The sequence below is a fragment of the Prauserella muralis genome, from assembly GCF_003202285.1.
In the GTDB taxonomy this organism is placed as follows: Bacteria; Actinomycetota; Actinomycetes; order Mycobacteriales; family Pseudonocardiaceae; genus Prauserella_B; species Prauserella_B muralis.
In genome coordinates this window covers 1-93,950 of record NZ_MASW01000003.1, presented here as the reverse complement: position 1 = coordinate 93,950, position 93,950 = coordinate 1, and the positions used below count along the sequence as shown (strand labels likewise).

112 protein-coding genes and 4 pseudogenes are annotated in these 93,950 nt (G+C 67.8%); 41 read left to right on the top strand and 75 right to left on the bottom strand.

The features are described from left to right. The 8 genes from BAY60_RS20015 to BAY60_RS19980 all read right to left on the bottom strand — a co-directional run. Positions 1-805, bottom strand: an 805-nt coding sequence (locus BAY60_RS20015) for an enoyl-CoA hydratase/isomerase family protein (protein WP_170160482.1), incomplete at its 3' end; no start/stop codon positions are given. Positions 806-1,473: 668 nt separating this feature from the next. Beyond that, entirely contained in the window at positions 1,474-2,268 is a 795-nt protein-coding gene (locus BAY60_RS20005; RefSeq protein ID WP_245992699.1) for an acetamidase/formamidase family protein, read from the bottom strand. 254 nt (positions 2,269-2,522) lie between these two features. Beyond that, on the bottom strand, positions 2,523-4,517 hold the full coding sequence (locus tag BAY60_RS20000) for a recombinase family protein (RefSeq protein ID WP_245992698.1): 1,995 nt from the start codon (positions 4,515-4,517) through the stop codon (positions 2,523-2,525). Beyond that, the gene (locus BAY60_RS38360) at positions 4,514-4,639 is read right to left on the bottom strand and encodes a hypothetical protein (protein ID WP_281272741.1); all 126 of its coding nucleotides are present in this window, start codon (positions 4,637-4,639) and stop codon (positions 4,514-4,516) included. Before BAY60_RS38360 ends, BAY60_RS20000 begins: the two co-directional genes overlap by 4 nt. Before the next feature lie 381 nt (positions 4,640-5,020). Then, positions 5,021-6,046 (bottom strand): DNA-methyltransferase, encoded by a 1,026-nt coding sequence (locus BAY60_RS19995; RefSeq protein ID WP_112282581.1) that lies wholly within the window; start codon positions 6,044-6,046, stop codon positions 5,021-5,023. Between the two features lie 35 nt (positions 6,047-6,081). Continuing rightward, complete coding sequence (locus tag BAY60_RS19990) at positions 6,082-7,338, bottom strand: DNA-methyltransferase (protein ID WP_112282580.1); 1,257 nt, start codon at positions 7,336-7,338, stop codon at positions 6,082-6,084. A gap of 65 nt (positions 7,339-7,403) precedes the next feature. Further along, positions 7,404-8,105 (bottom strand): recombinase family protein, encoded by a 702-nt coding sequence (locus BAY60_RS19985; protein WP_112282579.1) that lies wholly within the window; start codon positions 8,103-8,105, stop codon positions 7,404-7,406. A 40-nt stretch (positions 8,106-8,145) separates the two neighbouring features. Next, positions 8,146-9,060 carry a DNA methyltransferase gene (locus tag BAY60_RS19980; RefSeq protein ID WP_112282578.1) on the bottom strand — a complete coding sequence of 305 codons (915 nt, stop codon included), beginning with the start codon at positions 9,058-9,060 and terminating at the stop codon, positions 8,146-8,148. Positions 9,061-10,528: 1,468 nt separating this feature from the next. Here BAY60_RS19980 and BAY60_RS19970 point away from each other — a divergent pair. Continuing rightward, on the top strand, positions 10,529-11,431 hold the full coding sequence (locus tag BAY60_RS19970; protein ID WP_245992695.1) for a hypothetical protein: 903 nt from the start codon (positions 10,529-10,531) through the stop codon (positions 11,429-11,431). Positions 11,432-11,546: 115 nt separating this feature from the next. Continuing rightward, entirely contained in the window at positions 11,547-11,969 is a 423-nt protein-coding gene (locus tag BAY60_RS19965; RefSeq protein WP_342769781.1) for a pilin, read from the top strand. 231 nt (positions 11,970-12,200) lie between these two features. On the opposite strand, the gene BAY60_RS36835 is transcribed toward BAY60_RS19965, so the two are convergent. Further along, the gene (locus BAY60_RS36835; protein WP_146771052.1) at positions 12,201-12,434 is read right to left on the bottom strand and encodes a hypothetical protein; all 234 of its coding nucleotides are present in this window, start codon (positions 12,432-12,434) and stop codon (positions 12,201-12,203) included. Between BAY60_RS36835 and BAY60_RS19960 the strand changes: the two genes are divergently transcribed. The 6 genes from BAY60_RS19960 (at position 12,418) to BAY60_RS19935 (ending at position 21,690) form a co-directional block, all read left to right on the top strand. Continuing rightward, a complete protein-coding gene (locus BAY60_RS19960; RefSeq protein WP_484266829.1) occupies positions 12,418-14,049 on the top strand; it encodes a TrbL/VirB6 family protein in 1,632 nt (543 codons plus the stop codon). The two genes, BAY60_RS36835 and BAY60_RS19960, sit on opposite strands and share 17 nt — an antisense overlap. Continuing rightward, positions 14,046-15,155 carry a PrgI family protein gene (locus BAY60_RS19955; RefSeq protein ID WP_112282575.1) on the top strand — a complete coding sequence of 370 codons (1,110 nt, stop codon included), beginning with the start codon at positions 14,046-14,048 and terminating at the stop codon, positions 15,153-15,155. Before BAY60_RS19960 ends, BAY60_RS19955 begins: the two co-directional genes overlap by 4 nt. Before the next feature lie 8 nt (positions 15,156-15,163). Further along, positions 15,164-17,047: a VirB4 family type IV secretion system protein gene (locus tag BAY60_RS19950; RefSeq protein ID WP_112282591.1), complete on the top strand. Its 1,884-nt coding sequence runs from the start codon at positions 15,164-15,166 to the stop codon at positions 17,045-17,047. Positions 17,048-17,127: 80 nt separating this feature from the next. Beyond that, positions 17,128-19,638 carry a DUF8128 domain-containing protein gene (locus tag BAY60_RS19945; protein ID WP_112282574.1) on the top strand — a complete coding sequence of 837 codons (2,511 nt, stop codon included), beginning with the start codon at positions 17,128-17,130 and terminating at the stop codon, positions 19,636-19,638. Positions 19,639-19,675: 37 nt separating this feature from the next. Next, a complete protein-coding gene (locus tag BAY60_RS19940; protein WP_112282573.1) occupies positions 19,676-20,719 on the top strand; it encodes a replication-relaxation family protein in 1,044 nt (347 codons plus the stop codon). A 5-nt stretch (positions 20,720-20,724) separates the two neighbouring features. After that, positions 20,725-21,690 carry a VldE C-terminal domain-containing protein gene (locus BAY60_RS19935; RefSeq protein WP_112282572.1) on the top strand — a complete coding sequence of 322 codons (966 nt, stop codon included), beginning with the start codon at positions 20,725-20,727 and terminating at the stop codon, positions 21,688-21,690. Between the two features lie 143 nt (positions 21,691-21,833). On the opposite strand, the gene BAY60_RS19930 is transcribed toward BAY60_RS19935, so the two are convergent. The 28 genes and pseudogenes from BAY60_RS19930 to BAY60_RS36820 form a co-directional block, all read right to left on the bottom strand. Beyond that, the gene (locus BAY60_RS19930; protein WP_211330402.1) at positions 21,834-22,040 is read right to left on the bottom strand and encodes a hypothetical protein; all 207 of its coding nucleotides are present in this window, start codon (positions 22,038-22,040) and stop codon (positions 21,834-21,836) included. 145 nt (positions 22,041-22,185) lie between these two features. Further along, positions 22,186-22,353, bottom strand: coding sequence for a hypothetical protein (locus tag BAY60_RS37235; RefSeq protein WP_170160481.1), 168 nt, complete (start codon positions 22,351-22,353; stop codon positions 22,186-22,188). After that, positions 22,350-22,685: a hypothetical protein gene (locus tag BAY60_RS19925; RefSeq protein WP_112282571.1), complete on the bottom strand. Its 336-nt coding sequence runs from the start codon at positions 22,683-22,685 to the stop codon at positions 22,350-22,352. Before BAY60_RS19925 ends, BAY60_RS37235 begins: the two co-directional genes overlap by 4 nt. Before the next feature lie 13 nt (positions 22,686-22,698). Continuing rightward, positions 22,699-23,190: an AraC-like ligand-binding domain-containing protein gene (locus BAY60_RS38620; protein WP_425466481.1), complete on the bottom strand. Its 492-nt coding sequence runs from the start codon at positions 23,188-23,190 to the stop codon at positions 22,699-22,701. Between the two features lie 93 nt (positions 23,191-23,283). After that, the gene (locus tag BAY60_RS19915; RefSeq protein ID WP_112282569.1) at positions 23,284-23,538 is read right to left on the bottom strand and encodes a hypothetical protein; all 255 of its coding nucleotides are present in this window, start codon (positions 23,536-23,538) and stop codon (positions 23,284-23,286) included. Positions 23,539-23,562: 24 nt separating this feature from the next. Then, complete coding sequence (locus tag BAY60_RS19910) at positions 23,563-23,886, bottom strand: GntR family transcriptional regulator (protein ID WP_112282568.1); 324 nt, start codon at positions 23,884-23,886, stop codon at positions 23,563-23,565. A gap of 78 nt (positions 23,887-23,964) precedes the next feature. Beyond that, a complete protein-coding gene (locus tag BAY60_RS19905; RefSeq protein WP_147239484.1) occupies positions 23,965-24,462 on the bottom strand; it encodes a hypothetical protein in 498 nt (165 codons plus the stop codon). A gap of 140 nt (positions 24,463-24,602) precedes the next feature. Next, the gene (locus BAY60_RS19900) at positions 24,603-25,124 is read right to left on the bottom strand and encodes a hypothetical protein (RefSeq protein ID WP_112282566.1); all 522 of its coding nucleotides are present in this window, start codon (positions 25,122-25,124) and stop codon (positions 24,603-24,605) included. 110 nt (positions 25,125-25,234) lie between these two features. Beyond that, positions 25,235-25,834 (bottom strand): hypothetical protein, encoded by a 600-nt coding sequence (locus BAY60_RS19895; protein WP_146771050.1) that lies wholly within the window; start codon positions 25,832-25,834, stop codon positions 25,235-25,237. Between the two features lie 432 nt (positions 25,835-26,266). After that, the gene (locus tag BAY60_RS19890) at positions 26,267-26,539 is read right to left on the bottom strand and encodes a hypothetical protein (RefSeq protein ID WP_112282564.1); all 273 of its coding nucleotides are present in this window, start codon (positions 26,537-26,539) and stop codon (positions 26,267-26,269) included. A gap of 63 nt (positions 26,540-26,602) precedes the next feature. Continuing rightward, on the bottom strand, positions 26,603-26,854 hold the full coding sequence (locus BAY60_RS36830; RefSeq protein WP_146771049.1) for a hypothetical protein: 252 nt from the start codon (positions 26,852-26,854) through the stop codon (positions 26,603-26,605). Then, a complete protein-coding gene (locus BAY60_RS19885) occupies positions 26,851-27,594 on the bottom strand; it encodes a hypothetical protein (RefSeq protein ID WP_112282563.1) in 744 nt (247 codons plus the stop codon). The genes BAY60_RS36830 and BAY60_RS19885 overlap by 4 nt, the downstream gene beginning before the upstream one ends. A 19-nt stretch (positions 27,595-27,613) precedes the next feature. Then, complete coding sequence (locus BAY60_RS19880; protein WP_112282562.1) at positions 27,614-27,940, bottom strand: hypothetical protein; 327 nt, start codon at positions 27,938-27,940, stop codon at positions 27,614-27,616. A gap of 134 nt (positions 27,941-28,074) precedes the next feature. Further along, positions 28,075-28,965: pseudogene (gene dprA, locus BAY60_RS19875) on the bottom strand (DNA-processing protein DprA); the annotation flags it as partial. A 128-nt stretch (positions 28,966-29,093) separates the two neighbouring features. Continuing rightward, positions 29,094-29,384, bottom strand: coding sequence for a hypothetical protein (locus tag BAY60_RS19870; protein ID WP_112282560.1), 291 nt, complete (start codon positions 29,382-29,384; stop codon positions 29,094-29,096). A 72-nt stretch (positions 29,385-29,456) separates the two neighbouring features. Next, positions 29,457-29,735 (bottom strand): hypothetical protein, encoded by a 279-nt coding sequence (locus BAY60_RS19865; RefSeq protein ID WP_112282559.1) that lies wholly within the window; start codon positions 29,733-29,735, stop codon positions 29,457-29,459. A 94-nt stretch (positions 29,736-29,829) separates the two neighbouring features. Then, positions 29,830-30,714 (bottom strand): hypothetical protein, encoded by an 885-nt coding sequence (locus BAY60_RS19860; protein ID WP_112282558.1) that lies wholly within the window; start codon positions 30,712-30,714, stop codon positions 29,830-29,832. Between the two features lie 267 nt (positions 30,715-30,981). Beyond that, entirely contained in the window at positions 30,982-31,338 is a 357-nt protein-coding gene (locus BAY60_RS19855; protein WP_112282557.1) for a hypothetical protein, read from the bottom strand. Positions 31,339-31,578: 240 nt separating this feature from the next. Further along, complete coding sequence (locus BAY60_RS19850) at positions 31,579-32,106, bottom strand: LIM domain-containing protein (RefSeq protein ID WP_112282556.1); 528 nt, start codon at positions 32,104-32,106, stop codon at positions 31,579-31,581. A 110-nt stretch (positions 32,107-32,216) separates the two neighbouring features. Beyond that, positions 32,217-33,077 (bottom strand): ArdC family protein, encoded by an 861-nt coding sequence (locus tag BAY60_RS19845; RefSeq protein ID WP_170160479.1) that lies wholly within the window; start codon positions 33,075-33,077, stop codon positions 32,217-32,219. Then, positions 33,074-33,634, bottom strand: coding sequence for a hypothetical protein (locus BAY60_RS37230; protein ID WP_170160478.1), 561 nt, complete (start codon positions 33,632-33,634; stop codon positions 33,074-33,076). Before BAY60_RS37230 ends, BAY60_RS19845 begins: the two co-directional genes overlap by 4 nt. A gap of 183 nt (positions 33,635-33,817) precedes the next feature. Continuing rightward, the gene (locus BAY60_RS19840; protein ID WP_112282554.1) at positions 33,818-34,822 is read right to left on the bottom strand and encodes a DUF4192 domain-containing protein; all 1,005 of its coding nucleotides are present in this window, start codon (positions 34,820-34,822) and stop codon (positions 33,818-33,820) included. Positions 34,823-35,035: 213 nt separating this feature from the next. After that, positions 35,036-35,332, bottom strand: coding sequence for a hypothetical protein (locus BAY60_RS19835; protein WP_112282553.1), 297 nt, complete (start codon positions 35,330-35,332; stop codon positions 35,036-35,038). 345 nt (positions 35,333-35,677) lie between these two features. Further along, complete coding sequence (locus BAY60_RS19830; RefSeq protein ID WP_112282552.1) at positions 35,678-36,055, bottom strand: hypothetical protein; 378 nt, start codon at positions 36,053-36,055, stop codon at positions 35,678-35,680. Further along, a complete protein-coding gene (locus BAY60_RS36825) occupies positions 36,052-36,684 on the bottom strand; it encodes a hypothetical protein (RefSeq protein WP_146771048.1) in 633 nt (210 codons plus the stop codon). Before BAY60_RS36825 ends, BAY60_RS19830 begins: the two co-directional genes overlap by 4 nt. A 153-nt stretch (positions 36,685-36,837) precedes the next feature. Further along, on the bottom strand, positions 36,838-37,170 hold the full coding sequence (locus BAY60_RS19825; protein WP_146771047.1) for a hypothetical protein: 333 nt from the start codon (positions 37,168-37,170) through the stop codon (positions 36,838-36,840). 307 nt (positions 37,171-37,477) lie between these two features. Beyond that, the gene (locus tag BAY60_RS19820) at positions 37,478-37,816 is read right to left on the bottom strand and encodes a hypothetical protein (protein ID WP_112282550.1); all 339 of its coding nucleotides are present in this window, start codon (positions 37,814-37,816) and stop codon (positions 37,478-37,480) included. A 48-nt stretch (positions 37,817-37,864) separates the two neighbouring features. Then, complete coding sequence (locus BAY60_RS36820) at positions 37,865-38,116, bottom strand: hypothetical protein (protein WP_146771046.1); 252 nt, start codon at positions 38,114-38,116, stop codon at positions 37,865-37,867. A 65-nt stretch (positions 38,117-38,181) separates the two neighbouring features. Between BAY60_RS36820 and BAY60_RS37225 the strand changes: the two genes are divergently transcribed. Then, positions 38,182-38,322: a hypothetical protein gene (locus BAY60_RS37225; RefSeq protein WP_170160477.1), complete on the top strand. Its 141-nt coding sequence runs from the start codon at positions 38,182-38,184 to the stop codon at positions 38,320-38,322. An 8-nt stretch (positions 38,323-38,330) separates the two neighbouring features. Here the strand turns inward: BAY60_RS37225 and BAY60_RS19815 are convergent, their stop codons facing one another. The 15 genes from BAY60_RS19815 to BAY60_RS19750 all read right to left on the bottom strand — a co-directional run bounded on the left by BAY60_RS19815 (position 38,331) and on the right by BAY60_RS19750 (position 52,668). Next, positions 38,331-38,726 carry a hypothetical protein gene (locus BAY60_RS19815; protein WP_112282549.1) on the bottom strand — a complete coding sequence of 132 codons (396 nt, stop codon included), beginning with the start codon at positions 38,724-38,726 and terminating at the stop codon, positions 38,331-38,333. Between the two features lie 496 nt (positions 38,727-39,222). Next, positions 39,223-39,579: a DUF8033 domain-containing protein gene (locus tag BAY60_RS38720; RefSeq protein WP_484266828.1), complete on the bottom strand. Its 357-nt coding sequence runs from the start codon at positions 39,577-39,579 to the stop codon at positions 39,223-39,225. 1,375 nt (positions 39,580-40,954) lie between these two features. After that, complete coding sequence (locus tag BAY60_RS19810) at positions 40,955-44,041, bottom strand: LysM peptidoglycan-binding domain-containing protein (RefSeq protein ID WP_112282548.1); 3,087 nt, start codon at positions 44,039-44,041, stop codon at positions 40,955-40,957. After that, positions 44,038-44,409 (bottom strand): hypothetical protein, encoded by a 372-nt coding sequence (locus tag BAY60_RS19805; RefSeq protein ID WP_245992694.1) that lies wholly within the window; start codon positions 44,407-44,409, stop codon positions 44,038-44,040. Before BAY60_RS19805 ends, BAY60_RS19810 begins: the two co-directional genes overlap by 4 nt. A gap of 56 nt (positions 44,410-44,465) precedes the next feature. Next, entirely contained in the window at positions 44,466-44,906 is a 441-nt protein-coding gene (locus tag BAY60_RS19800) for a TadE family protein (RefSeq protein ID WP_112282546.1), read from the bottom strand. Then, the gene (locus BAY60_RS19795; protein ID WP_112282545.1) at positions 44,903-45,322 is read right to left on the bottom strand and encodes a TadE/TadG family type IV pilus assembly protein; all 420 of its coding nucleotides are present in this window, start codon (positions 45,320-45,322) and stop codon (positions 44,903-44,905) included. The genes BAY60_RS19800 and BAY60_RS19795 overlap by 4 nt, the downstream gene beginning before the upstream one ends. A 13-nt stretch (positions 45,323-45,335) precedes the next feature. After that, positions 45,336-45,578, bottom strand: coding sequence for a hypothetical protein (locus tag BAY60_RS19790; protein WP_112282544.1), 243 nt, complete (start codon positions 45,576-45,578; stop codon positions 45,336-45,338). Between the two features lie 31 nt (positions 45,579-45,609). Beyond that, positions 45,610-46,503 (bottom strand): type II secretion system F family protein, encoded by an 894-nt coding sequence (locus BAY60_RS19785; RefSeq protein ID WP_112282543.1) that lies wholly within the window; start codon positions 46,501-46,503, stop codon positions 45,610-45,612. Continuing rightward, entirely contained in the window at positions 46,500-47,357 is an 858-nt protein-coding gene (locus BAY60_RS19780) for a type II secretion system F family protein (protein WP_112282542.1), read from the bottom strand. The genes BAY60_RS19785 and BAY60_RS19780 overlap by 4 nt, the downstream gene beginning before the upstream one ends. Beyond that, positions 47,354-48,763 (bottom strand): TadA family conjugal transfer-associated ATPase, encoded by a 1,410-nt coding sequence (locus tag BAY60_RS19775; RefSeq protein WP_112282541.1) that lies wholly within the window; start codon positions 48,761-48,763, stop codon positions 47,354-47,356. The genes BAY60_RS19780 and BAY60_RS19775 overlap by 4 nt, the downstream gene beginning before the upstream one ends. Next, the gene (locus BAY60_RS19770; RefSeq protein WP_112282540.1) at positions 48,760-49,572 is read right to left on the bottom strand and encodes a CpaE/TadZ family protein; all 813 of its coding nucleotides are present in this window, start codon (positions 49,570-49,572) and stop codon (positions 48,760-48,762) included. Before BAY60_RS19770 ends, BAY60_RS19775 begins: the two co-directional genes overlap by 4 nt. A gap of 15 nt (positions 49,573-49,587) precedes the next feature. Further along, positions 49,588-50,193, bottom strand: a complete 606-nt coding sequence (locus tag BAY60_RS19765) for an SAF domain-containing protein (protein ID WP_112282539.1) — start codon at positions 50,191-50,193, stop codon at positions 49,588-49,590. 154 nt (positions 50,194-50,347) lie between these two features. Then, positions 50,348-51,223: a hypothetical protein gene (locus BAY60_RS37975; protein ID WP_245992692.1), complete on the bottom strand. Its 876-nt coding sequence runs from the start codon at positions 51,221-51,223 to the stop codon at positions 50,348-50,350. A 113-nt stretch (positions 51,224-51,336) separates the two neighbouring features. Further along, positions 51,337-51,861, bottom strand: a complete 525-nt coding sequence (locus BAY60_RS19755; RefSeq protein WP_112282538.1) for a hypothetical protein — start codon at positions 51,859-51,861, stop codon at positions 51,337-51,339. 177 nt (positions 51,862-52,038) lie between these two features. Next, positions 52,039-52,668, bottom strand: a complete 630-nt coding sequence (locus BAY60_RS19750; protein ID WP_112282537.1) for a prepilin peptidase — start codon at positions 52,666-52,668, stop codon at positions 52,039-52,041. 169 nt (positions 52,669-52,837) lie between these two features. Between BAY60_RS19750 and BAY60_RS37220 the strand changes: the two genes are divergently transcribed. From BAY60_RS37220 to BAY60_RS19710, 10 genes and pseudogenes are all read left to right on the top strand, one after another. Further along, positions 52,838-53,251, top strand: a complete 414-nt coding sequence (locus tag BAY60_RS37220; RefSeq protein WP_170160476.1) for a winged helix-turn-helix transcriptional regulator — start codon at positions 52,838-52,840, stop codon at positions 53,249-53,251. A 268-nt stretch (positions 53,252-53,519) separates the two neighbouring features. Beyond that, the gene (locus tag BAY60_RS38510) at positions 53,520-53,741 is read left to right on the top strand and encodes a DUF6879 family protein (protein ID WP_342769782.1); all 222 of its coding nucleotides are present in this window, start codon (positions 53,520-53,522) and stop codon (positions 53,739-53,741) included. Positions 53,742-53,829: 88 nt separating this feature from the next. Beyond that, positions 53,830-53,895 (top strand): annotated as a pseudogene (locus BAY60_RS37970) (hypothetical protein); the annotation flags it as partial. A gap of 163 nt (positions 53,896-54,058) precedes the next feature. Beyond that, complete coding sequence (locus tag BAY60_RS37965; RefSeq protein ID WP_245992690.1) at positions 54,059-54,610, top strand: DUF5753 domain-containing protein; 552 nt, start codon at positions 54,059-54,061, stop codon at positions 54,608-54,610. Between the two features lie 360 nt (positions 54,611-54,970). Then, complete coding sequence (locus tag BAY60_RS19735; protein ID WP_112282536.1) at positions 54,971-55,582, top strand: bifunctional DNA primase/polymerase; 612 nt, start codon at positions 54,971-54,973, stop codon at positions 55,580-55,582. A gap of 385 nt (positions 55,583-55,967) precedes the next feature. Next, the gene (locus BAY60_RS19730; protein WP_112282535.1) at positions 55,968-56,396 is read left to right on the top strand and encodes a hypothetical protein; all 429 of its coding nucleotides are present in this window, start codon (positions 55,968-55,970) and stop codon (positions 56,394-56,396) included. Between the two features lie 167 nt (positions 56,397-56,563). Continuing rightward, positions 56,564-57,259, top strand: a complete 696-nt coding sequence (locus BAY60_RS19725) for a DNA alkylation repair protein (protein ID WP_112282534.1) — start codon at positions 56,564-56,566, stop codon at positions 57,257-57,259. Positions 57,260-57,481: 222 nt separating this feature from the next. Continuing rightward, positions 57,482-57,985: a hypothetical protein gene (locus BAY60_RS36815; protein ID WP_146771045.1), complete on the top strand. Its 504-nt coding sequence runs from the start codon at positions 57,482-57,484 to the stop codon at positions 57,983-57,985. 111 nt (positions 57,986-58,096) lie between these two features. Continuing rightward, positions 58,097-58,489 carry a DUF6907 domain-containing protein gene (locus BAY60_RS19715; RefSeq protein ID WP_112282532.1) on the top strand — a complete coding sequence of 131 codons (393 nt, stop codon included), beginning with the start codon at positions 58,097-58,099 and terminating at the stop codon, positions 58,487-58,489. A 126-nt stretch (positions 58,490-58,615) separates the two neighbouring features. Beyond that, positions 58,616-59,770: a methyltransferase domain-containing protein gene (locus BAY60_RS19710; RefSeq protein WP_112282531.1), complete on the top strand. Its 1,155-nt coding sequence runs from the start codon at positions 58,616-58,618 to the stop codon at positions 59,768-59,770. Positions 59,771-60,366: 596 nt separating this feature from the next. On the opposite strand, the gene BAY60_RS37215 is transcribed toward BAY60_RS19710, so the two are convergent. After that, positions 60,367-60,510: a hypothetical protein gene (locus BAY60_RS37215; protein WP_170160475.1), complete on the bottom strand. Its 144-nt coding sequence runs from the start codon at positions 60,508-60,510 to the stop codon at positions 60,367-60,369. Between the two features lie 283 nt (positions 60,511-60,793). Here BAY60_RS37215 and BAY60_RS19705 point away from each other — a divergent pair, with 283 nt between their 5' ends. The 3 genes from BAY60_RS19705 to BAY60_RS19695 all read left to right on the top strand — a co-directional run bounded on the left by BAY60_RS19705 (position 60,794) and on the right by BAY60_RS19695 (position 64,304). Then, complete coding sequence (locus BAY60_RS19705; RefSeq protein WP_112282530.1) at positions 60,794-61,885, top strand: PLP-dependent cysteine synthase family protein; 1,092 nt, start codon at positions 60,794-60,796, stop codon at positions 61,883-61,885. After that, positions 61,882-63,129 (top strand): MDR family MFS transporter, encoded by a 1,248-nt coding sequence (locus BAY60_RS19700; RefSeq protein ID WP_112282529.1) that lies wholly within the window; start codon positions 61,882-61,884, stop codon positions 63,127-63,129. Before BAY60_RS19705 ends, BAY60_RS19700 begins: the two co-directional genes overlap by 4 nt. Positions 63,130-63,374: 245 nt before the next feature. Further along, the gene (locus BAY60_RS19695) at positions 63,375-64,304 is read left to right on the top strand and encodes a C40 family peptidase (protein ID WP_245992689.1); all 930 of its coding nucleotides are present in this window, start codon (positions 63,375-63,377) and stop codon (positions 64,302-64,304) included. A gap of 12 nt (positions 64,305-64,316) precedes the next feature. Here the strand turns inward: BAY60_RS19695 and BAY60_RS19690 are convergent. Both BAY60_RS19690 and BAY60_RS19685 read right to left on the bottom strand, forming a co-directional pair. After that, positions 64,317-65,701: pseudogene (locus tag BAY60_RS19690) on the bottom strand (choice-of-anchor B family protein). 480 nt (positions 65,702-66,181) lie between these two features. Next, complete coding sequence (locus tag BAY60_RS19685; protein WP_112282527.1) at positions 66,182-66,634, bottom strand: rhodanese-like domain-containing protein; 453 nt, start codon at positions 66,632-66,634, stop codon at positions 66,182-66,184. A 115-nt stretch (positions 66,635-66,749) separates the two neighbouring features. Here BAY60_RS19685 and BAY60_RS19680 point away from each other — a divergent pair, with 115 nt between their 5' ends. Next, complete coding sequence (locus BAY60_RS19680) at positions 66,750-68,051, top strand: M23 family metallopeptidase (protein WP_112282526.1); 1,302 nt, start codon at positions 66,750-66,752, stop codon at positions 68,049-68,051. Positions 68,052-68,341: 290 nt separating this feature from the next. Here BAY60_RS19680 and BAY60_RS19670 read toward each other — a convergent pair whose 3' ends face one another. Next, entirely contained in the window at positions 68,342-69,673 is a 1,332-nt protein-coding gene (locus tag BAY60_RS19670) for a prolipoprotein diacylglyceryl transferase family protein (RefSeq protein WP_211330401.1), read from the bottom strand. 291 nt (positions 69,674-69,964) lie between these two features. Further along, entirely contained in the window at positions 69,965-70,378 is a 414-nt protein-coding gene (locus BAY60_RS19665; protein ID WP_211330400.1) for a plastocyanin/azurin family copper-binding protein, read from the bottom strand. Positions 70,379-70,552: 174 nt separating this feature from the next. Between BAY60_RS19665 and BAY60_RS19660 the strand changes: the two genes are divergently transcribed. Genes BAY60_RS19660 through BAY60_RS19650 form a run of 3 tightly spaced genes read left to right on the top strand, consistent with a single transcriptional unit; the run spans position 70,553 to position 71,333 of the window. Beyond that, positions 70,553-70,750: a hypothetical protein gene (locus BAY60_RS19660; protein ID WP_112282523.1), complete on the top strand. Its 198-nt coding sequence runs from the start codon at positions 70,553-70,555 to the stop codon at positions 70,748-70,750. Then, positions 70,750-70,986, top strand: coding sequence for a hypothetical protein (locus BAY60_RS19655; RefSeq protein WP_112282522.1), 237 nt, complete (start codon positions 70,750-70,752; stop codon positions 70,984-70,986). Before BAY60_RS19660 ends, BAY60_RS19655 begins: the two co-directional genes overlap by 1 nt. 14 nt (positions 70,987-71,000) lie before the next feature. Beyond that, positions 71,001-71,333: a DUF1707 SHOCT-like domain-containing protein gene (locus BAY60_RS19650; RefSeq protein ID WP_112282521.1), complete on the top strand. Its 333-nt coding sequence runs from the start codon at positions 71,001-71,003 to the stop codon at positions 71,331-71,333. A gap of 24 nt (positions 71,334-71,357) precedes the next feature. Here the strand turns inward: BAY60_RS19650 and BAY60_RS19645 are convergent, their stop codons facing one another. Beyond that, positions 71,358-72,974 (bottom strand): multicopper oxidase family protein, encoded by a 1,617-nt coding sequence (locus BAY60_RS19645; protein ID WP_112282520.1) that lies wholly within the window; start codon positions 72,972-72,974, stop codon positions 71,358-71,360. 173 nt (positions 72,975-73,147) lie between these two features. Here BAY60_RS19645 and BAY60_RS19640 point away from each other — a divergent pair, with 173 nt between their 5' ends. The 6 genes from BAY60_RS19640 (at position 73,148) to BAY60_RS19615 (ending at position 76,006) form a co-directional block, all read left to right on the top strand. Then, entirely contained in the window at positions 73,148-73,408 is a 261-nt protein-coding gene (locus tag BAY60_RS19640; RefSeq protein WP_245992687.1) for an SHOCT domain-containing protein, read from the top strand. Next, the gene (locus BAY60_RS19635; protein ID WP_245992686.1) at positions 73,401-73,787 is read left to right on the top strand and encodes a BlaI/MecI/CopY family transcriptional regulator; all 387 of its coding nucleotides are present in this window, start codon (positions 73,401-73,403) and stop codon (positions 73,785-73,787) included. The genes BAY60_RS19640 and BAY60_RS19635 overlap by 8 nt, the downstream gene beginning before the upstream one ends. Before the next feature lie 105 nt (positions 73,788-73,892). Continuing rightward, complete coding sequence (locus BAY60_RS19630) at positions 73,893-74,825, top strand: cytochrome c biogenesis CcdA family protein (protein WP_112282519.1); 933 nt, start codon at positions 73,893-73,895, stop codon at positions 74,823-74,825. Continuing rightward, positions 74,815-75,543 carry a peroxiredoxin family protein gene (locus BAY60_RS19625; RefSeq protein WP_112282518.1) on the top strand — a complete coding sequence of 243 codons (729 nt, stop codon included), beginning with the start codon at positions 74,815-74,817 and terminating at the stop codon, positions 75,541-75,543. Before BAY60_RS19630 ends, BAY60_RS19625 begins: the two co-directional genes overlap by 11 nt. After that, positions 75,540-75,803 carry a glutaredoxin family protein gene (locus BAY60_RS19620; RefSeq protein WP_112282517.1) on the top strand — a complete coding sequence of 88 codons (264 nt, stop codon included), beginning with the start codon at positions 75,540-75,542 and terminating at the stop codon, positions 75,801-75,803. Before BAY60_RS19625 ends, BAY60_RS19620 begins: the two co-directional genes overlap by 4 nt. Before the next feature lie 17 nt (positions 75,804-75,820). Continuing rightward, complete coding sequence (locus tag BAY60_RS19615; RefSeq protein WP_112282516.1) at positions 75,821-76,006, top strand: hypothetical protein; 186 nt, start codon at positions 75,821-75,823, stop codon at positions 76,004-76,006. Positions 76,007-76,073: 67 nt separating this feature from the next. On the opposite strand, the gene BAY60_RS19610 is transcribed toward BAY60_RS19615, so the two are convergent. Continuing rightward, on the bottom strand, positions 76,074-76,853 hold the full coding sequence (locus BAY60_RS19610; RefSeq protein ID WP_112282515.1) for a cytochrome c biogenesis CcdA family protein: 780 nt from the start codon (positions 76,851-76,853) through the stop codon (positions 76,074-76,076). A 173-nt stretch (positions 76,854-77,026) separates the two neighbouring features. Between BAY60_RS19610 and BAY60_RS19605 the strand changes: the two genes are divergently transcribed. Then, the gene (locus BAY60_RS19605; protein WP_112282514.1) at positions 77,027-77,986 is read left to right on the top strand and encodes a M56 family metallopeptidase; all 960 of its coding nucleotides are present in this window, start codon (positions 77,027-77,029) and stop codon (positions 77,984-77,986) included. 20 nt (positions 77,987-78,006) lie between these two features. Here BAY60_RS19605 and BAY60_RS38615 read toward each other — a convergent pair whose 3' ends face one another. The 4 genes from BAY60_RS38615 to merA form a co-directional block, all read right to left on the bottom strand. Then, positions 78,007-78,186: a hypothetical protein gene (locus BAY60_RS38615; protein ID WP_112282585.1), complete on the bottom strand. Its 180-nt coding sequence runs from the start codon at positions 78,184-78,186 to the stop codon at positions 78,007-78,009. Further along, positions 78,122-78,769, bottom strand: a complete 648-nt coding sequence (merB, locus tag BAY60_RS19595) for an organomercurial lyase MerB (protein ID WP_112282513.1) — start codon at positions 78,767-78,769, stop codon at positions 78,122-78,124. The genes BAY60_RS38615 and merB overlap by 65 nt, the downstream gene beginning before the upstream one ends. A 106-nt stretch (positions 78,770-78,875) precedes the next feature. Beyond that, on the bottom strand, positions 78,876-79,328 hold the full coding sequence (locus BAY60_RS19590; RefSeq protein WP_245992685.1) for a MerR family transcriptional regulator: 453 nt from the start codon (positions 79,326-79,328) through the stop codon (positions 78,876-78,878). Further along, complete coding sequence (gene merA / locus BAY60_RS19585) at positions 79,325-80,740, bottom strand: mercury(II) reductase (RefSeq protein WP_112282511.1); 1,416 nt, start codon at positions 80,738-80,740, stop codon at positions 79,325-79,327. The genes BAY60_RS19590 and merA overlap by 4 nt, the downstream gene beginning before the upstream one ends. A gap of 118 nt (positions 80,741-80,858) precedes the next feature. On the opposite strand from merA, the gene BAY60_RS19580 reads away from it, so the two are divergent. Together BAY60_RS19580 and BAY60_RS36810 are read left to right on the top strand one after the other, a co-directional pair. Next, positions 80,859-81,236 carry an ArsR/SmtB family transcription factor gene (locus tag BAY60_RS19580; protein ID WP_342769780.1) on the top strand — a complete coding sequence of 126 codons (378 nt, stop codon included), beginning with the start codon at positions 80,859-80,861 and terminating at the stop codon, positions 81,234-81,236. Between the two features lie 187 nt (positions 81,237-81,423). After that, the gene (locus BAY60_RS36810) at positions 81,424-81,648 is read left to right on the top strand and encodes a hypothetical protein (RefSeq protein ID WP_146771044.1); all 225 of its coding nucleotides are present in this window, start codon (positions 81,424-81,426) and stop codon (positions 81,646-81,648) included. Positions 81,649-81,773: 125 nt separating this feature from the next. Here the strand turns inward: BAY60_RS36810 and BAY60_RS37210 are convergent, their stop codons facing one another. The 11 genes from BAY60_RS37210 to BAY60_RS19530 all read right to left on the bottom strand — a co-directional run bounded on the left by BAY60_RS37210 (position 81,774) and on the right by BAY60_RS19530 (position 89,527). Beyond that, complete coding sequence (locus tag BAY60_RS37210) at positions 81,774-81,935, bottom strand: hypothetical protein (RefSeq protein WP_170160474.1); 162 nt, start codon at positions 81,933-81,935, stop codon at positions 81,774-81,776. Next, complete coding sequence (locus tag BAY60_RS19570) at positions 81,935-82,813, bottom strand: class E sortase (RefSeq protein ID WP_425466480.1); 879 nt, start codon at positions 82,811-82,813, stop codon at positions 81,935-81,937. Before BAY60_RS19570 ends, BAY60_RS37210 begins: the two co-directional genes overlap by 1 nt. 191 nt (positions 82,814-83,004) lie before the next feature. Beyond that, entirely contained in the window at positions 83,005-83,643 is a 639-nt protein-coding gene (locus tag BAY60_RS19565) for a TlpA family protein disulfide reductase (RefSeq protein ID WP_112282508.1), read from the bottom strand. Beyond that, positions 83,640-84,455, bottom strand: a complete 816-nt coding sequence (locus tag BAY60_RS19560; protein WP_112282507.1) for a tetratricopeptide repeat protein — start codon at positions 84,453-84,455, stop codon at positions 83,640-83,642. The genes BAY60_RS19565 and BAY60_RS19560 overlap by 4 nt, the downstream gene beginning before the upstream one ends. Beyond that, entirely contained in the window at positions 84,452-84,934 is a 483-nt protein-coding gene (locus tag BAY60_RS19555; RefSeq protein ID WP_112282506.1) for a cytochrome c-type biogenesis protein, read from the bottom strand. Before BAY60_RS19555 ends, BAY60_RS19560 begins: the two co-directional genes overlap by 4 nt. After that, positions 84,927-86,900, bottom strand: a complete 1,974-nt coding sequence (locus BAY60_RS19550; protein WP_112282505.1) for a heme lyase CcmF/NrfE family subunit — start codon at positions 86,898-86,900, stop codon at positions 84,927-84,929. The genes BAY60_RS19555 and BAY60_RS19550 overlap by 8 nt, the downstream gene beginning before the upstream one ends. Beyond that, positions 86,897-87,313 carry a cytochrome c maturation protein CcmE gene (locus BAY60_RS19545; protein WP_112282504.1) on the bottom strand — a complete coding sequence of 139 codons (417 nt, stop codon included), beginning with the start codon at positions 87,311-87,313 and terminating at the stop codon, positions 86,897-86,899. The genes BAY60_RS19550 and BAY60_RS19545 overlap by 4 nt, the downstream gene beginning before the upstream one ends. Continuing rightward, the gene (locus BAY60_RS38355) at positions 87,310-87,432 is read right to left on the bottom strand and encodes a hypothetical protein (RefSeq protein WP_281272740.1); all 123 of its coding nucleotides are present in this window, start codon (positions 87,430-87,432) and stop codon (positions 87,310-87,312) included. Before BAY60_RS38355 ends, BAY60_RS19545 begins: the two co-directional genes overlap by 4 nt. Positions 87,433-87,438: 6 nt before the next feature. Further along, on the bottom strand, positions 87,439-88,164 hold the full coding sequence (gene ccsA, locus BAY60_RS19540) for a cytochrome c biogenesis protein CcsA (protein WP_245992684.1): 726 nt from the start codon (positions 88,162-88,164) through the stop codon (positions 87,439-87,441). Next, positions 88,161-88,850 (bottom strand): heme exporter protein CcmB, encoded by a 690-nt coding sequence (locus BAY60_RS19535; RefSeq protein WP_112282503.1) that lies wholly within the window; start codon positions 88,848-88,850, stop codon positions 88,161-88,163. The genes ccsA and BAY60_RS19535 overlap by 4 nt, the downstream gene beginning before the upstream one ends. Continuing rightward, complete coding sequence (locus BAY60_RS19530) at positions 88,847-89,527, bottom strand: ABC transporter ATP-binding protein (RefSeq protein ID WP_112282502.1); 681 nt, start codon at positions 89,525-89,527, stop codon at positions 88,847-88,849. The genes BAY60_RS19535 and BAY60_RS19530 overlap by 4 nt, the downstream gene beginning before the upstream one ends. 122 nt (positions 89,528-89,649) lie before the next feature. Between BAY60_RS19530 and BAY60_RS19525 the strand changes: the two genes are divergently transcribed. From BAY60_RS19525 to crgA, 4 genes and pseudogenes are all read left to right on the top strand, one after another. Continuing rightward, complete coding sequence (locus BAY60_RS19525) at positions 89,650-90,390, top strand: cytochrome c biogenesis CcdA family protein (protein WP_112282501.1); 741 nt, start codon at positions 89,650-89,652, stop codon at positions 90,388-90,390. A 36-nt stretch (positions 90,391-90,426) separates the two neighbouring features. Beyond that, positions 90,427-91,089 (top strand): TlpA family protein disulfide reductase, encoded by a 663-nt coding sequence (locus tag BAY60_RS19520; protein ID WP_112282500.1) that lies wholly within the window; start codon positions 90,427-90,429, stop codon positions 91,087-91,089. Continuing rightward, a pseudogene (locus BAY60_RS38610) lies at positions 91,086-91,349 on the top strand (DUF2231 domain-containing protein); the annotation flags it as partial. The gene BAY60_RS19520 and the pseudogene BAY60_RS38610, both read left to right, overlap by 4 nt. A gap of 109 nt (positions 91,350-91,458) precedes the next feature. Further along, on the top strand, positions 91,459-91,725 hold the full coding sequence (crgA, locus tag BAY60_RS19515; RefSeq protein ID WP_112282499.1) for a cell division protein CrgA: 267 nt from the start codon (positions 91,459-91,461) through the stop codon (positions 91,723-91,725). A gap of 1 nt (position 91,726) precedes the next feature. On the opposite strand, the gene BAY60_RS19510 is transcribed toward crgA, so the two are convergent. Then, a complete protein-coding gene (locus BAY60_RS19510; protein WP_245992682.1) occupies positions 91,727-92,416 on the bottom strand; it encodes a thioredoxin-like domain-containing protein in 690 nt (229 codons plus the stop codon). 234 nt (positions 92,417-92,650) lie between these two features. Between BAY60_RS19510 and BAY60_RS19505 the strand changes: the two genes are divergently transcribed. Together BAY60_RS19505 and BAY60_RS19500 are read left to right on the top strand one after the other, a co-directional pair. Next, complete coding sequence (locus tag BAY60_RS19505; RefSeq protein ID WP_112282497.1) at positions 92,651-93,670, top strand: multicopper oxidase domain-containing protein; 1,020 nt, start codon at positions 92,651-92,653, stop codon at positions 93,668-93,670. Next, on the top strand, positions 93,667-93,950 hold a 284-nt coding region (locus tag BAY60_RS19500), incomplete at its 3' end, for a hypothetical protein (protein WP_211330399.1). The genes BAY60_RS19505 and BAY60_RS19500, both read left to right, overlap by 4 nt.

The following is a 93,950-nucleotide window of genomic DNA, read 5'->3' as shown; positions in this document are numbered from 1 at the left end:
TGCGTGGTCCAGGCGCCTTCCAGGCTGCGAGGGTCTCCTTGAGGCCGTGCTGGTGCCACTGAGCGCGCACGTCGGCGGCAGCTCGGGTGGTGTGGGCGAGCGCGTCCCATGCGGCGCCGGCGCGCACGGCGTCCTCGAACCCCAGTCGCCCATGCACCTGGTTGAGCGCGTCCTTCTTGAGCGTCAGCAAGTCGCGGGAGACACGGGCGATCTCGACCGCCATCCGCAGCGTGTACGCGTCGAGCTCGCCGGACGGCACGGCGTGGTTGGCGAAGCCGTAGGCTTGCGCCTCGGTTCCGGTGATCGTCGAACCGATCCTGTAGCTCATCTCCTTGGCCCGGTGCAGGCCGACATGCCAGACCCAGGTCGGGCTGATCAGACCGCCCCCAAGCGGCAGCATCGGCCAGCCGATGGTGGCGGTACCGGCGCACAGCACGATGTCGCAGCAGTTAGCGAGAATGGTGGCCAGACCGAGACAGTAGCCGTCGATCTTCGCGATCACCGGGACCGGGAGCCGCCACACCTCCAGGAACAGCTCGAGGGACCCGGTGAGGATCCGGCGCCGTTCGTCTTCCGGAGTGGCCATGCCGTACTCCGATCCCGCCCCCACATCCGCGCCCACGCAAAACGCGCGGCCCTGCCCCGATAACACGACCACGCGCACGTCCTCGTCGGCTCGAACGTCGCGCAACGCGACGGCAAGCTCGGCGCGCAGCTCGCGATTCAAAGCGTTCAGTTTGTCGGGGCGGTTCAGACGGATCTCCCGCACGCGTGGCCTCGGCTCGTTCACGATGACAAGGTTCATGTCTCTCCAGCAAAGGCGACGGCCGAGCCTCCCGCGGGCTCCGCGCCGACGTGGACGACCAGTTCGGCAGACGCACTCCATCATTCAGTGAGTCCTTTTCAGCCCGCCGCCGCTGCCGCCGGCGGGTCGTGTGGTCCTTTTCGCGCAGGGCGGCACCGGGTGAGACCCGCTCAGTGAGCCCTATCGCAAGACATGGCGCCCCAGGTTGGCGCAAGCCGTCCCCTCGCTGAGACGCCCGTGACGAACATCCGTCAAGTCCTGACGTTTCGGCCACGGTCCAGGACCGGAAGTAGCTGTCGCGGACGGCGGTGGGGACGTCTCTTGCGGCCTCTGCCGTTACCCGCTCGCCGGGTAGCCGTGACGTATTGGGTTCAACCGCCAACTACATCGCCTCCAGCCGAGCTGCGAAAAACCACGAGCTCACCTATAGCCGATAGGTAAGGTAGCCTCCGCCGCGCGAAAGGTCAAGGTGGCAGCGCGTTGCGCGAGGGACGGTCTGGCCGACGTCGAACGCAACGCTGAAGCGATGAGCGGCGGTTACTACCACACCGGTGACGTGGCGAGCCGTGACGCCGACGGCTACATCACCTACATCGGCACCGTGACGACGTGTTGAAGGCGAGCGACTACAAGATCAGCCCGCAGCGCCGAATGGCGCGCCGACCAGGTCAGGTGATCGCACCGGCTGCCAGGACGGCATGTACGCCCCAAGTCTCGTTCGCGACCTGCGTGACGCGCATGTCCACGACCGTACTCGCGAGTGCGGTGGCTGTGCCCCTGTCGACGTCGTACAGCCACTGCATCCACGTGACCATCGCGGCGAGAGCTTCCGCCATCGCCACATCGAGATCGACGTTGAACCCGAACGTGATCCGACCGTTGGGCGTCACCGCGTGCAGGCCGGAGACCGGAGCGTCGGCGACGATGTCGAGCACCACTTCCGCCTTCATAGGAGACTCGATCGCAGTGCCGGACACCTCGCCGTCGCCCTGCGCGGCATGGCCGTCGCCGAGGTGCAGCAGCGCGCCGGGCACCGGGACCGGCAGGAACAAGATCGCCCCCGCCGTCAGCTCCCGGCAGTCGATGTTTCCACCGGCAGTGGATCGGGGCGGGATCGTGGAGTGCCTGCCCGGCTCATCCGGTGGCATGCCGATCACGCCGAGGAACGGCGAGGTCCGTACGGTGTGGCCGCGGTCGCTGGTGGCGGTCCCACCGTCGGCGTCGATCTCCCACAGGAGCCAGGAAGGCGGTCCCGTGAGACCGAGCGCGCAATTCAACGCGTTGTCCTTGGCCCCGGCGACGGTCCAGCCCCAGTTACCTGGACGGAACGAAACGATACGGACCGCCGGTCGGCTGATGCCGTAGTAGCGACAGGTCATCGCGACGTTGCCGGACACTTCCTCAACATGACGCAAGACCGCGAGGCGCCGACGCGCCTCGCGGTCGAACACAGGCTCACTCACCCGGACTCCTTATGATCAACAAGCCCGGGTGTCAACCATCTCCTGCAGTTTTAGATCGACACCCGCGGGGTCGATCGACCGAGAAACTGCCCTCGATCACCAAACGGCCAGTCAGAACTCCCTGGTCAGACCGCTATCCATCTGCGTGGCGCCCCGCCGGGGACTCGAACCTGCGACAGTAGCGGATCACGGCACGTCCACCTGCTTGCGACGATCCATCACCATCGGCACACGTGCCTCAATGACCAGCGGTTTTATCGTCCGCCGTGTGCTATCTGAGCGAGCCGCCCCTGTTGGCTGAGCGGATGCGGACTCCGTGTGCATCCTGTACGAGCCGCTCCGGGGGCACGTACAGCATTCACACTCGCTTCTACCTGCGGTTTTGCAGTGATGCATGCGCGTATGGGCGGGTGAGCCGGCCGTTGCAGGGCGGTCGCCACAGTGGAGATCATTTCTAGGTCCTCTCTGGGTAGTGTGATCACGAGTGTGGCCTCGTGGGTCGGGTAATGAACCTGTACGTGGAGCTTGGTCAGTTCGAAGAGCCGCTGCTGATGGCCCTCGGGTGCGCGGTTCAGGTTGAGGGCGAGGTGCGGTAGCGCGTCCAGTACATCCAGGTCGGCGTCACTTGCCCGACGGGGCTCGGCCGGATCCTGCGCGTCGAGTTCGGCGATCTCGTCAAGGACGAGCTGTCGTTCAGCTTGGAGATCGTTGTACCTGTCCCGAAGCCCCTGGGTGAACGGGTCAGCCGGGTCGGCGTTCTCGGCTTGGCCGAGAACGTTGTCTTGCCGACGGGCCAAGTCGGCCGTGCGCCGTTGCAGCCGGGCTCGCCGCTCCGCCCGTTCTTGGCTCGCCCGCTCCTCGGCGCGGTCCATGTCTCCGATTAGCAGGGTGCGCCGATCGGGATGGAACAGGAACTCGCTGAAGGCTTGTTCGACCACGGCATTGATCGATTCTTCTCGGACGTAGACCGTGCGGGGATGCCCGGAGTGCTTGTCCGGGCGGCCTCGATTGTTGTTGGTTGGCCAACAGCGGTAGTAGGTGTAGCCCCGCTTATGACGGTGGCCCATCATCCGCCGTCCACAATCGCAAATCACACGGCTGCGATACCGATACGTGCGGCGGGTGTACCGGTGTACGTTCGGCTCGGGGCCGTCGCGCGAGCCCGTCTTCTGCCCACTGGCGGCGTTGAACGCATCGAACATCCATTTCGGGATCAACGGCTCGTGCGCTGGCTCGACCGACCACACCCACAGCTCCGGAGGGTTCGGCTTGTTGCGGCCACCCCGGCTGCGCCGGGCTCGCCGGTTGTAGACCTGGTAGCCGGTGTACTTTGGATTCTTCAAGACCTCCGCGACGCTGGACTTCGACCACGCGCCCCGCGCTCGAGACTTGCCCGGCGGTTCCGGCGGTGGGTGCTTATCCAGGTCGGCGTTGAGCCGCTCAGCGATGGTGTCGTACCCGAGTTCTTTGTGGTAGCGCCACTTGGCGATCAACGTGACCGTTTCGGCGCGCGCTCCGTCGGGTTCCAACCGCGTCTTGGTCAGCCCCTTTTCCGCCTTGACGGGGTTGGGATGGCGGATCTTCTTCGCCCTGTATCCATAGCAGGGCTTGCCGATGTTGTAGCCCTCCCGTACGTGGGTGCAGGTGCCGCCCCACGACAGCTCCAGCATGTTCAGGACTTCGTACTCGGCCACGGACTGGTTGATCCTCCGCTGGAGGATCTGCTGTGCCCTACCGCCGGAGAGCATGATCGGCTCATTGGCCGCGAACACCGGTACTTCGGCGCGCTCCAATGCTCGCTCGACTGACAGGCTTTCATACATCTTGCGGGCGGTCCGCGCCATCGACTCGCAGATCACCACGTCGAATCGACGATCTGCCTGCTGTGCTTCTGTCAACAAGTCGGCGATGCCACCGTCGCGGGCAATGGGGATGTCGAAGCGTTCGTAGTCGGTGGCGCGGCCACGTTGTTCCAGTTCCATCCGCCCGGACTCAACGTCGTAGAAATGGCAGACAATAAACCACGACTCTGGCAGCGAGACCTTCGAGCGTTCCAGCTGCCGCAACAGGGACTGCCGGGGATCCTGGTTCTCCTCGGTCGAGGTACGCCCGACCCACGCAACGCGAACTTCCTTCGCGTGCAGCGCGAGAGGCAGTCCGAACGGCGAGACCGCCAGATCGCTTAGCCCCGCGCGACTGACGCGGGATTCCACTGCGGGTGACGGCGGATTCGACTCGCTGATTGTCACGCGGCTTGCTCCTCCCCGTCATTCTGGAAGTCACCGGTCATATCGTCTCGCGCCCAGGTCAGAAGCTCTCGAAGCACACCGGCGAGCTCGCGGCGCAGCCACTCGCCGTCCGCGCCGCCCACCCAATGCACCTCAGTTCGAAACTCCCAGCGGTCGTCATCGAGTGGGACGCCATCGCCGCCCCGCGGGAACGGAATGATCTGACCGCCCTCGCCGTGCCCCCGACCAGCCGCGCTGTTCGCTCGATGTGAGGAGCCCGCGCCGGTCATGGCTGGCCGCACTCGAAGGGATAACGCGAACCTGGCGATGCTTCGGCGAGGTCGAGACGATTGCTGCTGGCCATGTCCTCGTCCTCCATCTCAGCTCTGTGCCGAGCCAGCGCCAGCTCGGGTGCGCGAGTCCTGCTGTGTACCGCGCATCGCCGCCCATTCGGGCCCGGAAGCATAGCGCCGGCTTCGGGAAAACGGAGGCCCCAAACGAGTGGGCCTCAGCTGTAATCGCTGTCACTCCCGTCGTCCTTCATGGGCCGCAACCTGTTGCTCGGTAAACCTGCGCACGGCGATCTTGTGGTAGGCGGGGTTGGTATCGATGCCGGTGAACGTGCGTCCAAGCTCGCGGGCGGCCAGGCCGGTGGTGCCCGCGCCGCTGAAGGGGTCGAGCACGTGCCCGCCCGGTGGGCATCCTGCGGCGATGCACCGCCGAGGGATCTCGAGGGGCGCGGGCGCGGGGTGGCCGGTGCGGCTGCGATCGGGTGTGATGGTCCACACGTTGCCGGGGTTGCGTCCGCGTTGGGCGTCGGCCGCGGTGCGGGGCCAGGTGCCTGTGGCGGTGTTGGGTTTCCTGCCGCCGCGGTGGGCACGCCGGGAGAGTGCGCGATCGCCGGTGTAGGGCTGGCGGATCGCGTCGAGGTCGAAGTAGTAGTCGGGCTGGGTGACGAGCAGGAAGATCGTTTCGTGGCGGCAGGCCAGCCGGTCCCGAATCGACGTCGGGGTGGCGTGGGCTTTGTGCCAGACGATCGCCGAGCGCAGAATCCACCCGTCGTCCTGCAGCGCGAGCGCGACCCGCCAGGGCATGCCGAGCAAGTTCTTATGGGGCACGTCCGCTGGCGGGCGGTAACGCGGTTGGCGGGCCTGGCCGGGTCCGCTGCACCAGTAGCCGTCGGAGTTGGTGGAGTAGCTATCGCCGAGGTTGATCCACACCGTGGCCCGCGCAGTGAGGACCCGGCGCGCGGCGGTGAACACCTCGCGCAGCGCGGCGACGTAGCCGGCGGCGGTGGATTCCAATCCGATCTGGGCATGTGCGCGGACCGCGCAATCCCGGCACTTGCACCGCTCCCGGCCGCGTCGACTCGCCGGCCGGATTCGACAGCCGGGTCGTCCTCTGGTCCGGGAGTCAGGGACGTAGTCCCGCAGGCGCCAGTACGGCGGGCTCGTGACGAGGCAGTCCACGGAGGTGTCCGGCAGTGCGGCGACTCCAGCCGTCGCGTCGCCCGTGTACAGGGTAACCCCGTCACCGCGGTGATACGGCATTGCTTGCGGCGGTCGAGAGTCGTCATTGGACCCGGTCATGCCGCGGCGTCCCGCTGCTCGGGTGCGAGGTCGAGCCCGCGTTGTCGCGTTTGCTGCAATATCCGACGTTTGCCGATGTCGTGGAACTCGGGGTTGAGGTCGATGCCGACGTAGGAACGGCCGAGTTGATGAGCAGCAAGCCCCGTAGTGGCTGCTCCGCTGAACGGGTCGAGCACGATACCGCCGGGGGGACATCCGGCGGCGATGCAGCGCAGTGGGATGTCGATCGGGAAGGCGGCGAAGTGCGCGTCGCGCAGCGGACGGGTGGGCAGGGACCACACGTCGCCCGGGTTCTTGCCTCGTAGGTGGCCAGCATTGTGCCGGATCCCGGTCGGCCGCATGGCCTCGCCTGGAGTTTTCCCAGGGAACGGCGCGGGGTCTGCGTATTTGCCGTACACGGTGTGTCCCCGGCGACGCATGGTGGCGTCGATCCCGGCGTGACGTCCTTTGTTGGAGCCACCGATGACAAGGTCCTCGCCGAGGACTTCCGGGCGCGCGAGTGGCGCCCGAATAGGATCGAGATCAAAGTAGTAGCGCTGTTGTTTGGTGAGCAGAAATATCATCTCGTAGCGGTTCGACAGGCGATCCCGCACAGATTCGGGCATCGCGTTCGGCTTATGCCAGATGATGCAATTTCTGATAATCCAGCCGTCTTGTTGCAGGGCGAAAGCCACACGCCAGGGCATGCCGATCAGATTCTTGCGAGGGAGCACACGGGTGCGCTGTACCCCGGCACTGCGCACCGATTCCCGCAAGGGCACTGCGGCGGTGGCACCGGACAAAGTGCTGGTCCGCATCGGGTCCCGGGTGCGGCCGGGGGGTTCAGCGGAGTAGGAGTCGCCCAGGTTCAACCACACGGTGCCCCTGTCGACGAGGACGCGGTGCAGTTGCGCGAAGACTCCTCGGAGCCGGGCAACGTAGCCCTCGGGCGTGGGCTCCAGACCGTGTTGACGATCCTCGCGACGTGCGCCGCAACACCGGCACCGCTGCGGCTGCCCGCCGCGACGCGCGGCCGACGCCAGGTAGGCGGCACTGCGGTTCTCGGCCTGCGCAACGCCGCTGGCACGGCCGGTTGAGTGACGGCAGCGTGGGTCGCCCCCAGCCCAGCGTGCGGTGCCGTAGTCACGGAGGGCCCAGTAGGGCGGGCTAGTCACCACGCAATGGATTGAGGCGTCAGGAAGTCCGACGAGCGTATCGGTGGCATCGCCGGTGTACAGGGTGACGGTGGCGTCCTCATAGTACGGGTTAAGCATCGGGTCGGGTTCTCCATCTACAGCAGCGTGGGAGGTCAACGGACGAGGTCGTCAAGGGCATTCGCTCAGCTGCATCCCGGGCTGGTACAGCGGCGAATCGCGGTCTTGGGAAACGTCACGCCGCCCGCCCCTGCACTCCTGCGCCCACGCGGCTTGGCGAGGGTGGCGGCTGCGTGCTCGAAGGCGCGGTCGTCAACCAGGGCGCGATGTGCACGTGGCCCGGAAATGATCCATTGCTGGGCCGGGACGGGGCGGCCGGCGCGGGTGCGACCCCACACCGTCCGTCCGATGTAGACAGGATTCGTCAGGATATTGCGGACGATCTTGGGTGTCCACGGACGTGGGTGTCCGGTGGCGGCGTGGACTGGCCGTGGATAGCGGGTGGGATCGGCGTTGAGCCGGTCGGCGATGCCGGTCAACGACAGGCGTTCGTCGAGGCGCCAGCAATAGATGAGCGGAACGACGGGCGCCGTGGCAGGGTCGGGCACGAGGCGGGGCAAGGTGCGGATCGAACCGGCGGGGATGGCTCGCATCGCGCGATACCCGTACGGCACGGTACCAAGGTGATAGCCGGCGCGGACGAGTTTGATGATCCGCTCGCGCGCCCATCGGCTGGTCATGGCGTGGTAGTCGTCGATGACCCGGGCGCGCAAGCTATCGCTGACGTCGCCCGGGCGCGGGGGTGTCGGGCGGGCGGGTGCTTCGAGCCTGCGCCGGCAGCGCAGCGCGCGGCGCCAGCGGGGTCGGTCACGATGGCGTGCAGACATGGCAGGAGGTCTCCCTGTGAAGCGCTGTGGCCGAGGTAAGTCACGCCGCGAGGGCGGCGAGAGGGGTGACGTCGTCGCGCGGCGCGGACCGGCGCCGCCACCGCCACGGTGAGGCGTGTGCGGGGATGCGATGGCTCACCCCGGCCTCGACGGGGTGGTCGGCTCGGAAGACAAGGACGTCGTGATGCGCGGGCAGGCAGATCTGATGGCCGCTCGGACCGTGAGTTGGGGTCCGCTGACGCCGCGATGGAAGGGATGCGTGCGTGACCACGCGGCCGTGCTTGAGCCGTGCGGTGAGGGCGACGCATCGCTCGATCGGCGTCAGGCCGCAGGCCAGGGCTGCGGATTGGAGCGGTCCGCACACATCGAGTAGCTCGCCGTCGCGCCGGATCGGGGCGGTGGCGATGACCACGTGACCGCCGCGGCGCAGCAGCCGTCGGCACGCGGCCAGCAGGTCGGTGAACCGCTCGATCGCGGCCGCGCCGTCGGACGCCGCGGACTGATCGTCTTGCTGTGTGTCCGGGCGCAGGGCGCTGACCACGAGGTCGATTCGGTCGGCCAGCCCGGCGGCATGGGCACTGGGAACGGTGGCGGGCCCGCGTTGCATGACGAGGACCATCCCGTCCACGGCAGCGCCGGCGGCTTTGACGGCCGCGATGTTGGCGCGCGCCACGCTCCACCAGGTCGGGTCGGCCGTCAGCCCGATGGCATGCCGGTCGCCGCGGAGCGCCTCGGCGATGGTCGTGCCTGCACCGCAGTCCGGATCGAGCACGATGTCTCCTCGCCGGGTGTAGGTGGCGACGATGTGCTCGGCGATGGCCGGGGGTAGCGCGGCGGCGTCCGCGTGTGTCTCGGCGCAGTAGCCGCGGCGGGACAGCTGTGTTGGGACGTCGACATCGCCGCAGGCCCAGACTGAGACAGCCGGGCCGAAGGAACCAGGGTTCCGGTTGGTCATGCGTGGCTCCTCGACGCCTCGCCGCGACCATCGTCCTCGACTGCGGGGTCGGCCACGAGCAGCAACAAGTCATGGTGCGCCCCACGGTGCCCGCCCAGCAGTGCGTCCCCGCCGACCGCATCGGCGTTGGCATGATTCCCGCTCGCGCGCCCCACGGCGCCCGTTTGCGCCGCGGGTTGGGGCGGCGCCGTGAGCACGATGACGTGGTCGAGCCACCCCAAACCGCAGTGACGGAATGTAGTCACCAGCGCGGAGACGGGGCCGATGAACCGGCTCCCCTCGCGATTACTATGGGTTACTATCGCGAGGGTCCCGGACGGTGTCAGGAGTCGGGACCAGTCGGTCGTGCGAACCCAGTCGAGGGGCCGTGGTGGGACCGCGGTGATGACCAAGTGGAACCTGTCCTCGCCGCGTCCGGTCGGCTCGGTGCGCTCGGCCCGTCGGTGCGGGTCGGGGCTTATCGGGGTGTGCAGTCCGAGCTGTGCGGGGCGGCGTCCGGACCCGGACTCGGGCGCCTGCCTCGAGGTCACGGCGGTGGCGGCGGGTGGTGATGCGGTGGCGGTGTCGACGCTGCGGCCAAGACGGACCACCGTCCAGGCCGCCTCGTGGAGTCCGGTGTACGGGTTGTGAGTACGCCATCCGCCCACGGACGAGTCGGTTCGGGGACGGGTCGCTGACGGGGGTGGTGCGAGGAGGAGGACGCGTTGCCCCGGCACGGTGTAGGCGGTGACGGTCGTGATGATGGTGCGTGCGAGCCACCCGGCCAGGCGGGCCGTGCCGGCGAGTTGCTCGCCGTCCGCGCACGGCCACACGGTCGTGCGTCGGGTCGGCCGGGGCAGCGCCCGGGCTCGGCTCGAGCCGGTGGTCCGATGGCGGCCCCGGCTCCGGTGACGTGCGGCCGCGGCGGTCACCGGTCGCGGCGTGGCGTCGCGGCGTCGGTCGACGGGTTTAGGTGTCATGGCGGCCTCCCTGTGAGGCGGCTCGGCAGGGTTTGCGCGGTCACCTCAAAAGGCAGTCAAAACCCCCCTGTTTTGGACACCGAGATCTTGTCTTTCTCGGCGGCTCGCCAGATCGCCCGGCTGGAATCAACAAAACCGCCATTGCCGTTACCCCTTCCCAAGGTGGCGACATACCCGGTTTCGGTCACAGCATATGTGACGATCTCGCCGCCACGCGATTCACACCCAATCACGAAGATTCTCTCACCGCCCCAAAAGCATCATCTCCAGTCGCTACTGAAATCGCATCAGCACACCAGAAGGCTCTTAAAACTCCAGCTAACAGAGCCATCGATCAGCCGCATCGGGCATCGATCGAAGATCTGCGCACGCGATTTCTGAATCGATCACGCGGACCGCTTTAAGCCCTTTCTCATCGACCGTTCAGCCGTCTTTATGTCCTCGCTCATCATTTCTTCGGCCGACATTGGATTTCCTCGGATGGCCATGTGACCGCACCCTCTGGGGAGTTGAATCTGATGATTTGCGGGAATGCCGAGAGCCAGCGTCAGCACGACCGGGAAGAGCATGAGTGGCTGCCGTTGGATTCGGCCCGGAATTCATTTGCGTGGTTGGTGACGGGGCCGCGTCCACTGTCGGTGAGTGGGCGCCGCTTTCGGGGTCTGCCCAACCGGCCGGTGCCGTTGGACGAACTGCGCGACCGGCTGCTGAATCGCCGCTGTCCCCGCGAGACCCGTGATGCCGTGTGGGCCCATATGGTGCGGCGTTCGCGGCGTGACGGGCCGACCTGGACCGTCGCCTGCGTCGGGATGGCGCTACCGGCCCTCGCGAGGACCGCCCGGTGGCTGGCTGCCCGCTACCGCGGCGAGCGCGCCGATGCGCACGCCGTCGTGTTGAGCGGGTTCCTCGAGGCACTGGCCACGGTCGACATCGCCGACTCCGGCGTGCTCAACCGTCTCATCTGGCGTGCCCGCCAAGTCGGCCAGGCGGCCCTGGAAGAGTCGCTGGACGCGCCGATGCCCGCCGGACTGGGCTTCGGACCGATCGTTCCCCAGGCGCCGTGGGGACACCCCGACCTCGTTCTGGCGCGCGCGGTCGGCGACGAGGTCCTGACCCCGGTCGAAGCGGACGTGATCTCGGCGACCCGCGTCGGCGAGGTGTCGCTCACCGAGTGGGCGGCGACGCACGGCACCACGTACTGGGCGGCGTACAAGATGCGACAGCGGGCCGAAGCCCGACTGGTCGACTACCTCCGCGATGACGCGGTCGCCTCGACTCACGACGACCCCGTCGCCGACGCCGCCCTGGCCGCTACCGCACCGACCAGGAGCCCCGCACCAGCCGACGCCCACGCGGATCAGTCACGGGCCGTAAGCGGGCGTCGTCGCAATGGACGACCAGCCTCGACATAGAAAACGTCACGCTTGGTGTCCAAAACCGGCCCCGAAATCCCGCCTTTTGAGGTGCGGGGAGATCCCACCCACCGCCCCGCGAACCTCGACCGACCGGGACTTCGGAGGTGCGCCGATGCGCGTGACACCGTCATCTCCACGGGGCGGCGCGCTCGCTCGCACGGGCACGCCGCCCCGGCCCGCGACCACCCGCCCACGCGCGATACGTCGCCGCGGGGGCTGGCTCCTGGGTGCGCTCGTGGCGGTGCTGCTGGTCGTCACCGCGCCGGCCGCGCACGCGGAAGCCGCCTACGTCCTGGCCCAGGCCTCCAGCGTCACCCAGGTGCTCAACAACGTGCGCGGCTGGCTGATGGGGATCCTGGCGGCGCTGGCCACCGTGTTCCTCACCGTGGGCGGAGTGCGCTACGTCCTCGCGGCGGGCGATCCATCCGAGGTGGAGAAGGCCAAGCAGGCCTTCCGGTCAGCCGGCTGGGGCTATGCGCTCGCCGCGCTGGCCCCGCTGGTCGTGGACATCCTCGCCCGGATCGTGGGGGCGTAGCGCGGTGCGCGCGGACTGTGTTCCCTCGGTCCGACCGCCGCAGGCGTCGGATCCGGCCCCGCCGCACGCTGCTCGTGGCGCAGCCGTCGGCCCACGCCCCCGTGGCGGTGCCCGGCGCGCATTCGCACAGCCGCCCCGGGCCCGACGAGGCCGCCGTCGACGCGTGGCCTGGGTGCTGTTGTCCAGCCTGCTGCTCCTCCTCGGGGCTTCCCTCGCGCTCGCCGCCCAGGCTCAGCCGGCCGGACTCGGTGTGGCTCCTTCTCCAGCCCAGCAGCCCGGCCCCTGCGAGGGCCCGAACCCACCGTCGATCTGCGCCGACGGAATACCGACCATCCCGCCGCCCTCACCGTCGCGCCCCGCGACGACGTCTCCGCCCCCGACCACGACCGCCCCCGCCACGACGCCACCGGCAACCACCCCGCCGACGACCACGACGACCCAGCCGTGTGTGGGCGAAGACTGCATCCCGCAGCCCACCACCGCCGCACCCGACTCCCCGGATACACGGCAGAACGGGCCCGCCGCTGGTGCGGACGCACCGGATTGCGGGATCACCAACATCTCCGGGTGCCTGGCCAGAGCCGTGCACAACGTGTTTGCCGACATCGTGGAGTCGGCCATCTCCCCGATCCTGGACCTCCTCGGGTATGCCGCTCTGACCACACCCACGCTCGACCAACTGCCCGGTGTCGGAGCGCTGTGGAACAACTCCTGGCAGATCATCCTGGCCAGCTACATCCTGTTCGTCCTCGTCGGCGGCATCGTCGTGATGACCCACGAGACCCTCCAGACCCGATACAGCATCAAGGAAATCGCCCCGCGCCTCGTCGTCGCCTTCGTCGCCTCCGCCCTGTCGCTCTTCGCCGCCGACAAAATGATCCGGCTGGCCAACGCCCTGTCCCGGGCGGTGCTGGGCGACGACATCAACCCGCCCTCCCTCGGCGAGAACCTGCGCGAGGCGGTGGGTAGCGCGCTCACCGGCGGGTTGTTCCTGCTGATCCTCGCCATCGTCCTGGTGGTCATCGGGCTCGGCCTGCTGCTCGTCTACGCCGTCCGCGTAGTGATCACGCTCCTGCTGCTCATCGCGGCCCCGCTGTTTCTGGCATGCCACGCCCTGCCGCACACCGACGGCATCGCACGCTGGTGGTGGCGCGCCTTCAGCCTGACCTTGACGATCCAAATCGCCCAGTCACTGGTGTTGATCACTGCCACCCGCACGTTCCTCAGCGGCGGAATCCAGAGCGGCAAGACCGAACTGTTCTCCACCAGCAGCGCCCTGGGCATGATCATCGCGGCGCTCGCGCTGTTCTACATCCTGTTCAAGATTCCGTTCTGGGCCCTGCGCGCCGCCCAGTTCGGCAACGGGCGCTCGCTGCTCGGTGGACTGGCCAAGACCTACCTGTTCGCGAAGACGCTCGGGTTCCTCGGCGGCAAGTCCGGCCTCGGCAAATCCGCGACCGCCACCACAGCCGCCGCACCGTCCCTTGCCTCGGGGTCCGCATCGGCCGCCGATCCGCCCTGGCCCCGGCAGCCGAGGATCGCGGCGACTCCCCACGCGCTGCACCGCCGTCTGCTCCAGCAACGCGACGCCGAACGCCTCCGGGTCGCCCGCAAGCCGCGCACGCCGCCCGCACAACCCAGGTTCGTGCAGCCGGTCCCCCAAGACCCGCCCCGCGAATCCGCAGCCGGCCACGCCACCCGCAAAGCCGCCATGCCCGAATTCAGCTCCGCGCGCAGCACCCTCCCAGCTCCGCCAGCCGGGGCCGCAAGCACACCGCCCACCCCGCCGCAATTCCGGGCCCCGGGCGCGTCCTCCCGGGACCCGCAACCCCCGCGACCGATCCGGACCGCGGCCGTGCCGACGCACCTGCGCTTCCAGTCTCCGCGTCCCGCCCCGCCGAGCGCGTCCCGCCCACACCGCGCCAGCAGCCCGCCCTTGGCCGCGCGGTTCCGCCCGCCCACACCGGAGCCGCCCTTCCCCGGCAGCCATGTCCACCCGTTGGCTCCGGCGCCGGTGCGGTTCCACCCACCGCCCCCGCCGCAACCGTCGCAGCCCGATCGTGGAGGTGACCGGCCATGAGCCACAACATCCGCATACCCTCCAATGTGGACCGGGAAGATCGGGTGCTGGCCAACTTTACAGCCCGCCAGGTCCTGATCCTCAGCGTCACGGGGCTGCTGCTGTATAGCCTGTGGTCCGTAACTCGTTCATTCGTGCCGCTCGCTGGCTATCTCGTCGTCGCGATCCCCCTCGGCGCCACGGCCGCCACTCTCGTCCTCGGGCGGCGCGACGGGCTCCCTCTGGATCGGCTGCTGCTGGCCGCGCTCCGGCAGCGGCTGGGTCCCCGTCACCGGGTTGCCGCCCCCGAAGGCATCCGGCCCGCCCCTACATGGCTCAGCAGCCGCACCGACGGCGAGCACGCCGCCGACTCGGCTGCTGACATCGCGCCCGCCCCGTTGCGGTTACCGGCCGACGGGGTCACCGAGGCCGGGGTCGTCGACCTGGGCCTGGACGGGGTCGCCGCGATTCTCGCCGTCTCGACGATCAACTTCCAACTGCGCACTCCCGCGGAGCAGGAGGGGCTGGTCGCGTCGTTCGCGCGGTATCTGCATTCGCTGACCGCCCCGATCCAGGTGCTCATCCGCACCGCGCGGCTCGATCTCTCCGGCCAAATCGCCGAGTTACGGGAGAACGCCGGCGGCCTTCCCCACCCCGCTCTGGAGCACGCCGCGCGCGAGCACGCCGACTACCTCACCCAACTCGGCACGACCACCACCCTGCTGCGCCGGCAGGTGCTGCTGGTGGTGCGGGAACCGCTGCGGTCGACACCCGGTTCCGACGCGCTCACCCGGCACTCGCCGCTTGCCGCGATCCTGGCGAAGCGGAAGACACGCAACAGGGCCGAGCCGGTCAGCGAGGCGACCCGGCAGGCGGCCGAATCCCGACTGGCCAGGCGCCTGGCCGAGGCCAGCGAGATGCTGGCGGCGACCGGGCTGGCCGTTACGCCGCTGGATGCCGGCGCGGCGACCGCGGTGCTGGCCGCGTGCTGCAAGCCCGACTCGCTGATCCCGCCCTCCGCCGAACTGGCGGGCGCCGACGAAGTCATCACCACCGCACCCACCGGCGACACCTGGCCGGACCCGGCCGCCGACCAGCCCGCGCACGAAGGGAGGGAGCACCCGTGATCGACGTCATGCGGCGAAAGGCCCGCGGCACCCTGACCGACGCTCAGCCCGGCCGCGCGGCAGCGTTCACCCCGGACTCGCTGTCGATCAGCTCGCGGTACCTGGAGGTTGGCGGCGAGTACGTGGCCTCCTTCGCGATCACCGGCTATCCCCGTGAGGTCCGCGCGGGGTGGCTGCAGCCACTATTGACCTACCCGGGGCGGCTGGATGTCAGCCTGCACATCGAACCCGTTGACCCCGTCACGGCCGCCGCGCGGCTGCAGCGCCAGCTTGCCAAACTTGAGAGTGGCCGCCGTCGCACCAGCGAGAAGGGGCAATTGCACGATCCCGCGGTGGAAGTGGCCACCGAGGACGCCTACGACCTCAGTGCCCGGGTCGCGCGCGGTGAGGGCAAGCTGTTCAAACTCGGGCTCTACCTCACGGTGCACGCGCCCAGCCGAGCACTGCTCGCCGAGGAGGTCGGCGCCGTGCGCTCGCTGGCCGCCAGCTTGCTGCTCGATGCCCAACCCACCACCTATCGCGCGCTACAGGGGTGGGTCTCGACGCTCCCATTTGCTCTGGACCTCATCGGCATGCGCCGCACGCTGGATACCAGCGCGCTCGCCGCCGGTTTTCCCTTTGTGTCCCCCGACCTGCCGCCGCCCGACCCGGCCTCGGTCAGCGCGCCCTCCGGGGTGCTCTACGGGTTCAACGTCGGTAGCCAGGGCCTGGTGCACCACGACCGGTTCTCCGGCCTGGACAACCACAACAGCGTCATCCTAGGGCGATCAGGAGCAGGAAAGTCCTATTTGGTCAAGCTGGAGCTCCTACGAAACCTGTATCGCGGCATCGAAATCCATGTCGTCGACCCCGAAGACGAATACCGGCGGCTCTGCGAGGCGGTCGGCGGCACCTACGTGCACCTCGGCGCCGACAACGTCCGGCTCAATCCGCTCGATCTGCCCATCCACACCCGCCCCGACGGCCAGCGCACGGCACCGCGTGACGCGCTCACCCGCCGGTCGCTGTTCCTGCACACGGTGACCGCGGTACTCCTGGGCACCGAGCTCACCGCACCAGAGCGCTCCGTGCTCGACCGCGCCATCACGGCCACCTACCAGCGAGCGGGTATCACCGCCGACCCCCGAACGTGGGCACGTGGTGCACCGTTGCTCGCCGACCTCGCCCACACTCTTGCGCAGACCGATAACGCGACCGCTCGGGACTTGGCCGGTCGACTGCACCCCTTTGTGGAGGGCAGCTTCTCGGACCTGTTCTCCGGCCCGACGACGACTCGCCCGGAGGGGCATCTCGTGGTCTGGTCACTGCGGGATCTCGCGCCCGAACTCAAGCCTATCGGCACGCTACTGGTGCTGGACCGGTTGTGGCGCCACATATCCCATCCCACGATCCGGCGTCCGCGCATCGTCGTGGTCGACGAGGGCTGGCTGCTCCTGCAGAACCAGACCGGCGCTGAGTTCCTCTTCCGGATGGGAAAATCCTTCCGGAAGCACTGGGCTGGCTTGACGCTAGCGACGCAGGATGTCGGCGACGTACTCGGCAGCGAGCTCGGCAAGTCGATCGTCTCCAACAGCGCCACCCAGATCCTCCTGCGGCAGGCAACCCAGGCCATCGACGAGGTCGCGACAACCTTCAACCTCTCAGCCGGGGAGAAGCAATTCCTCCTCAGTGCCGATCAAGGACAAGCGCTGCTCTCCACAGGGAATCAGCGCGTCGCCTTCCAATCCTTGGCCTCGCCCCAAGAACACGTCCTGGTCACGACTTCCCCAGAGTTCCTCGCAACGTTGCCGGAGTCCGAGCGGAACTCCGACGACGTCTACGTCGAGCTCGCCCTCCCCGACGACGACAACTGCGATGAGCGGCACGCCTCCATCGACCTCGACGCCGGCTAGTTCGCGCGTTCCGGACAACCCGCCGCTGTCCACCAGGAAGGTGCACCGTTCCACCGGCCGGCCCACCGCAGGGAGCTACGATGCCTTTCTCCCACTCCACCACGCTCGCCAGCCGGGCTGTGCCTGACCTGGCGTCACCACTCGAGGACTACCTCCGCGATCCCGGCGCGGGGCTGCACGCGATCGTCGAGGCCTTCCAGCACTGGCTGTTGTCCTGGGGACCGATCGTTGGACCGACCGGCGCACTCGCGGCGACCGTCGCCTTCGCCGGCCAACGCTGGTGGCGGCGACGCCGCCATGATCGGATGGCAAAGGACGCGCGCGTGGTGCGCGTCCTCGCCCCGCCCAGCGTCGACCCGGACGGAGCCAGCGCCCTGTACTCCAACGTGGTCGGCCTGCTTCGACCAGGATGGGCGCGACGCCTCCACGGCCAGCCCCACATCGCGTGGGAATACCTCTTCACCAACACCGGGCTCACCGTGCAGATCTGGGTGCCCGGGATCGTGCCGCCGGGCATGGTGGAGCGCGCGATCGAGGCGGCGTGGCCCGGCGCCCACACCCGTACCACACCAGCAACACCACCGATCCCGCCAACCCCGCCACCCGATACGAGCATCCACACGGCCGGAGGCGAGTTGCGGCTCGCGCGCAGCGAAGCCCTGCCCATTCGGTACGACTTCCCCACCGACCCGATCCGCGCCCTCCTCGGCGCCCCGACCGGACTCGCCGCCCACGAACAGGCCGCAGTCCAGATCCTCGCCCGCCCGGTCACCGGCGCCCGCGTCCGCCGCGCCCGCCGCGCCGCCCGCCGGGTACGATCCGGCAGCCCGGTACGACTCCTCAGCCGACTCCTCGACCTGTTGACCCCGCGCACCGGCCCGCGCCGCGCGACGCCCATAGATCCCGTGGTTGATCACCAGACCTCGCTCGCGTGGAACGCCCAAGACCGGGCGATCGTGACCAAACAACGCGGACCACAGTACGAGACCCGGATCCGCTACGCCATCGCCACCACCACGCCCACCGACGCCACCGCGACCGAGCGAGCGGCCATCCGGGACCACGTGCGTGGCCGAGCACACGCCCTCGCCAGCGCCTTCGCGACCTTCACCGAACACAACTACTACCGCAGGGCCAGGCTGCGCCACCCCCTGACAGTGCTGAACGAACGACGCCTCCCCGCCGGCGATCTCCTCTCGATACCCGAACTCGCCACGCTCGCGCACATCCCCATCGATGACGCGGTTCCCGGGCTGCAGCGCGCGGGAGCCCGGGCCGTCCCGCCCCCACCCGGCATCCCCACCAGCGGCCCGGACATCAAACCGCTCGGCCTGACCGATTCCGGGCACTCCCGGCCAGTGGGACTACGGGCCGCCGACGCTCGCCATCACGTGCACATCCTCGGCGCGACGGGCTCCGGCAAGTCGGAACTGATGGCGCGCATGATCTTGGCCGACGCCAACGCCGGCCGGGGCCTGGTTGTGGTCGATCCCAAAGGTGACCTGATCACCGACGTCCTGACCCGGCTGCCAGCCCGGCTCGGCGAGCGCGTCGCGCTGTTCGACGCCGACAGCCGCGCTCGCCCACCGATACTCAATCCCCTGGAAGGCGCCGACACCGGGCGCACCGTCGACCACCTGGTGTCGATCTTCTCCCGCGTATACGCCGCGAGCTGGGGACCCCGCACCGAAGACGTCCTCCGCTCGGGCCTGCTCACCCTGCGCGCAATACCCGGCACGCCCACCCTCGCGGATCTGCCCAAGCTCCTCGCCGTGCCCGCGTTCCGGCAACGTGCCCTCGACCAGATCGACGACGACGTGCTCCTCGGCTTCTGGAAGTGGTACGACGAACTTTCTGACGCCAGCCGATCCCAGGTCGTCGCCCCGTTGATGAACAAGATCCGCGGACTCTTGCTGCGCCCCTTCGTTCACGCAGCCATCGCCGGCGGACCGTCCACCATCGACATGGACACCGTGCTCGACGGCGGAATCTGTCTAGTCCGCATCTCCAAAGGCGCGTTAGGCATCGACACCGCGCGCCTGATCGGATCCATTGTGGTCGCCCGAGCCTGGCAGGCCGCGACCAACCGTGCCCGCATCCCCCAGCGGCAACGCCACGACGCCGCCCTCTACATCGACGAATGCCACAGCTTTTTGAACCTCGCCTACCCGATCGAGGACATGCTCGCCGAGGCACGGGGTTACCACATGTCCATCGTGCTCGCACACCAATACCTCCGCCAACTCCCTCGCGAACTCGCAGAAGGCATCTCCAGCAACGCCCGCACAAAGATCATTTTCAACGCCTCCCCCGAGGACGCTCGAGACCTCGCCAGGCACACCCAGCCACGACTGTCTGAACATGACCTCGCCAACCTGGGCGCCTTTCACATCGCAGCACGGCTCGTCGTGGCCGGCGAAGAAGCAGCACCCTTCACCGCACGCACCGAGAAACTGCCCCAAGCCATCCCGGGACGCGCCAGGCAGATCCGCAAACTCGCCCGCATCAACACCCGCCCCAGCGTCCCCACCGAGCACGGTGGCGGCGCTCCCCCCGTGCGGCCTGCCGTCGATCCTCGCCGCGCGGCCTGACCCGACCTATTCCACAACTACCAGGAGGTGAGTTTCCATGGCGGTCTCCAATCCCACGCCGCAGCGGGAGCTGCGAGGGCAGCGCCCGCAACGACCGTCTCCTCGGGTCGTCAACAGCGCCGAACATCAAGCCTGGCTGGCCGGTCATCTCACCCCACGCGACCGCTGGCTCGTGCGGATGCTATACGAGCACAAGGTCTTCACCACACATCAAATCGTCGACCTCGCCTTCCCCAGCCAGCGCGCGGCCAGCCTCCGGCTCATGAGCCTCTACCGCTGGGGTGTGGTCCATCGGTTCCAACCGCACCGGGACCGCGGATCGCACCCCCTGCACTACGTCCTCGACACCGCCGGAGCCGCCCTCCTCGCGCACGAACACGGCATCGACCCGCACGACCTCAACTACCGGCGAGACCGCGAAATCGGCCGCGCGTACTCCCTCCAACTCGCCCACACCGTCGGATGCAACAGCGTCTTCACCACTCTGGTCCGCCAAACACGCCAACGCGGCATTGGAGAACTGATCTCCTGGTGGTCCGCGGCCCGCTGCGCGCACCACTGGGGCGACATCGTGCGCCCCGACGGATACGGCCGCTGGCGCGAAGCCGGACGAGACGTCGAGTGGTTCATCGAATGGGATTTCGGCACCGAACGCCTGCCACGTCTCGGATTCAAACTCGCCGGATACGAGCGTCTCGCCGAGCACACAGGCATCATCACCCCGGTACTGATCTGGCTGCCGAGCACACGGCGCGAGGCCGGGGCGCGGCGCATACTCGCCGACGCCCTCCGGTCCCTGGACCACCGCGAGCGCGTACCCGTCGCCACCACCGCGACGGACCTCGTCCGGCCCGAACAGGCCCTCGACGCCAACGCCGCTCGCTGGCTACCCCTACAAGGCAAAGCCACCGAAGGCCGGCTCCGGCTCGCGGACCTCTCCACCCGATGGCCACGATCGTCAACAGGAACACCGGATACAACAACATCGGCACGAGACTCCATCGACCTGCCTGATCGTGCGGAGATGCCACCACCGACGCCGACGCCTCCACCCCTGCCGGCGTACCGGCGAAGGCGCTGAGCGCGATGGGGAAACTCGCTGGCGCCTGCGCGGCCATGCTCGCCGTAGTGATCTTCCTCGTCGCGGCAGCAGCGCAAACCTTCGTGCAGACGTTCAGCGGCGGCGAGGGCGCGCCCAGCGCCACCGCGAAGGCGGAGATACCCGCCGAATACCTAGCTCTCTACCAGTACGCCGCGACGGTATGCCCCGGGCTCGACTGGGCAGTACTCGCGGCAGTCGGAAAGATCGAATCAAACCATGGCCAAGCGAACATGCCCGGTGTCCGCAGCGGCGAGAACAACAAGGGTGCCGGCGGCCCCATGCAGTTCCTCCAACCAACCTTCGACGAGGTTATCGCCCGCCACACGCTCCCGCCAGGAGGCCAAACACCACCATCGCGATACGACCCCCACGACGCGATCTACGCCGCCGCCTTCTACCTGTGCGACTCCGGCGCTCGCGACGGCGACCTCCGACGAGCCCTGTTCGCCTACAACCACAACGAAACCTACGTCCACAACGTCCTCGAAACCGCAACAACATACCGAGCACGGCCTCCGGTCGGCGAGCTCAAGACCGAATGGCCCATCGAGCGAGCGACGATTCCGGACCCAACTCGCGACGGCGGCTTCATCACCCCACGCACCAACGCAGTCATCCGCGTGCTCAAGGCCCAGGGCATGGCATCGGGCGGAGCCGCCTGCTGGGATCCGCACTCCTGGAACCCTTCATCCGACCATCCGAAAGGCAAAGCCTGCGACGTCTTCTTCCAGCCGGACAACCCCGCGGACGTCGAACGCGGCTGGGGCGTAGCGAACTGGCTCATCGCCCGCCAAGCACACTTCGGCGTGCGCTACCTGATCTGGCAAGGCCAGTACTGGTCCGCCGAGAACCCCACCTGGGTGCCCTACCAATCCGATGTCTACGGCTGCCCCAACCCGGCCAACGTAACCGGATGCCACTACGACCACATCCACATTTCCATGTACTAATATATTCGATCAGACGAGATTCACACTCGTGAAGATATGACCTCATCCTGGATCGCACAAGAATTGAGCTCACAAACGGCGATGACGCTCGGGCTGGCTCGACACGCCCTTTGGCGTACGAATTACTCAGACCAATTCTCACCTCAGATAAGCGCGACCAGGTGGTCCCGCTCCACCCACGACTCGAACCCGATCCGGCCGCCCATCGTGGCCGACCAGTACCAGCCCGGGTAGTTCCGCTGGCTGCGGTACGACGGGAACGACAGCACCGCGCGACCCAGCTCGGCCAGCACATCCGGCATGAAGGCCCATGGCACGCGCTGCTCGACGCCGTCCTCAGCGACGAACACCGCCTCGAACCCTTCCGCCGCGCCCGGATCGTCCCACCTGTTTCTCCTGTCTCCTCGGCACCATACGGGCGATCTTGCCCCCGCCACCTTCGCTGAGAATCCGCCACCTACCCCCGTTATCCTGCAGCGGATTGGGTCGTCAGTGCTAGCGGGCGAGCGTTCGCTTGTAGACGGCCGCCTCGCGAGGGGCCAGCGCGGCGTAGTCGACGCGCTTCAGGTCAGCGACACTGAAGTCGCCGAATGCCTGCCACCGCTCGTCGGCGTGGAACACGCGCACCTGGTTGCCGGTGAGGACGTACAGCCAGGTGATCATGCCGTCGACCTTCTCGTCGAGGGTGCCGATCGAGGGGCCGTGTCGAATCCAGTGAGGTAGTAGCCGACCCCGGCGAAGGGCTGCGCCTTCCTGCTGCCGGGGGCGGATTCCTGGGCGTCGACGGTCGCCTCGTCTGGAGCGATGAAGTCCCAGTCGTGGCGCAGGATGTCCTGCACCAAGCGGTCGAGATCGCTGTCGTAGTACTTGTGCAGGGCGACACCCAGCGCGGGCACCTGGCAGGTCGGGTAGCCGTCGCTGTGGCAGAGGCGGGCCCGGAACGTCCGGCCGTCCGGTTCCAGCAAGCCGATCAGGGATTTAGGGAAATGGGACATCTGTCACTCCTTGTCACTTGGTTTCGGCCCTCGCAAGGTGGTGCGTCTCGTTGCGAGGCCGCGGGTCCTGATCGTCCCCTTGTCTCGGCGGGCCGACGGGGACAGCACCGCACTCTGCGCGGTCGTCTGGCCGAGCGAGACGCCACGACTCCCCGCCACTTGCGGTGAGAATCCGCGAGCCGTACCGCCACCTCACGCGAGAAACCGCCAGATCAGATGCAAGGCGACACAGCTCATCCAGAACCGGTCGGCAGGGACACGACCGCGCCGGAGTATTCGGACACGGGACCTCGTCGTCGCCGAGCCGCAGCAGCGCGGTCCCGGACAGCGGTACGACGAGGGCGAAGAACGGGCGCGGCTCATCGGACTCGACAGTGACCTCGCCGCCATAGGTGACAGCCGAGAGGGAGATGGTCTCGCCGAAGCGACGGCTGTTGAGCCGGGCGTCCAGGCAGCTGTCCGCGTGCGGCAAGTGAAGGCGGTGGCCGGTGTACGAGGACGTCAGTGTCCGGATTGCGACAGACTCTGTCTCGAATGCGAACGACGGCCCGGCCGCGCGGGAGGCACGGCCGGGCCGTCTGCGGGGATACCGGGGTGGTCAGGGAGCCGTCTTCTGCCCGGCGGTGGTCCGGTGGTGCTCGGCGCGTGCCCACTCGATGAACGCCTGGGTGAAGATCCTCAGCCACAGCGAACCGGTGGGGAACGCGTCACGCTTGAGCAGCGGCATCGCGTCGTGCAGCACGTGTACGCCCACATCGACCACGTACTGCGGCGGGTCCGCCCAGCCGAGCCCGTAGTCCGCGGCGACCTCGGCGATGATCTGGTCGGTGTCGACCTCCGCGCGGGCCTTCATGGAGTCCCTCCCCGTTTCGTGGTCTCAGCTCACCGACCGGTTTCGAGAACCAGTGGTCAACTCGGATGGCGCTCGGTGCAGGACCCAGGATCCGCCGGTCCGATTGGTGAACACAATTCCTCTCTCGTGGAGCCGACCGTAGGCGGCGGCGACGAGTTTGCGGTTCCGTCCCAGCTCGCGCGCCAAGTCGCGATGCGACGGCAATTCCACGCCGACACCGAGCTGCCCATGCCACACCAGATATTCGATACGCTTGGCGAGGTTGACGGCTCCGGTTCGGTCGTCGCCGGTCCACCATCGGCCGAGGAGTACCACCAGCTCGGCGGCGGTGAGGCGGCGAGCAGGCATGATCCGGATGGCAAATGTGCCCCACCCGCTACCGATACCCCCCAGATGGAGGTCACCGCGCTGCGCTGGCGCGTTGGCTCATGCGCGGCGCTTATCGATCCGACGATAGAAGGTTGCGCTCGGGATACCGGATGAATCTATGATTACTCCAGGTGGAATCTGTTCTCGAAGAGCCGATTCGACCTCTTTCCACCGTTCGTTCTGTGCCTGGTCGAGCTTGGCTTCTTCCTCGCTGAGCCGCTGTTGCAGGCTGTCGACCTTGCTAACCAGCGCCGCAATTTGCGCGCGTGAGCTCTTCAGGCGGGCGATGATCGCCTTCTGCTCTTCGGTGAAGGCTGCCGGCTCCGCCTTCGGAGGCTCGAGTGCAGCCTGTATCGCGTCCAGCCGCTCAGCGATGTCGCCGGCCCGTTCCTTGTCAGACAGCTCACCCCAGCGATCTCCGAACTCGTACCTCGACCACTCCTTTGCCAGCTTCTCAGGGGTGTTGCCCGCCACCTCGGTACCGTCAGACGTAGTTACCGTCAGGTAACTACCCATCCGCTTCTTGTGCCGACTGACCTGGGCTTCCGTTTCCACCTCGTCCCCTCCGACGCTGCGCACGTGACCGGCGTCAATACCGTACAGTGCCGGCCAACGGGCCAAGAAGATCCCTGGAGGTGCGAACGGGCACCGTACTCTACGATGGCCCGGTCGGGCGGTTTTACCTGGTCAACGAGTCATGGCCGACCTATCTGCGGATTCCGCTCCCCCTGCGCGAGCAGCCCTGTCGGCAGGTACACCTCGCCGCCAACGAGGATCGCCCCGCACTCGCACAGTTGAGCGTTCTGCGATTCGTGCGCGGTTGGCTGGTCGTGGTTGCACCACGGCTCTGCGCCATGCGGCGGAAAGATCCTCGCGAGCAGCTGCGTGATTCGCAGCTTGGCGTCGTCCGCCACGCGCCACAGCCGCCATCGCTGGTCGTAGTCGGCAATCTGGGTTGCCTTGTAGTAGGCCGTTCGCTGGAGGTCGAGCTGCTGGTGAATCTGCGGCAGCACGTCCGACGGGTTCATCGGTTCCCGTCGCCAGTCGGGGTACTCGGAGCGGTCACATGCCCAGCCCTGGTTTAGTTCATCGCGGGGATTGTCCGCGCTCCAGAACTCGCACGTGACGACATCGCCGTCTTTGGCGGCATCACGTTTCGCGCCTTTGTCCCGCGCCATCTTGGACGCGTAGTAGGTGACCTGGTATTTGGCGGCCACACCGCGGATGGTGCGGTAAGGACGTGGCGGGGGTGTGGGAAGCGTCGTACTGTTCATCGCTATTCCTTGTGTGGAGGCCGGCCAGAGCCGTCTGGAACTGATCCGGTTCGTCATGCACCGGCGTACTTGCACTGGACGATCTCGCCGTTGTGTTCACCGGTGCATGTGACATCGGTGAGGGTCCGGTCCTTGACGCTCAACTTGCGGCGTACGGTGCGCTCCAGGTCGTCGATCGTCGACCCTTCCAACGCTTCGTGGTGTTGGCTGGGTTCTGCGAACATTGGGTGGTCTGGGAATGCCGCAGTCCACATGCGAAGGTACAAACCGGCGGCTGGTGAACTCAGCGGGGCGCGGAGGCTCATGTCGCAGCAGAGGCAGCACACCTCGGCGGCCGTGCCAGGTCGCGTGTCCGCGCCCGTGACCAGACGTTCCAAGATCTCCCGGCAGTGCGATCGGTACACGAACTCCGTTGCCATGAGCTTGTGTGTCGGATTGAGAAGAGGAAAGCTGTGGTATAGAACGTCACGCTCTGAGGGGTGCCGCTCCATCGCTTGCTGTATCTCGTCTTCGGCCCACTCGATTTGCCGCGAGACGCCTTTCAGAGCGCGGGTTACGTCGAGCCAAAGGTCCAGCACCCTATCGTTGTTGGTTGTTTCGGGCATGAGGAGACCCCCTTCGTTTTTCCAGATTTCGTGGATTGGTTTGCTCATCAGCGCCAGCGCGGTATCTCTCGTGCACTGCTCAGCGCTGTAGCGGGTGCGGGCTCGGTCCCGAGGGCCTGCGCCGGATGGCAGTTACGCGGCGGGTGAACTCGCGCGGAGCTCGGTCAGGCAGCGGCGGCGCGCCTCGGGTACGGGCCGATGGTGAGGTCGATGGTCGTGCGGGTCCGTTCGCCAGCGGGTGCGGCCGAGGCGGATCGCGTACCGGTGTTTCCGGGGGTGTCGCTGGCGGCGAGCTCCGATCGGGCGCAGCGGCGTCGCGAGCTATTGCGTCAGATCGTCATCAGGACGAGGTGGCGGGGCGCCCAGCGCGACCAATCAGGCCACCAGCCGTTACCTCCGCGCTCGCCACTGGCGACCTTCGTCTGCACGCGGGCGGAAGCGTGCGGGTTCGCAGATTTCTTGAGCCTCATGCGCGACGAATTAGTGGCCGCTGACTTCCATCAGGTCGATGGCAGCCGAGGCGAGGAGTTCGATCAGTGGTGCCGCTGACTCGGGCAGCACCGTCTTGTGCTCCGTGAAGAGCCGCGCGAGCACGATCACGCACCCCACGCGCTCGAAGTCGGACGGGATGATCACGCGGCTGGCTCCGAGCTGCTGGAGCACGAAGCTGGCGGTGGAAAGCCAGAGCAAGGCCAGGTCGTCATCACGGATGAGGCTGTGTCCGTTCAGCGGCCCGCTGTCAGGGTCAGTCATGGTGCGTTCTCCGAATCGTGGAAAGGGGACGGCATCGTCAGAAACAGGGCCAGCGCAGCGGGCTCACCGCGAGTGCGTGTCCCTGAGCCAGTTCGCTGGAAGCGCCTGCCCTGCGCGCATGGCGATGTCGAAGTCGAGCAGTGCGCGTGCCATTTCGGTGGCATTGTCAAGGCGGGCTTGCTGGGCGCGCGCCGCACGGTGGCGCGCCGCCGGGGTTGTGGGCGGCGGAGTTCGGCGGTCGCGGTCTGCGGCCGCGCGTTCGAAGCGGGCGCACGTGATCGCGCGCCGGTAGGGGTCGTAGCTGTGTGATGTCATCGGTCCCATTCCCCTCGGTCGAGGTGGTCGAGAAAGGTGTGTTCGGTGGAGGTGACGGCACTGGGCCAGCTCTCGCCGTGGGATTCGTGGTGTTGCACGGTGTCGGCCAGCGCTTGGGCGCGGGGCGAGAGCTGCCACCCGAGGGTGTGAAAGAGGTCGACGGCTCGGGTTTCTCCCAGGCGCGAGGCATCGACTGCGTTCACGTGGAGATCGGCAGCAGCGTGCCCCAGAAGCGTGGTCGGATACCCGTCGATGAACAGCGGAGTGTCGTAGGGCAGCCAACCCGGCAGGGGTGTCATCTCCGGCGGGTGCCGGTCGGCGACGTGGCGCAGTACGGCAAGGAGTGCAAAGTCGCCGAGTCTGCAGTCCTCCGCGGTGTCGTCGAGTTGATGCGCCAGGCGTGTGGCGGTCTCGACGGCATCACCCCAGGTCCAGGTCTCTTCGAATTCCTGGGAGAACTGGGCGAGGCGGATTGCTTTCTCGGTGAGTGTGAAGCCGAATCCCGGGTAGGCGACCTCGGCTCCCTCGACGTTCAGGGTGCTGAGGCCTACCGTGTCCGCGGTGATGCCGAGGCCGTGGAGCACGTGGCCGTGCAAGTCGGCCGGTCCTCCGCCCTCGGTGAAGTAGGAGGGCAACAGGTCGTCGGTGTACCGACGGGTTCGCCGTTGCGGACCCATCTGGTTGACGACGTGGCGCAACCGGCCGTATAGCTCGGCGCAGCCCAGGGTTCGCGTGGTCATGTGACGATCTCCCTTCGGCTCAACGTAGGTAGGCGCACACGTAGAGGTAGCCGCCGCTGCCGTTGGTGTTGGCTTTGATCACGACGGCGTGGTCTTCGTACAAGGTGACGTCGCCCCCACGGCGGATGTCGATGTCGCCCGCGCGCAACAGCTCGCTGGCGCGCTCCCGCCAGGCGTGACCGACGTGGTGCTGCAGGTGGAACAGCAACTCATCGGCGCGCGGACCGGCGAGGTCCGTGCGATCCGGGGGCACATCGACAAACCCGTCCTGCGCGACGATGGCACGGCATCCCCACGCGGTGTCGGTACCGTCCGGGAGCCCACGGTTGTATCCGAATTTGAGCATGACGAATCTCCTTTTCGCATACGGATGAATGAAGTGACGCGACCAATGTGAGGACGGCTCCCGGCACGCGCTCCCATGGCGCGTGCCGGGGCCGTCCCGGTAAGACCGCGTGGTCGTCGCGGTCGCCGTTAGCGGATTGCGTCGATGATGTGGTCGGCAGTGGTGATCAAGGTGGCCGTGCCAGTACGGATGAGGTCGTGGCAGCCCTTCGACATCGCCGAGCTGATCGGCCCTGGCACGGCCATCACCGGCTTGTCCAGCGCGGCTGCCGCTGCGGCGGTGTTGCGGGCTCCGCTGCGCACACCCGCCTCAACCACAACGGTTCCCGCCGTCAACGCGGCGAGCAACCGGTTGCGAACCAACAGCCTGTGCCGGGCGGGCGGCGTGCCCGGCGGGTACTCACTCACAACCGCCCCGCGTTCAGCAGCGCGGTTGAGCAGGCCGACGTGACCCGCCGGATACCCGGCGTCGAGCGCGCACCCGAGCACCGCGACCGTGACCCCGCCCGCGGCGAGGGACCCTCTGTGCGCCGCACCGTCGATTCCGTAGGCTGCGCCGGAAAAGACCGCGACACCGTGGCCCGCCAGCGCGTAGGCCAGCTCACCGGCGGTGTGCTCGCCGTACTCGGTGGCGGCGCGGGAGCCGACGATGGCGACGGCCTGCTCGGCGGCCTCGTTCAGCCGCGCGGGCCCGCGCACCCACAGGGCGATCGGCGCGGCCATGCCCTCGGCGCCCCAGCGTTCGGCCCGGTCGAGAGAGTCGAGCGGTCCGGTGGGCCACTCGTCATCTTCGGGGATCACCAGGCGAGCGCCAAGCCGCTCGGCCTCGTCCAGGTCCCGGTCGGCCAGGGTAAGTTCGCGTCGTACGCCGGTCTCGCGTGCGACGGGTTCCGGGACGTCGCCCCGCCGGACCTGCTCGGCGGCCGTGGCCGGACCGTGTTGGGCGACGAACTCCGCCAAGGCCGGAGCCGGTGGTTCCGCGACGCGGAGCAGGTACGCCCGTGCCCGTCGAATCTCGTCGTTCATGAGGACTCCTCAAGTTGCGTCAATCATGTGTCAGGGCGCGGTAAGGGACAGGAATATGTGGCGGGTCGCGCAGACCCCAGTTCCGGGGGACCGGGGAATCGCACCGGTGAAAGTTCGCAGCGGCGTCGCTAGGCAATCTCGATGTTGTCGATCCGGCGTGTGTGCTCGGCCTCGTCGTCCTCGATCAAGCACATGGCCTCGTCAAGCACGTGCGCGTGTTCCTTGATCAGATCGATGAGGCGCTCTACAGGTGCCGACTCCACGAGTTCCTGGAGTCGGCACGCTTCGATCCATGCCGTACGTGGCAACCGCTGCTCGGCGGCGGGCTCCACACTGAACAGTCGACGTGCTTGCTTCGTGGTGGTCATCTCGAACTGCTGCATGAAAGTCCACGAGATGCGCAGACGTTCCTCGGACACGAGTCCTCCTGGAGCAAAGAAAACGGCGGGGGCGCTGGATCGCGCACCACGCTGAGATGATGGGCAACAGGGCTATCGCTGGCCCTGGGATTCGGTGAGGTAGTAGCCACGGCCAGACTCAATCGCGGCATCGATGTCGACGCCGAGACCGTCGGCGAGGTGGTGCAAATCTCCAATCAGGTCGGCGATCAAGGTCTGGAAGTCTTCTGACTCGCCGCGCACCGCCTTGGAGTACTCGACAAGCGCGGCACCCGCCGAGCCCGCCTTTCGGATGTTGTCGAACATGGCCAGGTTGAGTTCGTGCACCGAGTCGACGTCAATCCGCCGTACTCGGCAGTCGCCGGTGTACAAAGTGTGTCTCCTCGAATCCGATCGATTTGATTGCTGGTTCCGTCATCTGTGCTGCGGCAGGACGGTGTTGTCCATTCCGCTCGTCGCGTCCTGGTCAGCGGTGGCGAATGATCCGTTCGAGATGCCCCAGATCGGTGACCGGCCCCGCCCAGTAGCGGACGTGGGCGGGCTCGTCATCAACGCCCCAGACGTTGAGCCGAAAGTCGGGGTCACCGGGGCGATGCCATTCCGCGCTTGTGCCTCGGCCGTTGGCTCGGTGTATCCCGCGTTCGTCGCACCGGTCGACGCTGCGTGGCTCGCCCCAACCAGCGGCGCGCAGGTACTCAGCAACCTGGGTGAAGTTGGCGTCGAATGGCACGCGGTCGGCCGCGCAGCGACTCCTCGCGCCCTCACCACCGCGCAACGTTCCGTCCGGTGACGAGGTGATCACAGCGTGAACCTCGGTCGTGTCGTGCAGGCGGCCCCGTCCGCTGGCGTGCGCATAGGCCAGCGCGTAGGGACCGGTGAACCAGAACGTCAGGGTCTGCGTTCCCCGGCTCCAGCCGCGCCGGTAGCCGCGATTCTCTCTGCGCAATTCCGTGATAGGGATCGGGGGCAGGATGCCATCGAGCTCGTGATCGGGGCGTGCGATCCAGCCGTGGGCCTCGAGATCAGCCAGGATCGTTGGGTAGGCCATGTCGCTCTCGCGGGCGCGGGCGTAGCCGGCCGCCGCGCGCGCCATGGTGTCAGCCATGCGGGCCATGCGCTCGGTGACGTAGCGCAATCCGTCTGGGGGATACGGCGAGCAGCGGCACAGCGTGTGCGCGTCGGTGGTGAGGTCCGATATCTGGCAGCGCAGCTCCTCCGCATAGCGTGCCATTTCCGCTAAGCTGGCGGCTTGCAACTTGGCGAGTCCCCCGGCCGCATCGGCGCGAGCGCGTTCGCGGTCGGCGTGGGTACGCGCGGCCGTGACCGGGTCGTGGTCGGCGTGTCTACTCATCGGGATGTCAGCCTTTCTGCGAAAGACGCCTGCGCGGTGCGCGGAGTCGGTGGAAATGAGGGCGGCCTGCGCGATGACCCGCGATGCATGGGCCGCCGTATTTGGACCCGTGAGTGGTTTAGGTCTGGTCGTCCCAGCCCATCCGGGACGTGTAGGCGGCGAGTGCCCGCGCGGCCTCGTGCGGGGAGTCGAAGGTCGGCTGATCCTCCGCATGAAGGTCGGGGCGGATGGAGCCGCCCGCAAGATCGTGAGCGACGTAACGCTCGTTTAGTCCGACCAGGACTCGGCGTACGGTGCCGATGCGCAGGCCGTTGACAGTGATCGGCCACGCGTGCGTGAACGCGTACCGCGCCGGTTCCGGGGCCATCGCGCGGTGATACTCGGGCCAGCGGTAGGCCGCCACCAGTTGATCACCGTCACATCGATCACCCGGTCCCCGGCCTCCACGATCGCGGTGACAGCCTGCTCGGCGGCCGTGGCACCGATGAGGTCGGCCAGCCGGAAATAGGCCTCCCGTGCGGCGTTGATGCGCGCCAGGATCGGGGCGGCATCCCGGCGCAGGGTGGCCGCGTCCATTTCCCCGATGGCCCGGTTACGGGCCTCGTAGGCGTCGCGGTCGGTCATCCCCGGTATCCATTCGGGGGCGAGCGCGTCGATGCATTCGTGGCACGCTGCGCACCGGTAGATACTGGGGCGGGACACCATAATCGAGATGCCCCAGCCGATGCGATCACAGCCGCGAGTGCCGCACTCGTGCCCGAGGGTGCCTTTACTCATCGCGTGTTTACCTTTCTCGAATCGTGCGCGCCACACAGCGCGCGAACGGCAGGGTTTGCGTGTCGTGGGTGCGGCTAGCCGTGGTCGTCACGGGATGCCGGGCAGTCGCCAGGTGATGGGCCGAATGCGCAGTGCCTGGGTGGCGGCGTAGGACGCGGCGAGGTTGCCGTGGTCGGTGATGACGGCATAGGTGGCCAGCCATACGGCGAACCACGGTTCAGCTGGCGCGCCTTGGCGGGCAGCCGAATCCGACGGCGGCACTATGGTCGTGTCCACCATTAGCGGCGTGGATCGGTAGTGGTCACGGCGTCCACCGACCATCGGGCAAGCCGCGATGGTGTAGGTGGCACACTGGGGATGCAGCGCCGGTTCGTTGGTGCATCGCCGTGGCAGATCGGACAGCCGCATGAGTAGGACCAACCGGTCTTCCAGGGGGCGCCCGCACACGCCGCACAACCGGCGCAGCAGCGCTTGCCCCATACGATCGCGGTCTACGGAGCCGAAGAGGTATCGCCGGTCTGCGGTACGTGGTGTGATCCACGGGACGACGAGACCACCGACGGTCGGCAGATGGGCCAGCCATGCCGGGATCGGAGGCACGGTGATGTCGGTCATGATGTTGTTCCTGTTCGTCGTCGGTGCCCGTGCGCCCGGTACTCGGACGTCGCGTGCCCGCCAACGACCGGTTCCTGGCGCGGTCGTCGGCGGGGACGCGAGGGGTCGGGTTATGCCGCTTGGTGGTCGGCGTGGTCGTTAGCGCGGCCGAGGATGTGGTCAGTGGCACGGTGAGCCGCAGTGGCGGCGACCACGACGGCGCGCACGTCTTCGCGGATCGTGGTGATCCACGACGACAAATAGGCGGCGGAGTTGTCGGCAGTGGTTTCGATCCCGGACTCGGCAGCCAGGAACGCGGCCGTCATCTCCGCGATGAGTTCCTCGCGCCCATAGGGATGGGAGCCGAAGTCGTAGCCGATCGGTCGGTCGAGCCTGCTGGGGTGTGCCGTGGAGTGCCCCAATTCGTGGAACAGGGTCGCGTAGTACCCGTCGAGGCAGGTGAAGGTGGCGCGTGGCGGGATCTTGATCCGGTCGAGCGCGGGCTGGTAGCAGGCTTTGCGGCCAGCCTCGACGATCTCGGGCCGGTCCTTGTAGCCCGCGACGATGGCCTCGGCGGCGGCGTGCCGCTCGTCGGCGGTGTGCACGCGCGGCGCGACGACCGGCACGGGTGCGTCGATCCCTTCAACCTGTTCGAGATTCCAGACGTGGTAGTAGCGGGCGATCGGGATGAGGATCTTCTCGCCGGTCTCGGGGTCTTCCCGTTCGATCTTCTTGAAGAAGATCAGAGTGGTGCCGGGCTCTCCCTCGCGTCTGCGGCCGCCTCGTCGGCGGATCTCTTTGCGCGTGAGCCAGTAGGGTGAGATGTGGTCGCCAGCCACGGTGAGGAACACGTTAATGCCTCGGTAGCGGTGGCCGTGGATCGAGCGCGGCCAGCTGGTGGCGGCGTGCCACGGTTGGCGCCACGGTGCGGTTCCCGCTTCCAGCATGGCGACGATCCGGTCGGTGATGACCTGATAGACGGCGTTGCTCACGGCGCAGTCACCTCCCCGGTGCACGTGGTGTCGCAGAGAGGCCGCGCGGCAACGTCGTCGGCGAGGTCGTCGGCGAGGTGGTGCAGGTAGGGGAAGTCGGGTGGGTCGTTGTCGTAGCAGTCCCACATGCTTGCGTCGTGGCCGTCGGGTGCGGACCCGATCACGCCGTAGATGCAACCTTCGGCCCATTGCCGGTAGGTGTCCAGTTCGGCCCGCAGGGTGGCCGCCGGGTCCGGCAGCTGTTCGCGCGTCGCGTCGGGCGCGGTGATCACGCCGAGGACGCGGCCGCTCGACGTGGCGTCGTCCCAGCAATCGATGGCGACGGCGTCGAGGTAGGCGCGGGCACAACGTTCCACGAGCGCCAGGTCGCCGCAGCGTCGCCAGGCCCTCGGTAGCGCCTCGGCGAGTGGGTTGGGTTCGTCCGGCTGGAGGTAGTCGTCGGAGAGCTGGACCAAAGTCGCGACGGTGTGCCACTCGCGGGGCGACTCGACGTGCTCGTCGAGAACGATGCGGGCGGTCATGCCGTTGGCGAGCGTCCAGGTGTCAACGGTGTACACGACGCTCACCTCCGGACGGGTCGTCGAGCTGCCAGCCGCCGGGGTCAGGCCGGTCGTCCATGCGGCGGGCGCCGACAGCGTAGAAAGGCATGATGATCTCCTTGGTGGGAAAGGGAAGTGGACTAAATTCCAGAGAATTTGGCCCCCTTCGGAGAAGGAAGGACAAATTTTGGTGAGCGGGAGCTACTGCTCACCGTCGGCGGCAACCGCCCCGGGGTCGCAGAAGGGGCCGCTGGCCAGAGGGTGGAGGCGATCTGGGGGCACGCCCGTGTCCAAGGCGTGCCTCAGCAGACCGGCGAGCACGTGGTCCGGGTTGGCGTCCAGCGCCACCTCGAGTGCGATCGTGGCGGTCGCCCCGTCGCCCTGCATGTACGCGGCGAACCCGGCCAGGACGGCAGGCTCGGCCCGTTCCGGCGCGGGCGTCATCCGTGTCAACGCCCGCCACAAGTTCATTGCCGCATGCGCCAGCGGCGATGTCGACGGCAGCGCGGTCGCGAGGCACGCGTCCCGCACCCCGGGGTCAGTCAACGCGTACGCCAGCGCGGCAACGTCCTCGTCGGACAGGGTGAGCTGCCCGGTCAGAGACCTGTGCAGCGCGGCGCGGACGATGCCGGCCTGCCATTCGAGCGATGGCTGCGGGCGACCCACCAGTCCGTCCAGGAGCGCCGCCCGCCGCCCGATCGCTTCCTCGTCGTCCGACCGGAACGACTCCTCGATCTGCTCGCGGCTGCCCCTCGTCACGCCGCTAGCGACGGCCAACGTTGCCGCCGCCACGGTGGCCTTCGGATCGGGTAGGACGCCGTGCCACGCGGCGTTGCATATGTGCTGCCAGCGGGCACCTGCAGCGAACTCTGAGACGTGGTAAGCGTGTTCGAGCATGATCCCTCGTACCGCCAGCTGCTCGACGAGGTGGTCGACGAGGTCACGATGCGGGGTGTCGTCGACCATCACCGCGACAGCCTCGTCGATGGCTTCGTCGACTCCGGCAACTTCCAGGCCATGGGCGAGCTGTTGCGCGAACGAGACGCTGTTCTGGGTCGGCGGCAGGTCCGCACGCATGGTCACGCCGAGCCGGTTCTCGTGGAGCGCGATGAGCACCACCGAGTTGGCCGGGGCGAACCCGACAAGCGTCGGGATGGACGCCAGCAGGTCGCCCGCATTGTTAGCGCGGACCGTTGTCTTCGTCATTTTTGGTTGTCCTTCCCCTGCGCCTCACCGGTATCGGTGCGCGGTGTCGGTTGAAAAGAGGGCAGCCTGCGCGACGACCTGCGATGCGATGGCCGCCGCATTTGGCCCCGTGAGACAAATATGTCAATGTGTCGTGCAAGAAAGGGGCGCCGCATCCTCGGAATGCGGCGCCCCTGACAGGACAAACGAAGCCCTCGCGTGGGGTAGGCGGATTTACCCCTTGGCGCCTGCCGCCGTCGAGCGTCGTCGCACGAGGATCAGCGCTTCTGGTTCAGCCTCGATGCGAATTGTCGGAGCGTCGTCGTCGCGCCGATCACTGATATACACCGCGACGTTCCCGGGAAGGACGACCGCACAGATATACCAGGTCAGACCGCCGTCGACTGAGAACTCATCGCCGTCTACGAGGTCCTTGACCTTGATAAGGTCAGCCGGTTTCTCGGCTGGGACATCGTCCGGCGTCGCGGTCACCCTTGCCAGCTCGTCACGCGGCACGTCGTCGGAACTCATTTGCGACTCCTTTCCGGACAGCCTCCCCACTCGGGGAAGTCAGCACCTCAATCAACGTTGCCCGCCGCAGTCGCCATCCGGCGACGCTCTGACGCAAGCGTCAGAAGATAAAGGTTCGTGATGTATGGCGAGACAATCGCCATACGTAGTACCTGCCGTGGCCCGTGCGCTGTATATGGTCGGCGTCCCAGGCATGTTCGTCGGAGCCATCAGAAGGGTCCGTGCGTACCATCGGCGACCGCTCACCACAGCTTCGGCACTCAATAATAGAGAAGGACACGACCGGCTCGTCGGCGCCGATCTCGTCGGGAAATTCAGGAAGGTTAGGTGTCGACATTTATGTACCTAATCGCGCTCAATCTCTTCAACGGAGGTGTCGTAGTTGTCGATCTCGACGTCGCTGTCGTCGCTTCTCACGTTGATAGCGCTATGCACCCACTCGTGCGCGACGTCCTCGTTTGGCGCGTCGCGAACCGTAAAGGTCACCTCGACACGGCACCTGCCGCTGAACACAAGTTCGTAGGGCGCGAGATCCAGCTCCGCCAAGGCATCTTCGGTTCCCTGGCGGCACCAGCCTCCCCGCTCATGTCGATCGATGATCCGCTGGCGCACGTCATCACGGAACGCCTCCAACTCTTGCCGAGTACGCGCCAGTTTCTTGAGTAGCTGGTCCCGGCGCTGGTCTTCTGTCAGCGAGAAAAGTTCGGGTTCAACGGTCGTCACGACGATACTCCCTTGACAGTCCGTAGGTACTGGCGAAAGGTCGCTAGAGTCACGTTGTGCCGCCCTATGGCCTTTCCATGTTCGAATAGCCGCATTCGAAGCACCTCTCGGCGCAGGTTCTTCACATATGCCCGCAGACGTTCAGCTTCATGCCGGTCGGCGAGCTGCGCTCGCGTGAGCGCGCGATCAGCCTTTGCGCTCAACTCTGATGCTGTTTTGCCCATTGGTTCACTCCGACACCGTCTGGCGAATCGAAAGTATTCGACCTCTATGGCTGACTCCCCGGCCGAGAAGGACATTCCGGCAACGGTGCGTGCCACCTCATCCGCCGCCTGATGCCACGCCCCGATCGCTGAGGACACTATGCGCCGCGCCTCGTCGGGATCCGCAACTCCCCGCACCGTCACCGGCCAGGAAACCTTGACCCACCCGTAGGCCTCGTCCTCGATCTCGAACGGCTCCAGCCCTAATTCCTCAAGCTCCTCATTGGCTGCTTCGAAATTGAGGTCACGGTAAAGGTATGCCTTGATCACGCGATCGCGAACCCGAGACTTGTACTTGGCCAACTCTCGTTCTGCGGCCTCAACCTGGAGCGTCAGGTCCTCCGTTGTTACGTCGCTGGACGTCATCTGCCTTTCCCTTCGTGTTTAGAGGACTCGGAGTATGCCCGAGTGGACCGGTTCCAACGGTGGTGTCCGGTGCGCGTCTCCTCGACGCGCAACGGACACCACCGTTGGAACCGCTCGCCTGCTCAGTGGCTAGTGGCTAAGCGCAACTGACGATTACGCGGTGGCCGATCCTTCGTACGCGTCCACAGGGCAGAGGATCACACCCATCCGCGCAGCCACGTAGTCGGCGGCGTCGGTGACGGTGGTGAAGCGGCGGCGGTAGGCGGATTGCGTCAGCACGTGCCCGAAGTCGCTACAGTCAATGGCCCATCCGCCACGTGCAGCGCGGTTCACCGCGACAATGCAGGTGCCGTCATCGGCAAAGACGGCCGCACTGTCGGCGTCCTGCTCGCCATACGTGTCGTCCCGCATGATGAAGCCACCGTGCGCGTAGTGAATTTCAACGTCCACCCTTGGCATCGCAGGTTTGCTTTCTAGCGTCGACATTGTTGTTTCCTCGCTCCCACAGCTATCCCGAACGTGTTGTAGACCGGAACATGTCCTCAGCGACAGATTTCGCCGAACGGCCCTCGGTCGGCCGCTCGTGCCCAAACAACCAATCCTTTGCGCCCGGGGTCTTGAAATAGAGCCGGACCGATTCGACACCATTAAGGGAGATAGCCTGGTATTCCCAGCCGTTTGGCGTCTTCCATTCCCAGCACCGTCCGTTAATCATGGGCACACTGTGCATCGCCCTGTCCTCTCGTTCGTGTAAGCCCGCCAACCGCACGTACGGGACGTGCGGCTCCGTCGATCACGCGGGCTCTAGCGTGGTGAAGTCGACCGTTGCGCTTGCGCTGTAGACCTTTGCCCCGGGCTCGTTCTCGTCACGGTGGCGCTCCGCCGTGTCGTGGTCGTCGAACACCATGCTTTCCCGGGCGGCTGTGTCGTCCTCGCCGACCAGGTAAACGGTCAGCTCGCTACCCGTCGTCTCGTGGCCCTCCTCGTCGCCCTCGGCCAGGATGCGCGCGATGCGCGTGAGCTGGCCGGGTGTGATGCGCAGCCACTTGCTCTCACCGTTGTCGCTCGTGATCTTGAGCCGGTAGCGATCCGACTCGCCGAGCTGGGCGACCTGCGCGGCGTAGTAGTCCATGCTCTGATCTCCTCTCGCGTGTTGCCTGCTCACTCAGCCGCGCCGCCGTCAGGCAGCTCCCCCGTGGTCTTTCGCTCGCGTGAGTCCGTCGTTGAATCCGGCGCGGAACAAGGCCTCGAAGGGCTTGCGCTGTTCGCCCGTGTGCTTGCTATCCGCCTCGTCGATCCACGCGGGCACATAGTTGGACCAAGGCGTATGCATATCGTGGTAGGGCGTGGCGTCGCTTGACTGTGTGGCCATACCGAGCCCGTAGCCCGCTACCCAGCCGATACGGTATGCCGCATCACGATCATTGCTCATTGCGTTCTCCCGTCTCCAGACACGCCGTTGCCTCCGTCGGCGTTCACGTGAGCCATGGCGCGTAGGTGTTCCAGCGCTTCGCGGGGGAGGCGCACGCCGTATCGGAGCTGCGCTTCCGCGAGCGTCCGTTGTGCACGTTCGGCGACCTGCCGTTCCTCGCACGTCATGTCGTGTTTCGCCATGGCGTCTCCTCCCTCTGGCTGTGATCGCGGCATCAGGCGGCCGCCGGAACCGAGGTCACCGGGACCGACGTCAGTGCCAAGAAGTCGAAAACCGCGAGTTGGCCGTGTGCCTGCGCCAGCGTCAGGGCGTCGCCTAGTTCTGGCACGACAACGGACACGTCCAGGAACGCGGCGCCGCTTTCTGGATCTCGCCATCCACCGAACACACGGCCCGGCAATGCGAGCGTCGCCGCGTGTTCGTCGGCGTATCGTGCGAGATCGCTTGCCTGAACGATCCCGGGGAGTACGCGCTCACATTCGGGATGCACGGACACCGCGTACCCGCGTGTGACGTTCGCGCCCGTGGAAGGGATGATCGAAAAGCCGCCGTCGGGAACGCTCAATGCGCCCGCAAGTTGGTTGTATCGAATGGACACGTCGCACTGCATGTGGGCACACCTCTCCCCTGTGTTGAATTCCGATGACTTCATTTCGGTTTCTTTTGGCCCAGTGGTCACGGCCAACGCACGGATTAGCCGTGCGTCACCGAAACCCCTAGGACAAGCCCGGTAATGTTGCGTTTTCCTGCCAATAGTCAAAGGCCTCACGTATTGCCATGCTGCGGCGACGGGACCGGCAATATTGCAGCCACGCGAATGGCCAGCCGTCGGGCACGTGTCGGGGATTGCGACCAGCGCGGCGCATCGTGTCGAGGTAAGCCCACTCATAGCCGTGGGCGTTCGCGAACGAAATGGCCTCGCATTCGTTGCGGGGACCGGGATATTGGAAAGGATCGATGCACATATCGGCGAACCATTCCTTTCTGATTTTGGGCAGACTTCACCCGTGGGTCGAATTCCAATTCACGTGGAAATGCGGTATAGCTGACACTAAGGGCGAGCACACGTATTTGCGTGCTCACCCTTACTCACGCTCACTCGACGATTAGGCAGCGTCCGCCATTGCGTCCGCGCGGTGATAAATCGCCAGATTCACGGCGCGCTGATGACGGGTCGTCGTCACTGAATAGGTTTCGGTGGGCACAGTCCACCCCTGGCCGGGGATATGCCACGCTATGGGGGTTGCGTAGCTGTAGACGACATAGTCGATACCTGGGCCTACGCCGTGACCGTCGCGGTCGTGGCGAAAGCGCTTGACCCACGGCGCTGGGAGCCTGCCGGTACCCGTCGGGCGACGCGTGCCGCGTAGCGTGCCCGACGTGTTCGCGAACTCGTCGCCGTGCGCAAGGATTGCGCCCAGTTTCCACCAGCCATCGCTACGGTTGCGGAATATGGCGCACATAATCCCTCCCGTTTCTTAACCAGGGTTGACATGTCTTTGTCCCAACGGACACGGCACGGGCACGGTCGGCCGGTAGTGGCGAACCGTGTTCGCATGCTCTACCTGCCGACCGTGCCCGACCGTCTCACGTTGGTATGTGTCGCCTGCCGTACGTCGTCCTCTCACAACGCGCACCGGTGACGCGCTCTCGTTTGGTCTCATTACGGGTGATGAGATACCCGCGCTCGCCTGCCGTTCCCTGCCCCGCTTGTGACGGTTAGTCGCCTACCCGGTATATCGGGTGTCGGTATCTTCCGGCGAGTCTCATATTCGGGCGGGACGGGTTAGGACCGTCCGCTTGCGGCGGCTACTGCCGCCGCTATCCAGCGTTACCGCTGGGCCACTCTTTACCGACCATGCCTCTACCCCGTACCTACATCACCGGTTGTCCCCCTAGCGCTGCAAGCGTAGCGGCGATTTCGCTGGGCTACGCGTCGTCCGGATTGTCAATCCGCCCGATCTATCCACGCGCGCATGGCTTCTCAGCCATCGCGCTCGTGACGTCAATCGGCACTAGGGCACGCGGTGAGACGCTATCGGTCACGCACCATGACGGTCGGCACGTGCCATATCTCGCACATATTCACCACGAGGTTTCAGCATATTCGGCTATCAAAGATCGCGAGAAGCAGATCGTGTATTGATCGGGTGACTGGGCCTCCCCGGTCTCTCCCGTCTCCGTGTTCCGCTGTACTTATATACTCCCTCATTTGTGCTTTATCGTCAACTATTATTGAGAGAGCGTTATCTGTTTGTGATTTTTTTCGCCTGGTTCGACCGATGGGTACAACCGGACGCGCACCTGACATTTGGACGATCGGATGTTATGTCCACTGTGGATATTTGCAAGGAAGAAGGGCAGCCTGGAGAGCGGGCCGATGAAACGACGTCCTTGGCCGGTCAGTTGGGTGGCTTGAAGCCTGGCTTCAGGTACGGCCTTCCAGATGCACGCACGTCATCTACCAGCAGTTTTACACCTTCCGACCGTCTCCACCGTCCCCCCTGCCCGCCTCTATCACCGCACCCATCCCGTACTGTTCACCTTCCTGTTTGCACTTAAGTTCGGGGTGTCGTTGGTAGGGTTCAGCGCTCCCCTGGCCTGCACTCTGGCTGTCGGCGTGCCTCTACTTGTCTAGGAGGTATGGCCATTCGTAAGGGGATTGGTAATGGGATCGGAAGGGAGATCGGCGCGCAGTCATATCGGTGGCAATGAGACCTAAAAGGGCATTGAAGCACGGCCATGGCATTCGTTGAGAAATGTCGCCAGCAATGTGATTGCGCTTCAATAGAGAACGTGATCGCGGAATAGCGACGCTATTATAGCGCATTTCTTCCGCTATTCGCTTGACCGGGCGGTGGGTGCCGCTTTGCGTTTCGCGGCGGCTTGTGTTTGGGCCGGTTTCGCCGGTGGCTGGGGCTCGGCAGCGCGCTGGAGAGATTGCATGAGCGCGATAGTGTCGCGGGTGGGGCGTTCGTCGATCTCGTCGAGAGTGTCGGTGAGGAGTTTCTGGGTCCGGGGGATCGCGTCGGGTTGGCCGAGCCGGGCCAGGGTGCGAGCGATGTCGCGGTAGATGGCCTCGTTGTATTCGTCGAGTCCGCGGGCCAGTTCGAGGAGGGCGAGTTTGCGCTCGTCGCGGCCCTTGCCCTGGAGGCGGATCAGCGCGCTGATGGCGTCGAGGATCTCGCGGCGGAGGGCTTCGCGGGGTGCTTCGATCCATTCCGCGGTGATGTCGGCGCCCAGGGGGCCGTGATTGAGGTCGACGACGCGTTCGAGCGCCTGGTGTCGATGCGCTTCGTCGCTGGCGTCGCGGTAGCTGCGCAGGGCGTCACGGAGGTGCCAGAGGTCGACCGTGACGAGGTCGGGGTTGAGGGTGTAGTAGCCGTCGTGGACGACGATGAGGTCGTGCGGTGGGTCGTCGGTGGCGGCGCGGACGCCTTTGCGGAGTTGCGAGACGGTGACGTGGAAGGTGTTGCGTGGCCGTCGCCCGCGGGTGTCGGGCCAGATCGCCGCGGTCACGGCGTCGGAGCGCGCCCCGCCTGAATGCAGGGCAAGGTAGGTCAGGATTTCGCGCTGTTTCGGGGCGATGGCGTCGATCAGGTCCGTGGTGTCCTGACCGTTACACCAGTAGAGGTGGAGCCTGCCAAGCACGCACAGGGACACGCGCATGGCCGTCTCGTCTGAGCCCGGGTCGGTGGCGTTGCTAGCAGGTGCGCCGAGGGTGTGCGGGGCATGTTCGGCGTGTGGGTGTGCCGGACTTTCGGGCACGGTGACCTCGACCGTCGGCAGGGGTGCCGTCGGGGCGGGATCGGGCCGGGCAGAGTGCTCGGTGGCCGGGTCTGGTGGGTCGGCAAGGAATTCGAACTGGTCAGGGTCAGCCGCGCCGGTGCCGGAGGGTTCCTGGGTTCGGTCGGCAGTGCCGAGCAGGTCGAGGAGGTCTCGGGCGTCGGCGCTGGGCAGGGTGAACAGCCGGGTGCCGGCGAGCATGTCGATGAGGTTGTGGCTGGTGGTCTCCACGGTGCCGTCGGCGCGTAGCCAGACCGTCCCGCCGGGAGGCCATTCTCCGATGAGGACGGTGGCGAGGCCGAGTTCGGCGCCGTGCTCGAGGACGGCCTGCAGGCGTTGCTGGGCGTGAGCTTCCGGTGTCGCTACCAGCACTACCGTGCTTGGGGAACGGTCGGCTGCTGTCGGGCCGCCGGTCCGAGTGCGGGTCAGCAGCTCGGTTTCCAGCTCGTTGAGGGCGTGGTCGAGGCTGGCGACGATCCGCAGCCGGCTTGGGGAGTGTTCGACGGTGTCGTGCTCACCGAGCAGGCTCCTGATGTCGTCTGCGGGGATGACGACGCGGGCCGCGGTGGCGTCGGCGTTGGCGTTGGCTGCGAGCAGGTTCACGACCAGCGCCCGCGCCGCTGCTGCGGCTCCCGGTCCTGCCAGGCCGAGCCCGCGGGTCCGGGCCAAATCCACGGCGATCGCCTGCCCGTCCCGGATCCCGAGGACTGTGTCGTTACCGGCCGATAGGACTGCGGTGGCCGTGTCGTGCGCGCGGGCACGAGTGGCGGCCTCTGCTGGGACGGCGCCGGCGGGCGCCGACGAGAGCAGTTCACCATCCTGATCGCGCGGCAGGGTGGCCTGGTCGTGGGCGAGGCGTAGGGCGCGCACCACCGGCGCTGCGGGGGTCTCGTCGCGTAGCCCGCTGCCCGGTCGGTAGGTACGACGCCGCCACAGGAGCACCGTCATGAGCGCCGCGGTGATCAGTGCCGCCAGGCCCAGCCCGACGAACGCGCCGGTGCCTACGCTGATGCCCGTTCCCGGATGCGGATCGGGTGCAGCACGAGGGTCGCTCTCCGGCACCGGCGATGTCGAGGCGGCGTCGCGGGACGGTTCGTGCGGGTCGCCGGGTTGACCGTGGTGATCGCCCTGCTGCTCCGTGGCGCCGGGGTCGACACGTTCGTTGTCGGCGCGTTTCTGCTCGTCCTGGGGTGTATTGGGGGTCGTGCGGTCGGGCGTGGTGGGGATGATCAGCATCCAGCCGGGCAGGATGAGGTTGGGGTCGAGCAGGGCGCGGCCGTCCGGTTGGGGGTGGCGGTAGTTAGCTGCGTACAACGCGGGCCAGTGGTCGGGGTCGCCGAGTTCGCGGGCGGCGATCGAGGACAAGGTGTCTCCGGGGTGGACCTCGACCGTGCGCTGCTCCACGCACGGTGCCGCGGACCGATCGGGCAGGTTGACGGCATCCGGGGGCATCGCTAGTTCCCAGCCCGGTTCCAGGACGTCGGCTCCGGCGGTGAGTCGAGGGCGGTTCAGTGCCACGATCTCGGGGTAGCGGCGGCCGTCGCCGAGGTGGGTTTCGGCCAGGCCCCACAGGGTGTCGCCGTGGACCACGGTGAGCCGGGGGCAGCGCGCGAGCCCGGTGGTGGGCTCGGGTGGCGGCTGCGCGGTGGTGGCCGTGGGTGCGGTGGGGAAACCGGCCTGCGGTAGTGCGTCCGGCCGCTGCGGCCCGGTGGCCACGACCGTGGCGGCTGGACCTGGTGCGGCATTGGCCGGGGTGGCAGCGCCGAGCAGGATCACCGAGGCGACCAGGCCGGCGATCCAGCGCCGCGCCGACACCGCCGGGAGACGGTGCACCGCCATGGTTCCCTGTCGTAGCTGGACGGCCAGCTCCGTGACGATCAGGTAGACCAGGACGAGCCAGGCCAGCCAGCCCGCGGCGAGCAGGAGGTCGAGCACGAGCTCGCCCGTCCGCCATGCCCACCGCAGTTCCGTCCACGCCCAGGACAGGAACTCCTCGGCGGGTGGCCAGGTCGTCGGCAGGAGGCTACGGGGGTCAGCTCCGAGCCCGAGTAGCGCCGCTGGATAGCCCACGGTCAGGCCGGCGAGAGTCCCGGCGGCGCTGACGGTCCGCAGCCCGCGCGCGAGGCGACGGCTGGTCATGGCTGGGCTCTCTCGTCCGTGCCGATGCCGAGCTCCGCGGTGGCGGTGCCGGTGGCGTGGTGGGTCGACTGGATGAGGCCGATCGCGGCCGGGGCGGCGATGGTGACGGTCACGCGGACGGTCCGCGGCCCGATGACGCTGACCTCACCGTTCTCCCCCGCCGCGGACAGATAGCTGTGTGCCGCCGCGACCGCCGCGGCCGGGTCGACGACAACGGTCGCGCCTCTGGTGTCGAGCGCGGTTTGCGCCGCGCGGGCCGCCTCCGCTGCGATCGCGTCAGCGCGGGCCGTGGCACGAAGTTGCCCAGCCCCGTCGACCACCAGGGCGAGCATGAATAGCAACGCCGGCACGAGGACGGCGATCAGCACACTGACCGTCCCCCGGTCGTCGCGACCGTGAGACGGTGTCGGCGTCGTGACGGGTGTCATGGGCTTGTCCGATAGGGATCGACGGGACTGGTGAACGAGCTGCTGACAACCGTGCTGCCAGGCAGCCCTGGGACGCCGGCCAGGTCGGCTAGCCCGACCTGGCAGCGCACCTCGACACGGGCGACGCCGGTCTGGCCCGGTGGCGGTGCGAAGCCTCCGGCATGGACCGACACCCTCGTGTCGGTGCACCGCAGGTGTCGTTCGCCGAGCACGGTGGTGGCCGCGTTCGTCGCCGCCGTGCTCGCCGCGCTGGCGCTCCGGGTGAGGGAGGCGGTGCGGGCGGCGGCGGTAGCCGCGTCGTCGACCGCTTGCTGGGCCGAGCTGATCCGCCCGGCGGCCACCACGAGCAGCCCTATCAGCAGGACCGCCGGGGCCAGGACGGCCAGCTCCACGCTGACCGAACCCGTGTCGTGGCCGCGCCGCCGAGATGAGGTCATGGTGCGCTTCCGGGGACGGTGAACCGTTCCTTCGCGGCCGTGGCGCGCATCGAGAAGCGGAACTGCACACCGGGGATCGGCAGGACCTTCTGCGCCGTGCCGGATACGCTGACCTGCACCGTCTCCGCGCTCACGACCGCAGCCGCCGCGGGATCGTCCACGACTCCCGCACCGGCACGGCGGGCGAACGACAACGCCGCATCCTGGGCGTCGGCGGTGCCAGCGCCGAGGACTCGACCAGTGTCCACACCGGATTGCGCGGCACCGGACAGGACGTTACGCGCGTGCCACAGTAGCCCCGCCTGCACGATGGTCAGGATCAGCAGCAGCGCCAGGGGGAACAGGATCGCCAATCCCACGGTCTCCGAACCGGTGTCCCGGAGACGTCGGTCGCGGGCTCGAGGCACGGCGCCCATGATCGTGTCCGCGTTACTGGAGCTGCGCGGTGTAGCGGGCGACGACAGCCTTGATCGCGGCCCCGAGCGCGACCGCTGTGGCCAGCACGATCGCGACGAGCACGGCCTTGGCCACGTTCTCCGACCCAGAGTCGCCGCTGGCCCTCGCGCGACGCCACCGATCCGCGAGCACGTCGGCGGTCGCGACCGACCACAGGATGAGCGCGGCCACGCCGCGACGCGTGAGGCTGCCGAGCTGGATGTTGGGGAAACTCATCGTGGTGCTCCTTGTTCCTATCTGGGTGTCTTCAGGTCGTGAACAGGCGGATGACGGCGGGATAGAGCACGAGCAGCAGGAAGCCGAGCAGCAGCAGCGTGACCGGCAGGGTGAGCCGCTGGCTGCGGGTGTTGGCCGCGGCCTTTTCCGTGGCGAGGGCCGCGCGGCGCAGCCCGGTGGCCTTGGCCGTCAGGGTCGCGTGGACGGCGGCGCCGTCGGCCGCGGTCGACGCGATGTCGGCCACGTCGGCGAGTTCGGGGCTGCTCATGCGGTCGGCGAGCCGGGTGAGGGCCTCCCACGGGAGGTGTCCAGCCCGCTGCGCGTGCGCGAGGGTGCCACGGATGCGGGTGAAGGCCCATCCGTCGAACACGTCCGCGGCCTCGCTCAGGGCTTGCGCGGCTGCGCGCCCGGCCATCCGTTCCTGGGCGACCAGGTCCAGGTAGGCGATCACGGCGGAGCGGAACTCCTCGCGCCGGGTCGCCGCATCATCGGCTACCGCCAGCGGGGGCACCATCGCCGCGGCGACCGCCCCGGCGAGCGCCGCGGGGACGCTCCAGCCGAGTGGAACGCCCAGCCCTGCGGCGGTTGCGAGCATCGCCAACGCGGCGCCGAATGCGGCACCGCCCACAGCCCACCGGGCACGCCGGGCCAGGTACCGGGCGGCGGTCACGTCGAGGACGGCGAGGTCGGCAGCCGGTATGCCCCACCACCGGTTCGAGGACCGCGCGGACCGTGCCGCCAGCCTGGCCAGGACCTGCTCGGCCCGCGACCGACGGGTCGCGCCCGCGGCGGTGTCGTCCTGCGAGAGTCTGGTCAGGGCGGCAGTCAGATGGATCGGTGCCGGTCGCGCCAGTGCCGCGACAACGCAGGCGACCGCCACGCCGACGGCAGCGCCCGGCACGATCGCCACCCACACCGCGGTCATGGATTCCTCACCCCGCTGGCACCGCTGTGGCTGGCGAATAGCCGGGCTCGCCGCTGGACCCGGGACAGCAGGTGCATCCACCAGCAGGCCAGTGCCATGATCCCAACGCTGGCGGCCATCACCAGCTGTCCGAGCAGGCCGAAGAACGGGGCGAGGAACTCGCCCGCCAGCACGACGAGCCCGGCCAGCACAGTGGCGGTGATCGTGATGATGATGCGCGTGTCGGTCCGGGGCTTCGCTCGGTCGGCCTCCACCTCCCGCCGGTCGCCCACCGCGGCGGCCAGGGCGTCGGCCTTGCCTTCCAGCACACCGACCAGGCCACGTCCACCGGCGCGAGCGCGCACGATCAACGCACCCACGACCTCATCGGCGGCCGGGTCGCCGACGTCGTCGGCGAACGACCGCAGCGCGGGCTCCAGCCCCCGGGTGCGGACCCGCACGGCGAGCGCGCGGACCTCGTCGGCCAGCGGGCTGGGTGCGGTGCGTGCCGCCGCCGCGATGGCCTGTTCCAGGCCGCCCGCGCCGGAGTTCAGCCGGTCCGCCACCCGCCGGACCCAGGCCGCGAGAGCGTCCAACTTGTCGATGACCGCGCGGGCATCGTCGCGGGCCAACAGCGGCGGCAGCGCCACGGCCCCGGCCGCCGCCGCGACGACGGCGACCGGCCAGCCGGTCAGCAAGCCCGCAGCCACGCCCGCCACCACCGCCCCGGCCGCACGGCGCCACATCCGGGAGTCCCGCGCTCGCCTCGCGCGCCGGATGCGCGGCCCGCGAGTGGGCGCTGTCACGCTGGCGACCGCGCACGCCACCGCCAGGCCGATCAGCAGCCCCGGGAGCAGGATCGCAAGGGTGCTCATCGTGGCGCCTCCGTCGGGTAGTCGGGTGGATCCTGCAGCCGCGCGGGAGCGAACCCCTGGTGCGCGAGCCGACCGGCGAGCGCCAGCGTGGGCGCGAACACCGGCAGCGCCGCGCCGGAACCCGCCCGCGAGAAGAGCCGGGTCGCATCGGGACGACCGGATTCCCCCACCGGACCGACTTCGAGGACCTCGGTGACATACCGCCGCCTGCGCTCTCGCCCGGACGCGTCAAGGTCGTCCACTTTGGTCAAGTGCACGATGAGGTCGATCGCCGAGGCCGTCCACGCGAACGCCGCCTCCGAGCTCAGAGGCGGGTGGGCCAGCATGCCCAGCGACGCGATGCGGTCGAAGACCGCCTCGGCGCTTCCGGCGTGCAGCGTGCACATGCCTCCGGCGGCGCCGTTGCCCAGCGCCCGCAGCATGGCCGCGACCTCACCGGCGCGCACCTCGCCGACGATGACCCGGCGGGGTGAATGGCGCAGTGCCTGCTTCAGCAGGTCGTCCAGGGTGATCTCGCCGACGCCCTCGGCGTTGGGCTGCCGCGCCTCCAGCGGGGTGACCAGCGGACGATTGCCGTCGATGTGCAGGCCGAGCTCGTAGTCTTCTTCGACGGTGATCACATGCTCCGGGGTCGGGATCGCCGCGCACAGGGCGCGCAACAGCGTGGTCTTGCCCGCGGCGGGGCCACCGGTGACGAGAATGTTGCAGCCGGCGCGCACTGCCGCGGCGAGGAAATCGGCCAGGATCTGCGTCAGGGTGCCGTTGCCGACGAGATCGGTCAGGCGGGTCCCGACGAGCCGGTGCCGGCGGATCGCGACCCGGGGCCGGTCGGTGACCTCGATGACTGCGTCCAGCCGTGCGCCCAGTGGCCCGCCGCCGGGCAGGCGCAGATTTGCGATGGGGTGCGCGGGGGAGAATTCCCGCGAGGTCTGGCCCAGCCGGGCGAACATCTCGGCCAGCATGTCGATGAGCGCGGCGTCGGAGTCGGCCACCGGATACGGCCAGCGCTCCAAGGTCCCGTCATGGCGCTCCAGCCACACCACGTCGTGTCCGTGGATGTGGATGTTCTCCACGTCCGTGCGATCCAGCAGGTCGGCGATGACGCCGAGCCCGGACAGGGCGGCGCTCACCGCGCGAGCCAGCGCGCGCTCCGCGCTCACCGGCGGTGGAGCGAACCCCGCTTCGGCGCGGCGCCGTATCCAGCCGGCGACCTCCTCCAGCACCACTCGTTGGGTTCGTGCCTGCTCGTCTTGCTGCGAGGCCCGCGGGCCGTCAGGGTGTTCGAGCCGGGCGGCCACGGCCTCCCGGATCTCGCGCACCACCTGCGGATCCAGTGCCCCGCTGGCCCCATTGCCCGATAGGGGTGTGGACGCCTCGAAACGCTGCGCCCCGAGTGGCGAGCTCATGGCCGACCTCCCGTCACGATCGGCACTCGCGGGACAGGTGCGGAGGGCGGAGATGGCCGCAGGTTCAGCGTCCGATGCAGACGCAGCGCCGTGCGTCGCGCGGCACGCAGCAGCAGCGCGCGTGCCGCCGGTAGCCCGCCGTACTCGCCGTCGGAGAGGACGGCGGCGGCGCGCGGATCATGCGGCAGCTCCAGCCCCACCGCAAACCCCAAGGCGTTCCTCACGTCACGACTGCCCGCCGCGGTGGTGGCGCACACGGCCAATCCCAGCCGATCCGGCTCGAGCTGCCGGGCCAGCTCAGCCAGTGCTGGTCGGGCGGCGAGCACATGCCGAGCGTGCGGCCGCACCGCCAGCAGCACTAGGTCAGCGGCCTGGAGCAAGGCGTGCGGTGTGGCGGGGCTGTAGCGGCCAAGATCGACCAGCACATCCCGGCCCGGCCCGGTCGTGGTGAGTGCCTGCGCGAGCCGCTGCCAGCCCGCCGCGCCCACCGAGGCGTTCTGGGCGGGGCTCGCCAGTCCGGCGAGCAGCCGAATATGCGGTGCCACCGCTACCGGCTGCGCATGCCCATCGAGACTGCCGCAGCTGCCGCCGCGCTCATGCCGGGTCTCCGTGGCGAAACTCAGCACTCCCCGATCCGCGCGCAGCTGGCCCGCGAGCAGCCAGCGCCCGAGCCAGCCGGCCGCGAGGTCACCGCCGGCCGGATCACAGTCGGCGAGCAGCACCTCGGTCGGCCACGCCCAGGCCAGCGCGGCCACCGAGGTGGTCACGCCCGGCGCGGCCTTCGCCGACATCAGCGCGATGACTGCCATGACACGCTCCTCACCTCAACCCTCGGGGCCCACGAGGACGAACACGACCTGCCCAGCCGCGGCGATCGCCGCGCGCTCCTCCATCGTCGCCGCCACCACGACGTCCACGGTCACCGCGCCCTGCGCGTCGGGGGCGCCCACCCCGGTCACACGAGCCTGGAAACCCGCTTCCGACGTGGATACCTCGGCGCTGGAGGCGCCCGGCGATGTCTCGGCCACCGGGACCACCTCCACCAGATCCCCGGCACGCAGCCCCCGCGCGGGCAACGCGCCCGGCTCACCGCGCAGCCCAACCAACAACTCCCCCGGCCCCGGCACCGGCTGCTCGGCGAGGTACCCGGGTGCCAACACGCTGCCCGACGGGAGCGCAGCCATCGCCGTCTGCCCCACCACCCGGCTGCGCTCCGCCGCAGGAATCATCGGCACCGCGGCATCCGGGGTGAGCATCGCCGTGGTGAGATCCGCGTCGGTCAGCCGCGTTCCCCACGCCACATCACGCGCAGCGACCAGCACCTCGGCCCGCTCGTCCGCGGCAGCGATCACGAGATACCCACTCAACGCCCCAGCCGCGGCCAGCGCCACCGACAGCGCCAGCAGCCACCACCGGCGCCGCAGCGGCACCCGCGGAACAGCCTTTGCTAACAATGGTCCGCGCCCGGGCTCAGGCTCCGTTTCCCGGGACGGAGCCGAAAATGACACAGGAGTACCCACTGAGGTATTCCTTTCCCTCAGAAATCGTTGTCCAGATTCAGTTACAAGCCGAGACAGGCCAACCTCAGCGTGAACGCAGCGACTGGGCCTCGGCTACCGCGAACCGCTCCGTGGCACGCGACATCATGTCCGGCAGCTCACCTCCCTCGTCGGACGCGCCGGTCGAGCCCACCCAGCTCACCGACCAGGTGATCGCGTATTCCGCCGTCGTCACCCCGCCAGGCAGGCCATACGACGAGCGGGCGTAGACCACCCCACAGTCCGGGCTCGCCGCATGCATCCCGTACGCGCGGTCATACGGCGTCCCCGGCCCAGCACAGGTCGTTGCCGCCAAACCCATCCCCGGATCGACCGTCAACCGTGTCGGGGTGGCCGTCACCTCGGCCCACACCGGGCCGACCTGCACCCGCTCCCGCTGCGGCCTCCACGCCGCGGGATCGGTCCACACCCAGGTGTGCTCGTTGACCAACGTCGCCGACCGGCCATCAGCCAGCCGCACGTTCGGCGACCTCCCCGGCACGGGCAACGGCAACGCCAGCTCCTCGCGTGCCCGTGCGGCCAATTCGGCTGGCGTGGGCAGGACCACCGCAGTACCGCCCGGCGCGCCGGGAATCCCCGTGCCCGTCACCCATCCCTGGGCCACGCCATCGCAGATCCGCCGGAAAGCCCGGCTCTCGTCGCCGCCTCGCGACCCGGCATACTGCGACCCGAACAGCGCGTGCAGCGCCTCGACGGTTCCCGGCCCGTCGGTTTCCGCCGCATCCCAGGTCAACGGCTCATACACGCAGACAGGGCCCGAACGCGGCCGGTTCGCCGAACCACCGATCGTGCGCGAGGTGTCTGAGTTATCCGCGGACGAACTTCTCTGCGAGTATGCCGCGTCCATCCGCACGCGGGGCGGCGCGATCTCGCCGAGTTGGTCCCCGGGCACCACGGTCACCTGGCCGGACTCATCCTGATCACGAGTGTCCGCAGCGACCGGCGACGCCAACAATGTAAGGAGCCCAGCCGCCGTTCCAGTTGCCGCTAGAAGCAGACCATGCCGCGGCCGCATCAGCACTCGCCTCCTGGATAGCGGATCTCGGCCACCTTCCAGCGACCGTCGGCCGCATCGCGAACCATGCGCGCCGTGACGGGGTTTCGTGGGACACCAACCGTCTTCCTCTCCCCCGTTTTCATGTCGGCTTGCCCAGACCTCGACGCGTCCTGGCAATCGGTCACCGTGGCCCGATCACCATCGACTTCCACTTCCGTGATCCGCGAAGTCACCGATCCGTATGTGGTGATTCCGCTGTTGCGGTTGAAGCGCATCGCCTGCAAGGTCCGAGTCAACTGGGGATCGACCGCGACCTCGCCCAGCTCCTTGTCCCACGTGGACTCTGGCCAGTCGCGGATCTGCGTATGCCGCGCCCAGAACGCGTCATACGCGACGACCACCGCCTCGTGCTCATCCTCGCCCGATGGTGCCGCCAGCGCAGACGTCGTGGGAGCGGCGACAGTGGCGCTGTTGTTGGCCTCGTCGACCGTGGACGCGGCCTCGCAACCAGCCACAAAGACCGTGACGACCGCCGTCGTCACAACCGCACCTATTCGCAAGTGTGTTGCGCGCCTGCCACCAGCCCCCATAGCGCCTCCTACACGTCCGGCGCAATGCGTATACCGCCACAGTGACAACACCGTGACCGAAAGTGATCTGACTGTAGCACCAGGGGGCTGTCTTACTGCAAAGTAAGTAGCCGGACACTAAGCGTGAAATCAGGCGAGCAGGACGCCTGCGATCGTGCCCGCGATCAGGGACGGACCTGCCGGAAAGCTGGCCGTCCAGCAACGCCGAGCCACGAACACGGCGGCCCCAACCACGGCCGTCAGCCCGGTGGCGAGCAGCAGCCCCCGGACCAGACCCGCCCAGCCGATCCAGCCAAGGTAGAAGACCAAAGCTCCGGCCAGGGCCGTATCACCCCCGCCGGTGTGCGCGGGAACAGCCAACTGGACGGCCCCCGCGATCACCAAGCCGGCCAGTCCGGCAATCAGCGCGGCGGCAAAGTCCGTCCATCGGTCCTCCACGGCAGCCGCCACCGCGAGCGCGACCACGCCACCTGCAGTCATCGCTGCGGTCATGCGAAACGGCAGCCTCCGCTGCCGCACATCCACCAGGGCGAGCACGATGCCCGTCGCCGACAGCCAACACCACGCTGGCAACGTCGCGCTGCCCCCATACCGGTAGGCACACAGCGCGAAGAGCGCACTCGTCAGCAGTCCGATGACGACACTCCGCCGCACTGGCGAACCGCCGTGCGGCGGCGCCGCACGATCAACCCACGCCGACAACAGCGGCCCCAGTAGCAACCCGACCGCCGCGGCTACCGTCACGACACCGACGTGCATCGATCCCACCGCTCTCCGTGGCCCCGGTCCGCCTCAGTCTGTAGCCACTCGACGGACACCGCCCAGCGGTTGTCACCCACAAGGGCACAGATCCCCTACCGATGAGTCACGAAGCCGAGGGAAGCACGTCACACCGGTGCGCGCCTGCAAAACGGTACGGGGAGGTGGCGTGAAACCAGGAAGTGACGAGTACCTGCAGCACATGCGGGACCTCTACCGCTGGCTCAACCGAAAATGGGAGCCGGTCATCCTCACCGTGCTGGCCCGGAAACCCATGCGTTACACGGAGCTGCGCGACACCATCCAGAAGATGAACGTCGGCGATGAGTGGTACCGCAGGCCCGGCAGCAAGCTCACCGACAAGGTGCTGGGTGAAACCCTCAGCGCCATGCAAGACGACGGGCTCGTGCTCCACCAACGCGACACTTCCACCATTCCGCCAGCCGCAACCTACGCACTCACCGCCACCGCCCGGCAACTGCTGAACGCGCTGCGTCCCGCCGTCGAATGGGTCGCCGACCATCACGACCTGATCGAAAAAGCCAAGACTAACCGGCGAACCCACAAGACGGAGTTCAGCTGACCCCAAGCTGGTATTTGCCAATGCAGTCCACACCGAACTGAAGTTCACGGCGTGTGGAGAACCGCCGACGACGACGCTCGATCTGCCACGCGAGCTCGGCCACCACGATGGCGGGACAGCACAAGCAGGCCGAACGTCGTGGCATCCAGGTACTGGATCGTTTCAGTAGTCGCCGCAACAACCCCACATCACACCGGCCGCGAGTTCCACAGTCCAACGTTGGTGATTCACCCACGCTGTTTGCTACTGGCCGCACCGATCGGAAGACATCCGCTACCTCAGGCGCGAGCAGGCAGACACGGCAGGGCTCCCAAATCACGACTGCTGGCTGTTCGACTCGCGGTTGCTGGTGCTGATGCGCTTCACCAACGACGACCGGTTCCTTGGAGCGGAGATCATCGACGACCCAAGCCAGGTCGTGCGGCCCAACTACTGGCGCGACGCTGCGTGGCACTACGCAACGCGACGGAACCAATTTGCGGCCGGGTAAGACATCGGGTGCAGCAGCCAAACAGGACACGAAGGCTGCGCTCAGGGAGCGCCTTCGTGGACTGTGCAAGCAAGCGGGCCTTACCGGCGTGCAGCTGGCGGACGCACTGGGATGGCCGCCGTCCAAGGTTTCCAAGCTCGAAACTGGCCGCCAGATCCCGACCGAGCACGATGTCCGTGGTTGGGCGCGTGCGTGCGGCGCGGAACAGGAAGCGGAAGCGTTCCTGACCGCACTCCACAACCTCGAAGAGCAGCACGCCGAGTGGCAAACGCAGCTGAAACCTGGCCTGCGGCCCGCACCAGATCAAGCTCGGCGAGTTGGACGCCAAGACCCGCTTGTTTCAAGTGTTCGAGCCCAGCACCATCCCCGGGCTGTCACAAACGGCGAACTACGCCCGGGCACACGTTGCAGAAGGGGTTGCGCTCTTCGGGGCACTCAATGACCGTGACCAAGCAGTACACGCCCGGATGCAGCGACAGGAGCTCCTCTACCACTGCGAGAAGCGCTTCCATTTCGTGTTGACCGAGGCGGCGTTGCCCTGCCGTCGGTGCTCCCGCGACGTGCTGGTGGCGCAGCTCGACCGCCTGATGTCGCTCTCCGCCCTACCGAACGTCAAGTTCGGCATCATCAGCGATGACACGGAGTACATCATCGGCCCTTGGCACGCCTTCTGGATCCGGGATCGCGAGTGCATAACGATCGAAACGTACTCAGCCGAACTCAATCTGGCGCAATCCCAGGAGATCGAGCTGTATGGCAAGGTGTTCGAAGCGCTCGCGACGGTGGCCACCTACGGCAGGCGGACCCGCTCGATCATCACCCGCGTGATCGACAATCTGGCTCCACACGAGCCAGAGACTGGCTCGTAGTTTCCCCACACGCGAGACCCTAATCCCTCTTAAGAAGATTCGCGAATATTTCTGGAGGCCCTGGCGTGGGCTGCTTACTGTGCCTGGCATGAACGGTCCACCTTTCAAAGCTGCGTGCGCGGCCAGTACTCCGATCAGGCTTCGCCGCACGGTACGAGTCGCTCGCTTCCACGCCCCAAGACTGGGGCGTTCGACGTTGGGCTCCGGCGCCAGGCGCTTCCTCCTGAGGCCGCCCGTCTGTTACCGCGCTCTCCCCGCGGCTACCGGACTTCCACCGGCAAGCGAAGGCGAGCTGGACAGGGTCGTCAACCACCCATTCGATCAACCATCGATCTCTCCCGTACGCACAAAGGAGTCGTAATGACCGTCGTGGATGACGCATATGAAGACGATGACGGGTGCTCGGTGGAGGAACGCGAGGTGGTGTCCTACGCTCGACATGGCTGGCCCGTGTTGCCGGGCTCGGTGTGGGACGGCCGCAAATGGGTTGTCCCAGGCACGCGCCGGAAAACCAGCACTATCGAACCGTATCTGGGGCTGGGCGCGGCGACCACGAATGTCACACAGGTCCTGCGTTGGTGGCACGCCGACTACGCGCTCCGACCGTCGGCGTTACTGCGCGCGGGAACCGCGTTCTCCGCGCTGTCCCTTCCGCGCACGATCGCGGTCGACGTGCTACAGACATTGCTCTTTCGGGAACACCCAGGGCCCGTGCTCTATCGGCCAGACGAACGGCGCGCCTACTTCCTGATGCAGCCGCACGATGCCCGGTTGGTCGTGACCCGGTGCGACTCGCGCACGGCGAGGTTTGTGCCCGACGGTGAGGTGATCGTGGCTCCACCGTCGCAACTCGAGCACAGCCTGCGGACGACGTGGTGGGTCACCCCCGAGGAGAGCCGCTGGCGACCCGCCGACGCCGAGATGCTCGCCGCAGCACTCCAAATTCACGCCCGCGCACTGGTGGCCCTGTGAGCAACAAGCGAACCACGCGCCGCTGCGCTGCTGAGTCGAGACACCATGACAGCACTCGTCTGGTACGGCGCGCTGGTACTGAGTCCGCCAGCGTTCTATGGGATTCTGCTGGCCTGGGCTGGCTGCCGACGACAACCACGGAACCCCGACCGGGTCGGTGTTGCGGACCTCATCGCACGCATCGAGCACGAACGCTCGACCACTGCCCAGGGCGCGGGCGCGGCGACACGATCGACCCCCCGCGCCCGGTCGGAGCGGCCCCGGCAGGCTGGTATCGCCACGGCGCCGACACGAGCAGCATCCATCGGCTCGCGGCCACGGGAGACACGGTCCCCACCGCTCGGCCCACGCTGCGCCGTGCGGCAACTCTGTCGGGGGCAGCACGGTGACCAGTCCGTTCAGCCGCGACAGCGACGACTCGCCCCTGAGCATGGCGGACTGGTGGCTCCTGTGGCAGGCACTAGACAACCCCGAGGCCGATCGGCAGGCCGCGCGGGAAGTGCTGGGCTCCCTGGTGAGCCCCGAGTGGATGCACGATGCCGCAATGGCGTGCGACACCAGCGGAGATTGGTCGAACCGAGCAGCCGCGATCAAAGCGGCCCGCGAAGCCTGCCAGGACTCCTGGATCGCACAACGATGTGACCTGGGCATCGGCACCTTGCAACGGCTTCGGAGCGCCGAACGCCCCTACCACCACGCGCGACTCGACTTCGCCGCACGGGTGCTGCTGCTCATCATCACTGACCTCTTCCGCCTCAGCGATCAGCGCGAAACCGACACCGTGAACCAGCGAGGAAAAGAGGAGCAACGGTGAACACGACTATCGCACACACGGCGACGGGACCCGATCACGGCGTGACCGAGACACCGCGCCCCGAAAACCAGGGGCGATCGTGAGTCGGCTCCGCCGTTCGAGGGGCACGGCGGAGCAGGTCCCGCCAATGCGACATGAAACCCAGACCAAGACAGAGGAGCTGTGCCATGCCATCTCCGTTGGCGCGAGCCGTATATGTCGGGCTCGCGGACCTGGCTGATCCGGCCAAAGCGCTGGACATGCAGCGGTACATGGAATCCGACATGCCGTTTCGCGGCGTGCAGAAGCCCGCGAGAGCACGACTCGCACGCGAAGTGTTCGGCGAGCACCTACTCGCCGACAGGGACGAGTGGCTGGCCGCGGTGCGTGAGCTGTGGCGCGACGCCACCTACCGTGAGGAACGGTACCTGGCGATCGACCTCACCGGCTACGGTGCCTACGCGGGCTGGCAGTCGGCGGAGCTGTTGCCGTTGTACGAGGAACTGATCGTCACCGGAGCATGGTGGGACTTCGTCGACGAGATCGCCATCCACCGCGTCGGCCCCATCTTCCGAGACGATCCCGTCAGGGTCGAACCAGTCATGCGCGCGTGGGCATATGACGCCGACCGGTGGAAGCGGCGAACGGCGGTCATCTGCCAGATCGGATCCAAAACGGACACCGACCGTGGCTTGCTGGCGTACTGCATCCGGGCCAACATCGATGACTCCGACTTGTTCCTGCGCAAGGGAATCGGCTGGGCGCTTCAGAAACACGCAGCTATTGAGCCGGGCTGGGTGAGGTCGTTCGTCGAGAACCATCCCGCCCTCTCACCGCTATCCCGCACCGAAGCGCTCAAGCACCTCGATGCGAGGCCATCGTGAGGGTTCAACGAGGATCAACGCCTCCCCGGCTCCCAAGTTCAACCCGCTACGATCACAAGAAATAGCGAGCTACCGCATATGGCGCAACGACTAACCTACGACCCTCAGTCAAGCACCTGCCCGATCTGTGGACGTTGCCAGCCGCCATCGTCACGTTGGTCCCCGAGCAGTGACCCCGACGCGCCCGTCCCCGCAGCGATAGTCACGGGCCGTCTCCACAGGGTGGCCGCCGAAATCGGCATCGCCATCATCGAGCATCCGTCGGTGAAGGACAGCGGCTGCGCGGCCGTGTTGACCATCGAGAAAGACCTCGAAAGCGGCCAAATAATCATGCTCGCCGACAACCTCGACGAGGATTTGCGCGCGGACGTCATCGTGTTCGGCTTCGCCGTTCTCGGAGGCATACCTGAGGTCGTGGCCGACAGCGCCGACGGCTACATCCTCGTGGGCAGGGAACGACGTCCCACCGAGCCCGACAGCGTCAGTCACGTGGCCTGGCACGTCGCCCATCTCTGCGGCCGCCACACCTCCTCCGCCACCTTCGGCCTGTTCGCGCCAACCACAGATCTCCCGAACGTGTCACGACCTCGCCAGTCGCCACCGGCGACGAGGACGTGCACGTCACAACTCAAAGTCCAGAGTCAGGCAGCGTGCCGAACAAGAGCGCCGGTCGAGAACAAGACCAAGCAATGTTGCGCATCCGAACACAATGGCGGGCGGCAATGACCGCGGAGCAAACAGGCCGACGCCACGCCGGCCGATAACGGACTCCCCGGCTGACGGGACACCGAACGAATAAGAAACGCAACCAGACTTAGACATCTGAGGAGCACACGGATGACCACGACGGGATCAGCCGACGACGAACAGCATGAGGACGAACGTCCTTTTTGGTTGACTGAGCCATGCCCGGCATGGTGCGACCGGCTCCACCACGACTGGGAGCCCATCGAAGACCGTCGACACCAAAGCGATCTCGTCGGGCACGTGGAATTATCCACCATGCCCGCGGATAAAGTCATCAACGGCGACAACACGTTCGACCACATACCGCACTGCCTCGAGCTGCGCATGGACCAGGGATACCGGGAGAATTCCCCGCGCCTGCACCTGGAAGAACATCTCTGCCGCAACGGGGAGTTCGCGCTGACCCTGAACGAGGCAGAACAAGTCGCGACAACACTGACTCGCCTCATCACCATGGGGAGAACCGGTCAAACCAACGGCTGAACGGGCTCATGTGCTCATCGCGTCGATGTCGAGTGCAGCGCGGCTGGCACAGACAAGGCAGGCCACCGACCCGCACCTGCTGCGGGCCCAGGCATCAACTGGACCCAGCGTCACTCAGGAGGTCCCATGGTGGACGCGTTCCCGGACGGCATGACAGTCGACGTTGATGTCCACGTCGACCACCGCTACTGCCAGATCGACATCGCCAGCGTCCAGCACGGCGTACGCATCTCCCTCGGCGCCACCCCCGCCACCTCCCTGAACCTCACCCTCGACGAGCAGAGCGCCGAAGAACTCGACGCCCTGCTGTCAACGTGGCTCACCACCCGCCCCCGCACAACCGCGACAGGCCGAGATACCGCCGGCCACGCAGGCAGACCCGCCGCGCGCAGGCTCGCCCGCCGCCTCCGCCGATCCGGCGCCCTACACACACCCGCCTGGTGGGAGGTCGTGGAATACACACCACGCCACCACTTCATTCCCCGCATACTCGCCCCACGCCCCGACGGAACCTGGACCGAGCCCACCAGGCCCGGCGACGACATGGACCAGTGGCTCGCGTTGGTCTACTCCGACACCGACCACGTCACCGACCTCACCGAAAGCGACGGCCAACAGGTCCCGATCATCGGCGACGAACACCCCCACCGCATGCTCGGCATACTGGAACACCTGCACATCCACGACGACCACAGCGTCATCGAAGTGGGCGCCGGCACCGGCTACGGCACCGCGCTGCTCCACGAACGGGTCGGCTGCTCCCACGTCCACACCGTCGACATCGACGCACGTCGCGTCGAGACCGCGCGGCAACGCCTCGACCTCGCAGGCTACGCCCCTATCCTGGCCGAACTCGTCGACTCCCTCGACACCATCCACGGTGACGCGGACCGACTCCTCTCCCACTTCGCCGTGCCAGCCATCCCCCGCAATTGGATCCTGCCGCTCGAAGGCATACTAATCACCGAGTTCGCCCCGCTGGGCAGCCCCGGCCATCTCGTGGTGCTCCACTGTAAGGGCGACACCGCACAAGGCCACTTCGCACCCGCCCTCACCCCCGCCACCCAGCCTTTCCACCAAGCCGACCAGGCCAAACTATCCGGGACAACACAGACGATTGAGTCGAAGCATCCGCCACCATGGTTCCTCGATCCGCAGCTACCGCAGTGCGAAACCACGCCAGGAAACCTCAAGCGATTCGGACTCACGGTAACGCCAGAGGAACACATCATCTGGCGCGACGACCCACGAAGCCCATACCAGTGGCGACTACCCCTCTGACCGGAGTGCAATCTCCGCCTCGATCAAGCCGCGGATGCCGAGTAATCTCCCACCCGGTTTCGAGTGGTCCGGTACAGGTCACCTCTACCGCGTCGAGAACAAACTCGGCGTCACCGGCCGCAGTGAACTGGCCGCGCTACTGAACGACGATTGACCCGAATCGAGTAGCCCACCACTCGCCCCGTCCCCAGCCGGGGCGCTGCCGAGGCGACGACTATGCGCCCTCTCCGCGGCCCCCGCGAGAACGCTCATGGTGTCGGACGGGCAGTAGGCGAGATGGCATGGGGCTCGTCGGCGGGGCTTTCGAGCGCTGACAATCAGCGTTCCCGATGATTCGTCTCCGTCAGGCCCGTCATCTCCGCAGCATGCTCAGCGCACACTCCTAATGGATGATCTTACGATCCAGGTTAGTAGACTAGCTAACTGGAAAAACCGTTACCTCCAAGGAAAAACGGCTACATCACCACACAGGGTGAGCCTAACCCACGACCGGGTGAACAGCGTGCCTGGCTCCCTTGAACCGACGCAGTCGCCGGTACGTTGTAGTAACTGTGAGATGTCAGCAAAACGCGAAGCGTGCACGCGTGTGTGCCCATCTAGGGCTGGCGGTCGGTATGCTCATCGCGTTCCTGGCGCTCCATGCGTTGCCGTGCATCGGTGATCACGAGCATGTCGTTCCAGCGCATGCTGTTGCCGCTACGCACGACCACCACGAGCAGCAGACGGACGACTGCAGCCACGAGACAGAGCCGCAGCCATCAGAACATCCTCAATATCTCGCCCCGTCGCGCTCACACGACGGTGCCTACCTTGCGTCCGCCGCACTGCCGCTGGTGCTGCTCGGCGGGCTCGGCACGGCTGGCGGAATCTGGCGAACACCGCGCCGGGGAATCCGATCGCGCGCTCCCGGGCACTGTTCGGGGCGCGATGTGCTGCACGCTCTGTGCGTGTTGAGGAGCTGATCGCAGGGCCCCGCCCTGCCTCTCTCCAGCTCAACTCAGCACTCCACAGAAATGGAACCTCATGCGTTCGCCTGTCCTACTTCGTCCTGCCCAGACGCGCGCCCGTCGCGCGGAAACCGTCGGCAATACGCCGGTGGTGTGGATCGATCAGCCGTTCACCCAGGACGGCAGGGGCTTCTGGGCCAAGCTCGAAGGCCAGAACCCCGGCGGAATGAAAGACCGCCCTGCCCTGCACATGGTCGCTCGCGCACGCGAGCGCGGCGAGCTACGCCCCGGCGGGCTGATCGTCGAATCGACCAGCGGCACGCTCGGCCTCGGGTTGGCCCTTGCCGGAATCGTGTACGGACATCCCGTCGCGCTCGTCGGCGACCCCGGCATGGAGCCCATCGTGCACCGGCTCCTGCTCGCCTACGGCACCCGAGTCGACATCGTGGACCGACCGCACCCGACCGGTGGGTGGCAACAAGCACGCCGCGACCGCGTCGCGCAATTGCTCACCGAGAACCCGGGATCGTTCTGCCCGGACCAGTACCACAACCCGGACAACGTCGCCGCCTACGCATCCCTGGCCACCGAGCTCATCGCCCAGCTCGACCAGATAGACGTACTGGTCTGCTCGGTGGGAACGGGCGGGCACTCGGCCGGCGTGGCACGCGAGTTGCGCCGGGTCAATCCGCACCTGCGGCTCGTCGGCGTCGACACCGTCGGTTCGACCATCTTCGGCCAGCCCACACGCACCCGGCTGATGCGCGGCCTCGGATCGAGCATCTACCCAAGCAACGTCGACTACCCCGCGTTCGACGAGGTGCACTGGGTCAGCCCCGCCGAGTCCGTCATAACCTGCCGCCGGTTGGCTGCCGCCCAGTACGCGACCGGCGGCTGGAGCGTCGGTGCCGTTGCCCTCGTCGCGGGCTGGCTAGCACGTACCCAGCCCAGCGACGTTCGGATCGCCGCGATCTTCCCCGACGGCCCGCAGCGCTATTTCGACACCGTCTACAACGACACCTTCTGCGCCGAACACGGGCTCCTGGACGCGCCTCCCCCGGACGAACCGGACACCATCGCGGATCCGGGTGAGCGGGAAGTCCGACGCTGGACCCGCTGCACGACCGTCGTCAACCCGCTCGCCGCCCACGCCGGAGCCCACCGATGACCGACGTCCTGCGCCAGTTCCGTTCGTTCGACCGCCCGGTGCAGTTGCTGGCCCTCAACCAGTTCACCATCAACATCGGCTTCTACATGCTGATGCCCTACCTGGCCGCGCACCTCTCGCTCGGCCTTGGCCTCGCCGGCTGGCTCGTGGGGCTGATCCTCGGCGCCCGCAACTTCTCGCAGCAGGGCATGTTCCTGCTCGGTGGCAGCCTGGCCGACCGCTTCGGCTACAAGCCGCTCATCGTCGCCGGCTGCGCCCTGCGCACCGGGGGCTTCGCGATGCTCGGTCTCGTCGACTCCGTCCCCGGCCTGCTCGTGGCATCGGTGGCCACGGGCTTCGCCGGGGCCCTGTTCAATCCGGCGGTGCGGGCCTATGTCGCCGCCGACGCCGGCGACCGCCGGGTCGAGGCCTTCGCCCTGTTCAACGTCTTCTACCAGTCGGGCATCCTCCTGGGCCCCCTGATCGGACTCGCGCTGACCGGCGTCGCCTTCCAGCTCACCTGCCTGGTCGCCGCGGCCGTGTTCCTGGTTCTGACCATCTTGCAGATCCGGTCGCTGCCGGAGCGCCGCTCGCGCGAGGCACACGATTCGCTGCTTACCGGGTGGCGCGTGGCGCTGGCCAACCGCCGGTTCCTGGCGTTCTCCGCCACCATGATCGGCTCGTACGTGCTGTCGTTTCAGGTGTACCTGGCGCTGCCGCTGGAAACGCGGAGGCTTGCCGCCTCGGAAACCGTGGGCACCATCGAGGTCGGCGTCCTGTTCGGAATATCCGGGATACTTGCCATCGTCGGACAGCTGCGAATCACCGCCTGGTGCCGCCGCCGGTGGGACCACGGCCGCTGCCTCACCGCCGGGCTCGCGCTGATGGGCCTGGCCTTCACCGCGCCGCTGGTGACGGCTGCCAGCCCATCGGGGCAGGCCTGGACGTTCCTGCCGCTGGCCGCGTCCGTCACGCTGCTCACGCTGGGCACGGTGGTGGTGTTCCCGTTCGAGATGGACACCATCGTCACGCTGGCCGGAGACCGCTTCGTCGCGACCCACTACGGCCTTTACAACACCATCTGTGGTGTTGGCATCGCGGTGGGTAACCTCGCTACCGGTGCGGCTCTGGATCTTGCGCGAGGTAACGGCGTGACGTGGGTGCCCTGGGCCGTGCTCGTCGGGATCGGGGGGATGTGTGCGGTCGGCGTGCATGTGCTCAACCGCTCCGACCGGCTGGAACCTCGCCCAGTAACCGTGAGCTGACTCTCTGATCGCCTCTAGTACTAGGACCCCTAGTGGACAAGATCGGCGGCGTTACTCTACTGTGACCGCGGACCGGCGGGGCGGTCCTGCGAGGAATGCCGACACCACCAGGAGATCCAGCACTCGTGACCGCGCACCCACGTCGTTTCGCCACCAGCAAGACCGCCGTCGCCCTAGTGGCACTGACGATTGCGCTGACCCCGGTTCCCGCCAGTGCTCAGCCGCAAGACGACACGTCGGATGCCATGGAGCGCTATCAAGAGCTCGGTGCACAAGCGGCGGATGCCGAGGAAGACCTGTCCCAGGCCGAGGACGAGCTCGCACGCCGACAGCAGGAGCTGGACAAGGCCGACGCCGCGCTCGCCAGGGCGAACCAGGCACTGCAGCAGGCACAGCGCGCGGAGGTGGCGTTCCGGGACGAAGTCGACACCCTCGCTGCCGCCAGCTTCCGCAACGGCCGCATCGCCCGATGGTCCGCCATACTCACCAGCGACTCCAGCCAGGAGTTCCTGGACCAGATGTCGGCGCTGGGCGTGCTCGCGAGCAACAACGCCGCGACCCTGAACCGGCTCAGCGGCATCAGGGACCGAGCGAACGCCGCCCGTGCCAGCGCCGCGCAAGCGCAGCAACGAGCGGGGAAGGCCGAAGCCGAAGCCGAACGCGCGGTGAGCACCCTCGAGGACCGCAAGGCCAAGCTCGACGAGCAGATCGCGCAGGTCCGGGCGGCGCTCGACGACCTTAGCTCTGCCGAGCAGGCCGAACTCCAGACGGTTCAGGACACCGGGAGCTACCTCGGTCCTCCTGGCGCGGCCAACGACGCACTCCAGGCCGCGCTGTCCCGGCGGGGTTCCGAGTACGAGTGGGGCGCCACCGGGCCGAGCGAGTTCGACTGCTCGGGGCTCACCTCGTGGTCCTACGCGCAGGCGGGCGTCACCATCCCCCGCACCAGCCGCCAGCAATGGGGCGCGGGCAAACCGGTATCCCTCGACGCGCTGCTCCCCGGTGACCTGCTGTTCTACGACGACGGCACCGGCAACCCCAGCAACATCCACCACGTCGGCATGTACGTCGGCGAGGGCAAGATGGTCGACGCGCCGACCGAGGGACAGCTCGTCGACGTGCGGTCGATGGAGGGCGATGGGCATCTCATCGGCGCCCGGCGCATCGTCGGCTGACCGCGATAAGCGTCAGTCGTAGGCCGCGCCGCTGGGTCGCAGGACGAACAAGCCCTGTTCGATGCCGGACACGACCACCGTTCCCGATGCGAAGAACGGGTAGTTGCTCCACGCACCGTTGAACTCGGCGGCGTCATCGGCCGGGTAGACGTCGAAGAAGCCGACCTCGTGTAGTTTGCCGGAGTTGATGGGCGCGGTGTCCAGGATCCACAGGCCGGCCCGGTAGTTGGCTTCGTAGACTTTCGAACCCTTGACGTAGAGGCTGTGGTCGATCGCCGGGGTGTCCGCCACGTGGGTGCCACGCAGCGCCGGGTCCGTCAGGCTGGAGACGTCGACATGTAGGTCGAGGTGTTGAAACCGAACGTCTGCTCGTCGAGCTCGTCGTTCAGCAGAAAGTACCGGCCGTCTTCGGTCAACGAGCCTTGGTGCGTGTAGGAGGCCGCCCCGTAGGTGGTGCGGGACAGCTGCACCGGATTGGCCTTGTCGGTGACATCGACGATGGTCAGCGTGTCCTCATTGGAGTTGAACAGGATCTCCCGACCGGAGAAGCGGGTGTCCGACCCGTCGTACACCACGGCCTGGGTGTCGTGGGTGTAGCCGTCCTCGTCCACGCACCCGGTGAAGGCGGGGTTGCGCGGGTCCCGGATGTCCACCATGTGCGGACCGCCCTCGCAGATGGCGGTGCCCACCGCGTAGGCGAACCCGGTGTCTTCGTTGATGGCGACGTTGTGCGCGCCCCCGAACAACGGGTAGTGGGCGTCCTCGGTCCAGGTGCGCGGCTGGCTGACACCGCGCAACCGCGTGAGGTCGAACACCTGCATACCGTACAACGGTTCCTCACTGACTACGTAGGCGTGGTCGCGGTAGACCTTGACGTCGCGCCAGGAGGCGAACAGGGTCTCCACCGGTTGGTGTGAGGGCAGCATCCCGAGATAGGCAGGTTTTGTCGGCTCGGTGACGTCGACGAAGGCGGTGCCGCTGGTGGTGCCCATCAGGGCGTACTCCCGGCCGGTTTGCGGGTCGGTCCAGCCCCAGCTGTCGTTTCCTGCGCCTGCGTCGCCGATCGCCGAGAGCGGCAGGTACGCGGCCAGGTCCACGTTCTGACACGGGAACGGCCCGGCCAGTCCCCGCTCGCAGCCGATATCGAACAGCGGCTCGTCCGGCACTTCGCCGCCGGGGCCACCCGGCTTGCCGGTCTTCTTGAAGCTGTGCAGGGCCGCTCGGCCGTCGTAGGCGGAGTCGGTCGCGCTGTAGGGGTTGACGAGCACGTCGTACACGCCGCTGGCCGCGCTGATGACGACCCGCTCCTCGGGTACTCCCGAGGAGGGATTGTCGCCGATCGACTGTCCGACCTGCTCGCCACGGTCCTGTTCGAAAGACGTGCAAGTCGAAGTCATTTGACGCGTCCGGCCAGGAGATGCTGATCTCTACGCCTCCCCGGTTGGCGTCCCAGCGCGCGGAGTCCACATCGACGGTCAACTCGAAGCGGTCGCACCCGCCGCCAACGGAGCGACGCGCCGGCACCATCGGCCGGATTCACGGGATGCGGTGGCGGCTCGGTGTGGCGACATCATCCCGCCCACGGCAACCTCCCTGGTCCCGTCCGCCGGCGTTCTCCGGCTCTGATAAGTCGTTAACGCTTATGGGTGACGGGGGTTACGGATGATGTGCCACGGTGTGCATCGCCGCCGGGCGGAGCTCCTGGGGGTCAGGCTCCGCCCGGCGGCAAGGCGCGGGCCAGTGCAGGGGAAGGGAACCTCAGCGGACGGCCTCGCACGAGCAGCGGTGACGTGCGGGGGAACGCGATCAACCGCTACTAGCGCGGATCGTAGCCGACCCGCTCGTGCGACACCAGCCTGAGTTCACGTGAGGAATCATCAACGGTCGGCCGAGGGCTGCGCGAGCGCGCGGCCGCTGGCCTGCCACGCTCGCATGCCGCCCTTCAGATCGGCGATGTCGGTGTAGCCGAGGTTCTCCAGGGTCTGCACCGCCTCGGCGCTCATCCGGCCGCTCAGGCAGTAGACCGCGATCGGTGTCGTGCGATCGGACGGTAGCTCGGAGGCCTGGCGTTCGATTTGGTCGAACGGAATTATCACGTCAGTGCCGGGCAATGCCCCTTCGAAGGGGACGTGGACGTTGATGGTGGTCCGTACGGGGTCGGCGACCGCCTCGGCGAACTCGCCGGGCCCCAGCAACCTGCTCGACGCAGGTGCTGACGTCGGCGGAGGCTCGGTATCCACTCCTGACGAGCCGCACCCGGCAACGCCGATCAGCGCCGCGGCGGCCACGGTGGACAGTCGAATCCCGCCGAATCGCACGCCGACGAGCATAGCCGCTCGCCCCCGCGGTCGGCGGTCCCTCGATGCGATTCGAGTGATTCGTGTTGCGAAAGAGAGCGATGTTGCCGCAGTATCCATGTGAGTACTATGTTGCATAGTTCTGTCGATGGGAGACGACATGATCGGGCGCGGCCTCACGGCTCGCGGCGCCGTCGTGGCCTTCGTCGCCGCATTCACCCTGGCGACGGTCCCCGACGCCGTGGCCGTGCCGCCTCCCCCGCCGAATCCCAGCGACGAGGAACTCCAGGCGAGCAGTGACGAGGCGACCGGTATCGCTGAGCGAGTGGGCAGTCTTGCCAACCAGGTCGCCGAAGCGAGCGCGGCACTGACCGCCGCCCAGCTCGAGCTAGCGGCCAGCTATGACGAGGTCACCGCCGCCCAACAGCGAGTGCACTCCACCCGCGCCGCGGCTCAAGCCGCCCAGGTAGCCGCCGACAACGCTCACGCGGAGGTCGACGCAGCGATCACGCAGCTCCAGCGGGCGCGGCGGCAGCTCGACCAGTTTGCCGCCGCCAGCTTTCGGCAGGGCAGCGCCATCGGCTCGCTCAGTGCCTACCTGGGCTCTGACAGTCCGCGAGATCTGCTGGCCCGCGCGTCAATGCTCAACGCGGTCGGCAGCTCACGGCTGAACGCGCTCGACTCTGTGCGGCAAGCCATGTCCACCAAGGCCAACGCCGATGCCGCCGCCCGGGCAGCAACACAGGAGGCTACGGCGAGGGCGGAGGCGGCCGAAGAGGCCAAGATTGCCGCGACGCACGCGTACGAGGCCGCGGCGGCCAACGAGACGGCCGCCCAGCGGCGCACCGCCAAGCTTCTGAACCGTAAGAAGTCCCTCGAGGCGCGGCTCGCGCAAGCGCAGCGCACCTTCGCCGAGCTCCAGGGCCAGCGGCAGGAGTACGCCGATTGGCAGTCGAGCCGGCGGGCGGCCGAGGAAGCCGCCGCGGCGGCGCGAAACCGGCCGCCGACAGCTAACCCACCGGCTCCGCGCCCAGCGCCTCACGATCACCCGGCACGCCCCGGCTCCAGCGGAGTGGTGGCTCCGACGACGGGAGTGATCACCTCCACCTACGGGCCACGCTGGGGAAGCATCCACTACGGACTCGATATCGCCAACAGCCTCGGTACGCCGATCGTGTCCGTGCTGGACGGAGTGGTCATCTCGTCCGGTCCCGCGAGCGGGTTCGGGTTGTGGGTTCGCGTGCGCCACGACAACGGGATCATCACGGTGTACGGTCACATCAACGAAACCCTGGTCTATGTCGGCCAGCGCGTCGCCGCCGGTGAGCAGATCGCCACGATCGGCAACCGCGGCCAGTCCACCGGCCCGCATCTCCATTTAGAGGTTCACAAGAATGGCTACAAGATCGATCCGCTGGTCTGGCTGCGCGCCAACGGCGTCTCGATCTGAGTGCCCGGCATCGATACTATCTACGTAGACGCATAGTAGGTTATTCTGTCATGGTCGTAAGGGAGCGGGCCATGCGCGGGCGTACAACCACCGAGTGTCCCTACACGATCACCGCCGCCAGCTATGTGCTTGGCACACTCGACGAGCGAGAGCGTGCGGAGTTCGCCAAGCACTCACGTAGATGTGCCCGCTGCCGGCGTGAGATCCGGGAGCTCGTGCCGGTCGTACGGCTGCTCGGCCTCGCGAAGGCACAGCAAGACGCCGCACGCGGGCAGTGAGGCGCTCCGGCGTCACGCGAAGACCGGCGCGCCCACCGCGGCAACGAGCACGAGCCCGCAGATCGCCATGGTGACCAGCCGTCCGATCCGCGTGCGTGACTCCGTGCGCAGCGGGAACAGCAGTTGCCTGCCGAAAGTGTAGGCCGCGGTCGCGCCGACGAAGATCGCTCCCGGGATCGGCGGCTCAACCGTGAGCACGACGATCAGCGAGAGCACGCCGATTATCAACGCCACTGCGGCTTCGACCAGTTGCACCGGGAACCGACGGGTGGCCAGTCGCCGGTCCGAGGACCACAGGCCCCACCGTGAACTGGTCGGGCGGCCCGCACAGCAGCCAGTCAGCCAGCATCCAGGGCGGCCGACCGCCATGCCGAGGAACACCCCCGGCGCCGTGGCGTCCAGCAGCACTCCAATCGGTATCCGCAGCACCGCCGCGCCGGCCGCGACCACCCCGAGGGCAACCAGGAGGAAGCCTTGAATGCAGGCGCCGGCGGTGAGGAACTGCCGGGGATGCTTGTGGTGCAAGACGAGGTAGTAGACCTTCCCGCCCACGAATCCCAGCAGACAGCCGATCAGCGACACCGCGAGCACGGCCCCGATATTGATACCCGCGCGGCCGGCCAGCAGCGCTTGGAGCACAACGGCGACGACCGCCCCCAACCCGACCAGCACGGGCCATGCCACGAGCCGCACCCCGGGTCCGTGCGCCAGCTGGCCGAAGGTCGTCGTCGTGGCGATCACCCGTCGAGGCAAACGCTTCCCCGCCGGCACGCCCGTTCCCTCGACGGGCTCTGCGGCCACCCTCCACTCGCCCGCGTTGATGTTCTGCGCGCGGGTAGTGATCGCGACCCGGCCGCTGCTCGGTTCGAGCCCGTCGACCTTCTCGATGCGCTCGAAACGGTCGCGAGCGCCCGGCTTTCCTTGCACACCGACGCGGGCTCCGGCGAACCGGATCGCCACCGAGTACGGCTCTCCGGATTCCGGCACGTCGAACGAGTACGTCGCCGCGAGCCCCTGCGGTTCGACGTCGGTGAGCGCGGCAGGCAGGCAGCCCTTGGCCGCCCGCTGCTCCTCGTCCACCCGCAGACTCGCCGCACGGTTTCCCGCCGACTTGGCCGTCCCCTGAGGGGCAGGTGCGGTCCGGGGAAGGGTGGAGAGACCACCCGGAGCCGTGCTGGCGGAGGCGGCGGGAGCTGTTCGGCGCGCGAGCGCCGGCGGCACATCAGTGCTGTTCTGCTGCCGGCCAGCGCGGGGCGCAGACATCTTGCGCGCCGATCGGTTGCCAGCCGCCTTCTTGCGTGGCTTCTTCCCCACGGTCGCAGTCCTTCCCCGTCGGACGAGCATGAGCAATCCTACTATGACTCATAGTAGATTATTCCCGCGTGACTCCGGCGTGAGCCAGTGAATCAGGCTTTGCCTCCGCGACGATCAGCCGCGACAGCCCATGGGCGACCACGGTGGACAGCAGGTCGAACCGGCACACTGAAGGTGCTGTTGGACTGCGCGGAGGCCGGCGAGCTGAGACCGGGGCCTGCTGCGCCTCCGACCTGTGCCCGCGGGGCGCCGAACGTGTTGGGCCTGCGGTGCCGCAGATTGGCCCGGCTGTACTTGCCCACGCAGCCAGGCCGGGGTCCGCTAGTAGCCGTTGTTTCCGCCGCCGGTGGTCGGGGCTTCCTTACCGCCCACAGCGACTTTGGTCTCCATGCCGATTTCCCGGTGGTTGCTGACGGGGCAGTAGAAGTCGTAGGTCTCGGCGCCCAGCGTGGCGGTGAGGTTCGCCGACTGGCCCGCGTCGAGCGTCTCGGTGCGTTTCTCCTCAACGCCTGGGCCTTCGATGTCCAGCGCGTGCGGCGCCTTCCCGTCGTTGGTCACGACGAACGTGTACGTCCCGGGCGTGAAAGTTTCTTGGGACAGTTCGATCCGGAAGTCCGTCAGCGAGACCATCACCCGTTTCCCAGCCGGCTGCTCCCCGGCGGGCGGTGTCGTCGCATCGTCCGCGCCATCGGGCCCTCCACAGCCAGCCACGACCAGACCGGCGGCCCCGAACACCGCTCCTACGACGTCACGCCGGAAAACACGCTTCCTCGACATGACAAGCCTCCAACCGTGGTTCGTAGCGCCAGCATCCGCTGACAGCGGTCCGCGGTCCAGCAGTGCTACTATCTACGAATAGAGATAGTAGGAAGGTTTGGCGTTGAGCGCCACGTCGCCGTAGGAGGAGCCATGGAGACGCTGCTGCTGGGCCTCGCTGTGCTGGCCTGCCCGGTCGGAATGGGCGTCATGATGTGGATGATGGCGCGTGGTCACCGTCAGGGCTGCGACCAGGGCTCGGACAAGGAGCAGCAGATCGCCCTGCTGCGTGCCGAGATCGACCAGCTCAAAGCAGAGCGTGCCGCCGACCGCACCCGGAGTGAGTCCTGATGCCTCTCTGGTTGACCGGCCTCGTTGTTGTCGCCGCGATGGCTTTCGCGTACCTCTTCTGCATCCGGCCGACGTTACGAGGTCAGGGCCATTGCCGCGTGTCCCGCGAAGACCCCGAGCTCGACCGGCAGATCGCTGAGCTCCGGGAAGAGGTTCGCGTGCTGCGCGCCGAGGACGCCCTCGCCAGCGGTCGGGTGGCTGGCCACAAACCCACGACGCCACCGGTCGACGGCTGATCCCGCGAGTTCTCATGGACCAGCCGTGGATCCGGGCGTCCGACGCGGACCGCGATCGCGTCGTGGCAACGCTGCGCCGGCACGTCGGCGACGGACGACTGAACTTGGACGAGTTCTCCGAGCGCGCAGCGTCCGCCTACCGCGCACGCACCCTCAATGAGCTCAACGAGCTGACCCGCGACCTCCCCGCGCTGGATCCACCGGCGCCCAGGGCCATGGCGCATCGGCGCGTGCCCATGCTTACCTGGGTCGTCGTGGCTGTCGTGCTGGGCGCGGCACTGCTCACCGCGTCCGGCATCGCCACCGCCACGGCGATGAGCGACATGATGGGCGGGATGTGCCAGTGAGCGCTCCACGGCCGTGAGCGTCGCTCATCGGTCTCGTCGCAGGTAGGACAGCATGGCGGCCATGCCGGTCGCCATGTGGTAGGCGTTGTGGCAATGGATGAGCCACTGGCCGGGGTTGTCCGCGGTGAAGTCGACGCTGAGCCGCTCGCCAGGCCCGACCATAACGGTGTCCTTGCGGGTGCCGCCCCGACCGGGGTTGTCAGCAGGGGCACGTACCGTGAACGTGTGCCCGTGCAGGTGCATCGGGTGATACATGGGTGTCTGGTTGACCAGCACGAGCCGGACCCGTTCGCCCTCGTGGACGGGCATCGGTGTGATCCCGTCGAAGGGACGCCGATGGTTGAAGGTCTCGGCGTTGATGCGCCATTCGAACGTCGTCATGTCACCGGTGAGGTACACGGTGTGGCTCACGTCGGGAGGCTGGTCGTCGATACGCGCCGCGGGCGTCGCTCGCAGGTCCGTGAGGGCGAGCAGTCGGCCGGACAACCCGGCGGGCGCCGCAGTGGGCGGCGGGATCGGCCCGGCCGCGGTGCGGACCACTCCGAGTGCCTGCGCGCCCTTGCCTTCGGCGACGGCCACGAGCGGGAAGACTCCCTCGCCGAGGGTGACGACCACGTCGTAACGTTCGCCGGAGGCAATCTGGAGAGTATCGACTTCGACCGGTTCGACCGGGAATCCGTCGGTGTGCGTTACGACCAGCCGGTGGTCCCCGAGCGCAAGACGGAACACCGTCGCCCCAGCGGCGTTGATCAGCCTGATGCGAGCACGCTGGCCTGGCTTGGCCCGGAACACGTGCGGCGCCGTCGGCAGCCGCCCGTTGAGCACATAGAACGGGAACTCGACGTGGCTCGCCAGCCGCGACGCCGCCGACACCGGGGCGATTCCGGGTGGCGGGTCGGCCAGTGCCGCGGGCACGTGGTACTGCCACGAACCAGATGCGTCCGCGATCTGCCCTACCCGTACTGGTGTTTGGTATCGCGCCTGCATGCCACCCGCGCGCAAGGCCCTGAGTACGTCGTCGGGAGTCGCGGCGACACCGTCGATCCAATCGTCGAGCACGACGATGAACTCGGCGTCGTAGTCGCCGGGTTCGTGTGGATCGTCGACGATCAGCGGGGCGTACAGACCACGCTCCCGCTGTAAGCCGACGTGCGGATGCAGCCAGTAGGTGCCGGGATCGGGCGCGACGAAGGAGTAGCGCACGCTGTCTCTGGCACGGATCGGCGCCTGGGTGAGGTTTGGGACCCCGTCCATGTCGTTGCGCAGCCGCAGGCCGTGCCAATGCACGGTGGTCGGTTCCGGCAGCCGGTTGGCGACATCGATCTCGAGTTGGTCGCCCGCGCTACACCGGATCGCGGGGCCGGGAACGTGGCCGTTGTACGCCCAGGTTCGCGCCACGTAGCCACCGAGGTCGACATCCGCCTGCTCGGCGGTCAGCGCCGACCGAACAGCGCGGCCGGTGCCGCGGCTCTGTCTGGCCTGCTCGGTGCGCCGCACGGCGTCCGACGACGCCAGCACGCGCCCGGTCTCCGGCATGTTCTCACCGCGCAGCGCGAGCCATGCCCCGCCGACCGTGACGGCGGCCGCTGCGCCGCCGAGCGCCGTGAGCAGGCTTCGGCGGGACACAGGGAACTCCGGCATTGTCGGTCCATTTCCCGAATTCGATATCACTGGCTACGTAGCAGCTTAGTAGTAGCGGTCGACGTACCTGCCGCGGCATCCGTGGACTGAATGTCGACATTCCAGTACGCGACCGCGGGCGAAGCCCTGACAACTGGCGACACCGGACTACTATGTGAATTAGTCGAAGGGAGATGATCCGCGTGGTGGACGGCATGATGGGCATGGGCTGGTGGATGCTGCTCTGGGTGTTGGTCGTGCTGGCTGTCCTCGTTCTGTTGGCGGTAGGCATCGGGTGGCTCGTTCGTGCGCTCACGGACCGAACGCGGTCCGCGCCGGCGGAGGACGCCGCTGAACTCGAACTGCGGCGACGCTACGCGGCGGGCGAGATCGATTGCGATGAGTACTTCAAGCGACGCGACGACCTGACACAAGGACGGAGCACTCGTGGCTGATCGGCGGACGACACGGCAGTTCGGCGAGCTCGAGGCCGCGATCATGGAAGTACTCTGGGCACGCGACAGCCCGGCTCCCGTCCGCGACGTCGTTGAGGCACTACGCCCGACCCGGTCATCGGCCTATACGACCGTGCAGACGGTGATGGAGATCCTCCACCGCAAGGGCTGGCTCGCACGCGAGAAGAACGGCCGCGCCTACGAGTACTGGCCGCTCACGTCGCGCGAGGAGTACGCCGCACGGCTCATCGATGACATCCTGTCCGAGACGCCCGACCGCACGGCCGTGCTGGCCAGGTTCTTCTCCGAGATGGACCCCGTGGAGGCCGCCAAACTGCGCCAGGCTCTCGGCGGACCAACACCAGGGCGCGAGTCCTGATCCGTCGCAGCTGAGCTCCTCCCCACCGGGTGGCCCCGGCTTACCCTATGCCCTATGCTACTAAACAACTTAGTTGCTTAGTAGCTATGAGGGAACGGGCGGTCGATGCGGGAACTCCTGTTGGGCACCACGCTGCTCGCGGCCTTCGCCGGTGGTGTGGTCGCCCTGCTCGCGCCGTGCTGCGTATCGGTGATGCTGCCGGCATACCTGTCCTCGGTGTTCCGCCGCCGGGGAGGCACGATCGCCGCGACAGCGGTGTTCGCGCTGGGCGTGGCCACGGTGATCGTGCCGATCGGGCTGGGCGCCAGCGCGCTCGCGGCCGCGATCGTCGGGCAACACACCCTCGTGTTCACCATCGGTGGTGGCGCCATGATTCTGGGTGGTCTCGCGGTCCTCCTCGGCTGGCGGCCGCGGCTGCCGGTGCCCGGAGGTGGCGCCCCGGCCGGCCGGGGCGTTGGTTCGGTCTACGGGCTCGGGGTCTTCTCCGGAGCCGCGAGCTCGTGCTGCGCGCCGGTGCTCGCCGGCGTCGTCATACTCGGGGGCGCCACCGCCTCGTTCCCCGCCGCGCTGGCCGTCGCCGGAACCTACGTGGCCGGCATGATCGCCCCATTGATGCTGCTGGCCTTCCTGTGGGACCGCCGCGCCGCGAAGAAACCCAGCGGCTGGTTGGACGGGCGGCGGGTACAACTGCGCTGGGGGCCGTTGCATCGCGAGCTTCCGCTCGGCTACGCGCTGGCCGGCGGGCTGCTGATCGTAATGGGCGCCCTGACGGTCGTCCTCGCCTTCACCGGCACCGCGATGCCGTCCAGCGGCTGGCAGGTCCGGCTGTCCGCCGACATCCAGCACGCCGCGTCCTGGGTGACCGACCGGCTGTCCTGGCTACCGGGATGGGCATTCGCCGTGATCCTGCTCGCCGCTGTCGTGGTGCTGCTGCGCCGCGCCCGCCGAACGAAGCCGAAACCCGCGTCCTCCTCGTGCTGCACTCCAGCCGAGTCGCCGAAGCCACCCACCACGGAGGTCACCATCGATGAGTCGTAGCACCGCCACCCGACGCGGCCGGGGGCGTGCGCCCTCGCGGACGCCGGTGCGGCCCGCCCGGCGCCCTGATCCGGCTCGACGCAGGGACGCCATCCGGGCCGGGGCCATCGTCCTCCTGGTCGTCGCCGGCCTGGTCACGCTGTTCATCGTGTACAAGTCGTCGTCCGAGCCAAGTGCCGCCGACGGCACGACCTCGGCGACGCAAGGCAGCAGCCAGTACCCCTTCGCCGTCGGCAATCCCGGTCCGGGTGAGCGGGCTCCCGGCTTCGAGCTCGCGTCGAGCTTGGGAGGAACCATCAGCCTCGAGGATTATCGGGGCAAGAACGTCCTCGTCTATTTCCAGGAAGGCCTGATGTGCCAGCCGTGCTGGGACCAGATCACCGACCTGGAGCGCAACGCCGAGAAGGTCAAGGCCGCCGGTGTCGACACGATCGTGTCCATCACGACCGACCCCGTCGACCTGATCGCCCGCAAGACCCGGGACGAGGGCATCACCACGCCAGTGCTGTCCGACCCGGACCTCGCCGTGTCCCGTGCTTACGAGGCGAACAAGTACGGGATGATGGGCGAGGAGCGCGACGGGCACAGCTTCATCCTGGTCGGCCCGGACGGTACGATCCGGTGGCGCGCGGACTACGGCGGTGCCCCGAAGTACACGATGTTCCTGCCAACCGAGGCGCTGCTGGCCGACCTCACCGCGGGGCTGAGCAAGCCGTGAGCACCACTGTCACCCTGCTCACCCAGCCCGACTGTCACCTGTGCGAGCACGCCAAGGATGTGCTCGCACGCGTCGCGCGCGACCATCCACTCGACGTCACCGAGATCGACCTGCGCACCACCGAAGGCCGGAGGCTGGCCGACGGAGCCGGGGTGTCGTTCGCCCCGGGAGTCCTGTTGGAGGGTCGGCTTTTCGCTCACGGGAGGCTGTCCGAGCGCAAGCTGCGCAAGACCCTTGACCGCGCAACCAGAACTACGTGATCACGCCGGGAGTCCCCATGGATTCGCTCTACCTGCTCGCATTGCTCGCCTGCCCCGTCGGCATGGGCCTGATGATGTGGTTCATGATGCGTGGCCGGGCAGTCGGCAGCACCGAGAACCCCGACCAGCACAACGAAGTCGCCCGGCTGCGGGCCGAGGTGGACAGCCTGCGCGCACGAGACCAGCACGAGAACCGGCCCTAATCGCGGAATCCTCATGGGCTCGCACTGGGATCACCGGTGGACGCACTGGGATGGCCAACCGTGACCGTCAGATCGGTGTGGTGAACCCTGCGATGGGGCCACGCAGCGAGGCCACCAGCTCGCCCCACAGCCCGGTCACCAGTAGCAGACCCACGGCCACCAGCATGACCCCGCCAGTGACCTGGACCGCTCGCTTATGCCGTCGCAACCAGCCCGTCGTGCGAACCGCCCACTGCGCGCCGACCGCGAGCAGGATGAACGGCAGTCCGAGCCCCAGACAGTAGGCCAGCACCAGGACGATTCCCCTGGCGGTAGTCGAGCCCACCTGCGTACCGCTGGCCAGAGCGATGACACCGGTCAACGTCGGACCCAAGCAGGGCGTCCAGCCGAGGCCGTACACGGCACCCATGACCGGGGCGCTGGCGACGCCGCCGCGCGGCAGGCGGTGCAGTCGCACGTCACGCTGCAGCATCGGCACCAGCCCGAGGAACACCAGGCCCATGCCAATCGTGATCACTCCGCCGATGCGCTGCAGCAGCGCCTCGTTACCCAACAGGAAGTCGGCCGCGCCCAGCACCGTGACCACGGCGGCAACGAAGACGACGGTGAACCCGAGCACGAACAGCAGGGCGGCCCCGGCGACCCGCCACCGCTCTGCCCGCGCTCTGGCGTCGTCCGCATCGACAGGGGGCGCGTCCGCGCCTGTCAAGCCCGCCAGATAGGCCAAGTACCCTGGCACCAACGGAACACAGCAGGGCGAGGCGAACGACACCGCCCCGGCGGCCACCGCGACCAGGGCGGCGAGCAGGATCGGGCCGGAGATGACAAAATCGGTGAGGCCACTCACGAAAATTCCACAACGCCGTTTCGTATCATCCTGAACTTACTAATCGCCGTAGTAGCGTAGTTGATGGCGCGCCTCGTCGCCGCGGCGCGTACCCCGAGACGGACCCAACAGGCCAGGGAGGGCCACGTGCGTGTATTCGGTGCATCGGACGCAGACGACGGCGAGGAACGGCCATGAGCGTCGCGGTCTGCCTGGTGCTGTACGGCTTCACCGTCGCAGTGTTCGGGCCACGCCTGCTCGCCCGCCTGACCCGCGCCGGAGTGACGCCCCGTCTTGGCGTGGCGGTCTGGCTCATCACGATCGGCAGCGTCGTGCTGTCGTGGGTCACCGCCGCCGGGTTCCTGGCCGTCGAACTCGTGAACGATTGGAATCGCCCCGGCCACCTCCTCAGCGCGTGCTTCGCCGCGCTACGGGATGTCGCCCTCGGGCGTTACGGCTTCCCGGTTCAGCTCGGTCTGCTCGGTCTCACCATCGGCGCCGCAGCTGCCCTTGTGGTGCTGGCCGGCAAGCTCGCCCGAGCACTGCTCAGCGCGCGAACACACACCCACCAGCACGCGCGGATGGCACGCATCGTCGGGCACCGCGTGCCTGGTCAGGACGTGCTGGTCCTCGACGCGCCGGAGCGCCTGGCGTACTGCGTCGCGGGCCGCCCGCACGCCATCGTGGTCACCAGCGCCGCGCTGGACGCGCTCGGGGAACGCCAGCTCGACGCGGTTCTGTCTCACGAGCGGGCGCACCTGGCCGGGCGGCACCACCTGCTCGTGGCGGTCACCCGCGGACTGGCCGTGATCCTGCCCAGAATCGAGCTGTTCACCACCGGGGCGCGCCAGGTCGCTCAGCTGTTGGAGATGTGCGCCGACGACGTCGCGGTGCGCTCCCACGGCGCCCGCACGGTGCTCGAAGCCCTGCTCGCATTGTCGAGTCCCGGCCGCCTGCCAGCTGGGGCGCTGGGCGCGACCGGCGTCGGCGTGCCGGCACGGGTCGAACGGCTTGCCGCGCCGCCTGGCGCAGTCCGGCGATGGCGCAGCCGCCTGCTGCTGACGGCCGTCGCGGCGCTGCTGCTCGCCGGCCCGGTACTCACCGGATTGTTCACCACAGCGGGCCTCGCCCTGTGCGGGTCGGTCATGGGCTGACCCGCCGTCGACGCGAACAGTCAGCCGTCGTCGACCGCGACCTCGTTGAAGGGCAACATCGGCTCCAGCCACGGGAAGACCCACAACATCAGCAGCGCGATCACACTCGTGACGAGTAGCGCCGCGGTCGCGGGGCTAGCAGCAGAGGTGCGTGTCGCTTTCGCCCAGCACGCGCTCGCTGATCGGGCGGAGTTGGTGATAGGCGTCGGCGACCGGTAGCACGGTCCCGCCGGGGTGCTGCGCGAGCCAGTCGCGAGCGGCGTCGGCGGTGGCGAAGAAGCGGCCGGGGTTGCAGATGGTGGCGCGTACCCGTGTGAGGGCCAGTTCGTCCGGGCTGGGGATGGAGATGACGGCGGTGGCCGGATCGAGGTCGGTGACACCGGATACGGGGTCGACTGTCATGCGGATCGGCGTACCTGTTGTCGGGCAGGGTGATTCGACTTGTGCGGCGGTGCCGATGATGGCTGGGAAGAGCAGCGTGTCGGCCGCGCACCAGGCGTACATCGGGTGGCCGTGCACGGTGAAGCGATGGGGTGTCGGGTTCAGCGTGAGACCCCAACCGACGATGCGGCGTTGGTCGTCATATTCGATGTCCTGTGCGGCGGGTGCGGATTCCACGGCGGCGGCGCTCACGTCGGCTGCCGTCGCGAGCTGGGTGACCGTGATGGGTTCGCCGTGCGCGAGCAGCCGCAGCGCTGCGCGCATCAAGCTGGTGCCGGTGGTGGCGGCGTCGGTGCCGAACAGCTTGTCGGCGAGGTCGGTGGCGAAGTGGTTCGTGGTCATCTGAGTGTCCCTTCTCGCAGCCGCGCGACTTGCTGCTTAGGCGGCGCGGTGCATCCGTCGTTCGAGCCGGTTGTTCCGACGCTAGGGTCGACCACCGGTGGGAGGGTCAAGCCTCGTGCTGGCTCGATCGCGGGTTCGCACCCCACGGATTGGCTACGGCCCGGCCCTCCAGGGCGGCACGGTGGCGACGCTCGAAGTTCTCCACGCGCCACCGCAGCTGTTCCAGCTCGCGGATCCGGGTCTCGGTGCGGGCGCGGACGCGGTGCAGCATTTCGGCGAGTTGCGGACCGACCAGCTGGCAGCCGTCGGCGTGGCTGTTGGCGAGGTGCTGGATCTCGGCCTCGGTCAGGCCCAGCGCCCGCAGGGTCCGAATGACGTCCACGCACCATAGGGCGTCTTCGTCGAAGAGCCGGTATCCGGCAGGACTGCGGCCGAGGGTGTAGATCAGGCCCAGGTCTTCGTGTCGGCGCAGCACCTTCACGGGCACGCCGGTCCGCTGGGCCAGGTCGCCGATCGTCATCGTCTGGCGCTTGGGTCGGCGCCGGTGGGGGCTGGTCATGACGCGCAGCAGGACAGTGTGGACACGTCGCGGGTGAAGGTTTGCGCGGCGAGCTTGAGGCCTTCGGCCATGGTCAGGTACGGGCACCACAGGTCGGCCATCTGCCGCACAGTTATGTTATTCGCGAGGGCATAGACGGCAGTAGCGATCACATCCCCGGCACCTTCGGCGATCACGTGCGCCCCGAGCAGGCGGCCGGTGTCGCGGTCGGCGACGAGTTTGATCAGGCCGTGAGTGTCGCGGTTGACCAGCGCACGCGGCACGTACTCCAGCGGCAGCACCCGGCACTCGCACGCGTAGCCCTGCTCGACCGCCTGGGCGTCGGTCAACCCGGCCGCGGCGATCGCGGGGCTGGTGAAGGTCACCCGCGGCAGGTGGTGGTAGTCCAGCGTCCGCCCCGCGTTGTCGAAGGCGTTGTCGGCCACCAGGGTGCCGTGGGCACCCGCGACGTAGACGAACTGCGGATGGCCGGTGACGTCCCCGGCGGCCCAGATGCGGGGGTTGTCGGTGCGCAGGTGCTCGTCGACCACGACCTCGCCTCTCGTGCCGACCTTGACCCCTACCGCGTCCAGGTGGAGGCCGGCGGTGACCGGGCGGCGGCCGGTGGCCACCAGCAGTTGCTCGGCTTGTAGCTCGGCGGGCTGGCCGTCGGTGCCGGTGACCGCCACCCGGTAGCCGGTGGTGTCGCGGTCGGTGCGGGTGATGGTGGCGGCGGTGACCACGCCGATGCCTTCGCGGGTGAACACCTCGGCGATCGCCGCGGAGATCTCGGGTTCCTCGAACGGCGCCAGCCGGTCGAGCGCTTCCACCACGGTGACGTCGACGCCGAGTCGGTTCCACAGCTGGGCCTGTTCCAGGCCGATCGCGTTGCCCCCGATCACGATCATCGAGGCGGGCAGGGTGTCGAGTTCCATCGCGGTGGTGGAGGTCAAATAGCCCGCCTCGATGAGCCCGTCGATCGGTGGTGCCCACGGCGTCGATCCGGTGGCGATCAGGTGATGCTGCGCCTCCACGCGCCGCGCCGGTCCGCCGCCGGACGGCGTGACCTCCAGGGCAGGGCCGTCGGCGAAACGGGCCGTGCCGGACACGATCTCCCAGCCGTACTCGGCGGCCAGATCGGTGTACTTCTCCGCGCGCAGCGCGGTCAGCAGATCCCGTTTGGCCTCGATCAGCCGGGGCAGATCGACCCCGAACGGGGTCACGCCGATGCCGGGAAACCGGCCGTCCAGGCTGACGTGGCGCGCCTCGGCGGCGGCCAGCAGCGCCTTCGAGGGCACGCACCCGGTGTTCACACACGTCCCGCCCACCGTGGCCTGTTCGATCATCACCACCGTGCGGCTCTTGGTGCGTGCCGCGATGGCCGCGGCGAACGCCGCCCCGCCCGAACCGATGACTGCCAGGTCATACCCCATCCCTAGGTCCCCTTCCGATCAGCCGCACCAGACGTATTCGCTCTAGCGGATACAACCATGCTAGCCTTATATTCGCCAATTCGGATACATGAGGGCCCCGGCTGGAGGACGATCCCACGTGAGCGAGCTTGCGAGCGAGACACCGCAACCCCAGGCGACGCTGCTGCCTACCGAGGTGGGTGGGGTGGAGCTGGTGGCCAAGTTCTTCCGTGCCCTTGGTGATCCGGCCCGGCTGCGGCTGCTGGAGTTCCTGCTCCACGAGGAACACACCGTCACCGAGTGCGTCGCGCATCTGGGCCTGTCCCAGGGCCGGGTCTCCACGCACCTGGGCTGTCTGGCCGACTGCGGCTACGTGCAGGTCCGCCGCGCCGGCCGGTTCGCCCACTACCGGGTCACCGACCCCCGCGTGGGCGAGTTGGTGATGCTGGCCCGGTCCCTGGCCGCGGACAACACCTGCGCGCTGGCCGCCTGCCTGCGCATCGACCACAGCGCCTGAAATCCGCAGCGCCGGGTCCACCTGGGCTACCTACCCGACTCGATCACCATGTTCGGCAACATGATCACCGGCGCTGGCCCCATGAGCGACCCACGCCCGCTAGCTACACCCTCGGCGCGCTCTACCACTTCTTCAACGGCATCTCCTTCGCCCTGGTCTACTCCATCCTGTTCGGCCGCATCCCCTGGTGGGGACCGCTGCTGTTCTCCGTAGCCTTCGTCGAGGTCGGCATGATGACCCTGCCACCCATGGCCCCACATTCGGGCCGTTCGGCCTCGACAAGTACGACAGCCTGGTCAACGGCTACTTCCTCACCACCCTGCTCGCCCACGCCGCCATGGGCATCGCCCTCGCCGCCGTCATCCACACACGAGCCCGCAACCGCGGCCTCCTGCTCACCAAGCTCCGGTAAGCCGCACCCGGTGCGCAGGCGAAAGCCCACAAGCGCGCCGGCCCGGTGTTCACCGGATTATTCACCGCAGCGGGCGTCGCCCTGTGCGAGTCGGTCATCGGCTGACCCGCCGTCGACGCGAACAGTCAGCCGTCGTCGACCGCGACCTCGTTGAAGGGCAACATCGGCTCCAGCCACGGGAAGATCCACAACATCAGCAGCGCGATCACACCCGTGACGAGTAGCGCCGCGATCGCGACCCTCGCGGTCACCGGGCCCGGAAGGTGCCGCCATATCCACGCGTACATCAGGCCTCCCCGATCCTGCGCAGCAGGTCCCCGTACCCGGCGCCCGGTTCCTTCTGGAACTCTTTCGTCAGCACCGCGTGGATGATCATCCGCAGGCGGGCGGAGAACTTCGGGTGGCAGGTTGTGAGCGTAAGCAGGGATGCCCGCGATGCCGCGGGCAGCGCGTCTCCTGACTGGTACGGCACCGGCGCCACGGCATCACGCCGGTCCGGTGTGACGATGACGCGCCCGAATGTCGCGCCATACGGGCCGCCGTCAGCCACCGAGGGGTCACGCAACGTCGGGACATTGACGCACTGGGACTCTCGCCCCTGGTCGCCTTCCCAGCTGCCCGTCTCCTCCTTCATCGGCAGCACGCGGTATACGAAGAACCGGTCAGCGGTCTCGATGACGATCGCGTCGCACGAGTTCAGCAGGTCCAGGTCGTTGAATGGGGCACCCTTGCCCACCCGGTGGCCCGCGACCGCGAAGTTGCCTGGCTCGCCAGGTAACGCCGTGTCCTTGTAGTGGCCAGGGCCGATCTCCAAGGTCGCGGCGTCGACGCCTTCCTGAATCGTGAACGTGTAGTCCGCGCCGAAGGACGGGATGTAGATCCGCGCGAATGCCTTGCCCTCGATCGGCTCGGTGCGGACATGCCGGCCGTTGGACCAGCGGTCGTCGAGCTCTGCGCTGGCCTCGCGCTGCTTCCCGGCCGAGACCCAGTCCGTCACGTACACCTCGTACACGACGAAAAGCAGCACGACGATCCCGGCGGTGACCAGCAGTTCACCGAAGGTACGCACGGTCTTGCGAACAGCACCGTCCGGTGGTGCCGACGGTCTCGGCACTGTGATCGGCAGCGTGCCCGAATGGGACGTGAAGTCGAGGCCGGTGAGCACCTGCGTCTCCGCTTCCTCATCGCGCGGCACGGGAGCTCCTCTCGGACGTCAGGCGATGCCCGCCAACCACCGAATACTACTATCACTGCTAGTAGATTCTCTGCGGGACGCCCAGACCTGCGCAGGTCACCTCTCGTGAGTGTTTAGCCGGGTTAGAACCCGGCTCTTCACTCACGACCGGTGACCTGACCTCACCTGCCAGGTGCGGGTTGGACGGAGCCCTCCGTACGCGAACGCGGCGTGCGGCCGGCGAGGACCTCGTCGAGGGATGTCGAGAGCAGCTGGTAGCTGGACGGTCCGGCGATCTTGCCGACAACGGTTCCGGCACGGTCGATGAAGAAGGTCTCCGGGACGCCGAATACGCCGAAGTCCAGCGCTAGCTTGGAGCCGGGGTCGGTCACGTAGCGGTAGGCGGACGGATCCCCGCGCCCCATTTCGTCGAGAAAGCGGATCGCGGCGCCGCGCTGGTCCTGGTAGTTGACGCCGACGAACACGACGCCCGCGGCCCGGTAGTTGTTCGCCGCCGACACCAGCGCTGGGTGCTCTTCCCGGCAGGCCACGCACCAGGAGGCCCAGAAGTTCACGACGACGATTTGGCCGCGCAGATCGGCCAGTGACACGGCCCCGTCGCCCTCCAGGTTGGGCAGGTTCGCGGCCGGAGCGGGCTTGCCGATGAGTGGGCTGTCGACCAGGGTGGGGTCTTTGCCCAGGCGGCTGCCGAAGATCGCGCCGACACCCACCGCGACGACGACAACCGCGAGGGCGATCCAGCGCACACGCCGCCACTGGCGAGAACGACCTGACGCGGCAGTGTCGTGGGTGGTGGTCATTGGCCGCCTGCCTGTTCGGCGACCCTGATCAGCTGCCGCACCTGCTGGCGAAGGTCCGCGTCGAGGTCGCCGCGCTGGGCGAGCGGGCGCAGCACGGCGAGTGCACCGGCCGGGTCCTTGCGCCCCTCGAGCAGGATGTTCGCCTTGAACCACAACGCATCCTGCATGGTCGGGGCGATGGCCAGTGCCTGGTCGACGAACCGCAACGCCGCGTCGGTCCGGCCCATTTTGAACAGCAGCCACCCGGCACCGGCCTGCACCTCGGGATTGCCCGGGTCCTGCTTGAGCGCCACACCGTAGTGCTCGGCGGCCTTGTCGTAGTTGCGCTTCTCCAGGTAGCGGCTGGCCAGGGCGAGCCGCATCCCGACGACGGTGGGGTTGGCCTTCACCACCGCTTCCATCTCTGCCTCGCTGACGGTCGACAGGTCGCGCGGCGCCGGTGCCGGGCTTGCGGGTGCCGTCCCGGTCGGTGTCTGGGCCACCTCGTTGCCCGTGACGAACCCGCCGTCGGGCCGGGTCGCCACGTACTGGGGAAGCACCACGGCGGCGAACACCGCCGCAGCCGCTGCGGCGACGTAGGCGACGATCCGGGCCCGGGACCGCCGGGGCGTGCGCGAAGGTTCCTGCTCCTCGATGGACGGGGCCGTTTCCAGGGCGTCGATCGCGTGCGCGGCGGCCGCCTCGTAGCGGCGGCGCAGCTTCTCGGCGGCTTCCTTGGGGATCTCGTTGTCGGCGACCTGCCGTTCGAGGTCGACGATGTCCCGCAGGGCTTGGTCACGCCGCTGTTCAAGCAGCTCTCGAACGGTGTTCATGGCGTGACCTCATCGTCGACACGGGATCGGGCTTGCTCCACGGCCCGTCTCACCTGGTCACGCTCCTCGCTGGTGAGCGACTCATCCTGAGGCGGGCGTCGGCGCAGCAGGACCAGCACGGCACCGCCGATCACGACTGCGGCGACCGGCAACATCCACAGGGCGAGGGTCGATCCGCTCGCCGGCGGGTCGAGCAGCACCCAGTCGCCATACCGGGCGCGGAAGTAGTCGATGATCTCCTGATCACTGCGGCCGGCGGCGACCTGGTCAGCCACCACGGCGCGCATGGCTTCCGCGGTCTCCGACGGGGACTCCGCGATCGACACGCTCTTACACACCGGACAGCGCAGCCGCTGCTCGAGCTCATAGGCGCGATCCGGCGTCCCGGGGCGAGCGGTGAGCAGACCGACGACTGCCACGGCGAGCAGCGCGACGATGGCCAGCGCAAGCCCGGCTTGGAGCAGTCTGCGCCTACGCATCCGCCATCACCGGCTCCGCGGTGTTCTCGGCTGCCGGGCGGCGGGTCCGTCCGCTCAGGGCCCAGAACCCGCCGGCCGCGGCCAGGGCGCCGCCGACCCACAGCCAGGCCATCAGCGGGTAGCGATAGAGGTTGAGCGAGACCTGATCATCACCGAGTTGCGCGAGGGCGACGTAGATGTCCCGGGTCGGGCCGCTCCACACCGCGGGCTGGCCCACCGCCTGGGTCTGGTTGTTGAACCTGTTCAGCCGAGGTTCCGCGGTCCAGGCGACCTCGCCGTCGGCGCGAAAGACGATGTGCGCGTCGCGGATCAGCCGGTCCGGCTGTGCGTGCTCCTCGCTGCGTTCGAAGGTGAGCGTGTACCGGGCGAACTCCACAGACTGTCCACGGTCGACGATCACCGTGGCTCGTGTGGCGAGCGCACCGGAGACGGCGATGACCACGGCCACCACGGCCACGCCGATGTGGGCGAGCTGCCCGCCCCAGTAAGCACGCTGCCCGCGCAGCACGCGCGGGACGCCCTTGTGCCGTGGCTTCGGCGCGGTGACGACGAGCTGCCGCATGCTGGCCGCGACGATAGCCACGGCGATGCCGGTCACCGCGACGACCCCGGGCGAAGAGATGCCGCCCAGCAGCACCACGGCGGCCGCAGCTGCGCTCGCCAGGAGCAACGGGACCCGCAGCCGGGTCCACAAAACGCCCAGTGAGGCGTGCCGGTACGGGGTGAACGGACCCACGCCCATTGCCAGCAGCAGGGCGAATGACAGCGGCACGGCCATCCGGTCGAAGAACGGCCGGCCCACCGACACCTGGTCGCCGGTGAGGGCCTCCACGACGATCGGGTAGAGGGTGCCGCTGAGCACGACGAACGCGAACAGCGTCAGCAGCAGGTTGTTGGCCAGGAACACGCCCTCGCGGCTGGCCAGCGACTCCGGGCGGGCCAGAGAGGCGACGCGTTCGCCGCGCAGCGCGAACAACGTGAAGCCGACAGCAAGCACGAGGACGAGGAAACCCAGGAAGGCCGGGCCCACCCCGGATTCGGTGAAGGAGTGCACCGAGGCGACCACGCCGGAGCGGGTGAGGAACGTGCCCAGGATGGTGAGCGCGAACGTGGCAATGACGAGCACGAAGTTCCACGCCTGCAGCATGCCGCGCTTGACCTGCACCACCGCTGAGTGGATGAAGGCGGTCGCCACCAGCCACGGGATCAGCGCGGCGTTCTCCACCGGGTCCCACGCCCAGTAGCCGCCCCAGCCGAGTACCTCATACGACCACCACGCGCCTAGCACCAGGCCGGCGGTGAGGAAGCTCCAGGCCACGAGGTTGGCTCGCCGGGTCCGGCGCAGCCACTCCACTCCGCCCTTGCGCAGCAGCAGCGCGGACATGGCGAAGGCGAACGGCACGGTGAACCCGACGAAACCCAGGTAGAGCAAGGGAGGGTGGAAGGCCACCATGACGTGGTCGGCCAAGATCGGGTTCGGGCCCGGCCCGTCGGCGGGCGGGTTGGGCAGGATCTTGAACGGGTTGGCCACGGTGGACACCAAGCCGAAGAAGAAGATACTCACCAGGCCGAGCACGGCGAGCGCGCCGGTGCCCAGCCGGTCGTCGGTGCTGCGCACCTGCCGCAGCACCGCAGCCGTGTAGCCGGCGAGCACCAGTGCCCACAGCACGATGCTGCCGCCCAGCGCCGACCACGCGCTCGTGATGGTAAAGAACAGTGGTGTGGCGCGGGAATGCGTCTCGGCCACATAGGACATGGCGAAGTTGTCGGTGAGCAGCGCGACTTCCAGCGCGGTCATCGCGAGCACGGCACCGCCCACCATGCAGCCCACGGCGAAGCGCAACTGGCTGCGGCGCACCGCGCTCGGTCGGCGCTGCGCGCGGAAACCGAATACGCTGAGCACGAACGAACCGGCCAGCCCGAGCAGGATGCCCACCCACCCGGCAGCCGGGGTCAGCACGGTCATGGGGTATCGCCTCCGGAGTCCGGCGGCTGGTAGTTCTCGTCGTGCTTGACCTTCATCGTGTCGGAGACGAACTCGCCGCCTTGCCAGGAACCCTCCAGCACCACACCGATTCCCGCCTGAAACAGCTGCGCCGGCGCGCCATGATGTTCCACCGTGACCGAGGGGCTGCCGGGCTCGGTGCCGGAGGCGACCACGAACCGCAGCCCATCCTGCGTGCGGACCACGGTGTCCTTCTCGACGAATCCGCCGAGTTGGAAACGCCTGCCGTCGGGGAAATCTGCCCGCTGGTCAAGGGCCTCCTGCGGTGTCAGGTAGTACACGAGGTTGTCGTTGAGGTTGCCGAAGAACAGCACCCCGGCCAGGATCGCCACCACGCCGACACCGGAGAACGCCAATAGCCGGTACCGCTTCACGGCCGCTCCCCCGCCCGGCGCCGAACCCGCACCCACCGGCGGACCAGCGACGCCACGTACCCGGCGATCGCCACGAGGGCGACGCCGTACCCGAGCAGAACCCATGACCATTGGGACATCGGCGTCTACGACCTCTCCAGACGGGGAGCCAGCACGGCGCTCCCGGCCAACTCCTGCCCTTCGCCAAGCGGCGCCGTCTCCAGTTCCTCCTCGACGGCCGCCAGCCTCGTCCGCGCCCGCAACAGGAGCAGGTACAGCAGCGTGAATGCCAGCACGTTGAGCAGCAGGGTCGCGAGCATCACGTGATCGATGCTGGGATCGCCGGGCTTGAGGACCGTCGGCGGCTGGTGCAACGCCCGCCACCACACCACGGACATGTGCACAATCGGCACCTGAACGAACGCCACCACACCGAACACCGCCGAGCGCCGGGCCCGTGCCGTGGGATCGAGGGTGGCGCGCCGCAATGCGAGGTACCCGAGGTAGACGAAGAACATCACCGCAGTAGTGACAACCCGCGGGTCCCACGTCCACCACACACCCCAGGTCGGCTTGCCCCAGATCGACCCGAGCGCAATAGCCAGACCGGTGAAGAACACGCCCACCTCGGCGCTGGCCGCGGCAACCCGGTCGTAGCGCATCTGGCGCCGCCACAGCCAGGCGACGCTGCTGCCCAGGGTGACCGCGAAACTCAGGTAGGCCAGCCATGCCGCCGGAACGTGGATGTACATCAGGCGTTGCAGGTTGCCCTGAACCCGATCGGGTGGGGCAAGCATGGCCGCGACCAGCCCCGCCGAGAGCGCCACGGCGACCGCGATGGTCAGGCGACGTCCGAACAAGATCCGGCTCATGCCGACTCCTCCAATTGCCGCGCGGCCAGCCCCAGGGCCACCGTGACCAGCAGGTCGACCGTCAGGACGAGCAGCAACCATGCCCACGGCTGACGGCCATAACGCGCGGCGTCCATCGTTTGCGTCGCGCCCACCACGAGTGGCGCCGCCACGGGCACCACAAGCAACGACCCGAGAGTGGTCCGCCCCGCGAGCCCGTGCGCGAGCGCACCGGCCAGCGTGCCCAGCACCGCCAAGCCGACCGCCACGAGCGGGAGCAGGAGCGGCAGCCAGGGCCAGCCGGAGAGGTCCGGGTCGTAGAGCACCACCGCGACCGGCGCGAGCAGCAGTTCGAACGCCAGCAACAGCACCGTGTTCGCCGCCGCCCGCCCGGCCAGCCGGACCGCCGGGTGCACGCCGCACAACCGCAGCACCGCGAGTTGAGCCGGGTCGTCAACCGCGCTCTGCCGCAGCGCGACCAGCACCCCGAACAGCAGCACCACCACCCAGTACAGGCCCGGCCCGACCTGCCGCAGCAGGGGCGTGTCGCTGCCGACCGCCAGCGGCACGAGCAGCAACGCCACCGCCCCGAAGGGGGCCGTTACCAACAACGCCTCACCCGCGCGCAACTCCAGCCGCAGATCTTTGCGCGCCAGCTCCACACACTGCCGGACCGGGCCAGGTGCCGCGGACAGCGCATGCGTCATGCCGGCACCTCCTCGCCCGCGAGGAGAGCCTGTCCACCGCTGATCTCGACCAACCGATCCGCCACGCCGCGGAGCCTTGGCTGGTCGTGCGAGACCACCACGCTCGCGCCGGCACCGTCACGGACTCGCTCCACGACGGCTTCGACCAGGCTGATCGACGCCTTGTCCAGGCCCGCGTGTGCCTCGTCCAGCAGCAGCAACCGGGGCTGGCTGAGCAGGACCCGGGCCAGTTCCGCGCGTCGCAGCATTCCTTGTGAGCACACCTCGGCGCGCCGGTCGACGGCCCGCGCCAGGCCGACCGCCTCGAGCGCCTCGTCGGCGGCCCGCTCGCGGCGCCCCGTCAGCCTGGCCAAAAAGCGCAGGTTCTCCCCCAGCGTCAGCCGCGGATACAGTGCCGGTGCGTGCCCGACCAGCGCGATGCCCGGGCGCACCGCGAAACACTCGTCGGTGCCCAGCTCGGCGCCCAGAACCCGGCCGTACCCACCCGCCAGCGGCAGCAACGTCGCCAGCACCCGCAACAGCGTGCTCTTGCCCGAGCCGTTCGCCCCCACGACGCCGATGGACTCCCCCGCCGCGATCGTCAGGTCCAGGCCGCGCAGCACGGAGACTCGCTCGACGTCGACCGCGACGTCCACCAACGTCACGACGTTGTCGTTATCGGACACTGTGCTCGGCATAGTCGGACTCCGGACACGCGCTCACGCGCAAGCTGATTACTATCTATGATCGTAGGTTACGGGTTGAGGCCGACCACCCCGCAAGGGGGTTGACAGCAGCGGCGAAACGGAGGTCGAGGCGCGTGGAGCTCTTCGCACTGGTGTCGCTGGCACTGGTTGCCGGGCTCGTCTCGTTCACCTCGCCCTGCACGCTTCCGCTGTTGCCCGGTTACGTCTCGTACGTCTCCGGACTCTCTCGCCGCGCGCCCGTCGGCGAGCGGCTGCCCGTGCGGGAGCGCCGTAGAACGCTGGCGGGTGCGGGGCTGTTCGTCGCCGGGTTCTCCGCGGTGTTCACCACCCTGGGCGCGACCTCGTCGGCTCTCGGCTTCCTGCTCGCCAGCAATCTGCGCGTGATCAACATCGTCGGCGGGACATTGATCATCGTCATGGGCCTGGCGACAACCGGCCTGATCAAGATCCCGTTGCTGCATCGCCAATTTCGGTTCGACCTCACCCGCTTCGGGCGCGGCCCGGGCGGAGCCCTGCCGCTGGGCGCGGCGTTCGCGTTCGGCTGGACTCCATGCGTGGGACCGGTGCTCGCGTCGATTCTGGCCACCGCCGCGAGTACCGCCACCGTGAGCCGCGGAGCGCTGCTCCTGCTGGCCTACTCGCTCGGCCTCGGCCTGCCGTTCCTGCTGCTGGCCTCCGGGCTCGCCCGCGGCGGGACCGGCTTCGGCTGGCTGCGCCGGCACGCACGCCGGATCGAAATCGTGGGCGGGCTGCTGCTCGTCACGATGGGCGTCGCCGTGCTCACCGGAGGCTGGACCGCGCTGATGAGCAGGATGCTCGCATTCTACGCCCGCCTCGGCTGGCCACCGATCTGAGTCTACTATCATTGTTAGTAGACATGGAGGTGGCGGATGACGAGTGCCGGACGGTGGACCATCGTCGTGGTAATCCTGGCCGTGGCGGGCATCATCGCGCTCTGGCCACGGGGTGGCAACGAGGACACGGATGGCGGGCCCGTCGACTTGAACACCCTCTCCTCGCTGCCCGCAGCCGGTCCACCGGAGGAGGATGCCGCACTCGCCCCACTGCGGGAGCGCGCTGCCATGCGGCCCTGCCCGAGCCCCTCCCCCGACGCGCCCGCGCCACGAGGTCCGCTGGCCGGTGTCAGCGCCCCCTGCCTCGGCACGCCGGGCATGGTCGACCTCGGTACAACCCTCGCCGGAAAGCCGACACTGCTCAACTTCTGGGCCTCCTGGTGCGTGCCCTGCCGCGAGGAGATGCCCGTCCTCGCCAGCTACGCCGCGCGCCCTGGCTCGATCCCGGTGCTCGGCGTCAACGTGAAGGAGCAGGCCTCGGCTGGGCTGGAGTTCATGGCCGAACTCGGCGTCACCTATCCCTCCCTCTACGACGGCAACGAGGCCGTGCTGAAGGCCCTGCGGGTTCCTCCGGTGCTGCCCGTCAACTACCTCGTGCGGCCGGACGGCTCCGTGGAGCGCATCACCGACCCCCTCGTCTTCCGCAGCGCGGACGAGGTGCAGGGCGCGGTCGATCGCATGCTGGGGGAATCCCCATGACGGCGCGGTCGCGGCTTCGGTTGCATCCCCTCCTGGTCAACGTGCCGATCGGCTGCTGGGTGGCCAGCCTCGTGTTCGACATCGCATCTCGGTTCGCGGCCGAGCCCGGTTTCCTGGTGAGGGGCGCGTACTGGTTGATCGGCATTGGGCTGGCGGGCGCGATCATCGCGAGTATCTCCGGGCTCATCGATGTCCTTCCTATTCCCTCGAACACGAAGGCGCAGTCGGTGGCGATGGTCCACTTCGGTCTAGTCATGACCGCGATCCTGGTGTACGGCCCGCCCTCACCGGCGGCTCACTCGCGCATCGTCACGCGGTCGCCTTCACATCCTCGGATCGGCCGCATCACGAGACACGCGAGGAGTAAACATGCCCAAGTCGAGGACTCGCAAGAAGGCCGCATACACCCCGCCGCCGAATCGCCGCACGCCTGTCAAACCGCGCGCGGCCGGGCCATCCCACCCTATCTACAAGGGGGTCATGTTCGGCCTGATGCTGCTCGGGCTCGGCTGGATGGCCGTGTTCTACATCGCCGGTGACGAAATCGAGTTCATGTTCGAGCTCAGCAACTGGAACTTCGTTGTCGCCTTCGTCTTCGGTGTCACGGGGCTACTGATGACGTTGCGCTGGCGGTAGCTCACCCATTGACCGGCACGGCATCAGGTCCAGGCGGCGCCGGGTCGAAGGCCGGCGGATTGCCGACGTCGAACTGGCCAGGCGCGGCCTGGCAGGTGGCCCCCGGTTCGGGAGCGGTGTAGCGATTGCCGGCGAGCGCCTGAATGAACTGCTCGATGCGGGCGTCGCGGACGCCGCCCACCTTCAACTGGCGGCCCCACGCCTGGAGCGAGACGGCCTCGTCCAGGCCGGGGTGGGGCGACAGCATTGTGTACTGCCGCCCGGACACCTTCTGCTTCAGCGCGTCCAGGTCGGCTCCGGCGACGCTGTCCGGGTTGTAGGCAACCCACACCGCGCCGTGCTCGAGGGAATGCACGATGTTCTCGGTACGCACAGGCGTCGAGTACACCGTGCCCGTGCATTCCGCCCACACTCCGTCGTGGGCGCCGCCGAACGCCGGATTCCGGTCGTAGGCGACCCGCTGGGTGACCTTGATGTGGTCGCGGCTCGAATAGTCCTTCGTGACTACGCCGGCGATCTTCGTGGAGGGATCCTGATTGTCCTCCGACGGCCTCCAGGCAGCGAGCGCTTCCACCCGCTCGTTCTTGGCCGACAGCTTGATCATGGCATAGCCGAACACGACCCCGGCCAGTGCAAGAATGGCGATGGCCGCCGCTATGGTGCCCCACGGTTTCGGCTTGTACGTCACCACCGCGGAGCCTTGCCGGCTGGCCCTCGCCTTACGACCACTCGTCATACCTGCCCCAACCCTCTGACACCTGGACGTCATAGTACGAGTCTCGATAGTAGAAGCGCGCGACCGCTCGACGTCACCTGCCTCCCCTTGTATTCGGAGGGGCATACGCATAAGTTAGGCTGGCCGAAATTGAGGATTCTCCCTTACGAAGAGAGCTGGTGGGCCGGTGTCAGATGGCAGGAGTAGCTGATGCGCGCCACGTCGCGGCGGCGGTTTCTTCTCGGCGGGATGCTCGCGGGCACCGCAGGCGCGGCCGCGGGGGTCCAGAGCGCGTTGGCGGCCGCGCCAGAGCCGAAAGCCGCACAGCCCGGCGGCGGCGTGAACGGTCCGACCTTCCGCGAGGCCAGCACCGTCGATCATCGGGCCAACGGCTTCAACCCGACCGAGATCCTCCGCGACTTCGACTACGGCCGCGTGTCCCGGCTCCCAGACGGCCGGGTGCAGCGCGAGTGGGAGATCTTCGCCGCCGACGAGGAGATCGAGGTCGCCCCGGGCGTGCGGTTCCCCGCGTGGACGTTCAACTCGCGCGTCCCAGGCCCGACGCTGCGCTGCACGGAGGGCGATCTGCTGCGGGTGAGGTTCACCAACGGCTCCGCCCATCCGCACACCATGCATTTCCACGGTATCCATCCGGCGGAGATGGACGGTGTTCCCGAGGCCGGTCCCGGTGTCATCGAGCCCGGCCGGAGCGTGGTTTATGAGTTCGATGCCCAGCCGCTCGGGCTGCATCTGTATCACTGCCATGTCGGGCCGCTGGCCGAGCACATCGCTCGCGGCCTGTACGGCACGTTCATCGTCGACCCGAAGCCAGGCCGCCCGCCCGCCGACGAGCTGGTCATGGTGATGCACGGCTACAACACCACCTTCGACGCCGAAGGCAACCAGCTCTACGCCGTCAACGGCATCCCGTTCCATTACATGCACGAGCCCATCCAGGTCAAACGGGATGAGCTGGTCCGGATCTACCTGGTGAACACACTGGAGTACGACCCGATCAACAGCTTCCACCTGCACGGCAACTTCTTCCACTACTACCCGACCGGCACCAGCCTGCAACCCGCCGAGTACACCGACACGATCATGCAGGCGCAAGGCCAGCGAGGCATCTGCGAGGTGCGGTTTCCCCATCCCGGCAAGTACATGTTCCACGCGCACAAGAGCGAGTTCGCCGAGCTCGGCTGGATGGGCTTCTTCGAGGTCACCGAATGAGCAACCCGCGAATGGCCACACTACGGTCGTGGGCTCCCACGATCGCGACCCTCGCCATCGTCGCCATCGTGCTCATCGCATTGGCCATGCTCGGCGGCCGCACACTGCCCGAACGGCAAGGGCCACCGATCGAGCAGCTCGCCGTGGAACGCACCGAACTGACCCCCGGGTTCATCGCGCTCACCGTGCGCAACACCGGCCCCGACCCCGTCCAAGTCGCCCAGGCCTTCGTCAACGACGCCTACGTCGACCTCACCGGCGGCGAACAACCGATCGAGCG

What these genes read in the sequence shown, in the direction of transcription:
- BAY60_RS19995 (WP_112282581.1), bottom strand. Translation starts at nt 6,046, where the DNA reads ATGCCGTATCACCGCGGTGACGGGGTTACCCTGTACACGGGCGACGCG.
- BAY60_RS19990 (WP_112282580.1), bottom strand. Translation starts at nt 7,338, where the DNA reads ATGCTTAACCCGTACTATGAGGACGCCACCGTCACCCTGTACACCGGC.
- BAY60_RS19985 (WP_112282579.1), bottom strand. Translation starts at nt 8,105, where the DNA reads ATGTCTGCACGCCATCGTGACCGACCCCGCTGGCGCCGCGCGCTGCGC.
- BAY60_RS19980 (WP_112282578.1), bottom strand. Translation starts at nt 9,060, where the DNA reads ATGACCAACCGGAACCCTGGTTCCTTCGGCCCGGCTGTCTCAGTCTGG.
- BAY60_RS19965 (WP_342769781.1), top strand. Translation starts at nt 11,547, where the DNA reads ATGCGCGTGACACCGTCATCTCCACGGGGCGGCGCGCTCGCTCGCACG.
- BAY60_RS36835 (WP_146771052.1), bottom strand. Translation starts at nt 12,434, where the DNA reads ATGCAGTCTTCGCCCACACACGGCTGGGTCGTCGTGGTCGTCGGCGGG.
- BAY60_RS19955 (WP_112282575.1), top strand. Translation starts at nt 14,046, where the DNA reads ATGAGCCACAACATCCGCATACCCTCCAATGTGGACCGGGAAGATCGG.
- BAY60_RS19950 (WP_112282591.1), top strand. Translation starts at nt 15,164, where the DNA reads ATGCGGCGAAAGGCCCGCGGCACCCTGACCGACGCTCAGCCCGGCCGC.
- BAY60_RS19945 (WP_112282574.1), top strand. Translation starts at nt 17,128, where the DNA reads ATGCCTTTCTCCCACTCCACCACGCTCGCCAGCCGGGCTGTGCCTGAC.
- BAY60_RS19940 (WP_112282573.1), top strand. Translation starts at nt 19,676, where the DNA reads ATGGCGGTCTCCAATCCCACGCCGCAGCGGGAGCTGCGAGGGCAGCGC.
- BAY60_RS19935 (WP_112282572.1), top strand. Translation starts at nt 20,725, where the DNA reads ATGGGGAAACTCGCTGGCGCCTGCGCGGCCATGCTCGCCGTAGTGATC.
- BAY60_RS37235 (WP_170160481.1), bottom strand. Translation starts at nt 22,353, where the DNA reads ATGATCACCTGGCTGTACGTCCTCACCGGCAACCAGGTGCGCGTGTTC.
- BAY60_RS19925 (WP_112282571.1), bottom strand. Translation starts at nt 22,685, where the DNA reads ATGTCCCATTTCCCTAAATCCCTGATCGGCTTGCTGGAACCGGACGGC.
- BAY60_RS19915 (WP_112282569.1), bottom strand. Translation starts at nt 23,538, where the DNA reads ATGAAGGCCCGCGCGGAGGTCGACACCGACCAGATCATCGCCGAGGTC.
- BAY60_RS19910 (WP_112282568.1), bottom strand. Translation starts at nt 23,886, where the DNA reads ATGCCTGCTCGCCGCCTCACCGCCGCCGAGCTGGTGGTACTCCTCGGC.
- BAY60_RS19895 (WP_146771050.1), bottom strand. Translation starts at nt 25,834, where the DNA reads ATGAGCAAACCAATCCACGAAATCTGGAAAAACGAAGGGGGTCTCCTC.
- BAY60_RS19890 (WP_112282564.1), bottom strand. Translation starts at nt 26,539, where the DNA reads ATGACTGACCCTGACAGCGGGCCGCTGAACGGACACAGCCTCATCCGT.
- BAY60_RS36830 (WP_146771049.1), bottom strand. Translation starts at nt 26,854, where the DNA reads ATGACATCACACAGCTACGACCCCTACCGGCGCGCGATCACGTGCGCC.
- BAY60_RS19885 (WP_112282563.1), bottom strand. Translation starts at nt 27,594, where the DNA reads ATGACCACGCGAACCCTGGGCTGCGCCGAGCTATACGGCCGGTTGCGC.
- BAY60_RS19880 (WP_112282562.1), bottom strand. Translation starts at nt 27,940, where the DNA reads ATGCTCAAATTCGGATACAACCGTGGGCTCCCGGACGGTACCGACACC.
- BAY60_RS19860 (WP_112282558.1), bottom strand. Translation starts at nt 30,714, where the DNA reads ATGAGTAGACACGCCGACCACGACCCGGTCACGGCCGCGCGTACCCAC.
- BAY60_RS19855 (WP_112282557.1), bottom strand. Translation starts at nt 31,338, where the DNA reads ATGACCGACCGCGACGCCTACGAGGCCCGTAACCGGGCCATCGGGGAA.
- BAY60_RS19850 (WP_112282556.1), bottom strand. Translation starts at nt 32,106, where the DNA reads ATGACCGACATCACCGTGCCTCCGATCCCGGCATGGCTGGCCCATCTG.
- BAY60_RS19840 (WP_112282554.1), bottom strand. Translation starts at nt 34,822, where the DNA reads ATGACGAAGACAACGGTCCGCGCTAACAATGCGGGCGACCTGCTGGCG.
- BAY60_RS19835 (WP_112282553.1), bottom strand. Translation starts at nt 35,332, where the DNA reads ATGAGTTCCGACGACGTGCCGCGTGACGAGCTGGCAAGGGTGACCGCG.
- BAY60_RS36825 (WP_146771048.1), bottom strand. Translation starts at nt 36,684, where the DNA reads ATGACGTCCAGCGACGTAACAACGGAGGACCTGACGCTCCAGGTTGAG.
- BAY60_RS19825 (WP_146771047.1), bottom strand. Translation starts at nt 37,170, where the DNA reads ATGTCGACGCTAGAAAGCAAACCTGCGATGCCAAGGGTGGACGTTGAA.
- BAY60_RS19820 (WP_112282550.1), bottom strand. Translation starts at nt 37,816, where the DNA reads ATGGACTACTACGCCGCGCAGGTCGCCCAGCTCGGCGAGTCGGATCGC.
- BAY60_RS36820 (WP_146771046.1), bottom strand. Translation starts at nt 38,116, where the DNA reads ATGAGCAATGATCGTGATGCGGCATACCGTATCGGCTGGGTAGCGGGC.
- BAY60_RS19815 (WP_112282549.1), bottom strand. Translation starts at nt 38,726, where the DNA reads ATGCAGTGCGACGTGTCCATTCGATACAACCAACTTGCGGGCGCATTG.
- BAY60_RS38720 (WP_484266828.1), bottom strand. Translation starts at nt 39,579, where the DNA reads ATGTGCGCCATATTCCGCAACCGTAGCGATGGCTGGTGGAAACTGGGC.
- BAY60_RS19810 (WP_112282548.1), bottom strand. Translation starts at nt 44,041, where the DNA reads ATGACCAGCCGTCGCCTCGCGCGCGGGCTGCGGACCGTCAGCGCCGCC.
- BAY60_RS19800 (WP_112282546.1), bottom strand. Translation starts at nt 44,906, where the DNA reads ATGACCTCATCTCGGCGGCGCGGCCACGACACGGGTTCGGTCAGCGTG.
- BAY60_RS19795 (WP_112282545.1), bottom strand. Translation starts at nt 45,322, where the DNA reads ATGGGCGCCGTGCCTCGAGCCCGCGACCGACGTCTCCGGGACACCGGT.
- BAY60_RS19790 (WP_112282544.1), bottom strand. Translation starts at nt 45,578, where the DNA reads ATGAGTTTCCCCAACATCCAGCTCGGCAGCCTCACGCGTCGCGGCGTG.
- BAY60_RS19785 (WP_112282543.1), bottom strand. Translation starts at nt 46,503, where the DNA reads ATGACCGCGGTGTGGGTGGCGATCGTGCCGGGCGCTGCCGTCGGCGTG.
- BAY60_RS19780 (WP_112282542.1), bottom strand. Translation starts at nt 47,357, where the DNA reads ATGAGCACCCTTGCGATCCTGCTCCCGGGGCTGCTGATCGGCCTGGCG.
- BAY60_RS19775 (WP_112282541.1), bottom strand. Translation starts at nt 48,763, where the DNA reads ATGAGCTCGCCACTCGGGGCGCAGCGTTTCGAGGCGTCCACACCCCTA.
- BAY60_RS19770 (WP_112282540.1), bottom strand. Translation starts at nt 49,572, where the DNA reads ATGGCAGTCATCGCGCTGATGTCGGCGAAGGCCGCGCCGGGCGTGACC.
- BAY60_RS19750 (WP_112282537.1), bottom strand. Translation starts at nt 52,668, where the DNA reads ATGCACGTCGGTGTCGTGACGGTAGCCGCGGCGGTCGGGTTGCTACTG.
- BAY60_RS19735 (WP_112282536.1), top strand. Translation starts at nt 54,971, where the DNA reads ATGACCGTCGTGGATGACGCATATGAAGACGATGACGGGTGCTCGGTG.
- BAY60_RS19725 (WP_112282534.1), top strand. Translation starts at nt 56,564, where the DNA reads ATGCCATCTCCGTTGGCGCGAGCCGTATATGTCGGGCTCGCGGACCTG.
- BAY60_RS19715 (WP_112282532.1), top strand. Translation starts at nt 58,097, where the DNA reads ATGACCACGACGGGATCAGCCGACGACGAACAGCATGAGGACGAACGT.
- BAY60_RS19710 (WP_112282531.1), top strand. Translation starts at nt 58,616, where the DNA reads ATGGTGGACGCGTTCCCGGACGGCATGACAGTCGACGTTGATGTCCAC.
- BAY60_RS19705 (WP_112282530.1), top strand. Translation starts at nt 60,794, where the DNA reads ATGCGTTCGCCTGTCCTACTTCGTCCTGCCCAGACGCGCGCCCGTCGC.
- BAY60_RS19700 (WP_112282529.1), top strand. Translation starts at nt 61,882, where the DNA reads ATGACCGACGTCCTGCGCCAGTTCCGTTCGTTCGACCGCCCGGTGCAG.
- BAY60_RS19695 (WP_245992689.1), top strand. Translation starts at nt 63,375, where the DNA reads ATGGAGCGCTATCAAGAGCTCGGTGCACAAGCGGCGGATGCCGAGGAA.
- BAY60_RS19685 (WP_112282527.1), bottom strand. Translation starts at nt 66,634, where the DNA reads ATGCTCGTCGGCGTGCGATTCGGCGGGATTCGACTGTCCACCGTGGCC.
- BAY60_RS19680 (WP_112282526.1), top strand. Translation starts at nt 66,750, where the DNA reads ATGGGAGACGACATGATCGGGCGCGGCCTCACGGCTCGCGGCGCCGTC.
- BAY60_RS19670 (WP_211330401.1), bottom strand. Translation starts at nt 69,673, where the DNA reads ATGCTCGTCCGACGGGGAAGGACTGCGACCGTGGGGAAGAAGCCACGC.
- BAY60_RS19660 (WP_112282523.1), top strand. Translation starts at nt 70,553, where the DNA reads ATGGAGACGCTGCTGCTGGGCCTCGCTGTGCTGGCCTGCCCGGTCGGA.
- BAY60_RS19655 (WP_112282522.1), top strand. Translation starts at nt 70,750, where the DNA reads ATGCCTCTCTGGTTGACCGGCCTCGTTGTTGTCGCCGCGATGGCTTTC.
- BAY60_RS19650 (WP_112282521.1), top strand. Translation starts at nt 71,001, where the DNA reads ATGGACCAGCCGTGGATCCGGGCGTCCGACGCGGACCGCGATCGCGTC.
- BAY60_RS19645 (WP_112282520.1), bottom strand. Translation starts at nt 72,974, where the DNA reads ATGCCGGAGTTCCCTGTGTCCCGCCGAAGCCTGCTCACGGCGCTCGGC.
- BAY60_RS19640 (WP_245992687.1), top strand. Translation starts at nt 73,148, where the DNA reads ATGATCCGCGTGGTGGACGGCATGATGGGCATGGGCTGGTGGATGCTG.
- BAY60_RS19630 (WP_112282519.1), top strand. Translation starts at nt 73,893, where the DNA reads ATGCGGGAACTCCTGTTGGGCACCACGCTGCTCGCGGCCTTCGCCGGT.
- BAY60_RS19625 (WP_112282518.1), top strand. Translation starts at nt 74,815, where the DNA reads ATGAGTCGTAGCACCGCCACCCGACGCGGCCGGGGGCGTGCGCCCTCG.
- BAY60_RS19615 (WP_112282516.1), top strand. Translation starts at nt 75,821, where the DNA reads ATGGATTCGCTCTACCTGCTCGCATTGCTCGCCTGCCCCGTCGGCATG.
- BAY60_RS19605 (WP_112282514.1), top strand. Translation starts at nt 77,027, where the DNA reads ATGAGCGTCGCGGTCTGCCTGGTGCTGTACGGCTTCACCGTCGCAGTG.
- merB (WP_112282513.1), bottom strand. Translation starts at nt 78,769, where the DNA reads ATGACCACGAACCACTTCGCCACCGACCTCGCCGACAAGCTGTTCGGC.
- BAY60_RS19590 (WP_245992685.1), bottom strand. Translation starts at nt 79,328, where the DNA reads ATGACCAGCCCCCACCGGCGCCGACCCAAGCGCCAGACGATGACGATC.
- merA (WP_112282511.1), bottom strand. Translation starts at nt 80,740, where the DNA reads ATGGGGTATGACCTGGCAGTCATCGGTTCGGGCGGGGCGGCGTTCGCC.
- BAY60_RS37210 (WP_170160474.1), bottom strand. Translation starts at nt 81,935, where the DNA reads ATGTACGCGTGGATATGGCGGCACCTTCCGGGCCCGGTGACCGCGAGG.
- BAY60_RS19565 (WP_112282508.1), bottom strand. Translation starts at nt 83,643, where the DNA reads ATGACCACCACCCACGACACTGCCGCGTCAGGTCGTTCTCGCCAGTGG.
- BAY60_RS19560 (WP_112282507.1), bottom strand. Translation starts at nt 84,455, where the DNA reads ATGAACACCGTTCGAGAGCTGCTTGAACAGCGGCGTGACCAAGCCCTG.
- BAY60_RS19555 (WP_112282506.1), bottom strand. Translation starts at nt 84,934, where the DNA reads ATGCGTAGGCGCAGACTGCTCCAAGCCGGGCTTGCGCTGGCCATCGTC.
- BAY60_RS19550 (WP_112282505.1), bottom strand. Translation starts at nt 86,900, where the DNA reads ATGACCGTGCTGACCCCGGCTGCCGGGTGGGTGGGCATCCTGCTCGGG.
- BAY60_RS38355 (WP_281272740.1), bottom strand. Translation starts at nt 87,432, where the DNA reads ATGTCCCAATGGTCATGGGTTCTGCTCGGGTACGGCGTCGCCCTCGTG.
- ccsA (WP_245992684.1), bottom strand. Translation starts at nt 88,164, where the DNA reads ATGAGCCGGATCTTGTTCGGACGTCGCCTGACCATCGCGGTCGCCGTG.
- BAY60_RS19535 (WP_112282503.1), bottom strand. Translation starts at nt 88,850, where the DNA reads ATGACGCATGCGCTGTCCGCGGCACCTGGCCCGGTCCGGCAGTGTGTG.
- BAY60_RS19530 (WP_112282502.1), bottom strand. Translation starts at nt 89,527, where the DNA reads ATGCCGAGCACAGTGTCCGATAACGACAACGTCGTGACGTTGGTGGAC.
- BAY60_RS19520 (WP_112282500.1), top strand. Translation starts at nt 90,427, where the DNA reads ATGACGAGTGCCGGACGGTGGACCATCGTCGTGGTAATCCTGGCCGTG.
- crgA (WP_112282499.1), top strand. Translation starts at nt 91,459, where the DNA reads ATGCCCAAGTCGAGGACTCGCAAGAAGGCCGCATACACCCCGCCGCCG.
- BAY60_RS19505 (WP_112282497.1), top strand. Translation starts at nt 92,651, where the DNA reads ATGCGCGCCACGTCGCGGCGGCGGTTTCTTCTCGGCGGGATGCTCGCG.